Source organism: Streptomyces sp. KM273126 (assembly GCF_004337435.2).
Taxonomy (GTDB): Bacteria; Actinomycetota; Actinomycetes; order Streptomycetales; family Streptomycetaceae; genus Streptomyces; species Streptomyces acidicola.
The window spans coordinates 4072981-4188323 of the sequence record NZ_SJXB02000001.1 but is presented as its reverse complement, the minus strand read 5'-3'; the positions used below and the strand labels follow the sequence as shown (position 1 = coordinate 4188323).

At 70.6% G+C, this 115343-nt stretch carries 96 protein-coding genes and 5 tRNA genes (2 of these 101 only partly in view); 31 read left to right on the top strand and 70 right to left on the bottom strand.

The window, feature by feature from the left end; translation table 11 throughout:
- The 7 genes from rnc to recG all read right to left on the bottom strand — a co-directional run.
- A protein-coding gene (gene rnc / locus E0500_RS18045) for a ribonuclease III (RefSeq protein ID WP_131558389.1) crosses the window boundary here: on the bottom strand, positions 1–623 show its 5' portion. The gene continues 181 nt to the left of window position 1, outside the view; only the first 623 of its 804 coding nucleotides appear in the window; it begins with the start codon at positions 621–623; the stop codon falls past the left edge of the window.
- 19 nt (positions 624–642) lie between these two features.
- Positions 643–816 (bottom strand): 50S ribosomal protein L32, encoded by a 174-nt coding sequence (gene rpmF / locus E0500_RS18040; protein ID WP_003951102.1) that lies wholly within the window; start codon positions 814–816, stop codon positions 643–645.
- Positions 817–818: 2 nt separating this feature from the next.
- Positions 819–1472, bottom strand: coding sequence for a DUF177 domain-containing protein (locus tag E0500_RS18035; protein WP_131558387.1), 654 nt, complete (start codon positions 1470–1472; stop codon positions 819–821).
- A 127-nt stretch (positions 1473–1599) separates the two neighbouring features.
- Positions 1600–2676 carry an ATP synthase F0 subunit B gene (locus tag E0500_RS18030; protein WP_131558385.1) on the bottom strand — a complete coding sequence of 359 codons (1077 nt, stop codon included), beginning with the start codon at positions 2674–2676 and terminating at the stop codon, positions 1600–1602.
- A 179-nt stretch (positions 2677–2855) separates the two neighbouring features.
- Positions 2856–3335, bottom strand: a complete 480-nt coding sequence (gene coaD / locus E0500_RS18025) for a pantetheine-phosphate adenylyltransferase (RefSeq protein ID WP_309505229.1) — start codon at positions 3333–3335, stop codon at positions 2856–2858.
- Between the two features lie 26 nt (positions 3336–3361).
- Positions 3362–4177 carry a 16S rRNA (guanine(966)-N(2))-methyltransferase RsmD gene (gene rsmD, locus E0500_RS18020; protein ID WP_258572835.1) on the bottom strand — a complete coding sequence of 272 codons (816 nt, stop codon included), beginning with the start codon at positions 4175–4177 and terminating at the stop codon, positions 3362–3364.
- A 13-nt stretch (positions 4178–4190) separates the two neighbouring features.
- Positions 4191–6419: an ATP-dependent DNA helicase RecG gene (recG, locus tag E0500_RS18015; protein ID WP_131558379.1), complete on the bottom strand. Its 2229-nt coding sequence runs from the start codon at positions 6417–6419 to the stop codon at positions 4191–4193.
- 168 nt (positions 6420–6587) lie between these two features.
- Here recG and E0500_RS18010 point away from each other — a divergent pair, with 168 nt between their 5' ends.
- Both E0500_RS18010 and E0500_RS18005 read left to right on the top strand, forming a co-directional pair.
- On the top strand, positions 6588–8435 hold the full coding sequence (locus tag E0500_RS18010) for an HSP90 family protein (RefSeq protein ID WP_131558377.1): 1848 nt from the start codon (positions 6588–6590) through the stop codon (positions 8433–8435).
- On the top strand, positions 8432–11416 hold the full coding sequence (locus E0500_RS18005; protein WP_131558376.1) for a tetratricopeptide repeat protein: 2985 nt from the start codon (positions 8432–8434) through the stop codon (positions 11414–11416). The genes E0500_RS18010 and E0500_RS18005 overlap by 4 nt, the downstream gene beginning before the upstream one ends.
- Positions 11417–11465: 49 nt before the next feature.
- On the opposite strand, the gene E0500_RS18000 is transcribed toward E0500_RS18005, so the two are convergent.
- Positions 11466–13163, bottom strand: a complete 1698-nt coding sequence (locus E0500_RS18000; RefSeq protein ID WP_131558374.1) for a DAK2 domain-containing protein — start codon at positions 13161–13163, stop codon at positions 11466–11468.
- A 275-nt stretch (positions 13164–13438) separates the two neighbouring features.
- Here E0500_RS18000 and rpmB point away from each other — a divergent pair, with 275 nt between their 5' ends.
- Entirely contained in the window at positions 13439–13624 is a 186-nt protein-coding gene (gene rpmB / locus E0500_RS17995; protein ID WP_004924906.1) for a 50S ribosomal protein L28, read from the top strand.
- 169 nt (positions 13625–13793) lie between these two features.
- Here the strand turns inward: rpmB and thiD are convergent, their stop codons facing one another.
- Both thiD and E0500_RS17985 read right to left on the bottom strand, forming a co-directional pair.
- Complete coding sequence (gene thiD / locus E0500_RS17990) at positions 13794–14645, bottom strand: bifunctional hydroxymethylpyrimidine kinase/phosphomethylpyrimidine kinase (RefSeq protein WP_131558372.1); 852 nt, start codon at positions 14643–14645, stop codon at positions 13794–13796.
- On the bottom strand, positions 14642–15607 hold the full coding sequence (locus E0500_RS17985) for a thiamine-phosphate kinase (protein ID WP_131558371.1): 966 nt from the start codon (positions 15605–15607) through the stop codon (positions 14642–14644). The genes thiD and E0500_RS17985 overlap by 4 nt, the downstream gene beginning before the upstream one ends.
- A gap of 370 nt (positions 15608–15977) precedes the next feature.
- Here E0500_RS17985 and E0500_RS17980 point away from each other — a divergent pair, with 370 nt between their 5' ends.
- Entirely contained in the window at positions 15978–16211 is a 234-nt protein-coding gene (locus tag E0500_RS17980; protein ID WP_131558369.1) for an Lrp/AsnC family transcriptional regulator, read from the top strand.
- Positions 16212–16232: 21 nt separating this feature from the next.
- Positions 16233–16742 carry a DUF3515 domain-containing protein gene (locus E0500_RS17975; protein ID WP_131558367.1) on the top strand — a complete coding sequence of 170 codons (510 nt, stop codon included), beginning with the start codon at positions 16233–16235 and terminating at the stop codon, positions 16740–16742.
- 169 nt (positions 16743–16911) lie between these two features.
- On the opposite strand, the gene E0500_RS17970 is transcribed toward E0500_RS17975, so the two are convergent.
- From E0500_RS17970 to E0500_RS17960, 3 genes are all read right to left on the bottom strand, one after another.
- On the bottom strand, positions 16912–18069 hold the full coding sequence (locus tag E0500_RS17970; protein WP_131558366.1) for a D-alanine--D-alanine ligase family protein: 1158 nt from the start codon (positions 18067–18069) through the stop codon (positions 16912–16914).
- A 103-nt stretch (positions 18070–18172) separates the two neighbouring features.
- A complete protein-coding gene (locus E0500_RS17965) occupies positions 18173–19183 on the bottom strand; it encodes an NAD(P)H-dependent glycerol-3-phosphate dehydrogenase (RefSeq protein ID WP_131558364.1) in 1011 nt (336 codons plus the stop codon).
- Entirely contained in the window at positions 19180–19977 is a 798-nt protein-coding gene (locus E0500_RS17960) for a 1-acyl-sn-glycerol-3-phosphate acyltransferase (protein WP_131558362.1), read from the bottom strand. Before E0500_RS17960 ends, E0500_RS17965 begins: the two co-directional genes overlap by 4 nt.
- A gap of 193 nt (positions 19978–20170) precedes the next feature.
- Between E0500_RS17960 and cofC the strand changes: the two genes are divergently transcribed.
- Positions 20171–20809, top strand: coding sequence for a 2-phospho-L-lactate guanylyltransferase (cofC, locus tag E0500_RS17955; RefSeq protein WP_131558360.1), 639 nt, complete (start codon positions 20171–20173; stop codon positions 20807–20809).
- A 10-nt stretch (positions 20810–20819) separates the two neighbouring features.
- Positions 20820–21023 (top strand): hypothetical protein, encoded by a 204-nt coding sequence (locus E0500_RS17950; protein ID WP_131558358.1) that lies wholly within the window; start codon positions 20820–20822, stop codon positions 21021–21023.
- A gap of 183 nt (positions 21024–21206) precedes the next feature.
- Here the strand turns inward: E0500_RS17950 and E0500_RS17945 are convergent, their stop codons facing one another.
- The 4 genes from E0500_RS17945 to leuC form a co-directional block, all read right to left on the bottom strand.
- Complete coding sequence (locus E0500_RS17945; protein WP_131558357.1) at positions 21207–21833, bottom strand: HU family DNA-binding protein; 627 nt, start codon at positions 21831–21833, stop codon at positions 21207–21209.
- Positions 21834–21971: 138 nt separating this feature from the next.
- Complete coding sequence (locus E0500_RS17940) at positions 21972–22202, bottom strand: hypothetical protein (protein WP_131558355.1); 231 nt, start codon at positions 22200–22202, stop codon at positions 21972–21974.
- A gap of 321 nt (positions 22203–22523) precedes the next feature.
- The gene (leuD, locus tag E0500_RS17935; RefSeq protein ID WP_131558353.1) at positions 22524–23117 is read right to left on the bottom strand and encodes a 3-isopropylmalate dehydratase small subunit; all 594 of its coding nucleotides are present in this window, start codon (positions 23115–23117) and stop codon (positions 22524–22526) included.
- A gap of 177 nt (positions 23118–23294) precedes the next feature.
- Positions 23295–24713 (bottom strand): 3-isopropylmalate dehydratase large subunit, encoded by a 1419-nt coding sequence (gene leuC, locus E0500_RS17930; RefSeq protein ID WP_131558351.1) that lies wholly within the window; start codon positions 24711–24713, stop codon positions 23295–23297.
- Between the two features lie 255 nt (positions 24714–24968).
- On the opposite strand from leuC, the gene ndgR reads away from it, so the two are divergent.
- Positions 24969–25685: an IclR family transcriptional regulator NdgR gene (gene ndgR, locus E0500_RS17925; RefSeq protein ID WP_007384919.1), complete on the top strand. Its 717-nt coding sequence runs from the start codon at positions 24969–24971 to the stop codon at positions 25683–25685.
- Between the two features lie 251 nt (positions 25686–25936).
- On the opposite strand, the gene E0500_RS17920 is transcribed toward ndgR, so the two are convergent.
- The 9 genes from E0500_RS17920 to E0500_RS17880 all read right to left on the bottom strand — a co-directional run bounded on the left by E0500_RS17920 (position 25937) and on the right by E0500_RS17880 (position 30021).
- A tRNA-Glu gene (locus E0500_RS17920) sits at positions 25937–26009 on the bottom strand.
- Positions 26010–26037: 28 nt separating this feature from the next.
- Positions 26038–26109, bottom strand: a tRNA-Gln gene (locus E0500_RS17915).
- A 30-nt stretch (positions 26110–26139) separates the two neighbouring features.
- A tRNA-Glu gene (locus E0500_RS17910) sits at positions 26140–26212 on the bottom strand.
- 29 nt (positions 26213–26241) lie between these two features.
- Positions 26242–26314 (bottom strand) — tRNA-Glu (locus E0500_RS17905).
- 21 nt (positions 26315–26335) lie between these two features.
- A tRNA-Gln gene (locus E0500_RS17900) sits at positions 26336–26407 on the bottom strand.
- A gap of 91 nt (positions 26408–26498) precedes the next feature.
- A complete protein-coding gene (locus E0500_RS17895; RefSeq protein WP_131558349.1) occupies positions 26499–27230 on the bottom strand; it encodes an HAD family hydrolase in 732 nt (243 codons plus the stop codon).
- Positions 27231–27290: 60 nt separating this feature from the next.
- Positions 27291–28790 (bottom strand): glutamate--tRNA ligase, encoded by a 1500-nt coding sequence (gltX, locus tag E0500_RS17890; protein WP_131558347.1) that lies wholly within the window; start codon positions 28788–28790, stop codon positions 27291–27293.
- Positions 28783–29571 (bottom strand): fumarylacetoacetate hydrolase family protein, encoded by a 789-nt coding sequence (locus tag E0500_RS17885; RefSeq protein WP_131558345.1) that lies wholly within the window; start codon positions 29569–29571, stop codon positions 28783–28785. The genes gltX and E0500_RS17885 overlap by 8 nt, the downstream gene beginning before the upstream one ends.
- Before the next feature lie 264 nt (positions 29572–29835).
- Positions 29836–30021, bottom strand: coding sequence for a hypothetical protein (locus E0500_RS17880; protein WP_131558343.1), 186 nt, complete (start codon positions 30019–30021; stop codon positions 29836–29838).
- 599 nt (positions 30022–30620) lie between these two features.
- Between E0500_RS17880 and E0500_RS17875 the strand changes: the two genes are divergently transcribed.
- The 8 genes from E0500_RS17875 to E0500_RS17840 all read left to right on the top strand — a co-directional run bounded on the left by E0500_RS17875 (position 30621) and on the right by E0500_RS17840 (position 41152).
- Positions 30621–34463, top strand: coding sequence for a nitrate- and nitrite sensing domain-containing protein (locus E0500_RS17875; RefSeq protein ID WP_131558341.1), 3843 nt, complete (start codon positions 30621–30623; stop codon positions 34461–34463).
- 9 nt (positions 34464–34472) lie between these two features.
- Positions 34473–34886 (top strand): roadblock/LC7 domain-containing protein, encoded by a 414-nt coding sequence (locus E0500_RS17870; protein ID WP_095936862.1) that lies wholly within the window; start codon positions 34473–34475, stop codon positions 34884–34886.
- Positions 34887–34993: 107 nt separating this feature from the next.
- Positions 34994–35392 carry a DUF742 domain-containing protein gene (locus tag E0500_RS17865; RefSeq protein ID WP_131558339.1) on the top strand — a complete coding sequence of 133 codons (399 nt, stop codon included), beginning with the start codon at positions 34994–34996 and terminating at the stop codon, positions 35390–35392.
- Positions 35373–35948 (top strand): ATP/GTP-binding protein, encoded by a 576-nt coding sequence (locus tag E0500_RS17860; RefSeq protein ID WP_131558337.1) that lies wholly within the window; start codon positions 35373–35375, stop codon positions 35946–35948. The genes E0500_RS17865 and E0500_RS17860 overlap by 20 nt, the downstream gene beginning before the upstream one ends.
- A gap of 386 nt (positions 35949–36334) precedes the next feature.
- Positions 36335–39484, top strand: a complete 3150-nt coding sequence (locus E0500_RS17855; RefSeq protein ID WP_181587039.1) for a nitrate- and nitrite sensing domain-containing protein — start codon at positions 36335–36337, stop codon at positions 39482–39484.
- A gap of 10 nt (positions 39485–39494) precedes the next feature.
- Entirely contained in the window at positions 39495–39908 is a 414-nt protein-coding gene (locus E0500_RS17850; protein ID WP_033321188.1) for a roadblock/LC7 domain-containing protein, read from the top strand.
- Positions 39909–40005: 97 nt separating this feature from the next.
- Positions 40006–40590: a DUF742 domain-containing protein gene (locus E0500_RS17845; RefSeq protein WP_131558335.1), complete on the top strand. Its 585-nt coding sequence runs from the start codon at positions 40006–40008 to the stop codon at positions 40588–40590.
- Complete coding sequence (locus tag E0500_RS17840) at positions 40571–41152, top strand: ATP/GTP-binding protein (RefSeq protein WP_006375305.1); 582 nt, start codon at positions 40571–40573, stop codon at positions 41150–41152. Before E0500_RS17845 ends, E0500_RS17840 begins: the two co-directional genes overlap by 20 nt.
- A gap of 190 nt (positions 41153–41342) precedes the next feature.
- On the opposite strand, the gene E0500_RS17835 is transcribed toward E0500_RS17840, so the two are convergent.
- From E0500_RS17835 to E0500_RS17825, 3 genes are all read right to left on the bottom strand, one after another.
- Positions 41343–41531 (bottom strand): acyl-CoA carboxylase subunit epsilon, encoded by a 189-nt coding sequence (locus E0500_RS17835; RefSeq protein WP_131558333.1) that lies wholly within the window; start codon positions 41529–41531, stop codon positions 41343–41345.
- 68 nt (positions 41532–41599) lie between these two features.
- Positions 41600–43183 (bottom strand): acyl-CoA carboxylase subunit beta, encoded by a 1584-nt coding sequence (locus tag E0500_RS17830; RefSeq protein ID WP_131558331.1) that lies wholly within the window; start codon positions 43181–43183, stop codon positions 41600–41602.
- 154 nt (positions 43184–43337) lie between these two features.
- A complete protein-coding gene (locus E0500_RS17825) occupies positions 43338–45713 on the bottom strand; it encodes a polysaccharide lyase 8 family protein (RefSeq protein ID WP_131558329.1) in 2376 nt (791 codons plus the stop codon).
- Positions 45714–45953: 240 nt separating this feature from the next.
- On the opposite strand from E0500_RS17825, the gene E0500_RS17820 reads away from it, so the two are divergent.
- Positions 45954–46574: a YceI family protein gene (locus E0500_RS17820; RefSeq protein WP_131558328.1), complete on the top strand. Its 621-nt coding sequence runs from the start codon at positions 45954–45956 to the stop codon at positions 46572–46574.
- A 66-nt stretch (positions 46575–46640) separates the two neighbouring features.
- Entirely contained in the window at positions 46641–48005 is a 1365-nt protein-coding gene (locus tag E0500_RS17815; RefSeq protein WP_131558326.1) for a hypothetical protein, read from the top strand.
- Between the two features lie 106 nt (positions 48006–48111).
- On the opposite strand, the gene cimA is transcribed toward E0500_RS17815, so the two are convergent.
- The 4 genes from cimA to E0500_RS17795 form a co-directional block, all read right to left on the bottom strand.
- Positions 48112–49716, bottom strand: a complete 1605-nt coding sequence (gene cimA, locus E0500_RS17810) for a citramalate synthase (protein ID WP_131558324.1) — start codon at positions 49714–49716, stop codon at positions 48112–48114.
- A 303-nt stretch (positions 49717–50019) separates the two neighbouring features.
- Positions 50020–51252: a PD40 domain-containing protein gene (locus E0500_RS17805; protein WP_131558322.1), complete on the bottom strand. Its 1233-nt coding sequence runs from the start codon at positions 51250–51252 to the stop codon at positions 50020–50022.
- Positions 51253–51665: 413 nt separating this feature from the next.
- On the bottom strand, positions 51666–52754 hold the full coding sequence (locus E0500_RS17800) for a branched-chain amino acid aminotransferase (protein ID WP_131558321.1): 1089 nt from the start codon (positions 52752–52754) through the stop codon (positions 51666–51668).
- 265 nt (positions 52755–53019) lie between these two features.
- A complete protein-coding gene (locus E0500_RS17795) occupies positions 53020–54063 on the bottom strand; it encodes a 3-isopropylmalate dehydrogenase (protein ID WP_131558319.1) in 1044 nt (347 codons plus the stop codon).
- 143 nt (positions 54064–54206) lie between these two features.
- Here E0500_RS17795 and E0500_RS17790 point away from each other — a divergent pair, with 143 nt between their 5' ends.
- Positions 54207–55772, top strand: coding sequence for a metallophosphoesterase family protein (locus tag E0500_RS17790; protein WP_131558317.1), 1566 nt, complete (start codon positions 54207–54209; stop codon positions 55770–55772).
- 84 nt (positions 55773–55856) lie between these two features.
- Here the strand turns inward: E0500_RS17790 and E0500_RS43890 are convergent, their stop codons facing one another.
- Entirely contained in the window at positions 55857–55988 is a 132-nt protein-coding gene (locus E0500_RS43890) for a hypothetical protein (RefSeq protein ID WP_131558315.1), read from the bottom strand.
- A gap of 348 nt (positions 55989–56336) precedes the next feature.
- Between E0500_RS43890 and E0500_RS17785 the strand changes: the two genes are divergently transcribed.
- Entirely contained in the window at positions 56337–58265 is a 1929-nt protein-coding gene (locus tag E0500_RS17785) for a glycoside hydrolase family 97 catalytic domain-containing protein (RefSeq protein ID WP_131558313.1), read from the top strand.
- 30 nt (positions 58266–58295) lie between these two features.
- Here E0500_RS17785 and E0500_RS17780 read toward each other — a convergent pair whose 3' ends face one another.
- The 3 genes from E0500_RS17780 to E0500_RS17770 all read right to left on the bottom strand — a co-directional run bounded on the left by E0500_RS17780 (position 58296) and on the right by E0500_RS17770 (position 61989).
- Positions 58296–59165: an alpha/beta fold hydrolase gene (locus E0500_RS17780; protein WP_131558311.1), complete on the bottom strand. Its 870-nt coding sequence runs from the start codon at positions 59163–59165 to the stop codon at positions 58296–58298.
- 21 nt (positions 59166–59186) lie between these two features.
- Positions 59187–60818: an L-glutamate gamma-semialdehyde dehydrogenase gene (gene pruA / locus E0500_RS17775; protein ID WP_131558309.1), complete on the bottom strand. Its 1632-nt coding sequence runs from the start codon at positions 60816–60818 to the stop codon at positions 59187–59189.
- A 244-nt stretch (positions 60819–61062) separates the two neighbouring features.
- Positions 61063–61989 carry a proline dehydrogenase family protein gene (locus tag E0500_RS17770; RefSeq protein ID WP_131558307.1) on the bottom strand — a complete coding sequence of 309 codons (927 nt, stop codon included), beginning with the start codon at positions 61987–61989 and terminating at the stop codon, positions 61063–61065.
- 162 nt (positions 61990–62151) lie between these two features.
- Here E0500_RS17770 and E0500_RS17765 point away from each other — a divergent pair, with 162 nt between their 5' ends.
- The 5 genes from E0500_RS17765 (at position 62152) to E0500_RS17745 (ending at position 68558) form a co-directional block, all read left to right on the top strand.
- Entirely contained in the window at positions 62152–63360 is a 1209-nt protein-coding gene (locus E0500_RS17765) for a CdaR family transcriptional regulator (RefSeq protein WP_131558305.1), read from the top strand.
- 141 nt (positions 63361–63501) lie between these two features.
- Positions 63502–64998: an ABC transporter substrate-binding protein gene (locus E0500_RS17760; protein ID WP_131558303.1), complete on the top strand. Its 1497-nt coding sequence runs from the start codon at positions 63502–63504 to the stop codon at positions 64996–64998.
- Positions 64995–66839: an ABC transporter permease subunit gene (locus E0500_RS17755; protein ID WP_131558301.1), complete on the top strand. Its 1845-nt coding sequence runs from the start codon at positions 64995–64997 to the stop codon at positions 66837–66839. Before E0500_RS17760 ends, E0500_RS17755 begins: the two co-directional genes overlap by 4 nt.
- Entirely contained in the window at positions 66829–67836 is a 1008-nt protein-coding gene (locus E0500_RS17750) for an ABC transporter ATP-binding protein (RefSeq protein ID WP_131558299.1), read from the top strand. Before E0500_RS17755 ends, E0500_RS17750 begins: the two co-directional genes overlap by 11 nt.
- The gene (locus E0500_RS17745; RefSeq protein ID WP_131558297.1) at positions 67833–68558 is read left to right on the top strand and encodes a dipeptide/oligopeptide/nickel ABC transporter ATP-binding protein; all 726 of its coding nucleotides are present in this window, start codon (positions 67833–67835) and stop codon (positions 68556–68558) included. The genes E0500_RS17750 and E0500_RS17745 overlap by 4 nt, the downstream gene beginning before the upstream one ends.
- Here the strand turns inward: E0500_RS17745 and E0500_RS17740 are convergent.
- A complete protein-coding gene (locus tag E0500_RS17740) occupies positions 68512–69096 on the bottom strand; it encodes a TetR/AcrR family transcriptional regulator (RefSeq protein WP_131558295.1) in 585 nt (194 codons plus the stop codon). The two genes, E0500_RS17745 and E0500_RS17740, sit on opposite strands and share 47 nt — an antisense overlap.
- Before the next feature lie 85 nt (positions 69097–69181).
- Here E0500_RS17740 and E0500_RS17735 point away from each other — a divergent pair, with 85 nt between their 5' ends.
- Positions 69182–70732, top strand: coding sequence for an MFS transporter (locus E0500_RS17735; RefSeq protein WP_131558293.1), 1551 nt, complete (start codon positions 69182–69184; stop codon positions 70730–70732).
- Positions 70733–70806: 74 nt separating this feature from the next.
- Here the strand turns inward: E0500_RS17735 and serA are convergent, their stop codons facing one another.
- The 6 genes from serA to E0500_RS17705 form a co-directional block, all read right to left on the bottom strand.
- Positions 70807–72396, bottom strand: a complete 1590-nt coding sequence (gene serA / locus E0500_RS17730; RefSeq protein WP_131558291.1) for a phosphoglycerate dehydrogenase — start codon at positions 72394–72396, stop codon at positions 70807–70809.
- A gap of 496 nt (positions 72397–72892) precedes the next feature.
- Complete coding sequence (ilvC, locus tag E0500_RS17725) at positions 72893–73894, bottom strand: ketol-acid reductoisomerase (protein ID WP_131558289.1); 1002 nt, start codon at positions 73892–73894, stop codon at positions 72893–72895.
- Positions 73895–74036: 142 nt separating this feature from the next.
- Positions 74037–74564: an acetolactate synthase small subunit gene (gene ilvN, locus E0500_RS17720; RefSeq protein WP_131558287.1), complete on the bottom strand. Its 528-nt coding sequence runs from the start codon at positions 74562–74564 to the stop codon at positions 74037–74039.
- Between the two features lie 19 nt (positions 74565–74583).
- Positions 74584–76452 carry an acetolactate synthase large subunit gene (locus E0500_RS17715; RefSeq protein ID WP_131558285.1) on the bottom strand — a complete coding sequence of 623 codons (1869 nt, stop codon included), beginning with the start codon at positions 76450–76452 and terminating at the stop codon, positions 74584–74586.
- 403 nt (positions 76453–76855) lie between these two features.
- The gene (locus E0500_RS17710) at positions 76856–79900 is read right to left on the bottom strand and encodes an EAL domain-containing protein (RefSeq protein WP_181587253.1); all 3045 of its coding nucleotides are present in this window, start codon (positions 79898–79900) and stop codon (positions 76856–76858) included.
- 414 nt (positions 79901–80314) lie between these two features.
- A complete protein-coding gene (locus E0500_RS17705) occupies positions 80315–81268 on the bottom strand; it encodes a 2-hydroxyacid dehydrogenase (RefSeq protein ID WP_131558282.1) in 954 nt (317 codons plus the stop codon).
- A 75-nt stretch (positions 81269–81343) separates the two neighbouring features.
- Here E0500_RS17705 and E0500_RS17700 point away from each other — a divergent pair, with 75 nt between their 5' ends.
- Together E0500_RS17700 and E0500_RS17695 are read left to right on the top strand one after the other, a co-directional pair.
- Positions 81344–82342 carry an aldo/keto reductase gene (locus tag E0500_RS17700; RefSeq protein WP_131558280.1) on the top strand — a complete coding sequence of 333 codons (999 nt, stop codon included), beginning with the start codon at positions 81344–81346 and terminating at the stop codon, positions 82340–82342.
- A gap of 158 nt (positions 82343–82500) precedes the next feature.
- Complete coding sequence (locus E0500_RS17695) at positions 82501–83640, top strand: PQQ-dependent sugar dehydrogenase (RefSeq protein ID WP_309505088.1); 1140 nt, start codon at positions 82501–82503, stop codon at positions 83638–83640.
- Positions 83641–83689: 49 nt separating this feature from the next.
- On the opposite strand, the gene E0500_RS17690 is transcribed toward E0500_RS17695, so the two are convergent.
- The 15 genes from E0500_RS17690 to E0500_RS17620 form a co-directional block, all read right to left on the bottom strand.
- Positions 83690–83899: a DUF6191 domain-containing protein gene (locus E0500_RS17690; RefSeq protein ID WP_131558276.1), complete on the bottom strand. Its 210-nt coding sequence runs from the start codon at positions 83897–83899 to the stop codon at positions 83690–83692.
- Positions 83900–83993: 94 nt separating this feature from the next.
- Positions 83994–87053: a LuxR family transcriptional regulator gene (locus E0500_RS17685; protein ID WP_131558422.1), complete on the bottom strand. Its 3060-nt coding sequence runs from the start codon at positions 87051–87053 to the stop codon at positions 83994–83996.
- A gap of 776 nt (positions 87054–87829) precedes the next feature.
- A complete protein-coding gene (locus E0500_RS17680) occupies positions 87830–88459 on the bottom strand; it encodes a hypothetical protein (RefSeq protein ID WP_165934832.1) in 630 nt (209 codons plus the stop codon).
- A gap of 73 nt (positions 88460–88532) precedes the next feature.
- A complete protein-coding gene (locus E0500_RS17675) occupies positions 88533–89099 on the bottom strand; it encodes a GNAT family N-acetyltransferase (RefSeq protein WP_131558275.1) in 567 nt (188 codons plus the stop codon).
- Positions 89077–91413: an MMPL family transporter gene (locus E0500_RS17670; protein ID WP_131558273.1), complete on the bottom strand. Its 2337-nt coding sequence runs from the start codon at positions 91411–91413 to the stop codon at positions 89077–89079. The genes E0500_RS17675 and E0500_RS17670 overlap by 23 nt, the downstream gene beginning before the upstream one ends.
- A gap of 296 nt (positions 91414–91709) precedes the next feature.
- A complete protein-coding gene (gene gatB, locus E0500_RS17665; RefSeq protein WP_131558271.1) occupies positions 91710–93224 on the bottom strand; it encodes an Asp-tRNA(Asn)/Glu-tRNA(Gln) amidotransferase subunit GatB in 1515 nt (504 codons plus the stop codon).
- Positions 93225–93239: 15 nt separating this feature from the next.
- Entirely contained in the window at positions 93240–93479 is a 240-nt protein-coding gene (locus E0500_RS17660; RefSeq protein WP_131558269.1) for a hypothetical protein, read from the bottom strand.
- Positions 93476–94972, bottom strand: a complete 1497-nt coding sequence (gatA, locus tag E0500_RS17655; RefSeq protein WP_131558267.1) for an Asp-tRNA(Asn)/Glu-tRNA(Gln) amidotransferase subunit GatA — start codon at positions 94970–94972, stop codon at positions 93476–93478. Before gatA ends, E0500_RS17660 begins: the two co-directional genes overlap by 4 nt.
- A 7-nt stretch (positions 94973–94979) precedes the next feature.
- The gene (gene gatC / locus E0500_RS17650) at positions 94980–95276 is read right to left on the bottom strand and encodes an Asp-tRNA(Asn)/Glu-tRNA(Gln) amidotransferase subunit GatC (protein ID WP_131558265.1); all 297 of its coding nucleotides are present in this window, start codon (positions 95274–95276) and stop codon (positions 94980–94982) included.
- 425 nt (positions 95277–95701) lie between these two features.
- Positions 95702–97993 (bottom strand): bifunctional diguanylate cyclase/phosphodiesterase, encoded by a 2292-nt coding sequence (locus E0500_RS17645; protein WP_131569914.1) that lies wholly within the window; start codon positions 97991–97993, stop codon positions 95702–95704.
- Between the two features lie 228 nt (positions 97994–98221).
- On the bottom strand, positions 98222–100414 hold the full coding sequence (ligA, locus tag E0500_RS17640; protein ID WP_131569912.1) for an NAD-dependent DNA ligase LigA: 2193 nt from the start codon (positions 100412–100414) through the stop codon (positions 98222–98224).
- 15 nt (positions 100415–100429) lie between these two features.
- Complete coding sequence (locus E0500_RS17635; protein ID WP_181587038.1) at positions 100430–101455, bottom strand: methionine synthase; 1026 nt, start codon at positions 101453–101455, stop codon at positions 100430–100432.
- A 440-nt stretch (positions 101456–101895) separates the two neighbouring features.
- Positions 101896–102594, bottom strand: a complete 699-nt coding sequence (locus tag E0500_RS17630) for an SDR family oxidoreductase (RefSeq protein WP_131559970.1) — start codon at positions 102592–102594, stop codon at positions 101896–101898.
- 95 nt (positions 102595–102689) lie between these two features.
- Positions 102690–103229 carry a TIGR00730 family Rossman fold protein gene (locus E0500_RS17625; protein ID WP_131559968.1) on the bottom strand — a complete coding sequence of 180 codons (540 nt, stop codon included), beginning with the start codon at positions 103227–103229 and terminating at the stop codon, positions 102690–102692.
- A 139-nt stretch (positions 103230–103368) separates the two neighbouring features.
- On the bottom strand, positions 103369–104232 hold the full coding sequence (locus E0500_RS17620; protein ID WP_131559966.1) for a class I SAM-dependent methyltransferase: 864 nt from the start codon (positions 104230–104232) through the stop codon (positions 103369–103371).
- 41 nt (positions 104233–104273) lie between these two features.
- On the opposite strand from E0500_RS17620, the gene E0500_RS17615 reads away from it, so the two are divergent.
- On the top strand, positions 104274–104597 hold the full coding sequence (locus tag E0500_RS17615; protein WP_131559964.1) for a DUF427 domain-containing protein: 324 nt from the start codon (positions 104274–104276) through the stop codon (positions 104595–104597).
- Positions 104598–104667: 70 nt separating this feature from the next.
- On the opposite strand, the gene mnmA is transcribed toward E0500_RS17615, so the two are convergent.
- Positions 104668–105798 (bottom strand): tRNA 2-thiouridine(34) synthase MnmA, encoded by a 1131-nt coding sequence (mnmA, locus tag E0500_RS17610; RefSeq protein WP_131559962.1) that lies wholly within the window; start codon positions 105796–105798, stop codon positions 104668–104670.
- A 60-nt stretch (positions 105799–105858) separates the two neighbouring features.
- On the opposite strand from mnmA, the gene E0500_RS17605 reads away from it, so the two are divergent.
- Positions 105859–106575 (top strand): N-acetylmuramoyl-L-alanine amidase, encoded by a 717-nt coding sequence (locus E0500_RS17605; RefSeq protein ID WP_131559960.1) that lies wholly within the window; start codon positions 105859–105861, stop codon positions 106573–106575.
- 94 nt (positions 106576–106669) lie between these two features.
- Here E0500_RS17605 and E0500_RS17600 read toward each other — a convergent pair whose 3' ends face one another.
- The 4 genes from E0500_RS17600 to E0500_RS17585 all read right to left on the bottom strand — a co-directional run bounded on the left by E0500_RS17600 (position 106670) and on the right by E0500_RS17585 (position 109208).
- Positions 106670–107116 (bottom strand): SRPBCC family protein, encoded by a 447-nt coding sequence (locus E0500_RS17600; protein WP_131559958.1) that lies wholly within the window; start codon positions 107114–107116, stop codon positions 106670–106672.
- A gap of 349 nt (positions 107117–107465) precedes the next feature.
- Entirely contained in the window at positions 107466–108635 is a 1170-nt protein-coding gene (locus E0500_RS17595) for a cysteine desulfurase family protein (protein ID WP_131559956.1), read from the bottom strand.
- Positions 108636–108736: 101 nt separating this feature from the next.
- A complete protein-coding gene (locus E0500_RS17590; protein ID WP_131559954.1) occupies positions 108737–109006 on the bottom strand; it encodes a DUF4190 domain-containing protein in 270 nt (89 codons plus the stop codon).
- 34 nt (positions 109007–109040) lie between these two features.
- Positions 109041–109208, bottom strand: a complete 168-nt coding sequence (locus E0500_RS17585; RefSeq protein WP_165934875.1) for a hypothetical protein — start codon at positions 109206–109208, stop codon at positions 109041–109043.
- 165 nt (positions 109209–109373) lie between these two features.
- Here E0500_RS17585 and E0500_RS17580 point away from each other — a divergent pair, with 165 nt between their 5' ends.
- A complete protein-coding gene (locus E0500_RS17580; protein WP_131559953.1) occupies positions 109374–110000 on the top strand; it encodes a TetR family transcriptional regulator in 627 nt (208 codons plus the stop codon).
- A gap of 5 nt (positions 110001–110005) precedes the next feature.
- On the opposite strand, the gene E0500_RS17575 is transcribed toward E0500_RS17580, so the two are convergent.
- The 6 genes from E0500_RS17575 to E0500_RS17550 form a co-directional block, all read right to left on the bottom strand.
- Positions 110006–110992, bottom strand: coding sequence for a YafY family protein (locus E0500_RS17575; RefSeq protein ID WP_131559951.1), 987 nt, complete (start codon positions 110990–110992; stop codon positions 110006–110008).
- An 81-nt stretch (positions 110993–111073) separates the two neighbouring features.
- A complete protein-coding gene (locus E0500_RS17570) occupies positions 111074–111928 on the bottom strand; it encodes a thioesterase family protein (protein WP_131559949.1) in 855 nt (284 codons plus the stop codon).
- A 25-nt stretch (positions 111929–111953) separates the two neighbouring features.
- Positions 111954–112649, bottom strand: coding sequence for a trimeric intracellular cation channel family protein (locus E0500_RS17565; RefSeq protein WP_131559947.1), 696 nt, complete (start codon positions 112647–112649; stop codon positions 111954–111956).
- A gap of 65 nt (positions 112650–112714) precedes the next feature.
- On the bottom strand, positions 112715–113989 hold the full coding sequence (locus E0500_RS17560) for a dipeptide ABC transporter ATP-binding protein (protein ID WP_309505086.1): 1275 nt from the start codon (positions 113987–113989) through the stop codon (positions 112715–112717).
- Between the two features lie 35 nt (positions 113990–114024).
- Positions 114025–115122, bottom strand: coding sequence for an ABC transporter ATP-binding protein (locus E0500_RS17555; protein ID WP_131559945.1), 1098 nt, complete (start codon positions 115120–115122; stop codon positions 114025–114027).
- On the bottom strand, positions 115119–115343 hold the end of the coding sequence (locus E0500_RS17550) for an ABC transporter permease (RefSeq protein ID WP_131559943.1). It continues 777 nt past the right edge of the window; only the last 225 of its 1002 coding nucleotides appear in the window; its start codon lies beyond the right edge, outside the window — the gene reads right to left on this strand; its stop codon occupies positions 115119–115121. The genes E0500_RS17555 and E0500_RS17550 overlap by 4 nt, the downstream gene beginning before the upstream one ends.

The following is a 115343-nucleotide window of genomic DNA, read 5'->3' as shown; positions in this document are numbered from 1 at the left end:
GCAGTAAAGGTCTTCTCGTGGTCGGGGCCGGTCTCCGTGACCAGGTACTCGGGCACGCCGAGCCCCTCGGTCGCGGTGAGCTCCTGGAGACTGGTCTTCCAGTCCAGGCCGGCTCCGAGATTCGAGGACTTCTCGATCAACGGGTCGAACAGGCGGTGCACCAGCTCCGCCGCCGAGTCGAGCCCCTGGTCGAGGTACACCGCGCCGATCACCGCTTCAAGGGTGTCGGCGAGGATGGACGCCTTGTCCCGGCCGCCCGTGCCCTCTTCACCCCGGCCGAGCCGGATGAAGGAGCCGAGGTCGAGGCCGCGGCCCACCTCCGCCAGCGCACGCGAGTTGACCACCGCGGCCCGCAGCTTGGCCAGTTGGCCCTCGGGCAGGTCGGGGTGGGTGCGGTACAGCGTGTCCGTGACCACCAGGCCGAGCACGGAGTCCCCGAGGAACTCCAGGCGCTCGTTGGTGGGCAGACCGCCGTTCTCGTACGCGTAGGAACGGTGGGTCAGCGCACGCACCAGAAGGGCGGACTCGAGCTTGTAACCGAGCCGCCCTTCCAGAAGCGTGTGGGACGAGGCTGTGTTGTCCGTCTTCTTCCTGGCGTTCGAATCCGCCTTGGCGTCAGACATCAGACCTCTCACCGGCCGTTCAGACTTCGAGGACCTGGCGCTTGTTGTAGGTGCCGCATGACGGGCACGCGATGTGCTGCTGCTTGGGCTCGTGGCAGCGCTCGCACGCAACCAGGGTGGGGACCGCAGCCTTCCACTGCGACCGGCGGTGGCGCGTGTTGCTGCGCGACATCTTCCGCTTCGGAACAGCCACGGCTACTTCTCCTGCTTCTCGTCGGCGCGTGCTGATCGAGGCGCGCCGCCGCTCATCTCGTCCTTCTCGCCGTCCTTCATGGTGCCGGCGAGTCCCTGCAGTGCCGCCCAACGGATGTCGACGGCGTCGTGGTGGTGGTCAGGGTCGTCCGCGAGCCTGGCTCCGCACTCGGAGCACAGGCCGGGGCAGTCGTCCTGGCACACCGGCTGCATCGGCAGGGCAAGCACCACCGCGTCACGCAGCACCGGTTCGAGGTCGAACAGGCCGTCCTCGATGAAGAGCCTGTCCTCGTCGTCCTCGGCGTCGGTGTCGGGCTCCGCGATCACGCGGCCCCGCTCATCGGCGTCGGGGTACGAGAACATCTCCTGGAACTCCGCTTCGAGCGTCAGCTCCAGCGGCTCCAGACACCTTACGCACTCCCCCTTGGCCTGTGCACCGGCGGTGCCCGTGACGAGCACCCCCTCCATGACCGACTCCAGGCGGAGTTCGAGCTCCACCGGGGCGCCTTCCGGCACTCCGATGACCCCCTGAATACCGAAGTCCTTGGGAGCGTCGACCGTGCGGGTCAGGCGCTGCAGCGCACCCGGCCGACGCCCCAGCTCGTGCGTGTCGAACACGAAGGGGTTGCGGTGGTCGAGGCGGGCGTTCAGGGCCATTTCTGCTTTCGGTCTTCGAAACTCGGGGGAGACGCTGCCCTGCGGTGTTCCGGGCAGGTCTGATCGCGGCGTAGGCGCGACCGAAGAGCCAGGATACTGGACCTTTCGCTCAGGGCCCAATCCGCTGTCAGCGACCCTGCTCGTAGCGGCGCAGCTGCTCCGCGCTGATCATGGTGGTGTCGAAGAGACTTGTCTCCTCGAGGGTGTTCGGCTGGGGCTGGGTGTATCCCTGTTGATCCTGGTGCCCCTGGTGCCCCTGATGTCCCTGCTGGCCATGCTGCCCCTGGGACGGGTCGTACCCGGGCTGGGGCGGGTAGGCGGCGTACGGATCTGCCTGCTGGTAGCCGTACGGATCGGCCTGCTGGGCGTACTGCTGCTGGTAGCCGTACTGGTCCTGCTGCTGGTACGCGTAGGCGTCCTGCTGGGCGTACTGGGGCTGGGCGGGGATCTCGGGGGTCCGGGCGGCGGGCTCTGCGGTGCCCGCCAGCGCGGCCAGGTCGGCGAGGTAGTCGGCGTCGCTGGTGTGCTGCACCGGTGTGCCGTCGTCGTTCAGGGCGAGGGCGCCGAGGTCGTCGCTGGCGATGCGGCCGTGCAGCTTCTCGCGGCCGCGGCCGACGGCCTCCAGGGTCTTGGCGAGGACCGCCTCGAAGGCCCCCAGTTTGGCGTCCACGTACGCGTCCGCGTCCTTGCGCAGGGTCTCGGGGTCGTGGCTGCGCTCGGGGGCGTCCTCGTCCTGGTAACCGTTCTCATCGGTGCCTGGGCCGGTGCCGAGGAGCTTCTCACGGCCGCGGCCGACGGAACCGAGGGTCTTGGTGAGGACGACCTCGAAGTTGGCGAGCTTGGAGTCGACGTAGTCGTCGGCCTCCGCGCGGACCTCCTCGGCCTCCTGGCGGGCCTCGGCGAGGATGCGGTCGCCCTCGTTCTGGGAGCGGCGGGCGACCTCGGTGTCGGAGATCAGGGTGCCGCGCTCGGCGTGCGCGGTCTCGATGATCCGCTCGGCCTCCTGCCGGGCCCGCTCGACCATCTGCTCACGGTCGCCGATCAGTTCCTGGGCCTGGGCGAGGGAGCCGGGCAGGGCCTCGCGCAGCTCGTCGAGCATCGAGAGCAGGTCGGCGCGGTTGACCACGCACGAGGCCGACATGGGCATGGCCCTGGCACTGGAGACCGCGGCGACGATCTCGTCGAGCTTCTTCTGCACGTCCACCGTGTGCTCGCCACTCTCTACAGCGTTGTTGGAGACGGACGGTTCGACTGTACGGCCACTCGCGCCCCACCCGACACCGGGTGACGGGCTGTCAGGTCACGCGGGGTCGAGGTGTCCGCCACAGACGGTGCTCGGTCCTGTGCTCCGTCCTGCGCCCGGTCCTGTGCTCGGTTCTGCGCTCAGTCCTTCCCGAGGCGCTTGTGAAGTGCCTCCAGGACCACCGGCGGCACCAGGTGCGAGACGTCGCCGCCCCAGGCCGCCACCTCCTTGACCAGGGAGGACGACAGGAAGCTGTAGGTGGGGTTGGTGGGCACGAAGAGGGTCTCCACGCCCGAGAGGCCGTTGTTCATCTGGGCCATCTGCAACTCGTAGTCGAAGTCGCTGACCGCGCGCAGCCCCTTGACGATGGCGGGGATGTCGCGCTCCTTGCAGAAGTCGACGAGGAGGCCGTGGAAGGCCTCGACCTCGACGTTTCCGTACTCGGCGGTGACTTGGCGGATCAGGTCGATCCGCTCGTCCACGGTGAACAGGCCCTGCTTGGACTTGTTGATCATCACGGCGACGTGTACGACGTCGTACAGCTTGGAGGCGCGGGCGATGATGTCGAGGTGTCCGTTGGTGATGGGGTCGAACGACCCGGGACAGACGGCGCGGCGCAACTTGGGTCCCTCGCTCTCTGATCCGGTCATCGTGCGTCTTCGCACATAGAGGCGGCGCGACCGTACCAAAGCGTTCCTTCGCCGTAGCGACGGGCCCGGATCGCCTCGAAGCCGTCGGGCCAGAGGAATTCACCGCCTCTGGTGCTGCGCTCCACGGTGACGAGGGCCTCGGCAACGAGCCAGCCCCCGGTGCGGAGTGTGAGCAGAATCTCGCGAAGATCGTCGTCCGTGACCGCGTACGGGGGGTCGAGGAAGACGATGTCGTACGGCGTCGGCGGCGCCGGAGTGTGGACGATCTGCTCCGCTTTGCCCGCTCTGACCTCGGCGCCGGGGAGGCCCAGTGCCTTCACGTTCCCGCGGACCGTGCGGACGGCGCGGGCGTCGGCCTCGACGAGCAGGGCGTGACCCGCGCCCCGGCTGAGCGCTTCCAGGCCCACGGCGCCGGAGCCGGCGTACAGGTCGAGGACGCGCTCGCCGTCGAGTGGGCCGCCGAGCAGGGCCTGCCAGGTGGAGAAGAGTCCTTCGCGCGCGCGGTCGGAGGTGGGGCGGGTGCCGGTTCCCTGCGGGACGGCCAGGCGGCGTCCGCCGGCTGCGCCAGCGATCACGCGGGTCATCTCGGGTCCTTGTGTGTGGGGATGGTTACGGTCCAGTTTGGCAGGCCGGGTGGCGGGGGTGCCTCGTGTCGCGGGCGACGGCGGGTTCGCCGGCGGCTGCGGGCTGGTTGGCGACTGCGGGTTCGTTGGCGACTGCGGGTTCGTTACTGCGGGTTCCTTGTGGTTCCTCGCGGTGGTTGCCCACGCCCGCGCGGCGAAGCCGCATATCGCACGGCCCCGCGCCCTCATCGGGGCGCTGCCCTCAGCCCTTGTCCAGGTACTGCTCCCTCTCCTCGTCCAGGAGCGCGTCCAGCGCCGTGCGCAGCCCGGGAAGGTGCTCCAGGTCCGGGTCCGCGGCGACGACCGCCGCGGCCTCCTCCCGGGCCTCCGCGATGATCTCCTCGTCCTCGATGACGGCGAGCATGCGCAGCGAGGTGCGGGCGCCGGACTGGGCCTGGCCGAGGACATCGCCCTCGCGGCGCTGTTCTAGGTCGATGCGGGAGAGCTCGAAGCCGTCCAGGGTGGTTGCCACGGCGTTCAGGCGCTGGCGGGCGGCGCTGGCCTCGGGCATCTCGGTGACCAGGAGGCAGAGGCCGGGGGCCGAGCCACGGCCGACACGGCCGCGCAGCTGGTGGAGCTGCGAGACGCCGAACCGGTCGGCGTCCATGATCACCATCGCGGTGGCGTTCGGCACGTTCACGCCGACCTCGATCACGGTGGTCGCCACCAGGACGTCGGTCTCGCCCGCCGCGAAGCGCCGCATCACGGCGTCCTTGTCGTCGGGCTGCATACGTCCGTGCAGGACCTCGACCCTCAGCCCCTGGAGAGGGCCTGCGGCGAGCTGGTCGGCAATGTCCAGGACCGCGAGGGGCGGGCGCTTCTCGGCCTCGTCCTCGGGGGACTTCTTGGCGCTGCCCTTCTTGCCGTCGTCCTCCTCGTCGCCGATGCGGGGGCAGACGACGTACGCCTGGTGTCCGTTGCCCACTTCTTCCCGCACCCGCTCCCACGCGCGCGCGAGGAAGTGCGGTTTGTCGGCGGCCGGTACGACATGGCTCGCGATCGGGGAGCGTCCGGCCGGGAGCTGGTCGAGGACGGAGGTCTCCAGATCGCCGAAGACGGTCATCGCGACCGTACGCGGGATGGGGGTGGCGGTCATGACGAGCAGGTGCGGCGGCTGCTTTCCCTTGCCGCGCAGGGCGTCGCGCTGCTCCACCCCGAACCGGTGCTGCTCGTCGACGACGACCAGCCCGAGGTCGTGGAACTGCACCTTGTCCTCGATCAGCGCGTGCGTGCCGATGACGATCCCCGCCTCCCCCGTGGCGAGGTCGAGCAACGCCTGGCGGCGGGCCGCGGCGCCCATGGAGCCGGTGAGCAGGACGACCTTGGTGGCGTGCTCGGCACCGCCCAGCATGCCGCCCTCGGCCAGCTCTCCCATCATCTCCGTGACCGACCGGTGGTGCTGCTGGGCGAGTACCTCGGTGGGCGCGAGCATGGCGGCCTGGCCGCCCGTGTCGACGACGGCGAGCATGGCGCGGAGGGCCACCAACGTCTTTCCCGATCCGACCTCCCCCTGGAGCAGCCGGTGCATCGGGTGCTCGGTGGCGAGGTCGTCGAAGATCTCCCCGGAGACCTTCCGCTGGCCGTCGGTGAGGGTGAAGGGGAGGCGGGCGTCGAAGGCGGTGAGGAGGCCGTCCGGCTTGGGCGTGCGGGCCACGGCCGGGAGTTGGGCGTCGGCGTGGCGGCGGCGGGCGAGGGCGACCTGGAGGACGAAGGCCTCGTCCCACTTGAGGCGGTCGCGGGCGGCGTGGAAGTCCGCCTTGCTGTGCGGCTGGTGGATCTTCAGGAGGGCTTCGGGGAGGGATGCGAGCCCTCGCCCCTCCCTCAACGACTCCGGCAGCGGGTCGACAGCCTCTCCGGCATTCGGCAGGACAGTCTGGACGGCCTTGGCGATCTTCCAGGACTCCAGCTTGGCGGTGGCCGGGTAGATCGGGATGAGCGCGCCCGCCCAGCTGCCGATGGCCTCCGCCGCGTCCGGGGTGTCGCCGCGCAGCAGCTCGTACGCCGGGTGGGCCAGCTGCAGGCGGCGGTTGAAGACCGAGACCTTGCCGGCGAACAGGGCGCGGGTGCCGGGGAGGAGCTCCTTGTGGGGCTTGTGCACGCCGTTGCCGAAGAACACGAGTTGGAGGCGGCCGCTGCCGTCCGTGATCGTCACTTCGAGGCGCTGGCCCTTGCCGCGCGGGGCCTTCGCCGAGGCGAACGTGTGCAGGCGGGCGTCGGCGACCTGGGCGACCACCGTGACGTGCTCGTCCATGGGCAGGTCGGCGAGGTGGGTGAGCTGCCCGCGCTCCTCGTACCTGCGGGGATAGTGGTGGAGCAGGTCTCCGACGGTGTGCAGGCCGAGGTGCTCGGCCATCACCTTCGCGGTGGCGGGGCCGAGCACCGACCTCAACGGCTGGTCCAGGGGTTCTTGCAGTGCGGGCACGAGATCCATTGCACACCACGACACTGACAATGCCGTATACGTCTTGGAAATCCGCTGGTCAGGCGGGTAGTTCGCGCCCTAGGATGTCCCACTTCCGGCCTCCCTCCGCGGTCACCGCCCCACCGGGACCGCCCGACCCCGCGCCGTCGAACGTCCCCCACCCGCGGCGCTGTGACGATGGATTCCCAGACCTCACAGTCATCCCAGGCACCTCAGTCACCTCACTCACCTCATACGTTCCAGGTCGACCTGCGTGGTCTGGTGGACCTGCTCTCCCATCACCTCTACTCCAGTCCGAGGGTCTACCTTCGCGAGCTGCTGCAGAACGCCGTGGACGCCATCACCGCCCGGCGGGCCGAGCAGCCCGACGCGCCCGCCCGGGTACGGCTGTCCACCGACGGCGGCTCCCTGCGCGTGGAGGACTCCGGCGTGGGCCTCACCGAGTCCGACGTCCACAACCTGCTGGCGACGATCGGCCGCAGCTCCAAGCGGGCCGACGGCCTTCAGGCGGCACGCTCCGACTTCCTGGGCCAGTTCGGCATCGGACTGCTGGCCTGTTTCGTCGTCGCGGAGCGCATCCGGGTCGTCAGCCGCAGTGCCCGTACGCCCGACGCGGCGCCCGTGGAGTGGACGGCGACCGACGACGGCTCGTACACCGTGCGCACGCTGCCGCAGGACGCCCGCACCGAGCCGGGCACGACGGTGCACCTGGTGGCGCGGCCCGGCGCGGCCGACTGGCTGAGCCACGAGCGGGTCCTGTCCCTGGCACGGGACTTCGGGTCGCTGCTGCCCTACGACGTGCGCGTGGGCGACGAGGCCGTCACCGACCTGCCGGCGCCCTGGGACCGCGCGTACCCGTCGCCCGCCACCCGAAGGGTGGCCCTGGCGCGGCACTGCCACGAGCTGTTCGGGTTCACGCCGCTGGACTCGATCGAGCTGGACGTGCCGCTGGCCGGGATCCGGGGCGTGGCGTACGTGCTGCCGTCCGCGGTGAGCCCCGCCCAGCGTGCGAGCCACCGTGTGCACCTGAAGGGCATGCTGCTCACCGAGCGGGCCGAACAGCTGCTGCCCGACTGGGCGTTCTTCGTGCGCTGCGTCCTCGACACGGACAGTCTGCGGCCCACGGCGTCGCGCGAGTCGCTGTACGAGGACGAGACCCTCGCGGGCGTGCGGGAGGCCCTGGGGACGACGATCCGTGCCTGGCTGACCGGGCTCGCCGCGGGTGATCCGGAGCGGCTGGCGGCCTTCCTGTCGGTGCACTACCTGGGCGTGAAGTCCCTGGCGCGGCACGACAAGGAGATGCTGCGCACGATGCTGCCGTGGCTGCCGTTCGAGACGACGGACGGGCGGCTGTCCCTGGAGGAGTTCGCGCAGCGGCACCCGGTGGTGCACTTCACGCGGACGGTCGAGGAGTACCGGCAGGTCGCGCCGATCGCCTCGGCGCAGGGCGTCGGGGTCGTCAACGGCGGCTACACGTACGACAGCGAGCTGGTGGAGGCGCTGCCGTCGGTGCGCCCGGGGACGGTGGTCGCCGAGCTGGACGCCGACACGGTGACCGCGCACCTGGACGCCGTGGACCCGGCCGAGGAGCTGGCCCTGTCGGGCTTCCTGTCGGCCGCGCGGGGCAGGCTCGACCCCCTGGGGTGTGATGTGGTGCTCCGGGCCTTCCATCCGCTCTCCGTGCCCGCGCTGCACCTGGACGACCGGACGTCCCGGCACGAGCAGGCGCGCGCCGAGGCCGAGGAGCAGGCCGACGACCTGTGGGCGGGCATCCTCGGCTCCCTGCGGGGCAGCGCCCCACGCGCGCGGCTGGTGCTCAACCACCTCAACCCGCTGATCCGGAGGATCAGTTCACTCAACGACCCGGAGCTGATCGGCACCGCCACGGAGTCCCTCTACGGGCAGGCCCTGCTGATGGCGCAGCGTCCGCTCAGGCCCGCGGACTCCGCGCTCCTGAACCGTGCGTTCATCGGGCTCCTGGAGTGGGCCACCCACAGCGAGTCCGGGGAGGAGGGCCGCCGATGAGCCGGTTCAGCGAGTTCACCGAGATCACTTCCTTCGACGAGCTGCGCCACGCGATGGCGGAGAACTACGACGAGCCGGAGGGCCCCGCCCGCAACGCGCGCGCGGAGCACCTGCTCGTACAAGCCGAGAAGCTGACCATCCCGCTCGCCGTGATCGAGGCGCTCGGACACCAGCTGAAGGTCTACAACTACAGCTCCGAGAAGGACAAGATGTTCGTCCCGTTCGCGCGTCTGCTGCGCATGTGGGACGAGCGCCCGGAGGACTTCGACGAGTACGAGACCCACTCCCTGCACTGGGTCTTCAAGTGGATGTCGGCCGGCATGCTGAACCAGCCGCACATCCCGCTCGCCTCCATCGAGAAGTGGCTCGGCGAGATGGAGCGCCGCTACCGCCTCGCCGGGCACTCCGAACGAGCCGTGCGCAGCGCCGAGTTCAGTGTGGCCGCGCACGTCGGCGATCTGGAGCGGGCCGAGCGGGCGTACGGGGCGTGGCTGGCCGCCGACCGGGACGGCATGGCCGACTGCCACGCCTGCGAGCTGCACGGGCAGGGCTGGTGGCAGGCGCTGCGGAACGACGACGACCGGGCCCTGGAGCTGTGGGCGCCGGTCCTGGAGGGCGAGTACACGTGCGCCCACGAGCCGCACACGGTCCTCGCGGCCTCCCTTCTGCCGCTGCTGCGCCTGGGCCGCCTCGACGAGGCCCGCGCCCACCATCTGCGCGGTTTCCGGCTCGTACGGGCCATGGAGAGCATGCGGGGCGCCTACGCGGACCATGTGGAGTTCTGCGCCCTGTCCGGCAACGAGGCGCGTGGCCTGGAGCTGCTGGCCGAGCGCTCCGCGTACTTCACGGATGACGGGGACCCGCGCAGCAAGCTGGACTTCACGGCGGTCGTGGCCCTCCTGATGGACCGCCTCGTAGAGCGTGGGTTGGGCGATCAAACGGTGCCCGGGCCCGCCGGACGTGCCTGGACGGCACGGGAACTGGCCGCCCACACGCGCGGGGAGGCCCTTTCGCTGGCCGCCCGCTTCGACGAGCGCAACGGCACGCCGTACGTGAGCGCGCGCACCGAGGAGCGCATGGACCAGCGGCCGCTGGTGGAGCGGCTGCCGTTGGGAGTGCGCGCGAGGCGGCAGATGCCGGTGCCGTCGCCCAGGCCGCAGGCTCCCGTGGAGCCCGCCGCACCGGACACGCCCCCGGACCTGCCCGCCCTCCTCGCCGAGGCACGACGGCTCGCCGAGACCGTGCACCCCGACGCCGTCGAGGCGTGGGCCGCGGTGGCGCGGGCGGCCGATGCCGAGGACGCGGTGCTGGACCCGTACGACCGGGCGGAGATCATCGACCACCAGGCGATCGGTCTCGGCCCCGAGGGACTGGACCTCTTCGTGCGCGCGGCCGAGCTGTACGAGGAGGCGGGCGACCGGGGGGAGGCGCTGGCGGCCCACGCGCGCAGGGCGTCCGTCCACGCCTTCACGGGGCAGCCGGACGCCGCGCTGGCGCTGATCTCCGAGCCGTACGAGAAGATCCTCGCGCTCTTCGCGGAGGGCGGCACCGGAGTGCGGCAGACCGCGTCCGTGCTGGTGGGACGCGCACGCATCCTGATGCACCGCCTGGACGAGGCCCAGGGCGAGGATGCCGCGGACGCCGTTTCGGCCGCCGAGGAAGCCGTACGGGAGCTGCTGGCCCTCACCGAGCCGCACACCGCGGACGTACGCCTGGCCTCGCGGGCCGCGGAGGCCCTGGGCATGCTCGGAGAGCTGGCCGCGCGCGGCGGGAACGCCGGGGCTGCGGCGGAACTGCTCGCCCGGTCGGCCGCGGCGTACGTGGCGGCCGGACTGCCGTGGTTCGCGGTGGAGCAGGAGGCACGGCTCACCAGGGCCGCACGGCACCTCGGGGACCTGGAGGCGGCCGAGCGGGCGGCACGCGCGGCGCTGGAGCACGGAGCGCCCTACCTGGAGCCGATGGGGCACGCCCAGCTGCACCTCCAGCTGGCCGAAGTGCTCGGTGAGACCGGACAGTTCGAGCCTGCGGCCGAGCACGCGCTGGAGGCGGCGCACTGGGCCGACGAGGCCGGCGAGGCACGGACTCTCGGCGCGTGGGCACGGCATCAGCTCGGTGGTTTCCTGCTGCGGCAGGAGCAGTGTGCCGAGGCCGCCGAGGTGCTGGAGTCGGCACTCCTGGATCTCACCGCGGAGGCCCACGGCGACGGGGCGGTCGTGCAGACGCGGTGGTGGCTCGGCGACTGCCTCGCCGAGCTCGGGGAGCACCGGGAGGCCGCCGAGCACTGGTTGCAGGCCGCCGAGATCGCCCGGCACTGGCCCGAGCAGCGCGACCACGCCATGCTCGCGCACCTCGCCGCGGAGGCGCTGGGGCAGGCGGGGTTGCCGACGGAGGCCGAGCAGGCGTACGCGCGTGCCGGGGACCTGTGGCGCGATCTCGGCAACGGCCATGGTCTGGTCCGTGCCCTGCGCGCGCGGGCCTGGCTCGTGGTGCGCGAGCGTGGCGAGGAAGGGCTCGACCGGGCGCGGGAGTTGATGGCGGAGGCGGTCGCGGAGTGCGAGTCGGTGCTGGGTGCCGGGCCGGTCAGTGACTCCGACGGCTCCGACGACGATCGGGAGGCGCACCAGCAGATGCTCGCCGAACTCGGGCAGACCTGCCGGCAGTTCGGGGAGCTGGTGGCCCGTTCGGTGGCGGAGGACGCGGAAACCGACGCGCGTCGGCCGGCGTTCGAGGAGGCGCTGGGGCATCTGACGCGGGCGATCGACGCGTACGGTGCGCTCGGTGAGGCCGGCCTCGACGCGCGTACCGGTGCCGAGCTGGCGGCCGGCTGGCTGGAGGCGGATCTTCAGCGGCCGGGGGATGCGGTGGTGCGGGCTCGGGGCGTCTTGGCGGCGTACGAGGGGGTGCCGGGCGACACGGCTCAGGCGCGTCGTACGGAGGCCGGTCGGATGCTGGAGCTGATGGAGGCGCGGGGGGAGGGCTGACGAGGCCGCCAGGCCGATGAACCACCCACCCGGTGGGGCGGCGGGGGCGCTACTCCACGCCGATCAACAGCAGCGCCCCCTGCCGCCCGCCCCGGTACACCACCGTGTCCACCGCCAGGTACGACTCGCGTACCCGGGACTCCAGGTGGTCCACGATCGTCGCCGGGGCCTCGTCGCCCAGGACCAGCGTGACCATCTCCCCGCCGGCGGCCAGCATGCGGTTGAGGACCGATTCCGCGGTCGCCGTGACATCGGAGCCGATGACGGCCACGTCGCCGTCTATGAGGCCGAGGACGTCGCCGGCCTGGCAGATGCCGGCCATGGTCCAGGACTCGCGCTCGGCGATGACGACCTCGGCGTAGCGGGTGGCACCCGCCGCGGACGTCATGGAGACGACGTCCTCGTCGAAGCGGCGGTCCGGCTCGTGGACGGCGAGCGCGGCGATGCCCTGGACCGCGGACCGGGTGGGGATCAGAGCCACACGGACGCCCTCCGCGCGCGCCTGCTCGGCCGCCGCGGCGGCCGTGTGCCGCAGCTCCGCGTCGTTCGGCAACAGCACCACCTCGCGCGCGTGGGCACGCCGTACGGCCTCCACCAGTTCCCCGCTGGCGGGAGGCTCCCCGGGGCGGGCCACCACCGTCGTCGCGCCGGCCTCGGCGTACAGTCCGGCCAGCCCCTCCCCCGGCACCACCGCCACCACCGCGCGCGGGGCCCGCTCGCGCGGCGGACGCCCGGCGCCCGCCATGTGCGCGTCCTCGGCTCCGAAGTGCGTGATCCTGATCCGGTACGGCCGCCCGGCCTCGACACCCGCCTCCACGGCGGCACCGGCGTCGTCGACGTGCACGTGGACGTTCCACAGCCCGTCCCCGCCGACCACGACGAGCGACTCCCCCAGCCCGTCCAGCCGCTCCTTGAGCCGTGCCACGGCCGCGTCGTCCGCCTCCAGCAGGTAGATCACCTCGTAGGCGGGCCCGCCCTCCTCACACGCGTCGCCGGGTGCCCGCGCGTGCACGGCCTCCGGCTCCGGGACCGCCGTCCCCACGGCCTGTGCCGCTGCCGGAGCCGTCAGCGGCACGGTTCCGTGCTTCGGCGCCTCCCCGGTCAGCGTCTGCACCAGCGCCGCCAGGACCGTCACCAACCCGCGCCCGCCCGCGTCCACGACCCCCGCACGCTCCAGGACGGCCAGCTGCCCCGGGGTCGCCGCGAGGGCCGCCCGCGCTCCCTCGTACGCCGCCCGGGCGACCGTCCCGCAGTCGCCCTCGGCCCCGGTCGCGGCGTCGGCCGCCGCGTCGGCGACCGAGAGGACCGTGCCCTCGACGGGGTGCGCGACCGCCTCGCGCGCGGAGTCGGCCGCGTGCCGCAGGGCGACCCGCAGGGCCGGACCGTCGGTGTGTGCGGCCTCACGGTCGGAGGCCAGTACCTGTGCCATGCCCCGCAGCAGCTGCGCGAGGATCGTCCCCGAGTTTCCCCGGGCCCCGATCAGCGCGCCGTGCGCCATGGCCCGGACGACCTCGGCGAGGGCGGGTTTCATCGTCCCGTCCCCCGCCTCGTGCCCCGCGAACACCGCCTCGACCGCCGCCACGGCCGACTCCACGGTCAGGTACAGGTTCGTCCCGGTGTCGCCGTCGGCCACCGGATAGACGTTGATCGCGTCGATCTCCTCGCGGGCCCGCCCCAGCGCCTCCAGCGCGAGCCCGCACCAGGCACGCACCGCGAGAGCATCCAATGTCTGCGGCACCTGCGGCACCTGCGCCTCCTCGACGAGCTGCTGGACGTGGGACGCAGCGTAGACCCAAGGGCCGTGTGAGCAGGAAGAGGGCCGGGAGCGGGCCTCGGACCACCCATGGTAATTTCGGTCCACGGGAGCAGTCGTTGTATGCTGCTCCGGTTGCCCGATCCAGATCGGGCCTTCCCCTGGCAACGCCACTCGGATCTCCGATCGTGGATCTTGATCGATCGCGGATCTTGATCCCGGCATGCCGGGATCAACCGTAAGTGCATCTGAAGTCTTTGGAGTGACCCGTGGCTGCCAACTGCGACGTCTGCGGCAAGGGGCCGGGCTTCGGCAACAACATCTCGCACTCTCACCGCCGTACGCCCCGTCGCTGGAACCCGAACATCCAGCGTGTGCGTACCGTGGTCGGCGGGACGCCGAAGCGCGTGAACGCTTGCACCTCGTGCATCAAGGCCGGCAAGGTCTCGCGCTGACGTACATCCCCCCGGCTCTCGGCTTCGCCGGAGCAGGGGGCCCCATGCGCGCGGCCACTGCTGGTTCGCTGCACAGAGCCGGTCCACCGGAGTGTGGACCGGCTTTTTGCTGTCCTTGAAGCCCAGGTGTCGGCGGTATCGGTGTGCCTACGCCCTGCCTGCCCCCTGCTTACGCCCCGGCCCTGAACCGCCATCCGTGATCCACCGGCCCGATCCCGCGCCCGAGCGCGAACCCGGCGGCGATCGCCCCGGTCACGTACTCCTTGGCCGCCGCCACCGCGTCCGGCACGGTCTCCCCCTTCGCCAGCCCGCAGGCGATCGCCGACGCCAGCGTGCACCCCGTGCCGTGGGTGTGCCGGTTGTCGTACCGAGGGGCGCGCAGCCAGTGCTCCTCGGAGCCATCGGTCAGCAGGTCCACCGCCTGGTGACCGCCGGCCCGCCCGGCGTCCGTGGGCAGGTGGCCGCCCTTGATCAGCACCCATGCCGGGCCGTACGCCAGGACGGCCGCCGCGGCCCGCCTGAGGCCGTCCTCCGACTCGACGCGGATGCCCGTGAGTTGGGCGACCTCGTCCAGGTTCGGCGTCGCCACCGTCGCGACCGGCAGCAGCTTCGTGCGCACCGAGTCCAGCGCGGAGGCCGCCAGCAGTGGATCCCCGTGCTTCGACACCCCCACCGGGTCGACGACCGACGGCACGTCCGTACCGCCGATCAACTCGGCCACCGCCTCGACGAGTCCGGCCGAGGCCAGCATGCCCGTCTTGACCGCCTGTACACCGATGTCGTCGACGACGCTGCGGTACTGCGCCCGTACCGCCTCCACGGGCAGTTCCCAGGCGCCCTGCACGCCGAGGGAGTTCTGGGCCGTGACGGCCGTGATCACGCTCATGCCGTGCGCGCCCAGGGCCATCATCGTCTTCAGGTCGGCCTGGATCCCTGCCCCGCCGCCGGAGTCCGAGCCCGCGACCGTCAGCACGCGCGGCAGGGCACGGGCCGGCCCACTCGCTGCGGCGGCGGTGATCATGACTCCAGGGTCCCGAAGTGGTCCCAGCCGCCCTTGTTCGTCCACGGCGCCCCGTCGACGGTCACCTGGGGCAGCGCCGAGGGGTTCAGCACCTCGCCGATCACCTTCCAGCGGGCGGGCAGCTTCACGTCCGGTGGGAAGGTCGCCACGATCGCGTGGTCCTCTCCCCCGGTCAGCACCCACTGCATGGGGTCGACACCGACGGCCTGACCGATGTCGTTCATCTGGGTGGGAATGTCGATCGCGCCCGAGCGGACGTCGATCCTGACCTTGCTCGCCTCCGCGATGTGGCCCAGATCGGCGATCAGTCCGTCGCTCACGTCGCACATCGCGGTCGCGCCCAGCCCGGCCGCCGCGGGCCCCGCGTGGTACGGCGGCTCCGGGCGCCGGTGGGCCTCCACGAAGGCCCGCGGCGAGCGGAACCCGCGCGACAGCACCGCGTGCCCGGCGGCGGACCAGCCGAGCCAGCCGGTCACGGCCACCACGTCCCCCGGCTGTGCGCCGGCCCGTGTCACGGGCTCGTGGTTGCGCAGATCACCGAGCGCGGTGATCGAGACCATGATCGTGTCACCGCGTACGACGTCACCGCCGACCACGGCCGCGCCTGCGACCTGGCACTCGTCGCGCAGCCCGTCCATCAGCTCGGACGGCCAGGTCGCCGGGAGCTCGGCTGGTACGACCAGCCCGAGCAGCAGCGCCGTCGGCACGGCGCCCATGGCCGCGATGTCGGCGAGGTTCTGGGCCGCCGCCTTGCGCCCGACGTCGTACGCCGTGGACCAGTCACGGCGGAAGTGCCGCCCCTCCAGGAGGATGTCGGTGCTCGCCACGACCCTCCGGTCGGGTGCGGCCACCACCGCGGCGTCGTCGCCGGGGCCGACCCGGACCGCCGGGGTGGTGGTGAGCCGCGAGGTGAGCTCCCTGATGAGCCCGAACTCCCCGAGCTCGCCCACGGTCCCCTTCACCGGACTCTCACCTGGCCCTTTCAACGATCGTCGCTCCAGCCGACCCGCTCTTCGGCCCAAGGTCCGGCCCGCGGCGCAGCCGCATTTGGGTACAGCGGTCCCCGGAATGGCACAGCATCGTCGTACGTCCCCTTCTCTGGCCCGTTCTCCGGCCCTTGCCCGGTCGCGGGCGGTCGTGGTCCTCGGTACGGTCGATTCGACCGTCAAGTCGATCGTCGATCGGTACGGTCGAGCCGACCGTCAACCAGTGTCGCGCGTGCACCCCGGAGTGCGCGCCACAGGGCCCACGGGTCTCCCCGAGTTGAGCGGCGACGCGATACCGTGGCGTTCCTTTTCCCCACATGATCCTCGTGGCCGCCCTGGAGGTTCCGTGGTACAGGCGTACATCCTGATCCAGACGGAGGTCGGCAAGGCGTCGACCGTCGCCGAGACGATCAGCAAGATTCCTGGGGTCATCCAGGCCGAGGACGTGACAGGACCGTATGACGTGATCGTTCGCGCACAGGCCGACACGGTCGATGATCTCGGCCGCATGGTGGTCGCCAAAGTCCAGCAAGTGGACGGCCTCACCCGCACCCTGACCTGCCCGGTCGTGCACCTGTAGCCCCCGTCTACCCTTTGGCCGGTGAACACCTTCCGTCCCCGGCACCGCATCCTTGTCGGGCCGCCCGTCCTGGCCCTGCTGATCGTCACCGCGGGCTGTTCCTCCAGCGACGCCGGCGACTCGGCTGCGGTTCCCAGCCCGGACCCGAAGGTCGCCGGGCTGTGCCGGAACCTGGACGAGGCGCTGCCGGACAAGGTGGACGGTCTCAACCGCGAGGATCCCGAGCCCCGGTCAGCGCTGACCGCGGGCTGGGGAGGCTCGGCGATCATACTGCGCTGCGGTGTCGAGCGGCCCCCGAAGATGACCGACCCCAAGGTGGCGAAGGGCAGCGACCCGGACGCGGTGGCCGGGGGCGTGAACGGTGTGGACTGGCTGATGGAGAAGCGGGACGACGACTCGTACCGCTTCACCTGCGCGAACCGCACCGCGTACGTGGAGGTCACCGTGGCGAAGGGGCGCGACGGCTCGGGTGCGCTCATCGATCTGGCCGGGGCGGTCAAGAAGGCGATACCGGAAGGCATCGCCGACTGAGCGCTCCGCTGCGAGGGGCGTTGCGGCGCCGTTGTGGAACGGGCCGTCGGTCAACTGCGGGTCCGATGTGACTGGTCGCTCCCCCACTCTCGGCTTCACTCGAGCGGGGGGACCCCCATCGCGGCGGAGCCGCGCAATGTCACAACCCCGCGCCCCTTCCGGGCGCGACTCACCGTAGTCCGGTGGACCTCCGCAACGCCGCCTGCACCAGCCGGTCCACCAGCTCCGGGTAGCCGATCCCGCTCGCCTGCCACATCTGCGGGTACATGGAGATCGGTGTGAAACCGGGCAGCGTGTTGATCTCGTTGATCACGAACTCGCCGTCCTCGGTGAGGAAGAAGTCCGCACGAACCAGGCCCTCGCAGGAGACGGCCTCGAAGGCGTCCACGGCGAGACGCCGGACCTCGGCGGTCTGCTCGTCGGTGAGCGGGGCGGGCACGATGCCGGGGGTCGAGTCGATGTACTTGGCCTCGAAGTCGTAGTACGCGTGGGCCTCGGGCGGCGGGATCTCGGCGGGCACCGAAGCGCGCGGGCCGTCCTCGAACTCCAGGACCCCGCACTCGATCTCACGGCCGCGCAGCGCCGCCTCGACGAGGATCTTCGGGTCGTGCTGCTGGGCCACCGCGATCGCCTCGTCCAGGCCGGACAGGTCATCGACCTTGGTGATGCCGATCGAGGACCCCGCGCGCGCGGGCTTCACGAACAGCGGCCAGCCGTGCTCGCCCGCGAAGTCGATGATCTTCTTGCGGGCGGCGGCCTCGTCGCGTTCCCACTCACGCGGCCGGATCACCACGTACGGGCCGACCTTGAGCCCGAAGGAGGTGAACACCCGCTTCATGTACTCCTTGTCCTGGCCGACGGCCGAGGCGAGGACGCCCGATCCGACGTACGGGACCCCGGAGAGCTCCAGCAGGCCCTGGAGGGTGCCGTCCTCGCCGTACGGGCCGTGCAGCACGGGGAAGACGACGTCGACCTCGCCCAGCGCCTTGGGGACCGATCCGGGCTCGCTGTAGACGACTTCGCGGTTGGCCGGGTCGACGGGGAGGATCACACCGCCCTCGGCGGACTCGGCGAGCTGCTCGACCTCCGGCGGGCGCCGGTCGATGATCGCCATGCGTTCCGGCTCGTCCGCCGTGAGCACCCAGCGGCCGTCCCGGGTGATGCCGATCGGCAGGACGTCGTACTTCGTCCGGTCGATGGCGCTCAGGACGGCGCCGGCGGTGACCATGGAGATCCCGTGCTCGGAGCTGCGGCCGCCGAAGACGACGGCCACACGCGGCTTGCGAGGCGGCTGGCCAGGGCTCTGGGGGAGGTTCTCGGTGCTCATATCGGGTTGAGCGTACCCGGAGGTAGGGGGCAAGTCAGCGTCCCCCGGCCCGCGAGTGGGCCGAAGGGACGCGCCGAGCACTGCGGACGCCCGGCGTTGTGCCTCAGTGGCGCTCCGGCTTGGCGCTGCGCGACATCAGTTCCTTGAGCGCGACGACGGGCGGCTTGCCCTCGTGGACGATGCCGACGACGGTCTCCGTGATGGGCATGTCGACGCCGTGGCGGCGTGCCAAGTCCAGTACGGACTCACAGGACTTGACGCCCTCGGCAGTCTGCCGGGTGACCGCGATGGTCTCCTGGAGGGTCATGCCCTTGCCGAGGTTGGTGCCGAAGGTGTGGTTGCGGGACAGGGGCGAGGAGCAGGTGGCCACCAGGTCGCCGAGTCCGGCCAGTCCGGAGAACGTCAGCGGGTCGGCGCCCATCACCAGGCCCAGCCGGGTGGTCTCGGCGAGTCCGCGCGTGATGAGCGAGCCCTTGGCGTTGTCGCCGAGGCCCATGCCGTCCGCGATGCCGACGGCGAGTCCGATGACGTTCTTCACGGCGCCGCCGAGCTCGCAGCCGACCACGTCGGTGTTGGTGTACGGGCGGAAGTACGGCGTGTGGCAGGCGGCCTGGATGCGCTTGGCGACGGTCTCGTCGGTGCAGGCGACCACGGAGGCGGCCGGCATGCGAGCGGCGATCTCGCGGGCGAGGTTGGGCCCGGTGACCACGGCGACGCGGTCCTGGCCGACCTTGGCGACGTCCTCGACGACCTCGCTCATCCGCATGGCGGAACCGAGTTCGACGCCCTTCATGAGGGAGACGAGGACCGTGTCCGGGGCCAGCAGGGGCACCCATTCGGCGAGGTTGCCGCGCAGGGTCTGCGAGGGGACGGCGAGGACGGTGAAGTCGGCGTGGGCGGCGGCCTCGGCGGGGTCCGTGGTGGCCCGGAGGTTCGCCGGGAGCTCGACGCCGGGCAGGTAGTCGGCGTTGGTCCGGGTGGAGTTGACCGCATCCGCGAGTTCCGCGCGCCGTCCCCACAGGACGACGTCGCACCCCGCGTCGGCGAGCACCATCCCGAAGGCCGTGCCCCACGAACCGGTGCCGAAGACGGCCGCCTTGACCGGCTTGCTCACGTGCTCTGCCCCTCTTCCTGCCCCTGCTTGCCCAGGGCGTGCTGCTGCTCGGCCCTGTCCGTGTGCGTGGCCCGGCGGCGCTGCTCGATGCGCACCAGCTTCGGGTCGTACGGCGTCTCGGGCGCCTTCTCACCGCGGATGATCTCAAGTTGCGCGGTGATGGCGGCCATGATGACCTCGGTTGCCTCTTTCAGGAGCTCCGGGGTCATCTCCTGGTCGTAAAAGCGGGAGAGGTCCACCGGCGGGCCCGCCAGCACGTGATGGGTCTTGCGCGGAAGGACGTTGGCCTTCTTGGCGTACGGCGGCAGCAGCAGGTTGGCGCCCCACTGGGCCACCGGGATCACCGGGCATCTGGTCTGCAGGGCGACCCGTGCGGCTCCCGTCTTGCCGGCCATGGGCCACAGGCCGGGGTCGCGGGTGAGGGTGCCCTCGGGGTAGAACGCGACGCATTCCCCGCGCTCCACGGCCTCGATCGCGGCGCGGAAGGCGCTCAGCGCGTCACTGCTCTCCCGGTAGACGGGGATCTGTCCGGTGCCGCGCATCGCGGCGCCCACGAATCCCTTCTTGAAAAGCCCGCTCTTCGCGAGGAATCGCGGAACGCGCCCGGTGTTGTACTGAAAGTGCCCGTATGCGACGGGGTCCACGTGGGAATTGTGGTTCACCACGGTGATAAATCCACCGGCGGCCGGAATGTTCTCCATTCCACGCCAGTCCCGCTTGAGCAGAACCACCAGCGGCGGTTTGCAGAGGACCGCTGCGAAGCGGTACCAGAAGCCGATTCTGCGGCGGGACACGCGGACACCTTCCTCTAGAACCTGGGGCCAGAGGCCCGGGGAGCCGCACAAGTGTGACCCCAAGCCGACGGTCTGTCGAGAACACCGTACGCCCCGAGGGCCGGAGCACCGGAGCACGGCACTTTGGGGGCCGGGTGAGAATGGCCGCGGCAATCCACGGGCGAAGGCCCGGCGACGGAGGAGCGGAGCGCTCGTGCAGTGGACCCTGGTCGTGCCCCTGAAGCCGCTGGCGCACGCCAAGAGCAGGCTCTCGGACACCGCCGGCGACGCGGTGCGCCCGGGGCTGGCGCTCGCGTTCGCGCAGGACACGGTGGCCGCGGCGCTGTCCTGTCCCGCCGTCCGGGATGTGGCAGTCGTCACCGACGACGGCCTCGCGGGCCGTGAGCTGGGCGCGCTGGGCGCCCGGATCGTTCCCGACACCCCGGGAGCGGGCCTGAACGCCGCTCTGGCACACGGGGAGGCGGTCGTCCGCACGTTGCGGTCCGAGCGGCCGGTGGCGGCCATGAACGCCGACCTGCCGGCTCTGCGTCCCGCGGAATTGGCCCGGGTCCTGGACGCGGCCGCGGAATTCCCGCGCGCTTTCCTCGCGGACGCCGCCGCAATGGGTACGACTCTGCTGGCCGCGGCCCCCGGTGCGGAATTGCTCCCGGCGTTCGGCACCGCTTCCCGCACCCGCCATCGCGCTTCGGGAGCCATGGAGCTCGCCCTCGACGCCGTGGACTCCGTACGCCAGGACGTGGACACCGGCGAGGACCTGCGGGCGGCGCTGGCGCTGGGCGTGGGTCCCCGTACGGCCGCCGCGGCCGCGCGGCTCCTGATGCCCGGACAGTAGGCTGCGCATCATGCAGGCGACCGCATACACGTACGACCCCGAGACCCGCAGCGGCCAGGTGCTGCTCGACGACGGCACCCCGGTGCCGTTCGACGCCGCGGCATTCGACGCGGGCGGCCTGCGGCTGCTGCGCCCGGGCCAGCGCGTACGCATCGAAACCGAGGGAGAGGGCGGGACCCGTCGGATCACCCTGGTGACGCTGCAGACCTTCTGAGGAGTCCGCCCCGCCGGAACACCCCTCTCAGCCCGGCAAGCACAGCACTCCGGCACTCCGGCACTCCGGCACTCCAGGAAGCCCACCGAGCAGGGAGGCCCCCGAAGGCCGGGACCCCGGAAACGCCGCGGGCCGGGCTCCCTGTGGGAGTCCGGCCCGGCGCGTGGTTTTCTGCGTCCCGGCTTACCTGCGGGTGGTGGCCTTCTTGGCGGTGGTCTTGCGTGCCGTCGCCTTCTTGGCGGGCGCCTTCTTCGCCGCCGCCTTCTTCGCCGGGGCCTTCTTCGCCGTCGCCTTCTTGGCGGTGGTCTTCTTCGCCGCGGCCTTCTTCGCCGCGGCCGTGGTCTTCTTCGCGGGGGCCTTCTTCGCCGCGGCCTTCTTGGCTGCGGCCGTGACCTTCTTGGCGGGCGCCTTCTTCGCCGCCGCCTTCTTCGCGGCGGTCTTCTTGGCCGCGGCCTTCTTGACCGCCGAAACACCGCCGGTCAGGCTGCCCTTGGGCGCCTTCTTCACGGCGACCTCGCCACCGCGCGGCAGCTTCTTCGTACCGCTCACCAGGTCCTTGAAACCCTGACCAGCGCGGAAGCGGGGCACCGAGGTCTTCTTGACCCGAACCCGCTCACCCGTCTGCGGGTTGCGGGCGTAACGGGCCGGACGATCAACCTTCTCGAACGAACCGAAACCGGTGACCGAGACCCGTTCACCCGCGACCGTCGCACGGACGATGGCGTCCAGTACCGCGTCAACCGCGTCGGCGGCCTGCTGGCGGCCTCCGAGCTTGTCCGCAATCGCTTCTACGAGCTGCGCCTTGTTCACGTCTTCCCCTTCGGAGACATTGCCAGAACGAAACAGTTCAAGCTTTTTCGCACGTTAGGCAGATATATACCGCAAATCAAACACGAAACGGGCTAATCACCCTTGTGCCGCAGCGGACTCGGACTGTCGCGGAGTTCCTCAGCGGTCCTCTTCAGGGGTCCGGCCCTCGTCGAGGTCCTTCATGAAGCTCTCCAGACGCCTTGCCGCGTCGACGATGTCGTGCTTGGCCACGGCCGTAATGACCAGCAGCTTCCGGTTCAGCGCCATCCGTACGCCCTCCGGGACTTGCGATGCGCGCACCCTTGCGTGCGCTTCCTTGAGCCGGTCCGCGACTGCCGTATAGAGCTTGAGTTGGCCGTCGTGTTCCATGCACAGATTGTGCCATCTGGGGCGAGTTGTCGCCTGCGCAGGGGGCAACTACCGTCTCCCAGCGGCCTTCCGGGCGCCTCGGCGCATCGCGGTCACGAGATTCGGTTACCCCGCCAAACCCCCTTGCAACCTGCGGAGTTGCCATGTCTCCCCAGTCCGCCGCACCCCCTGGCGGGGCCAGACACGGCTGTACCCCCAACCGTCCACGATTGGGGGTACAGAGGGGTGTTGCGGTGGCTGGAATCGGCCTTGTGCCGAAGCCAGTGCGTCCTGCGGGGGACCAGGGGCGCCCTCCTCGGGGCACCCTCACCGGCGCCGGTCTCAGAGCACCAGCGTCCGCGGCTTGTACGTGGGGCGCTTCGCCTCGTACGCGGCGATGTCGGCCTCGTTCTGGAGCGTGATGGAGATGTCGTCCAGCCCGTTCAGCAGCCGCCAGCGGGAGTTCTCGTCCAGTTCGAAGGGGGCGGTGATGCCCTCGGCGCGCACCTCACGAGCCTCAAGGTCCACAGTGACCTCAGCCGTCGCGTCCTTCTCCGTGAGCTCCCACAGCGCATCCACGATCTTCTGCTCCAGGACGACCGTGAGCAGGCCGTTCTTGAGCGAGTTGCCGCGGAAGATGTCGGCGAAGCGGGACGAGATCACGGCCTTGAAACCGTAGTTCTGCAGCGCCCACACGGCGTGCTCACGAGAGGAGCCCGTGCCGAAGTCGGGGCCGGCGACCAGGACGGTGGCGCCCTCGCGCTCGGGCCGGTTGAGCACGAACTCCGGGTCCTTGCGCCAGGCCTCGAACAGCCCGTCCTCGAACCCGTCCCGGGTCACCTTCTTGAGCCAGTGGGCGGGGATGATCTGGTCGGTGTCGACGTTGCTGCGGCGCAGCGGGACGGCCCGGCCGGTGTGCGTGGTGAATGCTTCCATTTCACTTCCTAGCAGAGGGGCCGACGAGTCCGGCCGACGGGGGAATCACTTCGTTCGCCCCCACGGCGCAAGGCGGCGCGGTAATGTCGCTTCCGCCCCGCATGGGGTCGGTTCGGGCTGGACCGCAACCTTGGGGTTGGAAGCCCGCCGCTTCGGCGGTGGGTGGAGTCACGACTCTCAGACTCCAGCAGAGACATCTGAGAGATCGGCCGGAGAGGCCAGTCTGCCGAGTACGGCAGTAGCGGCGGCAACGGGCGGCGAGACCAGGTGCGTCCGGCCACCCTTGCCCTGCCGGCCTTCGAAGTTGCGGTTGGAGGTGGAGGCGGAGCGCTCACCGGGGGCGAGCTGGTCGGGGTTCATGCCCAGACACATCGAGCAGCCCGCGTGCCGCCACTCGGCGCCGGCCTCCTTGAAGACAAGATCCAGGCCCTCGTCGACGGCCTGCAGGCCCACGCGCGCGGAGCCGGGGACGACCAGCATCCGTACGCCGTCGGCGACTTTGCGGCTCCGGAGGATCGCGGCGGCGGCGCGCAGGTCCTCGATGCGGCCGTTGGTGCAGGAACCCACGAAGACGGTGTCCACCTTGATGTCGCGCAGGGGCTGTCCGGCGGTCAACCCCATGTACTCCAGGGCCTTTTCGGCGGCCAGGCGCTCCGAAGCATCCTCGTACGAAGCCGGGTCGGGGACGGACGCCGAAAGCGGGGCACCCTGGCCGGGGTTGGTGCCCCAGGTGACGAACGGCGACAGCTCGCCGGCGTCGATGACGACCTCGGCGTCGAAGACGGCGCCGTCGTCCGTCCGCAGCGTCTTCCAGTAGGCGACGGCCGCGTCCCAGTCCTCGCCCTCGGGCGCGTGCGGACGGTCCTTGAGGTACGCGAAGGTGGTCTCGTCGGGGGCGATCATGCCCGCGCGGGCGCCCGCCTCGATCGACATGTTGCAGATGGTCATGCGGGCCTCCATCGAGAGCTTCTCGATGGCGGAGCCGCGGTACTCCAGGATGTAGCCCTGGCCACCGCCCGTACCGATCTTCGCAATGATCGCCAGGATCAGGTCCTTGGCGGTGACACCCTCGGGCAGCTCGCCCTCGACGGTGATCGCCATGGTCTTCGGACGGGCCAGCGGCAGCGTCTGGGTGGCCAGCACGTGCTCCACCTGGGAGGTGCCGATGCCGAACGCCAGCGCGCCGAAGGCGCCGTGCGTGGAGGTGTGGGAGTCACCGCACACGACCGTCGTACCGGGCTGGGTCAGGCCCAGCTGAGGGCCGACGACGTGCACGACGCCCTGCTCGACATCGCCCAGCGGGTGCAGCCGGACGCCGAAGTCGGCGCAGTTCTTGCGCAGCGTCTCCAGCTGGACCCGGGAGACCGGGTCGGCGATGGGCTTGTCGATGTCGAGGGTCGGGGTGTTGTGGTCCTCGGTAGCGATGGTGAGGTCGAGGCGGCGCACGGTGCGGCCGCTCTTGCGGAGACCGTCGAAGGCCTGGGGGCTGGTCACCTCGTGCAGCAGGTGCAGATCGATGAAGAGGAGGTCGGGCTCGCCCTCGGCGCGCCGGACGACATGGTCGTCCCAGACCTTCTCCGCGAGTGTCCTACCCATCGCTTTCCCCTTTTTTTGGGCTCGCTCACCTCCGGGGCGCTCCAGCCGGCGTCGAGGGTCCGATCGTGCTCGACCCTTCGGGCCTGAAGCGCGTTCGGCCCCTCGACACCGGCGCGCCCCTTCGGCTCGCTCGCCGCTGTTCTCGGGCATGTGGTCGTCGAGCCCATAAATCACGGGCCGCTGTGACTTCCAGAGTGGCGTGTTCCACCGAAAATTGAACTTGCGTTTCACAGAGTGAGACGCGAGTATCGTTGCATGGACAACAGTAGCGGCGTCGGCGTACTGGACAAGGCAGCCCTTGTCCTGAGCGCTCTGGAGTCCGGTCCGGCCACCCTCGCGGGCCTGGTCGCGGCGACCGGACTGGCACGACCCACGGCCCACCGGCTGGCCGTGGCGCTGGAACACCACCGCATGGTGGCACGTGACATGCAGGGCCGTTTCATCCTCGGCCCGCGCCTGGCCGAGCTGGCCGCGGCCGCCGGCGAGGACCGCCTGCTCGCCACGGCGGGCCCGGTGCTCACCCACCTCCGTGACATCACGGGCGAGAGCGCGCAGCTCTACCGCCGCCAGGGCGACATGCGCATCTGTGTCGCCGCGGCGGAGCGGCTGTCCGGACTTCGGGACACGGTCCCGGTCGGATCGACGCTCACGATGAAGGCGGGCTCCTCGGCCCAGATCCTGATGGCCTGGGAGGAGCCGGAGCGTCTGCACCGCGGTCTGCAGGGCGCCCGCTTCACGGCGACGGCCCTGTCGGGCGTACGGCGCCGGGGCTGGGCTCAGTCGATCGGCGAGCGCGAGCCGGGCGTCGCCTCCGTCTCCGCGCCCGTGCGCGGTCCCTCGAACCGCGTGGTGGCGGCCGTCTCGGTCTCCGGCCCCATCGAGCGTCTGACGCGCCACCCGGGCCGTATGCACGCGCAGGCGGTCATCGACGCCGCCGCCCGCCTCTCCGAGGCCCTCCGCCGCACCGGCTGACTCCATCTCGCACGTCAGCCACCTCTCCCCGTACGTCACCCGGAAGTGGGCCGGCCTCAACGCCGCGGCAGGCCCTCTCCGGGGACAGCTCCCCGACGATCAAGTCCTACGTGCGCGAAGGGCTGTTGGCCCCGGACCGCCAGGCGAACGCGACGACGGCCGGGAGGGAGACGTGGAGTTGAGGCACCGCGACGGGCACATCACAGAAACGCCGGTGGCCCTCCACCGAAGTGAAGGGCCACCGGACCGCGTACCCCCGACCGGATTCGAACCGGCGCTACCGCCTTGAGAGGGCGGCGTGCTAGGCCGCTACACAACGGGGGCGTGGATGCTGCGTTTCCGCAGATCCGAGCTGGTCTACCTGGACTCGAACCAAGACTAACTGAACCAGAATCAGTCGTGCTGCCAATTACACCATAGACCAATATGGTTTAGACCAGTCAGCGCTAGTCAGTACCCCCGACCGGATTCGAACCGGCGCTACCGCCTTGAGAGGGCGGCGTGCTAGGCCGCTACACAACGGGGGCCCTGGCGATCCTGATGTGATCAGGATCAGTACCCCCGACCGGATTCGAACCGGCGCTACTGCCTTGAGAGGGCAGCGTGCTAGGCCGCTACACAACGGGGGCTTTGCAGATGAGCTCTGCGAGCTGGCCTACCTGGACTCGAACCAAGACTAACTGAACCAGAATCAGTCGTGCTGCCAATTACACCATAGGCCACTGGAACGCAAGCCCCTGAGGGGATCTTGTTCTAGTTTGCGCTTCCGGTTTCCGGCCTTCCGGCCCGCTCCTCGGCGGCGCAGGAAGAACATTACCCGAAGGTGGACGGCGCTCCAAAACGAGTATCGGAGCCGAGGAGCGCGGGCAGTTCGGCGAGCGAGGCGATCCGGTGGGGGCCGACGGGGACGTCGCCGCCGGCGTGCGGGCCCTCGCGGTCGATCCAGACCGACAGCAGACCGGCGTCGGCGGCGCCCAGGCCGTCGATCTCCGGGTGGTCGCCGACGTACGCCACCTCGTGCGGCGGCAGGGCCAGAGCGGTGCAGGCGGCGTGGAAGGCCTCGGCCGCGGGCTTGTGGACGCCGAGCTCGGCGGCGCACAGCACCGTCTCGAAGCGGTCCCGGACGCCGAGGACGCGCAGCTTGCGGTCCTGGACCCGGATGGTGGAATTCGACAGCACGGCGTGTCGGTGACTGTCGGCGAGGGCGTCGAGGACGGGCAGGACATCGGGGAAGAGCGCCCAGGCCCCCTCGTAGTGGGTGATGTAGCGCTCGAACCAGGCGTCGGCCTCCGCGTCACTGAGCGGCGCGTCGAGGAAGGCCCGTACGCGGTCGCGCCGCGTGGCCTCCCAGTCGGTCTCGCCCGCGGAGAACCGCGCCCACTGCTGGTCCGTGAGCTCCCGCCAGCGCAGCAGGGCCTGCTCGACGGAGACGTAGCCGTCCAGCAGGCCCTCGGCGCCCAGGTGGGCGCGCATTCCGGCACGGTCGGCCGTGGTGTAGTCGAAGAGGGTGTCGTCCACGTCCCACACCACGGCTTTGATCAGCATGACTCCGACGGTAACCCCGTCGTGTGGGACGTGTCCTTCAGTTGACGGTGGTGGTGCGTGTTACGCGGCCAGCCTCGCCAGTGCCGCGTCGATGCGCGCCAGGGTCTTTTCCTCGCCGAGGATCTCCAGGGACTCGAAGAGGGGCAGGCCGACGGTGCGGCCGGTGACGGCCACGCGGACCGGGGCCTGGGCCTTGCCGAGCTTCAATCCGTGGGCCTCGCCGGCCGCCAGGACGGCCTCCTTGAGGGAGTCGGGCGAGGTCCAGTCGGCAGCCTGGAGCTTCTCGCGGGCCGTGCGGAGCAGCGCGTCCGAGCCCTCCTTCATGGCCTTCGTCCAGCTCGCCTCGTCGAGGACCGGCTCCGGGAGGAACAGGAAGTCGACGTTGTCGGTGATCTCCGAGAGGACCTTCAGACGGCTCTGCGCGTGCGGGGCGATCGCCTGCCACTTGGCCTCGTCGAAGTTCTCGGGCGCCCAGGGGGCGAACGGGGCCTTCAGCCAGGGGGCGCAGCGCTCGGCGAACTCCTTCACGTCGAGCATGCGGATGTGGTCGGCGTTGATCGCCTCGCACTTCTTCAGGTCGAAACGGGCGGGGTTGGGGTTCACGTCCGCCACGTCGAAGGCCGCCACCATCTCGTCGATGGTGAAGACGTCCCGGTCCGCCGACAGCGACCAGCCCAGCAGGGACAGGTAGTTGAGCAGGCCCTCGGGGAGGAAGCCGCGCTCGCGGTAGAGGTTCAGCGACGACTGCGGGTCACGCTTGGAGAGCTTCTTGTTGCCCTCGCCCATGACGTACGGCAGGTGGCCGAAGGACGGGATCTGCTTGGCGATGCCGAGTTCGATCAGTGCCTTGTAGAGGGCGATCTGGCGGGGGGTCGAGGAGAGCAGGTCCTCGCCGCGCAGGACGTGGGTGATCTCCATCAGGGCGTCGTCGACCGGGTTCACCAGCGTGTAGAGGGGGGCGCCGTTCGCGCGGACGATGCCGTAGTCCGGCACGTTCTCCGGGGTGAACGTCAGCTCGCCGCGGACGAGGTCCGTGAAGGTGATCGTCTCGTCGGGCATGCGGAAGCGGACGATGGGCTCGCGGTCCTGCGCCTCGTACGTCTCGACCTGCTCGGCGGTCAGCTCGCGGCAGTGGCCGTCGTAGCCGGAGGGCTTCCCGGCGGCGCGGGCGGCCTCGCGGCGCTCCTCCAGCTCGGTGGTGGTGCAGTAGCAGCGGTAGGCGTGGCCGCCGTCCAGGAGCTTCTGGGCGATGTCCTTGTAGAGGTCCATCCGCTGCGACTGGCGGTACGGGGCGTGGGGGCCGCCGTCCGCGCCGGAGGCGCTGTCGAACGCGGCGGGGCCCTCGTCCCAGTCGAAGCCCAGCCAGCGCATCGAGTCCAGGAGCTGCTCGTAGGACTCCTCGGAGTCGCGGGCCGCGTCGGTGTCCTCGATGCGGAACACGAAGGTTCCGCCGGTGTGGCGGGCGTATGCCCAGTTGAACAGGGCCGTGCGGACCAGCCCCACGTGGGGGTTGCCGGTGGGCGACGGACAGAAACGTACGCGGACGGGTGCGCTAGCCACGCTTGACTACCTTGTTGGTGAGAGTGCCGATGCCTTCGATGGTGACGGCGACCTCGTCGCCGACACTCAGGGGGCCGACCCCTGCCGGGGTGCCCGTGAGGATCACGTCGCCGGGGAGCAGCGTCATGGCCTCGGTGATGTTGACGATCAGGTCCTCGATGGGGTGGATCATCTCGCTGGTGCGGCCCAGCTGACGCTGACCGCCGTTGACCGTGCACTGGATGGTGAGGCCGTCGGTGATCGCGGTGAGGTCGAGATCGGTCTCCACCCACGGGCCGAGCGGGCAGGAGGTGTCGAAGCCCTTGGCCCTGGCCCACTGCTTCTCGCGCTTCTGGACGTCGCGGGCGGTGACGTCGTTGGCGCAGGTGTAACCGAAGATCACGTCCTGGACGCGCTCGCGCGGGACCTCGCGGCACATGCGGCCGATGACCACGGCCAGTTCGGCCTCGTGGTGCAGCTCGCTGGAGAACGGCGGGTACTGGATCTCGTCGCCGGGGCCCGTCACCGCGGTGGACGGCTTGAAGAAGGCGAACGGGGCGTCGGGCACCTCGTTGCCCAGCTCCTTGGCGTGCTCGGCGTAGTTGCGGCCGAAGGCGACGACCTTGTTGGGCAGCACGGGCGGCAGCAGCCTGACCTTGCTCAGCGGGACCTTCGTACCGGAGAGCTCGAATTCCGTGAACGGGATGCCCTTGATGATGTCGAGGACGAGCTCGTCCGGCTTGTCGCCCTCGACCGCGCCGAACGCGACGTTCCCGTCGATGGAGAATCTGGCAATGCGCACGGGATCCCTGCGCCCCTCACTTGAGCCGGCTGGAGTCTGACGATCCAGGCTAACGCGGCGGAGGGCCGTCACCCCGCCCATTACGCCCCGCTCATGACGAAGGGCGCCCGGGACGTCTCGGGGACGTTCCGGGCGCCCTTCACAGGGCTTCACAGTCCTTCACATTTGCGCTCGTCCGCCTGATCGCCGAATGATGGGACGCGACCGGCGAACTTCGTACGTGTCCGGACTCGCCCGCTTCGAGCGGTCGGTGACCGGCGCGCGCTATCCGGCGACGGCGGCCTGGACCGGGACCTCGTCGAGGATGGTCCGCCGGGGGTTGGCGGTCTGGGCGGGGAGATCGACGGAGTGCTCCTGCTGCAGCGTCTGAAGTTCGTCGGCGTCGGCGAGATGCGCCAGGGTGGTGCGTCGCGGGTTGGCTATGGCTTGGAACATCATCGTCGTCTTCACTGGTGTACGTGACCTCGCGGTTGTGGGCGCCGGACGGCCTCAAGAGCCGTCCCAGAAGCGCGGGTTGTCGGATTCGCCATCCCTGTAAAGCGTCAGGCTAAACATGCAATTCCCGGGGTAACTCGTGAAGACGGCATGATCACCGTGTGAGTTTCCTCACTCACCAATGGACGTTTCGGGCAATCAGGACCCTTGCTTCGCCCCGACGAAACGGACATCGCTCAACTGAAGCACTCATTCCGCTCCTGATCATCGCGACTGGGACACGCCGCGCTGCCCTGCACCTCGCTCTCGTTTGTCCCTTATATACGCGCTCCGCTTGTACTCCTGGTGACCTTTCCCTCACCCGGCGTCACGTTGAACACAGGGTCACCCATTGGCCTTGTTGGAGATCCTGCACTGTGCTGGAATTCCACGGACCGCCGCGGAGGAGACCCGGCGCACAGGGGGCGCAACGCAGCGCCAAGTGGCGGCGGGAAGGGGGAGCCAGCGCCGGTCACTTCAAGACCAATAGGGGTGTGCCTTCAAGGCGGCCCCAGACGCCGACACCGTCTCGCCGTTCACCCGGAGAGGCGCCTGGTCCAGAGGTTGCGACGCTAGTGCAGGGACGTTTCAAGAGGGATGGCAGCGCTTCGGCGGAGCCGGAGCCGCACGGCGGGACTGGCCCCATGAAAGGCAGCTCCGCGCCCCAGCACGCCCAGAACCCGGGCCCGGCGGAGATCGGCAACAGCGGTGAGCGCTCCGGGCGCCCCGGTGCGTCCGCGCCTCCGCCTCCCCCGCCCAGGCCGAAGAGCAGCCCGAGCAGCCCCGGTTCGCGAATAGCACTGCGCAACTGGCGCATCTCGACCCGCCTCGTCTCGCTGCTCGCGCTCCCCGTGGTCGCCGCCACCTCGCTCGGCGCGCTCCGCATCAGCGACAACGTGGACGACATCCAGCAGCTCGACAACATGCGGCTGCTGACCGACATGACGAAGCAGGCGACCGAGCTCGCCGCCGCCCTCCAGCAGGAGCGCGACCTCTCGGCCGGCCCGCTCTCGGCGGGCGGCGCCGCCACCGACCCCACGATCAAGGGTGTCCGCGACAAGACGGACACGGCCCAGCGGCAGTTCCTGCGGGCCACCCAGGAGATCGACGACGCCAGCTCGGCCGGTCAGCTCACCGGCGTCCGCGACAGCCTCGTGGGCATCGCGACCGAACTGGGCCAGCTCACCAACATCCGCCGGGACGCCTACCAGGACGGCGAGAACGCCACACTGACCGTCGAGGCGTACCACCGGCTCATCTCCCAGCTGCTCAACCTCTCGCAGGACATGGCGGAGGCCACCAGCAACCAGGAGATGATCTCGCGCACCCGCGCCCTCGCCGCGTTCTCCACGGCCAAGGAGTACGCCTCCGTACAGCGCGCGGTCATCGCGGCGGCGCTGCCGGCGGACAACAAGAACTTCGGCGAGCTCTCCGAGAGCGACCGGCAGTACGGGCTCTCGGCGCTGACCAGTGAGGGCTCCGAGACCGACAGCTTCGGCAACATCTACGGCCGGGACCGCGCCGAGGAGTTGATGAGGCCGATCAGCGACGGCAGCCCGACCATCAAGGCGGTCGACGACTACGCCAAGCGCGTGCTCGACAACCGGAACGGTCTGCGCTCGCTGGACAAGCGCTCGTACCGGGACTGGGTCGACGACGACTCGGTCAAGATCGAGCAGATGAAGAAGATCGAGGGCTCGCTCCTGGAGGAGATGGAGCAGACCGCCCGCCAGCTGCGGAGCGAGTCCGAGCGCGAGGCGATCATCTCCGGTGCGCTGATCCTGCTCGTCCTCGGTATCTCCCTCGTCGGCGCCTTCGTCGTGGCCCGCTCCATGATCCGCTCGCTGCGCCGGCTGCAGGACACCGCGACCAAGGTGGCCCAGGACCGGCTGCCCGAGCTGGTCAAGCAGCTGTCCGAGTCCGACCCGCAGGACGTCGACACGTCCGTGGAGACGGTCGGCCTGCGCTCCAAGGACGAGATCGGCCAGGTGGCCGCGGCCTTCGACGACGTGCACCGCGAGGCGGTCCGCCTCGCCGCCGAGCAGGCCCTCCTGCGGGGCAACGTCAACGCGATGTTCACCAACCTCTCGCGCCGCTCCCAGGGTCTGATCCAGCGCCAGCTGTCGCTGATCTCCGAGCTGGAGTCCCGCGAGGCCGACCCGGACCAGCTGTCCTCGCTGTTCAAGCTCGACCACCTCGCCACCCGCATGCGCCGTAACGGTGAGAACCTCCTCGTTCTCGCCGGTGAAGAGCCCGGCCGCCGCTGGACCCGCCCGGTCCCGCTGGTCGACGTGCTCCGCGCCGCCGCGTCCGAGGTGGAGCAGTACGAGCGCATCGAGCTGTCGGCCGTGCCCTCCACCGAGGTCGCCGGCCGGGTCGTCAACGACCTCGTGCACCTGCTCGCCGAGCTGCTGGAGAACGCCACCTCGTTCTCCTCGCCGCAGACCAAGGTCAAGGTCACCGGTCACGCGCTGCCCGACGGCCGTGTGCTGATCGAGATCCACGACACCGGTATCGGTCTGTCCCCCGAGGACCTCGCGTCCATCAACGAGCGGCTCGCCTCGCCGCCCACCGTGGACGTGTCCGTCTCCCGCCGCATGGGTCTGTTCGTGGTCGGCCGCCTCTCGCAGCGCCACGGCATCCGCATCCAGCTGCGGCCGTCCGACTCCGGCGGTACGACCGCGCTGGTCATGCTGCCCGTCGACGTCGCCCAGGGCGGCAAGAAGCCCACTCCGGGCAAGCCGGGCCAGCCGGGCATCCCCTCCGGTGGTCCCGCCGCCGCGCAGGCGTCGGCCGGTGCGGCCGCCGCACGCCGGGGCAACCAGCCGGGCGCGGGCGCTCCCGGTGGCCGGCTCGGTGCCGTTCCGCAGCGCGGGCAGGTGGGCGCCGGACAGGGTCCGCGGGCCGCGCTGCCCGGCAGTGACCAGGACAGCCGTCCGGGCGGGCCCGGTGGACCGCGCGGTCCGCAGGGTGCTCCCCCGGCGCCGGCCGGCGCGGGTGCCGGTGGGTTCTTCGGCGGTCAGGCGGCGCCGGGTGCCCCGCAGGGCCTGCAGGCCGCCGGGACCGGTGCGCCGCAGAACTTCTTCGAAGACGCCTCCGGGCGCCAGGGCGGCTTCGCCGGCGGCGGCTCGGGCCTGCGTCCTCCGGGCGGCTCAGTCGGCGACAACAGCTTCAGCGCGTCGCGTCAGGGGGGCTTCGGCGAGGGCGACCCCTCGGCGGAGCGCGGCTCCGGTGCCGTACCGCCGCAGCAGCAGCCCAAGGAACGGTCCGGCAGGCGCCGGCCGCAGCTCCCCGGGCGCGGTGGTCCGCGTGCCGAGCTGCCCGGTGGCAACCCGCAGCCGCGCACTCCGAGCTGGAGCGACGAGAACGCGCAGCCGCCGGTGCCGCGCGCCTCGCTGGACGCGCCGCGCGGCCACGAGGAGCCGCGCTACGACGACCGTCAGGGCCCGGGGGCGACCGAGGAGTTCCCCCGGATCGACGACCATCAGAGTCCCGCCGTCACCTCCGAGTTCCAGCGTCCCGACTTCGACGCGCCGCGGCCCGACCTGCCGCAGAACGGTACGGGGCAGTTCGTCCGCTCCGACGTGTTCGGCGGCCCCGCCCCGTCCGCGGCCGGGGACCGCTACCCGGCGCCGGGCCGTGGGAACCCGCAGGACACGGGCCAGTTCACAGCGCCCGGCTACGACGACGCCGGCACGGGCCAGTTCGACGCTCCCGGCTACGGGGACCGCCAGGACCTCTCGTCCACGGGCCAGTTCGAACGTCCCCAGGCGGGCGGCGGCGCCGACTTCGGCGCGCCCCGGTCCGCCATGCCGCAGCGTCCGCCGGCGCCTCCGCAGGAGCCGGACAACAGGGGCGCCGCGCAGCGGCCCGATGAGGGGCGGGGGTCGGGCGACGGGTGGGACCTGCCGCCCGCGCCGAGCCCCGGAGACGGCCGTACACCGCTGTACGACACGCTGGAGACCAACTGGTTCCACGGCGGTCCGCCTTCCCGGCCGGGCAACGGCAGCGGCAACGGTCCGGGCAACGGCTCCATGCCGTCGCAGTCCTCCGCGGCCGGCCGGGCGCCGGCCGGCCCGACGGGCAACGGCGGTTCCGGCGGTCCGGCCGGCAACGGCGGCTCCAGCTGGCGCGCCACCCCCAACGACGAGCTGGTCCGTCAGGCCGAGCGCGTCCGTCAGCCGTCGGCAGGCGGAGTCACCACCTCCGGCCTGCCGCGCCGGGTCCCGCGCGCGAACCTCGTGCCGGGCACGGCTCAGCAGCAGCAACAGCAACAAAGCGGTCCGCAGATCTCGCGTGCGCCCAATGACGTACGCGGCCGGCTGACCAATCTCCGTCGGGGCATCGCCCAGGGTCGCCAGGCCGGTACCGGCCAGACCGGCAGCTTCCCGAGCCCCACTCACCAGCAGGAGCGTTAGTTGAGCCAGATGAGCCAGGCGGCACAGAACCTCAACTGGTTGATCACCAACTTCGTGGACAACACCCCCGGGGTGTCCCACACCGTCGTCGTGTCCGCCGACGGACTCCTTCTGGCGATGTCCGAAGGCTTCCCCCGTGACCGAGCCGACCAGCTCGCGGCCGTCGCCTCGGGTCTCACCTCGCTCACGGCCGGGGCCTCCCGGATCTTCGAGGGCGGGACCGTGGCCCAGACGGTGGTGGAAATGGAGCGCGGCTTCCTCTTCCTGATGTCCATCTCGGACGGGTCGTCGCTGGCGGTCCTCTCCCACCCGGAGTGCGACATCGGCCTCGTCGGCTACGAGATGGCGCTGCTCGTCGACCGCGCGGGCGCGGTGCTCACGCCCGACCTGCGCGCCGAACTGCAGGGCAGCCTGCTCCACTAGACCCCACCCCCGCTGCACAACCACAAACCGTCCGGCCGCCATCAGTCCCCCCACCGGCCCCCTCAGACGGCTCGACTGACCGACTTGCTGTCCCGCCCGGAGGATCCATGACCCCGCCCACCGCCTCATCTGATCCGTACGCAGCGTCGTACGGGGACGAGGGCGACCAGCCGCTGGTACGGCCGTACGCGATGACCGGCGGCCGGACGCGGCCGCGCTACCAGCTCGCCATCGAGGCGCTGATCAGCACCACGGCCGACCCGGCAGCGCTCATGGGGCTGCTCCCCGAGCACCAGCGGATCTGCCACCTCTGCCGTGAGGTCAAGTCCGTGGCAGAGGTGTCGGCCCTGCTGTCCATGCCGCTCGGTGTGGCACGGATCCTTGTCGCGGACCTCGCCGAGGCCGGACTCGTCGCGATCCACCAGCCCGGCGGCGACGAGAACGCCGGCGGCGCACCGGACGTGACACTGCTCGAAAGGGTGCTCAGTGGACTTCGCAAGCTCTGACGCGGGCCGGGCGACCACCTCCGCGAAGATCGTGGTGGCGGGCGGCTTCGGCGTGGGCAAGACCACGTTCGTGGGCGCCGTGTCGGAGATCAACCCGCTGCGTACCGAGGCCGTGATGACGTCCGCGAGCGCGGGCATCGACGACCTCACCCACACCGGGGACAAGACCACCACCACGGTGGCCATGGACTTCGGACGCATCACCCTGGACCAGGACCTGATCCTGTACCTCTTCGGTACGCCCGGCCAGGACCGCTTCTGGTTCATGTGGGACGACCTGGTCCGCGGCGCGATCGGTGCCGTCGTCCTGGTCGACACCCGCCGTCTCGCCGACTGCTTCCCCGCGGTCGACTACTTCGAGAACAGCGGACTGCCCTTCGTCATCGCGCTCAACGGCTTCGACGGGCACCAGCCGTACACGCCCGAGGAGGTCCGCGAGGCGCTGCAGATCGGACCGGACGCGCCGATCATCACGACGGACGCCCGGCATCGCGCGGACGCGAAGTCGGCGCTGATCACGCTCGTGGAGCACGCGCTCATGGCCCGGTTGCGGTAGAAGCGCACCAACCGGTACCCCAAGCGCACTCAAGTCGACAGCTCTATACGGTAGTTGTCGTAGATACACCGGCGCCGACTGTGTCGTTTGACACGGTCGGCTTCGGTGTTCATAACGTTTCGACAGAGAAATAAGGTGGTACGGCCACGCGTCGCGGTCGACCGGTGTCGCTGCGTCCACCATCGGCCCGCTTTTTGCCGTGGCTCGCTCGTTATGACCGTTTTATCTAGGACTTACATCACGCGGAATCGTCGCTTCCGGGTGTTTGGAAGTGTGCAGGCTGACGTGCTGGAATGCCTGAACTGCCCAATAGTCAAAGACGTACCAGGGCGTTGGAGTCACCCGCGGCACGACTTAGGTGCCGGCGCCGAGAGGTTGTTGGTCGAGTGAGGCGAAGCAAGCGCAGTCCCGAGCCGTCGGCACGGGGCAACTTCACCCCGCCGCCGCGCGGGGCGACACCTGCACAAGCGTCCGGACCGGAGCCGACGGTCCCCCCGCCGCCGAGCGGCAGCCGGCTCTCCCCGCGCAACTGGCGGGTGCCCACGCGTCTGAACGCGATCCTGCTCATACCCGTGGTGGTCGGCCTGGTCATGGGCGGCTTCCAGGTGAAGGGCTCGATCGACACGTGGCAGCAGGCGAAGGACGCCGAGAAGGTCGCGAAGATCGTGGTGGCCGCCGAGGACTACGCCACGGCGATCATCAACGAACGTGACATCTCCGCGCAGCCGCTGCTGTCGGGCGACCGGAACAACGAGACCGTCCAGCAGGCCCGTGACTTCACCGACGAGAAGGCCGACGCCTTCCACAAGGAAGTCGTCGGAATGCCCGCCAAGCAGGGTCTGGAGCGCCGCCTCCGGCTGGTCGAGGAGGCGGAGCCGGGGCTGGAGCAGCTCCGGCAGGCGGCCTACACGCGGTCGATGGACCCGACGAAGACCGAAGAGGGCTACGTCGAGGTCCTGCGCCTGCTGATGGAGTTCTCGAACGAACTCGGCCTCGGCACCGGGAACATCACGGCCTACGGCCGCACGGTCTACGCCCTCGCGCTCTCCAAGAGCGCCGCCTCGCTGCAGCGCTCCATCGGCACGCACCTGCTGGTCAAGCCCAGCACCGACGAGACGGTCCTCCGGCAGCAGCTCACCGCCTTCACCTCGTACGCGTACCTGGAGAACATCGCCGTCCAGGAGTACGTCTCCGGCGGCACCGAACAGGACGCCAACCGCCTCAAGCAGGTCATGGCGCAGAAGACCGAGGAGGGCAAGAAGCAGCTGGCCGAGGCCGCGCAGCAGGCCCAGGCCGAGGGCAAGACCGTGGTCGCCCCGCCCACGATGACCGAGATGATCCAGGCGATCGGCAGCGGCCGGACACCCGCCCAGCTCGCGCAGCAGGGCGTCACCCCCTCCACCTGGATGGCCGCCTCCACCCTCAAGTTCGAGGGCTACAGCGAGGTGGAGACCGAGATGATCAACCGCGCCGTGGACGACGCGGGCCAGATCGCCTCGAACGCCCAGCGCAACGCCTACATCAACGGCGCCGTCGTCATCCTCGCCCTGCTCGCCGCGTTCATCCTCGCCTCGCTCATGGCCCGCCAGATGAGCCGCTCGATGCGCCAGCTGCGCAACGCCGCCTTCGGGGTCGCCGAGCAGCGTCTGCCGATGCTGGTCGACCAGCTCTCGCGCGCCGAACCGGGCCGCGTCAACACCCGGGTCGTGCCCATCCCGATCACCTCCACGGACGAGATCGGCGAGGTGGCCCGCGCCTTCGACCAGGTCCACCGCGAGGCCATCCGGCTCGCCTCCGAGCAGGCCATGCTCCGTGGCAACATCAACGCGATCTTCACCAACCTCTCGCGCCGCAACCAGTCGCTGATCGAGGGCCAGCTGACCCTGATCACCGACCTGGAGAACAACGAGGCCGACCCGGACCAGCTGGAGAACCTCTTCAAGCTGGACCACCTGGCGACCCGTATGCGCCGCAACGGCGAGAACCTCCTCGTCCTCGCCGGCGAGGAGCCCGGCCGCCGCTGGGACCAGCCGGTCCCGATGGTCGACGTCCTGCGCGCCGCCACCTCCGAGGTGGAGCAGTACGAGCGCATCGAGCTGTCGGGCGTCCCGGAGGCCGAGATCCACGGCCGCGCGGTCACCGACCTCGTGCACCTGCTGGCCGAGCTCCTGGAGAACGCCACGACGTTCTCCTCCCCGCAGACCAAGGTCCGCGTCACCGCGACCCGTCTCCCCGACGGCCGCGTCATGATCGAGATCCACGACAAGGGCATCGGCCTCACCGCCGAGGACTTCGCGGACATCAACCACAAGCTGGCCAACCCGCCGACCGTGGACGCCGCGATCTCCCAGCGCATGGGCCTGTTCGTGGTCGGCCGCCTCTCCGACCGGCACGGCATCCGCGTCCAGCTGCGCCCCTCGGGCGAGCAGGCCGGTACGACCTCCCTGGTCATGCTCCCGGACGTCATCACCCACGGTGGCGGTGGCGAGCAGCAGCAGTCGCGCGAGGAATTCACCGTCTCGCAGATCGTTCCGGAGCAGTCTCTCCAGTCCCCGTCCCCCGAGTCGATGCGCACCGCGGCCGAGCTCGGCTTCGACGACAGCCGCTACCTCGATGTCCCGGACGACCTGCGCGACCTGGACCCCGTCGGCCGCTCCCTGATGCGTGAGGAGCGCCGTGCGGCCCTGGAGGCCCAGACCCACGGCCAGGACCGTTCGGAGGCCATCGAGCCGCCCCGGTACGGCGACGGGCGGACCGCGTTCCTCGACCAGCCGACCGGTTACGACCAGCAGACCGCGTACGAGCAGCCGCAGCAGGCGTCGTACGAGAAGAAGTACCCCTCGCCGTTCGGTGGTGTACCGCAGGGAGGGGAAGCCTTCACGTCGAACGACGGCTACCCCCAGCCGAGTTATCCGGAGCCGGTCCAGGAGCAGCAGCAGGCGGCGCACGCCCCCGCTCCGGAGGCGTTCCCGTCCTTCGACGCGCCCTCCTATCAGGATGACTGGCCGCAGCAGGGCAACTACCAGAGCCCGTACGCGTCCGAGTACGCTCCGGAACCGGAATCCACGCAGGCCGATGACGCGAAGGAGCCGGACCGCGTAGGCTTCGACCGTCCGGGACCGGCCCCCTCCGCCGTCCACGAGCTGACCGACGCCGGGCTGCCCCGCCGCGGATCCCCCGCGAACGGCACAGGCATCCCCCAGCACGTGGCACAGGAACCGCCGGCGGCAACGGAGCCGCCCGGCGACTGGCGGTCCGCGAACGACGAGCGGTGGCAGCAGGCATCGCAGCTCCGGAAGCCCAGGGCGGGCGGGGTGACCTCCTCCGGCCTGCCGCTACGGGTGCCCAAGGCCAACCTGGTCGAGGGGGCCGCCGAATCGACCCCACAGGGAGGCCCACAGGTCTCCCGCGCTCCCGAGGACATACGGGGCAGGCTGAGCAACCTGCGCCGCGGTGTCCAGCGGGGACGCAAGGCAGGCAGTGAAACGAACGGCCAGGGCTTCGGTCCTGACAGCACCTACAACCAGGAGCGTTAGTGTGAGCCCGATGAGCCAGGCGGCACAGAACCTGAACTGGTTGATCACCAACTTCGTGGACAACACCCCGGGGGTGTCCCACACGGTGGTGGTCTCCGCCGACGGACTCCTTCTGGCGATGTCCGAAGGTTTTCCGCGCGACCGCGCCGACCAGCTCGCGGCCGTCGCGTCCGGACTGACCTCGCTGACCGCGGGCGCCTCCCGCATCTTCGAGGGTGGCAGCGTCAACCAGACGGTTGTGGAGATGGAGCGAGGGTTCCTCTTCATCATGTCCATCTCCGACGGTTCGTCCCTCGCAGTCCTTGCACATCCGGAAGCGGACATCGGCCTCGTTGGGTACGAGATGGCGCTTCTGGTCGACCGTGCCGGTACGGTCCTGACACCCGATCTGCGAGCGGAGCTCCAAGGGAGCCTGCTCAACTAGCAGACACTCGGTGCGTTTTGGCGTCCCGGGGCCGTAAGGTTTCGGGACGCGGCTTCCACAACGTCGGATGCCCGGCACAGTCGGAGGAGGAGAGAAAGTGGCAACACCCCCAGGCGGTTCGTCCTCGGGCAACTGGTCCTACGGCTTCGGCCAGGGCCACGGCCAGGGTGAGCAGAACCGGTACAACTTCCCCTCCACACCGAGCCAGCAGCGCCGCCAGCCGTACGCGCCTCCCGGCCCCCAGGGTCCGGGCCCGTCGCCGTACGACCAGCCGCCGGCGCCGCCCATCCAGCCCGTGCAGCCCCAACGCCGCACCCCTGAGCCGACGCCCGCAGCGGCGTCGAACCCTCTGGTGCGCCCGTACGCCATGACGGGCGGCCGCACCAGGCCCCGCTACCAGCTCGCCATCGAGGCGCTGGTGCACACCACCGCGCAGCCGCACCAGATGCAGGGCCAACTGCCCGAGCATCAGCGCATCTGCAACCTCTGCCGAGAGATCAAGTCGGTAGCCGAAATCTCCGCGCTGCTGACCATCCCTCTCGGCGTGGCCAGGATCCTCGTCGCCGACTTGGCGGAAGCGGGCCTGGTCGCGATCCATCAGCCCGGCGGCGACGAGAACGCCGGTGGCCAGCCAGACGTGACATTGCTCGAAAGGGTGCTCAGTGGACTTCGCAAGCTCTAGCGGAGGGCCTTCCCGCTCCACCACCTCCGCGAAGATCGTGGTGGCGGGCGGCTTCGGCGTGGGCAAGACCACGTTCGTGGGCGCCGTCTCGGAGATCAATCCGCTGCGCACCGAGGCCGTCATGACGTCTGCTTCAGCAGGCATCGACGACCTCACCCACACCGGGGACAAGACGACCACGACGGTCGCCATGGACTTCGGACGCATCACGCTCGACCAGGACCTGATCCTGTACCTCTTCGGCACCCCGGGCCAGGACCGCTTCTGGTTCATGTGGGACGACCTGGTCCGCGGCGCGATCGGCGCGATCGTGCTGGTCGACACCCGCCGTCTCGCCGACTGCTTCCCCGCGGTCGACTACTTCGAGAACAGCGGACTCCCCTTCGTCATCGCCCTGAACGGCTTCGACGGCTCGCAGCCGTACAACCCGGACGAGGTCCGGGAAGCTCTCCAGATCGGTCCGGACACGCCGATCATCACGACGGACGCCCGCCACCGGGCCGATGCGAAGTCGGCGCTGATCACCCTGGTCGAGCACGCGCTGATGGCCCGCCTGCGGTAGCGCTCCGCTGATACGCGAGCAAATGGGCGCCCTCCGTCTCGGAGGGCGCCCATTTGTTCTTCAGGGGCGCGGGGAACTGCGCGAGCAACCGCCGACAATCCGCAGCCTGCAAACGCCCCACACCCCCACGGCGCTCTGCAAAGACATACGAAAGGGCCCCCTCCCGTCGGAGGGGGCCCTTTCGTAACGGTCAGCGCCAGCTGTGGGGCGCCCGGAAGCCCCCCTCGCGCTCAAGGCGGCGCCAGCCCGCCTTGAGGCGCCCACGGTGCACGGGCGCCGGGGGCTGCGCGGCGGCGCGGGCCAGCAGGACGGCCGTGATCGCAGCGACTTCCTCGGGCTCGGCGTGGCCCTTCTCGACGCGGATGTCAGGCAGGTTCATGGGTTCAGTCTCCGTGGATGAGGTTTCCGCGGGAGTACCGCGAAGGATCCGCTGGGTTACCGGCAGGACTACTGCGGCGGGTTGCCGTGCTTGCGGGAGGGCAGGTCGGCGTGCTTGGTGTGCAGCATGGCCAGGGAGCGGATGAGGATCTCGCGCGTCTGAGCGGGGTCGATGACATCGTCCACGAGGCCGCGCTCCGCCGCGTAGTACGGGTGCATCAGCTCGGACTTGTACTCCTTGACCATGCGCGCCCGCATCGCCTCGGGGTCCTCGGCCTCGGCGATCTGCCGACGGAAGATGACGTTGGCCGCGCCTTCCGCGCCCATCACCGCGATCTCGTTGGTCGGCCACGCGTAGGTGAGGTCCGCACCGATGGACTGGCTGTCCATGACGATGTACGCACCTCCGTAGGCCTTGCGCAGGATGAGCGAGATCCTCGGCACGGTCGCGTTGCAGTAGGCGTACAGCAGCTTCGCGCCGTGGCGGATGATTCCGCCGTGCTCCTGGTCGACGCCCGGGAGGAACCCAGGCACGTCCAGGAACGTGATGATCGGGATATTGAAAGCGTCGCACATCTGGACAAAGCGTGCAGCTTTTTCCGACGCCTCGATGTCCAGGACCCCGGCCAGCGACTGCGGCTGGTTGGCCACGATGCCCACCACCTGACCGTCCAGGCGGGCCAGGGCGCAGATGATGTTGCGGGCCCAGCGCTCGTGGACCTCCAGGTAGTCCCCGTCGTCGACGAGTTCCTCGATGACCTTGGCCATGTCGTACGGGCGGTTGCCGTCCGCCGGGACCAGGTCGAGCAGGACGTCGGAGCGCCGGTCCGCCGGGTCCGTGCACTCCACGCGCGGCGGGTTCTCCCGGTTGTTCTGCGGGAGCAACGACAGCAGGTAGCGCACCTCGTGGATGCACGTCTCCTCGTCGTCGTAGGCGAAGTGGCAGACGCCGGAGGTCTCGGCGTGGACGTCCGCGCCACCGAGGCCGTTCTGGGTGATCTCCTCACCCGTGACCGCCTTGACCACGTCCGGCCCTGTGATGAACATCTGCGAGGTGTCACGGACCATGAAGACGAAGTCCGTGAGCGCCGGGGAGTACGCCGCACCGCCCGCGCACGGGCCCAGCATCACGGAGATCTGCGGGATGACACCGCTCGCCTTGGTGTTGCGCTGGAAGATGCCGCCGTACCCGGCGAGGGCGCTGACGCCCTCCTGGATACGGGCGCCCGCGCCGTCGTTGAGGGACACCAGCGGCGCCCCGGCCGCGATGGCCATGTCCATGATCTTGTGGATCTTCGTGGCGTGGGCCTCGCCCAGCGCGCCGCCGAAGATACGGAAGTCGTGGGCGTACACGAAGACCGTGCGGCCTTCCACCGTGCCCCAGCCGGTGATGACGCCGTCCGTGTAGGGCTTCTTGGCCTCCAGGCCGAACCCGGTCGCCCGGTGCCGGCGCAACTGCTCGACCTCGTTGAACGTGCCCGGGTCGAGCAAGAGCTCGATGCGCTCCCGCGCGGTCAGCTTGCCCTTGGCGTGCTGCGCCGCGGTCGCCTTCTCGCTGGGCCCGGCCAGCGCCTGCGCCCGGATCTCGTGCAGTTCGGCCACCCGCCCGCGCGCGTCGGTCGGCTCGCTCGGCGCATCATCCAAAACGGTCATGTAGTGACCTTACGAAGTGCAGCAAGAAAAGCGGGCCGTCGACTCCGTACAGTCTCCGGCCCGTTTTCCTGGTACCCCTGAACAGAACCAACGCCTTGTACAGCCGATCCGACTGCTCAGAGGGCCTCCGCGTTGTGGGGGTCACACAAAGTGGTCAGCCGAGAACCACCTCACAACGATGGGTCGCGCATACCGCCCCCGGAGTGACACGGAGGCGCAGACGGCCGCCGCCCGCCTCCAGCGTCTCGACCGACGGGTCCGCGTGGACGACGCGTCGTACGGGGCGGTCCCAGGTGATCTCCAGGGCCTCGCCCGTGCGCGGCGGTTCGCTCACGCAGAGGGTAGCGGTACCGCCCCGGCGGTGGACCAGCACACTCGCGGGTGCGGTGGCCGCGAGGGAGCCCGCGGCGCCCGGAGCCCAGAAGTTCGCCGCCGTCAGGCCCAGGGAGCCGACGTGGACCGCCTGGCGGCGGGCGTCGTTGGCGAGGACGGACAACCAGTGGCGGTCCGCGGCGCGGGCGGCGACCTGGTGGCGGGAGGCGCCCGGCATCAGGACGTACAGGTACCTCGCGTCCGCCGGGTCCGTGCCGTGGTCCAGCCAGAGGGTCTGCCAGCGCCGGGTACGCCGCTCACTCGTACTGGTGGTGTTGATGTCGGACCAGGAACCCGTGCGCTCCTCCCGGAGGGTGCGCAGCTCGCCCCCGTCCGGGAACACCCATCCACCATGGCCTTCCAGGTGGGCCCAGCCCCGCCGGACGAGGAACTCCGGATCGCCGTCCTCCCCCAGGTTCCGGTTGTCGACCACGGTCTCGACGGGCACCCCGTCGGCGCAGGTGATGCCGGCGCCGAGGCAGATGACGGCGTCCGCGACACAGAACCACGACTTGCGGGCCTGGAGCGTGGAGCCCAGGCCCCTGAGGTGCTGGCCGATCGCCGCGTACGTGCCGTCCGTGGTCCCGCCGACCCACCGTGCGGCGGGCCTGGGCTCACCCCACTCTCCGCCCTCCTTGTCGGCGAGGCGCTTGGTGGAGACCGTGATGCCGGGCAGGCGGTACCAGTCGACGGTGGGCCAGAACCAGTCGGTGTACTGATCCAACTGATCGGGCTGATCGGAGCCGTTGGACCGGTGGGATTTATGCCCCGGTCCCGAGGGCCACCAGAACGTCATTCCGGCGCCCGTGTGCCAGCCGCGCGGGTTCTCGCCGTTGCCGCACTCGTAGTGCGCGATCCGTTCGGAGGCCATGGCGATGTTCGCCACGAAGCCGGGGCGACGGTGGACGGCGCGGTCCATGGCGGCGAAGAGGCGGTGGCCGACGGGGTCGGTCACGGCCGGCACGGCGGACCTCGCGACCGTGTGCAGCCGGGCCAGGTCGGCGACCTCGAACTGGCGGGCCGTGAGGATCGGCGTCACCGTGTCCCGTTCGATCCAGCCCTTGATACGCCCGTACCAGCGTTCGCGCTCGGAGGCACTGGCGCCCTCCGCGAGCAGGGCCATCGCGGCGATGAGCGCCTGCCCGTGGAAGTGGTCGCTGCGCATCACGTGCCGGTCGTCGCCCTTGAGGTGGCCGCGGCTGATGGCACGGCCGTTGACGCTGTCCATGACCAGGCCGTCGTGGATGAGGGGCGCGTAGGCGCGCTCTACGCTGTCCAGGATGATCTGTTTGTTCGGGTCGGTCACCTCCCAGCTCGACCCGGCGAGCAGTGCGAAGAGCCGCCCGAGGCCGTCGAGCAGCACCTGCCCGTACGTTCCCGAGTACGCCACCCAGGTGTGCTGCACGAACGAGCCGTCCGCGTACAGCCCGTCCCCTTTCGTGACGTACGGGAAGACCGGGGAGAGTGCGTCCCGCGCCAGCGCGATCTTCTCGGGGGCGCGGCCGAGGACGCCCCGGAGGGCGACGGAGCGGCAGAGGTCGACACGGTTGGCACCGGTGGAGGTGCCCGAGTAGTCGCGGAGCACGGAGTCCGGGATGAAGTGGTCGACGGCCGCGCAGGCGGCGGCCCGCCGCTCGTCGGACAGGTGGTCGTGGAGGGCGGCCACGATGTCCGTCAGGAGGCGGGGGCTGCCGATCTGCCACTCCCACCAGTTGCCGTACGGGGTGGTGGACGGGTTGTAGACCGTCGTGGAGAGGTGGTCGAGTCCGCGCCGGACGTCCGCCAGCAGCCCCTCGTCGCCGGTGAGGCCGCTGCCCTCCTGTAAGTACGCCTGCGTCATGGTCCACAGGCGGCCGTAGCTCCCGGTGATGCCGGAGGGCGGGTCGAAGGGATGGCCCGGCCAGAGGGAGGTGGCCGCGGGCGCCATCGCGGCCTGAAAGGCGCGGGCGAGTTCGCCGGTCTCTCTCAGACGGCTCGCGTAGGGCTCGGCGGCCGGGTCGTAGCCGGTGCCCAGGGCGATGTCGAGCCAGCGGTGCCGGAGGGTGTCGTACTCGTCGTCGGCGGTGTTCGGCACGGGGGCGGCGTGCCCGAGGGGCGCTCCGGCGGCGGTCGCCGTCAGGGCGGCCGCGAGCAGGAGGGTGCGGCGGTTGAGAGTCATTCTTTGCCCTGTACCACCTCTTCCGTCACCTTGGAACCGTTTCCGTCACGCTGGAACCGTGCGTCAGCCGATCGGCGCGCGCCAGAAAAACCGCCGCGAGCCAGAAATATATGACGCGCAAGAAGTTGAAAGCTGAACCGGAATAGGTCTACGGTGGGTCCTGTTGAGGTCGTCAAACGTTCAACAACCTTGACCGCGGCTTCCCGGCGAAACCGCGACCCGCCTTCCAAGGAGCACGTCATGGGCATCTTCGGCCGCAAGAGCGACACCACCGAGACCACCACCGCCACCGCGCCCGCCGCGGCCGTGAACCCCGACCTCGCGGCGCTGACCGGCGAGTACACGATCGACCCGGCCCACTCGACCATCGGCTTCGTGGCCCGCCACGCCATGGTCACCAACGTCAAGGGCGGCTTCCTCGACTTCTCGGGGTCGCTGCACCTGGACGGCACGGACCCGGCGCGGTCCACCGCCTCGATCGACGTCACGATGGACAGCATCGACACGGGCTCGGCCGACCGCGACGGTCACCTCAAGAGCGCGGACTTCTTCAAGACCGAGGAGTTCCCGACGATGGAGTTCCGCTCCACCAAGGCGGAGGCCCTCGGCGGCGACGACTACCGCATCACCGGTGACCTCACCGTCCTCGGCACGACCAAGCGCCTGACGATCGACCTGGAGTTCAACGGCTCCGCCAAGGACCCGTTCGGCAACGAGCGCGTCGGCTTCGAGGGCAAGGCCGAGATCCTCCGCTCCGAGTGGGGACTCACCTGGAACGCGGCCCTCGAGACCGGCGGCGTCCTCGTCTCCGACAAGATCAAGCTGGTCTTCGACATCTCCGCGATCAGGAACGCGGGCTGAACCATGTCGTAGGCGGGGGTGTGCGCTGGGGCGCGGCTCAACTGCGTGCGCGGTAGCTTCGACACTATGAACGCTGCAGTCGCCCGCAGTCTTCTGCGCCTGCTGATGGCACCGCTCGTCGCGGCGTTGGCAGTGCTCTCGGTCGGGGTGTCCGACGCGCACGCGGCCACCGACGTGTCCGAGGTCGCCAACGCCCTGCGCAAGGGCCCTGTCTACGTCGATCCGGCGGCCACCGGCCAGTTGTCCGGGTCGGACGCCCAAGCGCTCGCCAACAAGATCAGGGGCGCCGACAAGCCGATCTTCGTGGCGGTCCTGCCGGAGGGCTACCCCACCCGGAACCTCTTCGCGAACCTCCGCACGGAGACGGGCATCACCGGTCTGTACGGCATCCGCCTCGGTGACCGCTTCGACGCGCGGGCCGACAGCAGCGTGCTGAGCCACCAGGCGGTGAGCAACCTCGTCACCTCGGTCCGCGGCGCGGGCGACGCCAAGGCCCAGCTCAACGACTTCGTCGACGACGCGTTGCGCAGCCACATCGGCGGTTCGGCACCCTCCTCCTGGAGCGCGAGCGGTGGCAGCCCGAGCGTGGACACGGGCACCCTGGCCGCCATCGGCGCGGTCCTCGTGGCGGGCGGCGCGGGCGCGTACGCGCTCGTGCGCCTGGGCCGCCGCAGGCAGGAGGAGGAGCGGCGTGCGGCGCTGGAGAAGCTGCGTGTCGTGGTCGACGAGGACATCACCGCCTTCGGTGAGGAACTCGACCGCCTCGACTTCCACCCGGCGGAGGCGGGCGCGGACGACGCCATGCGCGCGGACTACGAGCGGGCGCTGGACGCCTACGAGCAGGCGAAGTCACTGATGGCCGCGGCCCAGCGCCCCGAGGAGGTGCGCGGGGTCACCCAGGCCCTGGAGGACGGCCGGTTCTCGCTCGCGCTGCTGGCCGCGCGCCGTGAAGGCCGCCCGCTCCCCGAACGCCGAGCGCCCTGCTTCTTCGACCCGCGGCACGGCCCGTCGGTGGCCGACGCGACCTGGACCCCCGACAGTGGCGCCCCGCGTGAAGTCCCGGTCTGCGCGGCCGACCGGGCACGGCTGGCCGACGGCCGGGACCCGATGGTCCGCGAGGTGGACACGGCGTCGGGCCGCCGCCCGTACTGGGACGCGGGCCCGGCCTACGGCCCCTGGGCGGGCGGCTACTTCGGCGGCGGCATCCTGCCGGGCCTGCTCATCGGCACCCTGCTCGGCAACCTGATGGCCGGCCCGTCCTACGCCGCGATGTACGGCGCGGGCTACGGCGACTTCGGCACCGGCGGCTACGAGGGCGGGGACGTCTCCGGCGCCGACTTCGACAGCGACGACTTCTCCGGCGGCTTCGGCGGCGGCGACTTCTCAGGGGGCGACTTCGGGGGCGGCGGGGACTTCGGCGGAGGGTTCTAGGCCCTGTCGTCGGACTCCAGCCCGACGACAGGGCCCAGGGCCGACCGGGCTCCCCGGGACTGGGCGCTCAGTCTTCGGGGAGCCCGGCTCGTGAGGTCGACGAGGGTTACTCCGCCGGTTCCACCCCGGCCCGCAGCAGGCCGTAGGTGTACGCGTCCTCCAGGGCCGCCCAGGACGCGGCGATCACGTTGTCGGCGACGCCCACCGTGGACCACTCCCCCGTGCCGTCGGACGTGGAGATGAGCACCCGGGTCGTGGAGTTCGTGCCGTGCTTGCCCTCAAGGATGCGGACCTTGTAGTCGACGAGCTCGAGCTTGGCGAGCTGCGGGTAGATCTTCTCCAGGGCGACCCGGAGGGCGCGGTCGAGGGCGTTCACCGGGCCGTTGCCCTCCGCGGTGGCGACGATGCGCTCGCTCTTGGCCCACAGCTTGACCGTGGCCTCGTTGGCGTGGCTGCCGTCGGGGCGGTCCTCGACGATGGCCCGCCAGGACTCCGTGCGGAAGTAGCGCAGGGGTTTGCCCGCCACCTCCTCGCGGAGCAGGAGTTCGAACGACGCGTCCGCGGCCTCGTACGTGTAGCCGGCCAGCTCGCGCTCCTTGACCCGCTCCACGACCCGGCCGACCAGCTCGCGGTCGCCGCCCAGGTCGATGCCGAGTTCCTTGCCCTTGAGCTCGATGGAAGCGCGTCCGGCCATGTCGGAGACCAGCATGCGCATGGTGTTGCCGACCAGTTCGGGGTCGATGTGCTGGTACAGGTCGGGGTCGACCTTGATGGCGGAGGCGTGCAGTCCGGCTTTGTGTGCGAAGGCCGAGACGCCCACGTACGGCTGGTGCGTGGAGGGCGTGAGGTTCACGACCTCGGCGATCGCGTGCGAGATCCGCGTCATCTCGCGCAGCCTGCCCTCGGGGAGGACCTTCTTGCCGTACTTCAGCTCCAGGGCCGCGACGACCGGGAAGAGGTTGGAGTTGCCGACGCGCTCGCCGTAGCCGTTGGCCGTGCACTGGACGTGGGTCGCGCCCGCGTCCACCGCGGCCAGCGTGTTCGCCACCGCGCAGCCCGTGTCGTCCTGGGCGTGGATGCCGAGGCGGGCACCGGTGTCGGCGAGGACGGTGGCGACGACGGCCTGCACCTGGGCGGGGAGCATGCCGCCGTTGGTGTCGCACAGGACGACGACGTCGGCGCCGGCCTCCGAGGCCGTACGGACGACCTCCTTCGCGTACTCGGGGTTCGCGCGGTAGCCGTCGAAGAAGTGCTCGCTGTCGACGAAGACCCGGCGGCCCTGGGAGCGGAGGTGGGAGACGGTGTCCCGCACCATCTCCAGGTTCTCCTCCAGCGTGGTGCGCAGGGCCAGTTCCACATGCCGGTCATGGGCCTTGGCAACCAGGGTGATGACGGGGGCGCCGGAGGCGAGCAGCGCCTTGACCTGCGGGTCCTCGCTCGCCTTGCCGCCCGCGCGGCGGGTCGCGCCGAAGGCGACCAGCTGCGCGTGACGGAAGTCGATCTCCTGCTGGGCGCGGGCGAAGAACTCGGTATCGCGCGGGTTGGCGCCGGGCCAGCCACCCTCGATGAAGCCCACGCCGAAGTCGTCCAGGTGCCGCGCGATGGCCAGCTTGTCCGCGACGGTGAGGTTGATGCCCTCCCGCTGCGCGCCGTCGCGCAGGGTGGTGTCGAAGACGTGGAAGGAATCGTCGAGCTCGCTGGTTTCGGTCATGGTTTCGGCTCCTGTACTGGATCTCGGTCTACCGGAATGACCGGTTCCGCCATCCCCCAAGGATCCCTCGCGCTCCCCTCCCGGCTGGTGGTGGGCCAGGAAAACGAAAAACCTCTCGCGGGTGCGAGAGGTCTGCGCGCGGGTCGAGGACGACGGTGTCCGCCCGTACGTTGTCGTACGTGGCGGTCACTGCGGACCGGCGCGCCTGCTGCCAATAATCATGGCGAACGAGAGCACGGGGGCATTCTGGCACAACCCGCCCCCGTGCTCACCGTCCGTCTCAGGATGCGAGCACTGCGCTGATCAGGGCAGGTGGCGTACGAACACGTCGGTGCCGTCGTTGGTGTCGCCGGCCGGAATCAGCTCCGGATCGCTGGACCGGAACACGATGCGGCGGGCGCCGTCGGCGATACCGCCCGGGAGGACGTCGGCCGTGGCCGTGCCGCCGGTGCTGTCGGGGGTGACCAGGGTGGTGATGCCCTTCTTCATGTCGCGTACGTAGACGGGCCACTCCGTGCCGTACCGGCTGCCGGGCTCCTCCACCTCCGACCTGAACGTGACGTACCGGCCGTCGGCGCTCACCGCGGGGTTGCGGGTGGAGGCGGCGTGGGGTCCGCCGTGGGCGGCGTGGAGGCGCTGGTTGACTCCGGTGGCGACGTCGTGCACGAACACGTTCCAGCTGCCGTCGTTGTCGTCGGGGATCAGATGGGTGTCCCGGGACTCGAAGACGACCGTCCGTCCGTCGCCGCTGAGGGACGGCTCCAGCGACTCCCGCTCCGTCTCCGAGCCGTCGTAGGAGCGGTCGATCTGGGTGCGGGTGGCCGTGGCGCGGTCGTACAGCCAGATGTCGCCCCAGTCGTCGCCACGCGGGCCGTTGCCGTAGTTGTACTGGTAGACGACGCGGCTCCCGTCGTCGCTGACCGTCGGCTGGTAGGCGTTGCGGGGCTCCCAGGTCGGCCGGGGGTGGCTGATCCGCTCGGTGGTGCCCGTCACCCGGTCGTGCAGGAAGACCACGTTGCCCTCGTCGATCTCCTGGAGGGTGAAGACCGCGTAGCGGCCGTTCGGAGTTGCCGAGACCGCACGCGGCTGCCCGGTGAATCCCTCGGGGACCTGGATGCCGAACGCCGTGTTCCGGCCCGTGCGCAGGTCACGCAGCCACACGTCGTCGGCCGAGACGAAGACGAGGCGGCGCCCGTCGTCGCTGATCGACACCACGTCCCCGCTGACCGACACTCCCTCCCCGTATCCGGCCCAGCGGGTCTTTCCGGTGCGCAGGTCGCGCACGAACATGCCGCCGTTCGAGGTGCCGGGCAGCAGGTCCGTGGCCTCAGAGGTGAAGGCGAGGTAGCGGCCGTTGCGGCTGATCACGGCCGGACCCGACGGATGGTCGCCCGCCTTGCCCTCGGGCGTGACGCTGACGGGCTCGGTGCGCGCGGCCCTTGGTGCGGCGCTCGCCGCGGGCCCGGTCAGCGCCACCGTGGCGGTGACCGCGACGACGGCGGCCGTCAGGGCGGCACGGCGCTTGGTCCAGTGCATGGTTGTTCCCCCGTGGTTTCTCGTTGCCTTTACGGACAGCGTCGTTGCGGTCCGGGTCGTTGCGGTCCGGGTCGTTGCAGTCCGCATCACCACTGCACTGTCCGCAGGAAGACGTCCGACACCCCGTTGGTGTCCCCCTCCACCAGATCGGGTGACGCCGAGTCGAACGCGACGACCTCGTCTTCTCCAACTTGCCCTCGCCCCCGGCCCTGTGCCGAGGGCTCACCGGGATACAAGTGCATCGCTCGACTCGGGTCAATGCGCTCGTTTACGTACAACCCGGACGACTGATCAGGTGTCCGCGGACCACGGCGGTCGTACGACGGCACGCGGGTACACGTCAGGGCCGCCGCGGACCTGGAGTCCGGGGCGGCCCTGAAGGTCACCGGTGGGGGTCGGCCGTCACGCCGGGGTCAGCCGAGCCCGTGCATCCAGCCGTGGGCGTCCTCCGCCCTGCCGCGCTGGATGTCGAGCAGCGCCTCGCGGAGCCTGAGGGTGACCTCGCCGGGCTCCCCGCCCGCCTGCTGCCACTCGGCGCCCGTGCGCTTGACCGTGCCGACGGGGGTGATGACCGCGGCGGTACCGCAGGCGAAGACCTCCGTCAGCGTGCCGTTCTCGGCGTCGCGCTGCCACTGGTCGATGGAGACGCGGCCCTCCTCTGCGGTGTAGCCGAGGTCGCGGGCGACGGTGAGGAGCGAGTCGCGGGTGACGCCCTCCAGGATCGTGCCCGTCAGCGGCGGCGTGACGATCCGGTCCCCGTACACGAAGTACAGGTTCATGCCGCCGAGCTCCTCGATCCACTGGTGCTCGACCGCGTCGAGGTAGCAGACCTGGTCGCAGCCCTTCTCGGCGGCCTCGGCCTGGGCGAGCAGGGAGGCCGCGTAGTTACCGCCCGTCTTGGCGTCGCCCATGCCGCCGGGGACGGCGCGGACGTGGTCCTCGGAGAGCCAGATGGAGACCGGCTTGACGCCGCCCGGGAAGTACGCGCCCGCCGGGGAGGCGATCACGAGGAAGAGGTACTCGTTGGCGGGCCTCACGCCCAGGCCGACCTCGGTGGCGATCATGAACGGGCGCAGGTACAGGGTCTCCTCGCCGCCGTGCGCGGGCACCCATGCCCTGTCCTGCCGGACCAGGACGTCGCAGGCCTCGACGAACGTCTCGACCGGCAGTTCGGGCATGCCGAGTCGGTGGGCGGAGCGCTGGAAGCGCCGGGCGTTCATCTCGGGGCGGAAGGTGGCGACGGAGCCGTCGGGCTGACGGTAGGCCTTGAGTCCCTCGAAGATCTCCTGGGCGTAGTGCAGGGTCATGTTCGCGGGGTCGAGGGAGAGCGGGCCGTACGGCACGAGTTGGCCGTCGTGCCAGCCGCGGCCCTCCGTCCACTTGATCGTCACCATGTGGTCGGTGAAGTGGCGGCCGAACCCGGGGTTGGCCAGAATCGCCTCGCGCTCGGTGTCGGAGAGCGGGTTGGCCGAGGGCTTGAGTTCGATCGTGGGCGTCGTCATGAGTCGTTGTCCTTCACCGGTTGTTGTGACGGGCGCGCATCGGTACGGCTCTGGAGGACCAGTGCTAGGACGTCCGAGCATTCCCCCGCTGGGCAGCTCCGCGTTCGATTATCGCAAGCGGTTGGCCAGGGAAGGAATGGAGTGAATGCGGCCCTTGGGATGGCCCAGGGGACTGATGGTGACACCCGGCGAGGGCACGGAAAAGCCGCCGGGTGCGTTGGGTGCGACCCGGCGGCTTACTCAAAAGGGTGAGTGGCCCGACAGGTCAGCCGGTTACTCGTACGGCGAGCGCGTCGCCGATCTCGTCGGTGGAGCGGGCGGGCTTGCCCACGCGCTCGGCGAGGTCGGCGGAGACGGCGTCCTCGATACGCACGGCCTCGGCCTCGTATCCGAGGTGACGCAGCAGGAGCGCGACGGACAGGACGGTGGCCGACGGGTCGGCCTTGCCCTGGCCCGCGATGTCCGGCGCCGAGCCGTGGACGGGCTCGAACATGGACGGGAACTCGCCGCTGGGGTTGATGTTGCCGGAGGCGGCCACGCCGATGCCGCCGGAGACGGCCGCGGCGAGGTCGGTGACGATGTCACCGAAGAGGTTGTCGGTGACGATCACGTCGAAGCGCTCGGGCTGCGTGACGAGGTAGATCGTCGCCGCGTCGACGTGCATGTACTCGGTGGTGACCTCGGGGTACTCCTCGGCCACCCGGTTGAAGACGTCGGTCCACAGGTGACCGGCGAACGTCAGCACGTTGTTCTTGTGGATCAGCGCCAGCTTCTTGCGCGGGCGGGCCTGCGCACGGGCGAAGGCGTCCCGGACCACGCGCTCGACACCGAAGGCCGTGTTGACGGAGACCTCGGTGGCGACCTCGTGCGGGGTGCCCTTGCGGATGGTGCCGCCGTTGCCGGTGTACGGGCCCTCGGTGCCCTCGCGGACCACGACGAAGTCGATCTCGGGCTGGCCGGCGAGCGGGGTGGCGACGCCGGGGAGCAGCTTGCTCGGCCGCAGGTTGACGTGGTGGTCGAAGGCGAAGCGGAGCTTGAGCAGGAAGCCGCGCTCCAGGACACCGGACGGCACCGACGGGTCGCCGATCGCGCCGAGCAGGATCGCGTCGTGCTGCTTCAGGGCGTCGAGGTCGGCGTCGGTGAGGGTCTCACCGGTGGCGTGGTAACGCCTGGCGCCGAAGTCGTACTCCTTGGTCTCCAGCTTCACATCCTGCGGGAGGACGGCGGAGAGGACCTTGAGTCCCTGGGCCACGACTTCCTGGCCGATGCCGTCACCGGGGATCACTGCGAGATTGAGGCTGCGAGACATGACGGCACCGTACTCCTTGTCCCATGGGATGACACGGGCTGTCCGCGATATGGACCTCATCGTGTCACCGTTACGCCATTCCGTTGACTGGTGTTCACCCCTGCGTTTGCCCTGAGTTGGGTGTTGCTGGGAAGTTCTCGACCATGGAGACACCGGACTTCGGCATTCCAGAACGGCTCGCGCGCCATATGAGCATGGCGGAACAGCACGAGTACCTGCGCACGAAACTGTCCCGGCGGCGGACGCTGGTGACCGCGAGTGCGCTGGCCGGCGGGCTGCTGACCGGCTGCTCGGGATCGCGGACACCGATGGCGGACCGTTCGTCCGCGACCGCCACGGAGCGGGTGCACGGTTCCGTCGTCGCCCCCTTCGGGCGCCATCTCTCCTTCGGTGCCGACCCGAAGACGCAGATGCGGATCTCCTGGCAGGTGCCGCTCGCGGTCAGGAAGCCGTTCATCCGTGTGGGCTCCCGGCCCGACGACCTGAGCCGGAAGATCGAGGCCGAGGTCCGCGATCTGGTCACCCCGGAGCTGGGGGGACGCCCGCGGTACGAGCAGTACTACGTGCACGCGGCCCTGGACGGCCTGCGGCCCGGCACGACGTACTACTACGGCGTCGGCCACGACGGCTTCGACCCGGCCTCGCCGCGCCACCGGTCGACCATCGCCTCGTTCCGTACGGCGCCCGCGAGCCCGGAGAGGTTCGTCTTCACCGCCTTCGGCGACCAGGGCGTCAGCAAGGAGGCGATCGAGAACGACAAGGTGCTGCTGCGTCAGGACCCGGCGTTCCACCTGCACGCGGGCGACATCTGCTACGCGGACAACACCGGTCATGGCAAGAAGTCGGACCTGTTCAACCCGTCGACCTGGGACGCGTTCCTCAAGCAGACCGAGCCGGTGGCGAAGTCGGTGCCGTGGTTGGTGACGACCGGCAACCACGACATGGAGGCCTGGTACTCGCCGGACGGGTACGGCGGACAACTGGCCCGCTTCTCACTCCCCGAAAGCGGATTCGACCCGCGGAAGGCGCCGGGCGTGTACGCGTTCACGTACGGCAACGTCGGCGTGGTGGCGCTGGACGCGAACGACGTCTCGTACGAGATTCCCGCCAACTTCGGCTACACGGACGGCGAGCAGACGGCGTGGCTGAACCGGACGCTGAAGGAGCTGCGGGCTGAGGACTCGGTCGACTTCATCGTCGTCTTCTTCCACCACTGCATGTACTCGACGTCGAAGCACGCGTCCGACGGGGGGCTGCGCGCCGACTGGCTGCCGCTGTTCGTGGAGCACCAGGTGGACCTGGTGATCAACGGGCACAACCATGCGTACGAGCGGACCGACGCCATCAAGAACGGTGAGGTCGGCAAGCCGGTACCGATCGGTGCGTCGACGGATCCGAAACGGGACGGGATCGTGTACGTCACCGCGGGCGGCGGCGGCAAGACCCTCTACGGCTTCGACCCGGACGTCAAGGACAGCTACGAGGGGCACATCAGGGAACGCGAGTCCATCGAGTCCTTCGTCTGGACCAGGTCGCGGCAGCGAAAGGACGAGACCGTGGAGTGGTCGCGCGTGCGCTACACCGGGTACTCGTTCCTCTCGGTGGAGGCGGAGCCCGGTAAGGGCACCGGGCCCGCCCGGCTCAAGGTGTCGGCGCTCACCCACAAGGGCGAGCGCATCGATCACTTCGAGGTGCGGCGCGGCAAGTGAGCCGGGGCCCACGGCCGCGCCGCACCCCGTGCGGGTGCGGCTCCCGGCTGATGTGTGGCGGCTGAAGTGTGGTGGTGCTCGGCGTCAGTGTCCGGTCGCTCCGCCGTTGTCCCTGCGGTCGAGGGCGCGCTGGAGCGCGGCGGCGGCGTTCTTGCGGTCGGACTCGCTCGTACGGGTGTGGCGGCGGACTCGGCGGCGGGCGGTCGTCTCGGCCATGCGGAATCGACTCCTTCGAGGTCATCCGGGAGTGCGGAAAAGAGGGGTTACGAGACAGACGCCGGATGGGGCGGGGAGCGGTGCCGCAGGGATTGCCTGCCTTCGGGCTCCGGCTCACGACCGCCATTCGCTGGGTCGAGCGAGACGTTCGGCTTCTACAAAAGTAAGCGACGAGGGGTCGCTTGTCTCCACAAATACTTGGCCTTCCTACTATCTGAGACAGTGCAGTGGATCACACCGTCCAGTTCTCCGCAGTTATCCGATGTATATAGCTGCACGACTTCTTGACAGCCCCATTTGCCGCCTCCACTCTCACAGTCATCGGATGACTGCGACAGGGAGAGCCGCATGCCCGCCAAACCGGCCCTGTTAAGGCCGCGCACCATCGTGTTGACGCTCTGTTCCGCCCTCCTCGCCACCGCGGTGGCGCTGCCCCCCGCCCACGCCGACCCCACGGCACAGGGACAGTCCTGGGAGGTGGCGGGGCCGCCCGGCTCCCCCACCGCCGTCGTGGCGCTCGACCCGGCCGACGGCCGGCCCACCCTCGCCGTCAGACGCGGCGACCGTACGGTTCTCGAACCCTCGCCGGTAGGCCTGGTCACCGAGCGGGCCGACCTCTCCAGGGAGCTGACCTTCACCGGCCGCACCGACCGTGCGGTGGCCGGGAGTTACACCAGCACGTCGGGCAAGTCGGAGCGGCGCGTCGTCCGCATGACCGAGTCCCGCTTCCGGTTCCGTACGGCGGACGGCGCCCGCGTCGACCTGGTGACCCGGGTGGCCCGGGACGGCGTCGCCTACCGCTACGTACTCCCCCGCGACGAGGGCGACGTCCTGCGCGAGGCCTCCGCGTTCACCCTGCCCACGGGCACGGACGCGGTCATCGGCGGGTACCGCGCCGACAACGAGCTGCTCTTCTCCCGGTACGCGTCCGCGACGGAGCCGGCGACGGGCCGCTACATGATGCAGGCCCTCTTCAACACCCCCGGCGGCCCGGCACTGATCGCCGAGTCGGACGTCGACGGCAGCTACGCGGGTGCCCAGTTGACGCACGAGGCCGGCTCCTCGACGTACGGGGTGGCCCTCTGGAACGACGAACCGGTCCAGGTACCCGACGGCTCCGGGCTCACCACACCCTGGCGGGCGGTCATCACCGGCGACCTGGCGACCGTCACCGAGTCCACCTTCGTCGACGACCTGGCCCCGCCCTCCCGCGTCCGCGACACCTCCTGGATCAAGCCCGGTCCGGCCCTGTGGACCTGGCTCGCGGGCGGCAGGGAGGCCGGGCAGAGCCTCGAAGCGCAGAAGAAGTACGTCGACTACGCGGCCGAGCGCGGCTGGCCGTACGAGGTCGTGGACGCGGGCTGGTACTACAAACCCGGCGAGTGGAACGTCATCGACCCCGACTGGCAGACGAACAACTGGATGCCGGAGCTGGTGCGGTACGCGGCGAAGAAGGGCGTCAAGATCCAGGTCTGGCTCCACTACACCCTGCTCACGGACCCCGTCGAGCGCGAGAAGTGGCTGTCCACGCTGGAGCGCTGGGGCGTGACGGGCGTCAAGATCGACTTCATGGACTCGGAGTCCCAGGAGCGCATGCGCTGGTACGACGACGTCCTGGAGGCCACCGCCCGCCACCGTCTGATGGTCAACTTCCACGGCTCGACCATCCCGAAGGGCATGCAGCGCACCTGGCCGCACGTGATGACCATGGAGGGCATCGGCGGCGAGGAGAAGCGCACCAACACCGCCGAGCACCTCGCGGCCCTGCCCTTCACCCGCAACGTCATCGGCTCGATGGACTTCACCCCGGGCGCCTTCCACCGGCCCTACCGGCCCAACGTGGCCTCCGACGCGGGTGAGCTGGGCCTGACGGTCCTCTACGAGTCCGGCATCCAGAACCTCGCCGGGACGCCCGAGTCGTACGACGCCCGCCCCGAGGCCCGCCGCTACCTGGAGCAGCTGCCCGCGCGCTGGGAACGCACTCGGCTGCTGACCGGGGACCCCGGGCGTTCCGCGGTCCTCGCCCGGCAGGCGCCCGACGGCCGGTGGTTCATCGGCGGTACGTTCGCGGGCGCGGCACAGACCGTGGACGTACCGCTGCGGCTGGGTGCGGGCCGCTGGCTGGTGGAGACGGTCACGGACGGCCCGTCGGGGCTCGTCCGCACGCCGCACGTGGTCCGGGGCGGCGACACCCTCTCCGTACCGGTGGTCGCGGACGGCGGCTTCGCGGCGCAGGCGTGCCGCTGGTGGCAGGGCCGAACCACCTGCGACAACTGACTGAAGCCCGAGGGGCGGTCGCGGCAGGGCTCACAGCGCCGTCGCGACCGCCTCGCGGAAGCCTTGCGGGTCCTCGGCCCAGGGGAGGTGGCCCGCGTCCGGCAGGATGACCCGCCGCGCCCGGGGCAGGGCCCGCTCCAGCGAGTCGACGGCCGAGCGCGGCCGGATGTCCCGCTCGCCGTCGACGATGAGTACGGGCAGGTCGAGGGCCTGACAGGCGGTGTACAGCTCGGGGGTGCCCCAGGTCCGCTTCCGCTCGGCGTTGAGGGCCTTGTTGCACTCGGTGTTGACGCCGAACCACGGGTCGGCCATGCCCTCGGCGAGTTCCGGAGCCCGCTCGCGGTCCTCGAACTCGGCCGTCCACTGGAGCACCGCGCGCTGCCGTTCCTCCTCGTCGGTGCGCTGCGGACGGTCCGTCAACTCAAGCCAGCGGGCGAACCGTTCGGGTTGTTCGCCGAGCCGGGCGAGGAGGTTCTCCTCGTAGGCGCCGTGCCAGTCGGCATCCGGCCCGATGCCCGTTCCGGCCACGTACACCAGCGCACTCACCCGCTCCGGATGGGCGAGCGCGTAGCTGAGCGCCAGTTGCGCGCCCCAGGAGTGGCCGAGCAGTGCCGTCCGCTCCAGTCCGAAGTACGCGCGCACGGCGTCCAGATCGGCCACGAACCGCTCGCTCGTCCACGGTCCGGCGCACCGCTCGGACCGTCCGCAGCCGCGCTGGTCCCAGCGGACCACCGTGGCCAGGCCGCCGAGCAGCCCGGCCACGTCCTCGAACATGTCCCACAGTCCGGGGCCGCCGTGGCACAGCACCAGGGGTGTGCCACGGCCCGAACGGCTCGCCCACAGCCGTACTCCGTCGTCGGCGGTCACCGTCCGCGTCGTCCCGCTCTCCGTCCAGGTCATGGTGGAGAGTCTGCCGGGACGTCAGCCCATGTGCGGGTAGGTGTAGTCGGTCGGCGGAACGAGCGTCTCCTTGATGGCGCGGGTGAGCGTCCAGCGCATCAGGTTCTGCGGGGCGCCCGCCTTGTCGTTGGTGCCCGAGGCGCGGCCGCCGCCGAAGGGCTGCTGGCCGACGACGGCACCCGTCGACTTGTCGTTGATGTAGAAGTTGCCGGCCGCGTAGCGGAGCTTCTCGGCGGTGTACGCGGCGGCCGCGCGGTCGCCCGCGATGACCGAGCCGGTGAGGGCGTAGTCGGCCACCGACTCCATCTGGGTCAGCATCTCCTCGTACCGGTCGTCCTCGTAGACGTGCACGGCGAGGAACGGACCGAAGTACTCGGTGGTGAAGACCTCGTTCTCCGGGTCACCGCACTCGACGACGGTCGGGCGGACGAAGTAGCCCACCGAGTCGTCGTACGAGCCGCCCGCGACGACCGTGCAGGCCGGGTCCGTCTTCGCGCGGTCGATCGCGGCCTTGTTCTTGGCGAAGGCACGCTCGTCGATGACGGCGCCGATGAAGTGGGACAGGTCGGTGACGTCGCCCATGGTGAGGCCGTCGACCTCGGCGGCGAACTCCTCCTTGAAGCCGGAGTTCCAGATCGACGCCGGGATGTACGCCCGGGAGGTCGCGCTGCACTTCTGGCCCTGGTACTCGAAGGCGCCCCGGGTCAGGGCGGTCTTCAGCACCGCGCGGTCGGCGCTCGGGTGGGCGACCAGGAAGTCCTTGCCGCCGGTCTCGCCGACGATGCGCGGGTAGGAGCGGTACTTCTCGATGTTGTTGCCGACGGTCTTCCACAGGTACTGGAAGGTCTTCGTAGAGCCGGTGAAGTGGATGCCCGCGAGGTCGCGGTGTTCCAGGGCGATCTCGGAGACCTCGATGCCGTCGCCGGTGAGGAGGTTGATGACGCCCTTGGGCAGACCTGCCTCCTCCAGAAGCTGCATGAGCAGCACGGCGGCGTGGGTCTGGGTCGGCGACGGCTTCCACACCACCACGTTGCCCATCAGGGCGGGCGCGGTGGGCAGGTTGCCGGCGATCGCGCTGAAGTTGAAGGGGGTGATCGCGTAGACGAAGCCCTCCAGCGGGCGGTGGTCGAGGCGGTTCCAGACGCCCGGGGAGTTGGCGACCGGCTGCTCGGCGAGCAGGTCGCGGGCGTACTGCACGTTGAAGCGCCAGAAGTCGACCAGCTCGCAGGGGCAGTCGATCTCGGCCTGCTGGGCGGTCTTCGACTGGCCGAGCATGGTGGAGGCGGCCAGCGTCTCGCGCCACGGTCCGGACAGCAGTTCGGCGGCGCGCAGGATGATCGCGGCACGGTCGTCGAAGGACATGGCGCGCCAGGCCGGCGCGGCGGCGAGGGCCGCGTCGATCGCGTCCTGCGCGTCCTGCCGGGTCGCGTTCCGGTAGCTGCCGAGTACGGCCTTGTGGTTGTGCGGCTGGACGACGTCGAAACGCTCGCCGCCGCCGAGCCGCTTCTCGCCGCCGATGGTGCAGGGCAGGTCGACGGGGTTCTCGGCCAGCTCCTTGAGCCTGGCCTCCAGCCGGGCGCGCTCGGGCGAGCCGGGGGCGTAGCCGTGCACCGGCTCGTTGACGGGGGTGGGGACCTGGGTCACAGCATCCATGAGCTACCTCTTCCGGGTGAATCCCTGACTTCGGCTGGAGGGAGCCAAAGTCGTCTGCGTATCTTTGGGCGGCGGTCAGGGCTTGACCGTCACGAACCCGCTGCGGCGAGCGAGTGAGAAGTCCCCACAGGGGCGGAGTCACAAGTTCCGTACTCCTTGTGGTGCGGAACCGGGTCGGCTCAGTCGGCCGGTTGGGCGGTAGCTGTCGGTACCCAGGATGCACCCGGGTGCCGACAGCTGCCGCTCACCCTTTGCTGACCATCGAGCGCAGGAAAAACCGCAGATTCGCGGGCTTCTCCGCGAGCCGCCGCATGAAGTACCCGTACCAGTCGGTGCCATACGCGGTGTAGACGCGCATCCGGTGGCCGTCGGCGGCGAGCCGGAGGTGCTCCTCGCTCCTGATCCCGTACAGCATCTGGAACTCGTACTCGTCCGGCTTGCGCGCGGCGCGGTGGGCCAGCTCCTGTGCGATGGAGATGAGGCGCGGGTCGTGGGACCCGATCATCGGGTACCCCGAGCCCTCCATCAGGACCTTCAGGACACGCACGTACGCCTTGTCGATCTCGTGCTTCCGCTGGTACGCGACCGCGGCGGGCTCCTTGTACGCGCCCTTCACGAGGCGTACGCGGCTGCCGCTCGCGGCGAGGCGGCGGGCGTCCTCCTCGGTGCGGTGCAGGTACGCCTGGATCACGCACCCGGTCTGCGGGAAGTCCTTCCTCAGCTCGTCGTGGATCGCGAACATCGAGTCGAGGGTGGTGTGGTCCTCCGCGTCCAGCGTGACCGTGGTCCCGATGGCTGCGGCGGCCTCGACGACGGGGCGGACGTTGGCGAGGGCCAGCTCGTGGCCATGGGGCAGTGCCTGGCCGAACATCGAGAGCTTGACGGACATCTCGGCCCGCGTCCCGAGCCCGAGGTCTCCCAGCCGCTCGACCAGCTCCAGGTACGCGTCGCGGGCGGCCTCGGCCTGCTCGGCGGTGGTGATGTCCTCACCGACCACGTCCATGGTCACGTCCAGGCCCTTGCCGGTGAGGTCCTCGATGACGGGTACGACCTCGTCCACCGTCTCACCGGGGATGAAACGGTCGACCACCGACTTCGTCACCGGAGCAGCCGAGACCATCCGGCGCATCCGGTCGCTGCGCGACGCGGCGAGAATCACGGGACCCAGCACGGGGCACCTCCACAAAGGACCAGCGGAAGGCCGTGACCCGACCAATCGGGTACGGCACGGAGAACCACCGTGAAACCTAAGGATCCCTCCGATCGTCGGCCATCGACAGCTGTCACGCATCCGTGCCCTGGATCTCAGACAGATGTATGAAGGGCTCGCGGAATGCGGGAGAATGCCCGGGTGACGGACGTTTTCAGGACCGGAGGGGCGGGCGGCCGGGGCGACTATCAGGAGCTGGTCGACGAGATCTCCGGCCTGCTGGGCCTGCCCGCGACGCTGGAGAACCGTGACTTCGAGCTGATCGCCTTCGGGGCGTACGACAGCGAGGGCGACCTGGACGAGTCGGCCCTGGACCCCGTGCGTACCCGCTCGATCCTCACGCGCCGCTCGACGGCGGCCGTACGGCAGTGGTTCGAGGGTTTCGGCATCACCCGGGCGACGGGTCCGGTACGGATCCCGCCCACTCCGGAGGCGGGGGTGTACCGGGGGCGCATCTGCCTTCCCGTCCGGCACCGGGGTGTGGTCCTCGGGTACGTCTGGCTGCTGGAGGGCGAGCCGGGGCCCACCGACGCCCAGCTCTCCGCCGCCATGGAGGTGACCTCCCGGATCGGCGCCCTGCTGGCGGACGAGGCCCAGGCGGGCGCGGACCTGACGCGTGAGCTGCGCGCGGCCCTCACGGCGGAGCCCGGCTGGCAGCAGGACATGGCGGTGGGAGAGCTCCGCACGGCGCTGGGCCCGCGCGCGGTCGGCCTGCACACCGTGGTCTGCGTGGCGCCCTGGCCGTCCGCCGACCCGTCCGACGCGCCGTCCGTGCGAGCGGTGCCGGGGGCGACCGCCCTGTGCACGGTGCCGTGGGGCGCCGCCGCGCAGAGCCTGGCGCTGCTGGTGCGGCTGCGCTCGGCGGACCTGCCGCAGCCGGCGCGGACCGCGGCGGCCCGGCTGCTGGAGCGAGCCGGGGCGGACGCGGCGGCCGGCGTCGCGGGCGCCCGCTCCGGGCTTGCCGAGCTGGGCACCGCGTGGCAGGAGGCGTCGGGGGCGGCCCGCGCCGCGCTGGCGGAGCCCCGGCTCGGACCGGTCGCCGAATGGAGCGCGATCGGCCCGTACCGCCTGCTCACCACGCTGCCCCCCGAGGCGGTCCAGGACCCGTCCGTACGCGGGCTGCTGACCGACACCCACCAGGAACTCGTCCGCACGGCGGAGGTGTTCCTGGACTGCGCGGGCCAAGCGGGCCGCACGGCAGCCGAGTTGGGCATCCACCGGCAGACGCTGTACTACCGGCTCTCCCGCGTGGAACAGCTCACGGGCCTGGACCTGGACGACGGCGAGGACCGCCTGCTGCTCCACATGGCGCTCAAGGCACATCGGCTCTGAGACACATCGCCTCTGAGGCGCAGCGCCGTGGAGCTCCGTACGACACGATCCACATTATTGAAAATGATTGTCATCATGCTACGGTCGGCGCACTCACTCCCGAGCACCCACTCCTGACCGCCCCTTTGCCCGGAGGGCCCCGTGCGCCTGCCCGCCCGCCTGCTTCCCGTCGCGGCTCTCTCCGCGGCCTCCGCCCTGCTCACCGGATGCTTCGCCGACGCCGATCCGTCCGCCGGGCCGTCCGCGAAGGGTGACGGCAAGCGCATACGGCTCGCCATGATGCAGCCCCCGCGTTCGGGCCTGTCCCCGCTCTCCGACGACGCGTTCAAGCTGTCGCGCTGGTCGACGGCCGAGACGCTGGTGAAGCTGGACGCGCAGGGCGACGCCGAGCCCGCGCTGGCCACCGGATGGCAGCAGAGCGGGCGGACCTGGACGTTCGAGATACGTGACGGGGTGATGTTCCACGACGGCACCGAGCTCACCCCCGAGGCCGTCGTCCGCTCCCTGACCAGGGCGGCCGGCGCCTCCCCCAAGCCCCGCATCCTCGACGGTGTCGAGCTCACCGCGAAGGCCGAGGACGGCCGAGTCGCCGTCACCACAGCCGCCGAGGACCCGCTCGTCCCGCAGCGCCTCAGCTCGCCGCAGCTGGCGGTCCTGGCGGCGAGGGCGTACGCGGGGAAGACGGTGAACCCGGTCGGCGCGGGCACCGGCCCCTTCGAGCTGACCAAGGTGAACGGCACGTCCTCGGCCACCCTCGACCGCTACGACGACTACTGGGGCGGCAGGGCCAAGTCCCCGGGAATCGATGTGAAGTTCGTGCCCGACGGCACCGCGCGTGCCGCCGCCCTGCGCAGCGGCGAGGCCGACATCGTCGAGGCCGTCCCCGTCTCCCAGGCCGCGCTGCTCGACCAGGACCTGATCACCGAGGTTCCGATGCCCCGCACCAACACCCTGTATCTGAACACCGGGAAGGGCGTCTTCAAGGACGCCGGTCTCCGGGCGGCGGCCCGTGAGGCCGTCGACGCGAAGTCGATCGTCGAGGGCGTGTACGAGGGACGGGCGGACGTCGCCGAGGGGCTGCTCGGGCCGGCGCTCCCGTGGGCCGCCGACCTGCGGTCGCCGGTGCGGCGGGCCGGGGCCGGTGACCCGTCCGGCAGGTCCGTGACCATCGGCACGTTCACGGACCGGGCCGAGCTGCCCGAGGTCGCGGCCGCGCTGCAACAGCAGCTCCAGAAGGCCGGGTTCAGGGTGAAGCTGGAGATCCGCGAGTACGCCAACATCGAGTCCGACGCGCTGGCGGGCGAGTTCGACGCGTTCGTCCTCTCCCGGGCGACCGTCCTCGACTCCGGCGACCCGGCCGCGTACCTCTACAGCGACTTCGGCTCCGACGGTTCGTTCAACATCTCCCAGCTCGCCGAGAAGTCGGTCGACGCCGCCCTGGACAAGGCCTCCGAGTCCAGGGCCGGCGAGGCGCGCCGGAAGGCGGTCAGCGAGGCCGAGGCCGCCGTGCTCGCCACCGACGCGGCGGTGCCGATGCTGCACGAACGCGTGATCCAGGGGGACGCCGCCGGGGTCACGGGCGCGGCCCACGACCCGCGCGAGCGCGAGCTGGTCACGGCCGGCACCCACGTCAAGTGAGGCTCGCCGTAAGCGCCGCAAGCGCCGCAAGGAGATGGACCGGCCGGGCCGGGCTGACCCGTCTCGTCTGCCTCGCCGCCGTCGTGACGGCCGTCGGCCTGCTGCCATGGCTCTCCGGCAGGGATCCCGCGCTGACCGTGCTGCGGGCGCGGTCGGCCGAGCAGGAGGCGACGCCGGAGGCCCTGGCCGCGGTCCGCGCCGACCTCGGCCTGGACGCGGGCCCCCTGTCCCTGCTGGGGAGCTGGGCCCTGGGACTGCTGCGCGGCGACCTCGGCACGTCATGGGTGTCGGGCACGAACGTGCTCCCCTCCGTGGTGTCCGGCCTCCAGGTGTCGCTCGGCCTCATGGCCGCCGCCTTCGGGATCGCGGTGCTGCTGGCGTGCGCGCTGGTGGCGCCGGTGCTCGTACGAGGACGAGGGTCGGCGGGGGCGTTCGCCGCGATGCTCGCCGCCGTGCCCGAGTTCCTGCTGGCCACCGTGGCGCTGCTGGTGTGCGGGGTGTGGCTGGGCCTGCTGCCGACGTCCGGCTGGCAGGGCCCGCAGTACATGGTGCTGCCGGCGATCGCGCTCGGTGTGCCGGCGGGCGGTCTGCTCGGCCGCCTGGTCGCGGACGCGCTGCCCGCCGTGCTGGAGGAGCGCTGGGTGGAGCTGTGGCGGGGGGCCGGGGTGAGCGGGGCGCGCGTCGCGGCGGCGGCCCTTCGGCGCGTACTGCCGCCCCTGCTCCCGCAGTTCGGTATGGCGGCCGTCGGGCTGACGGGTGGCGCGGTCGCCGTGGAGACGGTGTTCGCGGTGCCCGGCATCGGGCGTACGGCACTGGGCGCGGCCAAGTCGCAGGATCTGCCGTTGCTCCAGGGGTCGGTCCTGGCGCTGCTCGCGCTCGGGCTGGTCACGGGCGCGCTCGCGGCACTCGTACGGCGCCGGCTGCTCGGACCGGCGCTGCGGGACGCGGGACTGACCCTGCCCACGGCACGCCCGGTCCGCTCCCACCCGGCCGTTCCGGTGGCGCTCGCGGCGGTGCTGCTGACCGCGGTCGGCTGGGGGTTGCTGCGCGACCCGTACGCCGTGGACACGACGGCCCGGCTCCGGGCGCCGTCCTTGGCGTACCCCCTCGGCACGGACGGGCTCGGCCGGGACGTGCTGGCCCGGCTGGGGCACGGCGCGGCCTCCACGATCGGCACGGCGGCCGCGGTCTGCCTGGCGGGTCTGCTTCTCTCCCTCGCCCTCGGCTTCCTGCCGTCCGTGGCGTCCGGGGCCTCGGACATCGCCAACGCGCTGCCGCCGGTGATCGCGGGCATCCTGGTCGCGGCGGTCGTCGGCACCGGCACGGGTGGCGCGGCCCTCGCCGTGGCCCTCCTCTCCTGGCCCGCTCTGGCAGCGCACGCGGCGGCCCTGGTCCAGGAGGTCCGCGCGTCGACGTTCCTGATCGCCCAACGGGCCATCGGGGCAAGCCCTGTGTGGATCCTGACCCGGCACGTCCTGCCCTCGGTGGCCGGTCCCGTCACCCGCCACGCGCTCCTTCGTCTCCCCGGCATCGCCCTCGCCATCGCCTCTCTGGGCTTCCTGGGCCTGGGCGCCCAACCACCCACCCCCGAGTGGGGGTTGCTGCTCGACGAGTCGCGCGCCTACGTGGAACGCGCCCCCTGGGCGGCCCTGGCCCCGGCGGTGGCCCTCGCCCTGCTGGCGGGGCTCGCGGTGTCGACGGCGGCGTACGCGGAGCAGGGCGCCAGGAGTCGTTCGGGACGGAACGCACGGAGAGCACGGAGAGCACGGAACGCGCGGAAAGCCGCCGGGGCCCGCGCCCGGACCCGGGCCCGTAAGGAGGAGACCCCCGTTGGAGTCTGAGGTGTTGCTGTCGGTACGTGAGCTGCGCATCGCCGTCGCGGGGGTGGAGGCCGTGCGCGGTCTGTCCTTCGACGTCCGGCCGCGCGAAGTGCTCGCCCTGGTCGGCGAGTCGGGCGCGGGCAAGTCCCTCACGGCACGCGCACTGCTCGGGATGCTGCCACGGGGCGCGACGACTAGCGGTTCGGTGCGCCTGCGCGGGGACACGCGACTCGGCGCCCAGCGCGGGCGCCGTATCGCGCTCGTCCCCCAGGACGCCCTCTCCGCACTCTCCCCCGTGCATCCCGTGGGCGACCAACTCGCCGCCGCCGTACGGTCGGTGGCCCGCGTCTCCCGTAAGGAGGCCCGCACCCGCGCGGTCGCCGCACTCGACCGTGTGGGCATCCCCGACGCCGTACGCAAGGCGCGCGCGTACCCGCACGAGTACTCCGGCGGCATGCGCCAGCGCGCCGTCATCGCCATGGCGACCGTCAACGAACCGGACGTGGTGGTCGCCGACGAGCCGACGACCGCGCTGGACGCGGAGCTCCAGGAGCAGGTGCTGCGGGTCCTCGGCGAGCAGCGCGAGGCCGTCGGCGCCGCACTCGTGCTGATCACACACGATCTGGCGGTGGTCCGGGAGCACGCCGACCGTGTGCTCGTCATGTACGCGGGCCGCCAGGTCGAACAGGGCCCGGCGGCGCGGGTACTGGACCGCCCCAGGGCGCCGTACACGGCGGGACTGCTGGCGTCGCTGCCCTCCGGTGAACCGGGCGCGCCGGGTGAACCGGCCCGCGCGGGTGTCCGCCGGCGCCTCCCCACCATCCCCGGCGTCCCACCCGTCCCCGACGCCCTTCCGCCCGGCTGCGCCTTCGCGCCGCGCTGCCCCCTCGCAGAGGAACGCTGCCGTCGTGAGGAACCACAGCCGCGGCAGGTGGACGACGGCCACGAGGTCTCCTGCCATCGCTGGGACGACGTCCCGTACCCGGCGGCCGAGTTGTTCCCGGAGCAGCGAGCATGAGCCCGAACCAGCCCCTCCTCCACGTTCGTGACCTGGTGGTCCGCTACGGCACGGTCACCGCCGTGGACCACGTCTCCTTCACCCTGGACGCGGGCGAGACGCTCGCGCTGAACGGCCCGTCGGGCTGCGGCAAGTCGTCCACGGTCACGGCGGTCCTTCAGCTGCGCCGCCCGGATGCGGGTGAAGTGCGCTTCGAGGGGCGGGAGTTGACGTGCCTGACCGAACGCGAACTGCGCCCGGTCCGCCCCCGGATGCAGCCGGTCTTCCAGGACCCGTACGGCTCCCTCAGCCCCCGCCACCGCATCCGCGACGCGGTGGCGGAACCCCTGCGCGTCCAGGGCCGCTGGGACGAGGCGGGCCCGGCCCGGGTCGCCGAACTCCTCGACCGGGTCGGCCTGGACCCGGCGTACGGCGACCGTTTCCCGTACGAACTCTCCGGCGGTCAGTGCCAACGCGCCGGAATCGCCCGCGCGCTGGCGTCCGGGCCCCGCCTCCTCGTCCTCGACGAACCGGTCTCGGCGCTCGACCCGTCCGTCCGCGCCGGAGTCCTCAACCTGCTCGCGGACCTCCAGGACGAGCTGGGGCTCGCCTACCTGTTCATCTGTCACGACCGGTCCGTCGTAAGCCACTTCGCGGACCGGTCGATCGAGTTGCGGGACGGGCGCGTCACCGAGGTCACGCCTGCTTGGCGGCCTCCATCACCTGGAGCAGGCCCTCGGTGAGCGCGTCGGCGTCGGGCGCGCTCTCGGGGGCGAAGGTCCACTGTGCGACGAGGCCCATCAGCAGGGTCGTGTAGAAGCTGCCGAGGGTGTCCGTGGTCCTGTCCGTGACATCCTCCTCGCGCCCGCCCATGAAGAGCGTGACAATGCCGCGCGCACCCTCCCGCTGGGCCCGCGCCAGATGCTCGCGCACCTCGGGCAGTTGGTCCCCCATGGCCACGATCTCCATGCTGAGGCGCCACAGCGAGCCGGGCTCCCGCATGGTGTCGACGATGTTCGACCACACCTCCCGGAACCGCTCGACCGAGCCGGGCGCGGAACTGCTCTCGATCGCCCCGCCGCCCTCGAAGGCGTCCGAGACCTCCTCGACCATGACCACGTACGCCTGCGCCAGCAGCGCGTCCTTCGAGCCGTAGTGGTAGCCGATCGACGCCAGGTTCGTCCCTGACGCCTTGACGATGTCGCGCGCGGTCGTGCGCAGGAAGCCCTTCTCCAGCAGGCAGCGCTTGGCGCCTTCGAGCAGATCCTCACGGTGTCCCATACCGGCCACCCTACCGCCGAATACAGACAACCGTCTTATACGCTCGTTCTAGACAAGCGTTTAACACGCTTGTACATTCCTCGGCATGACTACGAACCCGACAAGCGCGGGCCCGGAGCGCCCCACTCGTGCCGGCCGCCGCGAGTGGACCGCGCTCGCCGTGCTGATGCTTCCGCTGCTGCTGGTCTCGATGGATGTCTCGGTGCTCTACTTCACGATCCCCGCGATCAGCGCGGACCTGGAGCCGAGCGGCACCCAGCTGTTGTGGATCTTCGACATCTACGCGTTCGTGCTGGCCGGTCTGCTGATGACGATGGGCTCGCTCGGTGACCGCATCGGCCGCCGTCGGCTCCTGCTGATCGGCGCGGTCGCGTTCGGCGCCGCCTCCCTGGTGGCCGCGTACGCGCACAGCGCCGAGACCCTGATCGCGGCCCGCGCGGTTCTCGGCATCGGCGGGGCGACCCTGATGCCATCGACGATGGCGCTGGTGCGCACGATGTTCACCGACCCGGGCCAGCGGGCGAAGGCGATCGGACTCTGGTCCGGTGTGATGGTGGCGGGCGTCGCCCTGGGGTCGGTGATGAGCGGTGTGCTGGTCGAGTTCTTCTGGTGGGGCTCGGTCTTCCTGGTCAACCTGCCCGCGATGGTGCTGCTACTGGTCCTCGGCCCGGTCCTGCTCCCCGAGTCGAAGAACCCGAATCCCGGCCGCTTCGACCTGCTGAGCGTGCCGCTGTCGCTCGCGGCGGTCCTGCCGGTGATCTACGGCCTGAAGGAGCTGGCCGCCGAGGGCTGGAACGTGCGGTATGTGGTGTCGGTGACGGTGGGCCTGCTCTTCGCTGCGCTGTTCGTCCACCGCCAGCGCACCACGGCCTCTCCGATGATCCCGCCGCGGCTGTTCCACGGCCGGGGCTTCACTCCGGCCGTGGTCCTGAACCTGGTCGCGATCTTCGGGATGATGGGCTCTGCGTACTTCACCAGCCAGTACATCCAGTCGGTCCTCGGCAAGGAGCCGCTGGAGGCCGCGCTGTGGGCGCTGCTGCCCTCCGTGTTCATCGGTTTCGCGGGGTCCGTCTCGGCCCATCTGGTGCAGCGGGGCGTGGCTCGCGCGTACGTCGTGGCCGGTGGCTTCCTGACCGCGGCGTGCGGTTACGGTCTGCTGGTCCTCGCCGGCACGGACTCGCTGTGGCTGGTGCTCGTCGCATCCGGTGTCCTGGCCTCCGGGGTCATCGCCACCACCGCGCAGCTGGCCGACATCGCCATCAGCGCGGCGCCCGTCGAGAACGCGGGCAGCGCCTCGTCCCTCCTGGAGACCTCCGCCGAGTTCGGCGGCGCCCTGAGCATGGCGACGCTCGGCTCCATCGGTACGGCGATCTACCACCACGAGATGCCCGCGTCGGCGGCCGAACCCGCCCGCGAAACCCTCGGCGGCGCCCTCGCCGTGGCCGAGCAGCTGCCGGGGCGCGCAGGGGACGCCCTGGCAGCCGCCGCCCGGGAGGCGTTCACCAGCGGGATGCACGGCGCGGCGATCGCGGGGGCGCTGGTGCTGCTGGGCGCGGCGGTCGCGGGCGCGGTGGTGCTGCGCGGGGTGCGGATGCCCGCGGTGGAGGCGGCTGAGCGGGAGAAGGCAGCCGTCTGACCAACACCGGGGGTACGCGTTCGGGGCCCGTCACCAGTTGGTGACGGGCCCCGAACGTCGTCCAGGAACGAACCTCAGACCAGGTTCACCGACCGCGCCGACGTCGCGCCGATCTCCTCGGCCACCTCCGTGAGCACCGGCTGAGGCACCGTGTCGTCCACCGTCAGAACCGCGAGGGCCTCGCCGCCGGCGATGGAGCGGGCGACCTGCATACCCGCGATGTTGATGCCGGCCTCACCGAAGACGCGCCCTACGGTACCGACGACACCGGGACGGTCCGCGTACTTGAGTACGACCATGTGGTCGGCGAGGGCGAGGTCCACGTCGTACTCGCCCACCGCGACGATCTTCTGGTGGTGCTTCGGGCCCGCGAGCGTGCCGGAGACCGAGACCTCCTCGCCGCTGCCCAGGGTGCCGCGCACGGTGACCACGTTGCGGTGGTCCGGCGACTCCGAGCTCGTCGTCAGCCGCACCTCCACGCCCCGCTCCTGCGCGAACAGCGGAGCGTTGACGTACGAGACCGTCTCGTCGACCACGTCCTCGAAGACACCCTTGAGCGCCGACAGCTCCAGCACCTTCACATCGTGCTGCGTGATCTCGCCGTACACCTCGACGTCGAGGCGGACCGCCACCTCGCCGGCGAGCGCCGTGAAGATACGGCCCAGACGCTCGGCCAGCGGCAGACCCGGCTTGACGTCCTCGGCGATGACACCGCCCTGGACGTTCACGGCGTCCGGCACCAGCTCACCCGCGAGGGCGAGCCGGACGGACCGCGCCACCGCGATACCCGCCTTCTCCTGGGCCTCGTCCGTGGACGCACCGAGGTGCGGCGTGCAGACGACCTCGTCGAGCTCGAAGAGCGGGGAGTCCGTGCACGGCTCCTTCGCGTACACGTCGAGGCCCGCGCCCGCGACCCGGCCCTCCTTGAGCGCCGAGTACAGCGCCTCCTCGTCGACGATCCCACCGCGCGCGGCGTTGACGATCCGCACCGACGGCTTCACCTTGTGCAGTGCCTCGGCACCGATGAGACCGACGGTCTCGGGGGTCTTCGGCAGGTGGACGGTGATGAAGTCGGAGACCTCCAGCAGCTCGTCCAGCGACAGCACCTTCACGCCCATCTGCGCCGCCCGGGCAGGCTGGACGTACGGGTCGTACGCGACGACCTTCATGCCGAACGCGGACATGCGCTGGGCCACGAGCGCACCGATACGGCCGAGACCCACGACACCGAGGGTCTTCTCCGCCAGTTCGACACCCGTGTACTTGCTGCGCTTCCACTCACCGTTCTTCAGCGCCGTGTTGGCCTGCGGGATGTGGCGGGCGCTGGCGAGAAGGAGACCGCAGGCGAGCTCGGCGGCGGTCACGATGTTCGAGGTGGGGGCGTTGACGACCATCACGCCGGCCTTGGTGGCGGCGGAGACGTCCACGTTGTCGAGGCCGACGCCGGCTCGTGCGACGACCTTCAGCTTCTTCGCGGCGGCGATGGCCTCGGCGTCCACCTTCGTCGCGGAACGGATCAGGATGGCGTCGACCTCGGCGATGGCCGGGAGCAGCTCGGAGCGGTCCGCTCCGTTGCAGTGCCGGATCTCGAAGTCCGGGCCGAGGGCGTCGACGGTGGCGGGCGACAGCTCTTCAGCGATGAGTACGACTGGTTTCGAGCTCACGTGAGTCCTCTACATGTCCAATGCGGACGGCCGTCCCGACGGCCGCTGGCGGTGGAGGGGTGTGGCACCGGAGAGGGGCGGGTGCGTTCCCGCGCCCGCTGCGGCATCGGCTTGTGCCGGGCGGTGTGGGGACGTGCCTGGACTTCTTCGGTGTCGCTTGGCCGCGTGGAAGACGCACGACGCTGTGGGCCTGACGCGTATGTAGTACGGCAGTGTAGTGGCGTGGCGGGCGCGTCTTGTGCTCCTCCGGAAGGATCACCCCGACGGGCCGACCCGTCAGCGGCCCCTCAGGAGAGGGCAGCCGTCGGGGAACGCCACCGGAGCGGCGCGTCCGGCGATGGCCCACCAACCCCGCCCCTCCGGCGATGGCCCACCACACAGCCCCTCCGGCGTTTGAGGAGCGGGGTCCGGGGCGGAGCCCCGTGGCCGGACCCCGGCCTACGGGTCCGACCGCGACACCAGGCGAGCCCAGGGTCACGGCCGAACCCACGGAGTGCTACGCGTCCTCGTCGTTCACCCAGCTCATCAGCTTGCGCAGCTCCTTGCCGGTGGTCTCCAGCAGGTGCTCCGAGTCCTGGGTCTTGTACTCGTTGTACTTCTTCAGACCGCCGTGGTACTCGTCCATCCAGGCCTGGGCGAACGTGCCGTCCTGGATCTCGGCGAGGACCTTCTTCATCTCGGCCTTGGTGGCGTCGGTGATGATGCGCGGGCCGGTGACGTAGTCGCCCCACTCGGCGGTCTCGGAGATCGACCAGCGCATCTTCTCCAGGCCGCCCTCGTACATGAGGTCGACGATCAGCTTCAGCTCGTGCAGGCACTCGAAGTACGCGATCTCCGGCTGGTAGCCGGCCTCGGTCAGCGTCTCGAAACCGGCCTTCACCAGAGCAGCCGTACCACCGCAGAGGACGGCCTGCTCGCCGAAGAGGTCGGTCTCGGTCTCCTCGGTGAAGGTCGTCTTGATGACGCCGGCTCGGGTGCCGCCGATGCCCTTGGCGTACGACAGGGCGAGCGCGAAGGCGTTGCCCGTGGCGTCCTGCTCGACGGCGGCGATGCAGGGAACGCCGCGGCCCTCCTCGTACTGACGGCGGACCAGGTGGCCCGGGCCCTTGGGGGCGACCATGCAGACGTCGACGCCGGCCGGGGGCTTGATGAAGCCGTAGCGGATGTTCAGGCCGTGGCCGAAGAACAGGGCGTCGCCGTCGTTCAGGTTCGGGGCGATGTGCTCCTCGTAGACCTGGGCCTGGATCGGGTCCGGGACGAGGATCATGATGACGTCGGCCTCGGCGGCGGCCTCGGACGGGGTCACCACACGCAGGCCCTGCTCCTCGGCCTTCGCCTTGGACTTGGAGCCCACGTGGAGACCGACGCGGACGTCGGCACCCGAGTCGCGCAGCGACAGGGCGTGGGCGTGGCCCTGGCTGCCGTAGCCGATGACCGCGACCTTGCGGCCCTGGATGATGGACAGGTCGGCGTCAGCGTCGTAGAACAGCTCGGCCACTTTGGGTTCTCTCCTTGGGAGTGCAGGTGTTGCGTCCCACCGTATGACGGTGGGGTCGGTGGAGGTCTCGGGGTCTCGGAATACGGGCGGGCGACGCCTGCCGACCGCCCGTTTCCGGTCGTGAACGGCTCTTCTTCGAGTGTTACGCCGACCGGTCCAGTGCACGCAGCGACCGGTCCGTGATCGAACGGGCGCCGCGGCCGATCGCGATCGTGCCGGACTGGACGAGCTCCTTGATGCCGTACGGCTCCAGCATCTTGAGCATGGCCGACAGCTTGTCGCTGCTGCCGGTGGCCTCGATGGTGACGGCCTCCGGGGAGACGTCGACGGTCTTGGCGCGGAACAGCTGGACGATCTCGACGATCTGGGAGCGCGTCTCGTTGTCGGCGCGCACCTTCACCAGAACGAGTTCACGCTGAACGGCCTGCCCAGGCTCCAGCTCGACGATCTTCAGCACGTTGACGAGCTTGTTGAGCTGCTTGGTGACCTGTTCGAGGGGCAGTTCCTCGATCACGTTCACCACGATGGTGATGCGGGAGATCTCCGGGTGCTCGGTGACCCCGACGGCGAGGGAGTCGATGTTGAAGCCGCGGCGGGAGAACAGGGCGGCGATCCGGGCGAGGATGCCCGGGGTGTTCTCCACCAGGACGGAGAGCGTGTGCTTGGACATGTCTGAAGGTCTCTCTCGCTCAGTCGTCTTCGTTGTCGCCGAAGTCGGGGCGGACGTCCCGGGCGGCCATGATCTCGTCGTTGGAGGTGCCGGCGGCGACCATCGGCCACACCATCGCGTCCTCGTGGACGATGAAGTCGATGACGACCGGGCGGTCGTTGATCGAGTTCGCCTCCTCGATCACCTTGTCGAGCTCGTCCGGGGACTCGCAGCGGATCGCATAGCAGCCCATGGCCTCCGACAGCTTCACGAAGTCGGGGACGCGGGTGCCGGCGCTCGGCTGCTTGCCGTCGGCCCCGGGGCCGCTGTGCAGGACGGTGTTGGAGTAGCGCTGGTTGTAGAACAGGGTCTGCCACTGGCGGACCATCCCGAGGGCGCCGTTGTTGATGATGGCGACCTTGATCGGGATGTTGTTCAGGGCGCAGGTGGTGAGCTCCTGGTTGGTCATCTGGAAGCAGCCGTCGCCGTCGATGGCCCAGACGGCCCGGTCCGGCGTCCCGGCCTTGGCGCCCATCGCGGCGGGGACCGCGTACCCCATCGTCCCGGCGCCGCCGGAGTTCAGCCAGGTCGCGGGCTTGTCGTACTGGATGAAGTGGGCGGCCCACATCTGGTGCTGGCCGACGCCCGCCGCGAAGATCGTGCCCTCCGGGGCGAGTTGGCCGATGCGCTCGATGACCTGCTGCGGGGAGAGCGAGCCGTTGCCGGGCTGGTCGTAGCCGAGCGGGTAGGTCTCGCGCCAGCGGTTCAGGTCGGTCCACCAGGCTGCGTACCTTGGCCCGGCGGCCTCACCCTGCTGGCCCTCGCTGTGCTCCTTCTGGACGGCCTGGATCAGGTCGGCGATGACCTCGCGGGCGTCACCGACGATCGGCACGTCGGCGGCGCGGTTCTTGCCGATCTCGGCCGGGTCGATGTCGGCGTGGACGATCTTGGCGTACGGGGCGAAGCTGTCCAGCTTGCCGGTGACGCGGTCGTCGAAGCGGGCACCGAGGGCGACGATCAGGTCGGCCTTCTGCAGCGCGGTGACGGCGGTGACCGAACCGTGCATGCCCGGCATTCCCACGTGCAGCGGGTGGCTGTCGGGGAACGCGCCGAGCGCCATCAGGGTGGTGGTGACGGGCGCTCCGGTGAGCTCAGCGAGGACCTTCAGCTCGGCGGTGGCGCGGGACTTGAGGACACCGCCGCCGACGTACAGGACCGGCCGCTTGGCGGCGGTGATCAGCTTGGCGGCCTCGCGGATCTGCTTGGCGTGCGGCTTGGTGACGGGCCGGTAGCCGGGCAGGTCCATGACGGGCGGCCAGGAGAAGGTGGTCTGCGCCTGGAGGGCGTCCTTGGCGATGTCGACCAGGACCGGGCCCGGACGGCCGGTGGAGGCGATGTGGAACGCCTGCGCGATCACCCGCGGAATGTCCTCGGCCTTGGTGACCAGGAAGTTGTGCTTGGTGACGGGCATCGTGATGCCGACGATGTCCGCCTCCTGGAAGGCATCCGTGCCGATCGCCTTGGAGGCGACCTGCCCGGTGATCGCGACCAGCGGCACGGAGTCCATGTGCGCGTCCGCGATCGGGGTCACCAGGTTGGTGGCGCCCGGGCCGGACGTCGCCATGCACACCCCGACCTTGCCGGTGGCCTGCGCGTAACCGGTGGCCGCGTGGCCGGCGCCCTGCTCGTGACGGACCAGCACATGGCGCACCCGAGTGGAGTCCATCAGCGGGTCGTAGGCCGGAAGGATGGCGCCCCCGGGAATGCCGAATACCGTCTCGGCCCCGACCTCCTCAAGCGAGCGGATGAGGGACTGCGCGCCCGTCACGTGCTCGACGGTCGCGGACTGCTGTCCTCCGGATCGGGGCCGCGGCTGCGGATGGTGGGCCCCGGTGGCCTGCTCGGTCATCGGCTTCTCTTCTCGATGCTGAGGGTTTTTGCGAGGTTTGTTCGGTGTGCGACAGGTGCCTGTGCAACAAAAAACCCCTCGTGCCGTGAGGCAAGCGAGGGGAGCGCGCCGGATACGGTCGCTGGGGGTTCCGGTTGATCCTCCGGTGGGCCCCAGCTTCAGCCGACGCGCTTTCCAAGTACGAGAATTCGGGTGCGCATGGCACAGACCCTCTACCCGCCACGCACCACGTGTCAAGTGGGTGGGACGGGAGTCTCATTATGTGAGCTGAAGGGCGTACGGCCTCCGTGAACTGCGGGCACTCCACTGGTGTACACCCCTCGCCCCCCTTTCTCCGGCTCGTTCACCTCCGGGGCGCCACCGTCGGTGTCGAGGCCACGACCGTGCTCAGCTCTTCAGGCTTCTAGGCGGTCGCGCCCTCGACTCCGACGCGCCCCGTCGGCTCTCGGACGCTGCCCGCGAACACGGGCTCCGCCGGTCCGTGGGGAACCGGACAGTGCCCCGCGGCCAGCGCCCGTCGCAGCCGGTACTCGTCCAGCGGCGCGGAGAAGGCCGCCCCCTGTCCGTGGCTGCAGCCCATCGCGCGCAGGGCGATCACCTGCTCGGGGAGGTCCACCCCGTCCGCGAGCGACTGCACGCCCAGGTCGCCCGCGATCCGCAGCAGCCCACTGGTGATCGTGTGCAGCCGCGGTGACTCGACGATCCCCTCGACCAGACCGCGGTCGAGTTTGAGGATGTCCACGGGGAGGCGCTGCAGCGCCGTGATCGCCTCGTGGCCACTGCCGAACCCGTCCAGGGCGATCCGGACACCGAGCCGCCTCAGGGTGCTCAGCCGGCGCTCCAGATCGTCCAGACAGAGGCGAGCGTCGATGTCCGCCAGCTCGATCACCAGGGCGCCGGAGGGGAGTCCGTGGCGGGTCAGGAGCGCCTCGATGGAACCGGCGGGCAGAGAGCGGTCCAGCAGACGCCGGGCGCGCATCCGGACGGTCACCGGCACGCCGACTCCGGCCGCGGTGCGCTCGGCGGCCTGCTCGATGGCCTCCTCCAGCAACCAGCGGTCCAGCTCGGCGGTCCTGTCGCTGTCCTCGGAGACCCGCAGGAACTCGGCGGGGGTGAACAGCACCCCCTGGGAGGAGCGCCAGCGGGCCTCGGCCGTCACCGATGTGATCCGGCCACTCTGGAGCGCCACGACGGGCTGGTGCAGCAGCGTGAACTCGCCGTCGTGCAGGGCCGCGCGCAGCCGTGTGGCCAGCTCGGCCTTCCGTACGACGTCCTGCTGCATCTGTGGGGCGTACAGCTCGACGCGGCCCTTGCCGGAGGCCTTGGCGCGGTACATGGCGAGGTCGGCGTTGCGCAGCAGCTCGCCCGCGCCGAGGCCCGGCTCGGCGAAGGCGACGCCGATGGAGGCGGCCACCCGCACGTCGTTGCCGTCGATGGTGTACGGCTGGGAGAGGGTGACCCGGAGCCGGTCGGCGAGCTCGAAGATGTGCCGCTCGCGTGCGGCGCGGTCGCGGGTGTTGTCGCCCACGATGAGGGCCGCGAACTCGTCGCCGCCCAGGCGGGAGGCGGTGTCCCCCTGCCGGACCGCGTCATGGAGTCTGCGGGCGGCCTGGATCAGCAGCTCGTCGCCGGCCTGGTGGCCGATCGTGTCGTTGACGGCCTTGAAGCCGTCGAGGTCGATGAAGAGGACCGCCGTGTTGCGCAGGGCGACGCCCCGGTCGGTGGCGCGGCGGCCGGACAGTGCCTGCTGCACCCGCTTGGTGAACAGCGCGCGGTTGGGCAGGTCGGTGAGCGGGTCGTGCTCGGCGTTGTGCTGGAGTTGCGCCTGGAGGCGCACCCTTTCGGTCACGTCCCGGCTGTTGAAGATGAGGCCGCCGTGGTGGCGGTTGACCGTCGATTCCACGTTCAGCCAGGCGCCGTAACCGGACTTGAAGCGGCACTCGATGCGGGTGGTGGCCTCTTCGAGGGGGCTGGCGGCGAGGAATCGGCGTACTTCGTGCACGACGCAGCCCAGGTCCTCCGGGTGGATGAGCGAGGCGAGTTCGGTCCCGACGAGCTCCTCGGCGGGGCGACCGTACACACCGGCGGCGGCCGGGCTGACGTACCTCAGGATGCCGCTGGGGGCGGCGATCATGATGACGTCGCTGGAACCCTGCACCAGGGAGCGGAAGTGGTTCTCCTTCTGGGCCAGCTCCTGGGTGAGGGTGATGTTGTCGAGGAGCATGATGCCCTGGCGTACGACGAGGGCGAGCACGACGGTGCAGGCGGTGATGAGCACCACGCGGTCGACGCTGCGGCCGTTGAGCACGTTGTAGAGGATGCCCAGGGTGCAGACGGCGGCGGCCAGGTAGGGAGTCAGCGCGGACAGTGATCCGGCGATCGGACGGGTGGCCGGGCAGCGACTGAGCCCTACTCCCTGGAGGAGCATGTGCACATGTCCTCCCTGGTGTCCGTCGTGCCGGTCTGCGTCGGGTCGTTGCGCTTCGTGCCGTGGGGTTTCGTGCCGTACGGTTTCCTGCCGTTTGGTCTCGTGTCGCTGCCCTGGGATGTGCTCGTGCACCACGCGCGTGTGCCCGTCCGTGGTGTGCGGGGCCGTGGTGCCCCTGGCGGTGTGGTGGCTGTCGGCGGCCGGCCGGCCGCGCCGGTGGCTGACCCAGGGGGCGTACGCGAGGAGCAGCGAGCCCGCGAACCAGCCCGCGTCGAGGAGCTGGCCGGAGCGGTAGCTGTTGTGCAGCAGGGGTGAGGTGAACAGGGCGTCGCACATCACCGTGAGTGCGAGGGCGCCGATCGCGGTGTTCACCGCGGAGCGGTTGACCGCCGAGCGCCGGAAGTGCAGTGCGAGCACCATGCTGACGAGGGCGATGTCGAGGAGCGGGTAGGCGAGCGAGAGCGCCGTGTGCGCGACGTCGCCGTCGTCCTTCGCGGCCTGCGCGAGTGCCAGGCTCCAGGAGAGTGTGACCAGTGAGCCGCCGATCAGCCAGGCGTCCAGCGCCAGGCAGACCCAGCCGGCCTTGGTCACGGGCCTCTTGGCCAGGACGAGCAGCCCGACGATGGCGGGGGGCGCGAAGCACAGGAAGAACAGGTCGGCATAGCTCGGGTCGGGCATGGGGCGGCGCAGCACGACCTCGTACCAGCCCCAGACCAGGTTGCCGAGCGCCGCCATCATGGAGGACAGCGCGAACAGCAGCCATGCGGGTCGAAAGCGGCTGCGGCGGCTGCGCGCGTAGCGGAAACAGGACACGGCCGCGGCGATCGCGGCGGCGCTCAGCCCGAAGTCGCCCATGATGAGAGCCACGTACGGCGAGCCCCAGCCGAACGCGGCGCCGACGGCGTATCCCGCGCACACCAGGGCCAGCACGAGCTGCGAGCGCACGCTTGTCACGGAACCGCCGCGCAGGGCCGGCTCGCCCGTCGGCTGGGGGCTCGTCAGCGGCTGTGCCCGCAGCATCGGCTTGAGCGTGGTGACGGACGACGACCGGGCGCTCACCGGACCTCTCCCATCCGTGTCGCTCCCGCGTCCCGCTGGTACCGGGACGCCGGCTGCGTGTGCCGCCTACGGCTGCTGTACCTGCTGTGGTGATGGCCGTGACCGCGCTGACCCTGTCTGGCCGTCGCGCCCTGCAGGGGTCGCCGTCGACGGCCCCGCCGCGTCGGATCGTTCGTCCATAGGCCGTGCATCGCCCGTCGCCCCCCTCGCAGTCGCATTCCTTCCCCGGCGCCGAACGGTGCGCGGCGCAACCCCTGTCGGGACGATACACCAGTCTCGTCACTCAGGGACATAGCTGCTCTACGCTCCGTGACGAACAGTGGCGATACGGACACCATCCGCATCCGGGGGACTGCGGAGGGTGCCCGAAGTGGATTAGTCGTCGGCCGTATCGCCTGTCATAAGGACCACGTTTCGCAGCGGCTGCCGGTTCACGAATCGATTCAACTGGTCCGCCAGAAGCCTCGTCGCGCGGGGCAGAAAGGCCGACGTCGGGCCGCCGACATGGGGGCTGATGAGCAGGCCGGGCGCGTGCCACAAGGGATGTCCCTTGGGCAGCGGCTCGGGATCGGTGACGTCCAGGGCCGCGGTGATGCGCCCGCTCTCCAGCTCGGCGAGGAGCGCCTCGGTGTCGACGACAGGTCCGCGCGCGACGTTCACGAGCAGCGCTCCGTCCTTCATGCGGGCCAGGAATTCGGCGTTCACCAGGCCGCGTGTGCTCTGCGTGAGGGGCGTCGACAGGACGACGACATCCGCTTCGGGCAGCAGGGAGGGCAGTTCGGTGAGCGGGTGCACCGGTCCGCGTGCCGTGGTGCGTTCTGAGCGCGCGACGCGCGCCACCCGCGCGAGTTCAAAAGGTGCGAGCCGGTCCTCGATGGCGGCACCGATCGAGCCGTACCCCACGATGAGCACGGACTTGTCGGCCAGCGCGGGACGGAACCCGCTCCGCCACTCCTGACGCTCCTGCCCGCGTACGAAGTCGGGGACGCCCCGCAGCGAGGCGAGTATCAGCGTGAGGGTGAGCTCGGCCGTGCTCGTCTCGTGCACCCCGCGCGCGTTGCACAGCCGCACGCCGGGGCGCAGGTGCTTCAGGCCCGGCTCGACGTGGTCGATGCCGGCGGAAAGCGTCTGCACGACCTGGACGGAGGTCATGTCGGGCAGCGGTCGCTGGGAGATCGCGGGCGCCTTCATATAGGGCACGACGTAAAAGACACACTTGCCCGGATCACCGGGAAACTCCTGGTCACCATCCCAATAGAGGTAGTTGGGCCCATCAGGGAGCCCTTCGATCTCGTCGGCGCCGAACGGAAGCCACACGTCACCAGTCATGCCAAGGAGGCTATGCGAAGCCTCCTGAGCCTCATTGGTTAGTTTGGGGTGCCAGGAGAGGGAGGATAAGGCCAGGTGGAGCGCAGGACGATCGGCGCGGCGACGCTCGCGGTGGGGGCGGTGGGGCTCGGGTGCATGCCGATGAGCTGGGCGTACTGCGGGTCGCGGCAGCGGGGTGACGAGTCGCTCCGGGCGCTGCACCGTGCGCTGGACCTCGGCTCCACGCTCCTGGACACGGCCGACATGTACGGGCCGTTCACGAACGAGCTGCTGGTGGGCCGGGTCCTGAAGGAACGCCGCGCGGAGGCCTTCGTGTCGACGAAGGTCGGCCTGCTGGTCGGCGAGCAGCACATCGTGGCGAACGGCCGCCCCGGCTATGTGAAGCGCGCCTGTGACGCCTCCCTCCGCCGCCTCCAGACGGACGTCATCGACCTCTACCAACTGCACCGCGCGGACCCGGAGGTGCCGGTCGAGGAGACCTGGGGCGCGATGGCGGAGCTCGTCCGGGCGGGCAAGGTGCGGGCACTGGGCCTGTGCGCGGTGGGAGCGAGGGCCGCGCGACGGGCCGGGTCGGGGCTGCACGACGGAACGATCCGCCAGCTGGAGCGTGTCCAGCAGGTCTTCCCGGTCAGCGCGGTCCAGGCGGAGCTGTCGGTGTGGTCGCCCGACGCTCTCGACGCGCTCCTTCCCTGGTGCACGGCACACGGGGTGGGCTTCCTCGCTGCGATGCCCCTGGGAAACGGCTTCCTCACCGGCACGCTGACGCCGGGCGAGGGCTTCGAGCCCGATGACATGCGCGCCCGGCACCCTCGTTTCACGGCCGAGATGATGGCGGCCAACCAGCCGATCGTGGCGGGGTTGCGCAGGGTGGCGGCACGTCATGGCGATCGGGTGACCCCGGCCCACGTGGCCATCGCCTGGGTGCTCGCCCAGGGGGCCCACGTCGTACCGGTCCCCGGCACCAAGCAGGAGCGCTGGGTGACGGAGAACGCGTCCGCCGGCGATCTCCGACTGTCCCCGGAGGACCTGGCAGAGCTCGCGGCACTGCCGGCGGCGCAGGGTTCCTGGGACTGAGGGCACCGGTCCCGAAGAGGCTGTCGGCCGCCGTCCGGGAGAGGGTTCCGGTTGAAAAGTTGTCTTGATCCGCCGGAGCTGGAACCTGTGGGGCGTTCGCGGTGTAAGAACAGTAGTGGCTCCGCGTCGAAGGGATCTTGATCGTGCAACGTCGAGCTGTGACGGCCGTATTGGCCGCGGCCGTTCTTCTGGTGACGTCCGGTTGTTCCTCCGGCGACGGGGGCGCGGGCGGGACCTCTGCTGCGAACAGTAAGGGGCCAGGGGCGTCGTCGGACGAGTCCGCCCCGGAGGACGCCGCGCCCGCGAAGGGCTCGGTCAAGGTGGTGCGTACGGTCGCCGAGGGCCTGAAGAGCCCCTGGGGCCTGGCTCCGCTCCCCGAGGGCGGACTGCTGGTGTCCTCGCGGGACGAGGGCACGATCACGCTCGTCGACGAGAAGACCGGCAAGAAGACGGAGCTCGGCGAGGTCCCCGGGGTCTCCCCCGGCGGCGAGGGCGGTCTCCTGGGCCTCGCGATCTCCCCGGACTACGCGTCGGACCACATGATCTACGCGTACTTCACCTCGGAGTCGGACAACCGCGTCGTGCGCATGCTGTACGCCCCGGAGAAGCCGTCGGGTGAGCAGCTGGGTGCCCCCGACACGGTCGTGCGCGGCATCCCGAAGGGCACGAACCACAGCGGCGGCCGTCTGGCCTTCGGCCCCGACCGGATGCTGTACGCCACGACGGGCGAGCGGTACGAAGGCCCGCTGGCGCAGGACAAGAAGTCCCTCGGTGGCAAGATCCTGCGCATGACCCCGGACGGCGAGCCCGCCCCGGGCAATCCCTTCGGCGACTCGCTCGTGTACTCGTACGGTCACCGCAATGTGCAAGGCGTGGCCTGGGACGACAAACAGCGCCTGTGGGCGTCGGAGTTCGGCCAGAACACCTGGGACGAGCTGAACCGGATCAAGCCGGGCGGCAACTACGGCTGGCCGGACGTCGAGGGCAAGGAAGGAAAGTCCGGCTTCGTCGATCCGGTCGCCCAGTGGCGCGTGGCGGAGGCCTCGCCGAGCGGCATCGCCATGGCCGAGGGCTCGGTCTGGATGGCCGGTCTGCGCGGCAAGCGTCTGTGGCGCATCCCCCTGAAGGGCACCGAACTCTCCGCGGACCCCCAGGCTTTCCTGACGGACGAGTACGGGCGCCTCCGCACGGTCGTTTCCGCGGGCGGCAACAGGTTGTGGCTGACCACGAGCGAAACGGACGGCCGAGGCTCACCCGGGAAGGGCGACGACAAGATCCTCGAGCTGGAGGTGAAGTAGCCCGGGCGGGGTGGGCCGCCGGAGCGCCCTCACACAGCCACCAGGGGACTCATTCCTCGTCCGCTTCCCCTTCGTTGGGGTCCTTCGCGTCGTGGAGCCGGGCCGATGGGCGTATGACCGCGGTGCCCGACTCCAGGTCTATCGGTCCTCGCGCGGGGTCGCTGTCGCCGACGTCCTCCCGGGTCATCTCCAGGCGATTGCGTTCATCGCTGGTGTGCTTGTGTCCGGGCGCGAACAGTTCCTCGAAGGCGTTGAACACGGGCACCTCCCCGGACCGGCCCCACCGGCCCTCGTCTCTGCAGATGTCCTCGCTGCTGATGGCCTGGGGCCATTATCCGCTGCCGTCTGCTCCTCTATCCCGCTGCCGTCTGCTTCTCCGCCCCCGGCGGGAACAACCGCAGTCGATGTGCCAGCGCCGCCGCCTCGCCCCGGCCCGAGACGCCCAGCTTGGCGAGGATGTTGGAGACGTGGACGCTGGCCGTCTTGGGGGAGATGAAGAGTTCCTCGGCGATCTGGCGGTTGCTGCGTCCGACGGCGACCAGGCGCAGGACGTCGCGCTCGCGGCTGGTGAGGCCCAGGGCCTCGACGGGGTCGTCGGGAGCCAGGGCGGACCGCTCGGGGACGCGGGCCAGGGTGAGGCGTGCGCGCTGGGCGAGCAGGGCGACCGAGTCGGCGAGCGGGCGGGCTCCCAGGTGGTCGGCGACGGCGGCGGCCAGCCGGAGGAGTTCCGTCGCGCGGTCCCGGCCCTCCTGGTCGGCGCCGCTCACCAGAAGCGCCTCGGCGAGCCTGTACCGGACGCGGGCGAGGTCGTACGGCCGCTCCAGCGGTTCGAAGGCGGCCACGACCTCGGACCAGGTCCCGGGCTCCAGCACGCCCTCGGCGCAGCGGAGTTCGGCCCGTACCCACCTCTCGTACGCGAGCCAGACCGGCGCGCCCGTGGTGAGCTTCTTGACGGCTTCGAAGATGTCCGACAGGACCTCGGTGCGCCCTTCTTCGGCGACGGGCAGACCGCGGGCGTCGGCCTCGGCCGTGACCGCGGCCAGCAACAGGGGCCAGGCATAGCGCTGCATGCCGGGTGGGAAGCCGGCGTCCAGGGCGCGGCGGAGTTCGGCGCGGGCGTCGAGGAGCCTGCCTTCGGCGGCAGCCACGCCCATGATCAGGGCGGCCAGCGGGATGTTGTTCTGTGGCTGCGGGTCATGGGTGCCGTAGAAGGCGAGGGCGTCGGCCAGATGGCGGGCGGCATCGGCCACGTCGCCCCGGGCGAGTTCGACGTTCGTGAGGTGCATGGAGCCGCCGGCGCGTGGCTTCGCGCTCTGTCCTCCGCTGATCGCGTTCACCGCGGCCTCGGCGGCCTCGTCCCAGCGGCCCAGGGGGAACAGCGACTCGGAGAGGTTGCTCCAGACCAAGGTCTCCGACTCCGACAGGCCCATCCTGCGGGTGAGTTCGAGGCCTGTCCGCAGCACCTCGATGGCTTCCCCGGAGCGGCCGACGCTCTCCAGGGCCGACGGCAGGTTCACATGGCTGCGGCCCACGACGGCGGTCAGGGAGCGCTTCTCCACCTGGTCCTTGACCGCGTACATCTCGGCGAGCCCGGCCTCGATGTCCCCCGCGTCGACCATCAGGGTGCCCAGTGTGAGGCGTGCGTTCAGCTCGATGTCCTCGGCGCCCACCATGCGCGCGTACTCGACGGCGCGCTGGGCGTCGGAGAGCGCCTCGGGTCCGGGTGCGTGGAGCATGGACCAGCCCGCGACCATCGCCAGTACCTCGGCGTGCACCTCGGACGGGGGGAGTCCGCGCACCAGTTCCTGTGCGGTGCCGAGCTCCTTCCACCCGTCGCCCCGGGCCAGGCCCTGCACCAGCAGGGAACGCTGCACCCAGAACCAGGCCTCGCGCAGGGGGTCGCTCTCGTCTTCCAGGAAGTGCAGCGCACGCTTGGTGATCTTCAGGGCGCGCTCGCGCTCCCCGCACAGCCGGCCCGCGACGGCGGCCTCGGCCATGAGGTCGAGATAGCGCAGGGGCGTGGTGGCCGGGTCACAGCCGCACGGAGGGTAGACCTCGGTGTAGTCGACGGGGCGCAGTCCGACCCGCACGGAGTCGGGGGCGGTCTCCCACAGCTCCATCGCCCGCTCCAGGAGCCGCAGTTGCTCGGAGTGGGCGTGGCGGCCGCGGGCCTCCACGGAGGCGTGGAGGACGGCGGGGAGGGCCTTCGCGGCGTCGTGGGCGTGGTACCAGTAGCTGGCCAGGCGGGTGGCGCGGCCGTCGGCCGGGACGAGCGCCGGGTCGGCCTCCAGCGCCTCGGCGTACCGGCGGTTGAGGCGGGAGCGCTCGCCGGGCAGCAGGTCGTCGCTGACCGCCTCGCGGACCAGGGAGTGCCGGAAGCGGTAGCCGTCGCCGTCGGGCACGGCGAGCAGGATGTTGGCGCCGACAGCGACGCGCAGCGCCTCGATGAGGTCGTCCTCGGAGAGCCGGGCCACGGCTGCCAACAGGCCGTACTCAACGGTGGAGCCGCCCTCGGCGACGATCCGGGCCACGCGCTGGGCGTCCTCGGGCAGCCCCTCGACACGTACGAGGAGCAGGTCCCGCAGGGAGTCGGTGAGGCCGGTACGGCAGCCCTCGTGGGCCGCGACGGCCAGTTCCTCGACGAAGAACGCGTTGCCGTCGGAGCGTTCGAAGATCTCGTCGACCTGGGCCGGGTCGGGTTCGGAAGCAAGAATCCCGGCGAGCTGGCGGGCGACCTCGGCGCGGTTGAAACGGCGCAGTTCGACGCGGCGGACCGTGCGCAGGCGGTCGAGCTCGGCCAGCAGTGGGCGGAGCGGGTGGCGGCGGTGGATGTCGTCGGCGCGGTAGGTGGCGACGACGACGAGGCGGCCGGTGCGGAGTGTGCGGAACAGGTAGGCCAGGAGGTGGCGGGTGGAGGCGTCGGCCCAGTGCAGGTCCTCCAGGGCGACGACGACCGTGCGGTCCGCGGCGATGCGCTCCAGGAGGCGGGCGGTGAGTTCGAAGAGGCGGGCCGTGCCCTCCTCGTCATGCCGGCCGTCGAGTCGGCGGGGCGCCTCGCCCAGCTCGGGCAGGAGCCGGGCCAGCTCCGCCTCCTGTCCCTCGGCCGCGGCGGCCACCTCGTCGGGGAGTTGTCGGCGCAGGGAGCGCAGGGCGGTGGAGAAGGGCGCGAACGGCAGCCCGTCGGCGCCGATCTCGACGCAGCCGCCGAGCACGACGACCGCGCTCTCGCGGCAGGCCGTGGTGGCGAACTCCTCGACCAGGCGCGTCTTGCCGACCCCGGCCTCGCCGCCGAGCAGTAACGCCTGGGGCTCCCCCGCGGCGGCGCGGGAGAGCGCGTCGTGCAACACCTCCAGCTCGTCGGCGCGACCGACGAACACCGGGCTGACCGATCTCATCTCCACGCTGCCGAGCATCGCACGCGGGTCTGACAGCGCGGCACCGAATATCGGCACAACGGCCCCGCCACGCGTGTGCGGGGCGCCCGCATGAACGGGCAGAGTGCCCTGCCGGGCCGGCAGGGCACTCGCGGTACACACCGGAGGCAGGCCGCCCCCCGCGCGGCCGTCCTCCCCCGGCCGGGGGCTCACGCCGGGCGGGCGAGCCGGTGCCGACGGGGGCGGGGACTATGCGGCCTCCTCTCGGCGTCGTGCTGCCGGGACGCCTCGCGGGCGGCGCGGCGGGCTTCCCTGGCGATCCGGTACTCGGCGGCCTCGCGGATCAGCTCGGCGGACCGGATCTGCTGGAGCTCGTACGGGAACATCTCGTACTCCTCGTGAAACGTCGGTTTCGGGCTCGCTTGCTGCGATGCCCCCACCTTCGTCTCCGAGGGGGGTGTGCCACATCGGGAGAGTTCCGCATCTTGCACGCGCGAGGGGCCTTAGATCCGCCGTACGCCATGTACGGCGGGCCTAAGGCCCCTCAGAGCTGCGAGGACAAGCGTCTCTGATTGGCTTAGTGACCTTCAGTGTTGCTCAAGGTGTGAGCCAATCGTCTTCGTGCCCTGGTGCTGAGTGGCAGGTGCCGTCAGCCCTCGTGGCACGTCCCTCCGGACGCTGGTCGGCCAGCCTGCACAGCTATGGGCCGAGGAGGGTGCCCGACGTCGCCTGGGCGCCGGGCGTGCAGGTGACAGCCTGCCACAGGATCGCTACGGATCGCTAATCAGACTGGTGAGCCTCCTTGTGCGGTGGGGTCAACCCACCGTCGGGGTGGAGAGCAGGATGTCGGAGTACTTCACGGCGGCCAGGACCAGGCCGAGGAAGCCGAGCGAGATGCCCGCCCAGGCAACCGACTTGATCCAGGGTGTCTGCGGCGCCCGCTCCGGGTCGCCGAACGCCGGCCGGACCAGCACGGCGACGCCCGCGATCAGGGCGATCAGCGCGAACACGCCTGCCACCAGGGCGTTGGCGTTCCAGGAGTCGGCGTACACCTGCTTGATCTGTGTGGCGACGCTCACGCCCTGCGCGGCCTCCAGTTGGCCGTACAGCGACTCGCGGGCCTGCGCGATGGTGCCGACCCAGCTGCCCGTCAGCGAGACCAGCCCGAGCCCGACGGACACGATGGCCGCCGCGCCCTGGCCGACCCCGGCGGAGGCGTCGGAGGCGCCCTTCCCGTCGGCGGCCTCGTCCTGCTCGTCGGCCACGTCGTCGGAAGCGTCCGTCTCGTCGACGGAGGCTTCCGCGGAAGTGTCCTCCTTGGTCTCCGCGATCCCGGTGGCCTCCTTGGCCTCAGGGGCCTCCTTGGTGACGTCCACCGTCTCCTTGTCGCTCTGTGCCTCTGCGCCGGTCTCGACCCCGGCCTCATCCACTGTCTTCGAACCCATGCCTCGCACCGTACGGACGTTGTCTGAGAAGTCTCTTAATGATCGTTGTGAGCAGTACGCGTGCGCGTGGGTGTCATCGTTCCGTACGCGCGCGTGCCTCTCGCCACTCGGGCGCGAGGACCGACCACACCTCGGTGTCCTGGCGTACGCCCCGGTACGGGTAGCGCTGCCGGAGGACGCCGTCGCGGCTCATGCCCAGTCGCCGCGCCACGTTGATGCTCGGTTCGTTGGCGGACGACGCCAACCACTCCACACGCTGGATGCCTCGCTCGTCAACCGCCCAGTCGATGAGGACGCCCATGGCGCGGGTGATCAAACCCCGCCCCGTGGCGGCGGGTTCAAGCCAGCAGCCGACCTCGCACGTGCCGTTCGCGGCGTCGAAGATCCGGAAGAGCACACCGCCGACGAGCTTCCCCTCCAGCCACAGCCCGTGCAGGCTGCCGGTGTCGGCGGCGCGCTTGTCGGCGTACGACTGGAGGAGCTCGCGCGCGGTGTCGACGTCGGTGGCCTTGGCGCCGAACGGGATGTGCTGCCCGATGAACTCGCGCCCCCGGTCGAGGTGGGCGAGGAACTCCTCGGCGTGCCAGGTGTCCAGGGGCCGCAGTTCGGCGCCGTCGTCACCCAGAGATATCGCGTACATCCTGTTGCCGCTCCTTAGCCAGTGCGACCGGTTCGTCAGCCAGTACGACCGGTTCGTCGTCGAGCTCGTCGTCGGTGGCCGGATCGTCACCGTCCGCTCGCCGCCCGGGGATGGTCGCACGGGCGGCTTTCTCCGTGCTGGTCTTTTCGGCCGCGTCTGCGGCGGCCCGGTACTCGGCCGGTTCGATGCTGATGCGCGGCATGCGGCGGTCGAGCCAGCGGGGCAGCCACCAGTTGGCGCCGCCGAGCAGGTGCATGAGGGCGGGCACGAGGAGCGTACGGAGGACGAAGGCGTCGAGGGCCACGGCGGTGGCCAGGGCGATGCCGAACATCGCGATGACGCGGTCCCCGCTGAGCACGAACGCGAGGAACACCGAGATCATGATGACGGCGGCGGAGTTGATCACCCGGCTGGTCTCGGCGAGGCCGACGCGGACGGCGCGCCGGTTGTCGCCGGTCTCCAGCCACTCCTCGTACATCCGGCTGACCAGGAAGACCTGGTAGTCCATGGACAGCCCGAAGAGCACCGAGACCATGATCACGGGGAGAAAGGGCTCGATCGGCCCGGCGCTGCCGAGGCCCAGCAGTTCGCTCCCCCAGCCCCACTGGAAGATCGTGACGACGACCCCGAAGGCGGCGGCGACGGCGGCGACGTTCATCGCGGCGGCCTTCAGCGGGATGCCGATGGACCGGAAGGCGAGCAGGAGCAGCAGGCAGCCGAGCCCGATCACGACGCCCACGAACAGCGGCAGCTTGCCGACGATGACGTCCGCGAAGTCGTCGTAGCCGGCGGTGACCCCGCCGACGTGCAGGTCGAGCGAGGTGCCCGCCTCGGCGCGCGGCAGCACCTCGTCGCGCAGCCGGTCGACGAGGTCGCTGGTGTGCCTTGACTGCGGGGAGGACTCCGGAACGACGCTGAGGTACGCGGTGTCACCCGCCGTGTCGTACGTCACCGGGCTCACCGCGGCGACGCCCTCGGTAGCCCGGAGGGTGGCGTCGAGGTTGTCGAGGGCGAGCTTGTCCTGGGCGCCGCCGACCTTGGTGACCAGGGTGAGGGGCCCGTTCACACCGGGGCCGAAGCCGTCCGCGAGGAGGTCGTACGCCTGGCGCGTGGTCGCCGTCTTCGGGTTGTTGCCCTGGTCGGAGGTGCCCAGGTGCAGGCCGAGCGCGGGCAGCGCGAGCAGGGTCATGACGACCAGCGCGACGGCCCCGAGCTTCTTGGGGTGCCGTTCCACGAACGCGGACCAGCGGGCGGCGAGCCCGGTGGGCCGCTCCGGCTCGGGGCCGTGCTCGTCGAGGCGGCGGCGCTCACGGCGGCTCAGGGCTCGCATGCCGATGAACGAGAGCAGGGCGGGCAGCAGCGTCACGGAGGCGGCGACCGTGAGGACCACGGTGAGCGACGCGGCGATGGCGACGCCGTTCAGGAAGCCGAGCCGCAGGATGAGCATGCCCAGGAGGGCGATGCACACGGTGGCGCCGGCGAACACGACGGCCCGCCCCGTGGTCGCGACGGCGCTGGTCACGGCCTCGGTGACGGACAACCCGCGCTTGAGTTCCCTGCGGTGCCTGGTGACGATGAACAGCGCGTAGTCGATTCCGACGCCCAGCCCGATCAGCATGCCCAGCATGGGCGCGAAGTCGGCCACGGTCATGACGTGGCCGAGGAGCACGATCCCGGCGTACGCGGTCCCCACGCTGACGAGCGCGGTCGCGATGGGCAGCAGGGAGGCGGCGAGCGAGCCGAAGGCGACGAGCAGCACGACGGCGGCGACGAGCACGCCGGCCGCCTCGGCGATGTGCCCGCCCGTCGACTCGGTGAGCCCGATCGCCCTGCCGCCCAGTTCGACCTGGAGTCCGTCGGTCTCGGCTGCCTTGGCGGTGTCGACGACCTTCTGGGCCTCGGCCTTGTCGATGTCCTGGGTCTGGTCGTCGAAGGTGAGCGTGGCGTACGCGGTGTGTCCGTCACGGCTGATCCGGCCGCCGGGTGACCCCTCGTACGGGCTGGTCACGGACGCCACTGAGGGCAGGTCGGCGATCTCGTCCAGGGTGCGGGTCATGGCCTGCTCGACGTCGGCGGCCCGCACGGTGCCGTGGGTGGTGTGCCAGACGATGGTGTCGCTGTCGCCGCCGAGGCGCGGGAAGCCCTCGTCGAGGAGCTGGGTGGCTCGGCTGGACTCGGTCCCCGGGGTCGCATAGTCGTTCGAGTACGCGGATCCTGCGACGGATGCGACGGCGGCGGCGCCCGCGAAGGTGAGAAGCCACAGAAGTACGGCGACAAGGCGGTGCCGGACACACCAGCGCGCGAGGGCTGCCACGAACGTGCTCCCTGGGGAATGGGTGGATCTTTGACCGGGAACAGTCGTGGGCGAACCGAAGGACCCGCAAAGAACGCATGTCTGATGGCCCACACTCTGGCAAACGGAGAAGATCGTTTGCCGTTTTCACGGGTTCCGTCCCAGGAGTGCGAGCCAGGTCACAGGACAGATCGCGGACTCTGTCGCCTCTCCTCACACCCGTGGACACACCCAGGGGCGGTACATCGGTGTGGTCGATGTACCGCCCCTGGGGACGTGCGATCCGTGCGATCCGTGCGATCCGCGGATGATGCGGATCAGCCCTCGCTGACGCCGAGCTTCTCCAGGATGAGCTCCTTGACACGGGCCGCGTCGGCCTGGCCGCGGGTGGCCTTCATGACGGCGCCCACGAGCGCACCGGCAGCGGCGACCTTGCCACCGCGGATCTTGTCCGCGATGGCCGGGTTGCCCGCGATGGCCTCGTCGACGGCGGCGGTCAGGGCGCCCTCGTCGGAGACGACCTTCAGGCCGCGCTTCTCGACGACCTCGTCCGGGGTGCCCTCGCCCTTGAGGACGCCCTCGATGACCTGGCGGGCCAGCTTGTCGTTGAGGGAGCCCTCGGCGACCAGCGCGGTGACCCGGGCGACCTGCTCGGGCGTGATGGGCAGCGCCTCCAGGTGGGTGCCCGTCTCGTTGGCCGTACGGGCCAGCTCGCCCATCCACCACTTGCGGGCGGAGGTCGCGTCGGCGCCCGCCTCGATGGTGGCGACGATCGGGTCGATGGCACCGGCGTTCAGGATCGCCTGCATGTCGACCGCGCTGACGCCCCACTCCTCGCGCAGCCGGTTGCGGCGGGTGAGCGGCAGCTCGGGCAGTGTGGCGCGCAGCTCCTCGACCCAGTCACGGGACGGGGCGACGGGCACCAGGTCCGGCTCCGGGAAGTACCGGTAGTCCTCGGCTTCCTCCTTCACGCGGCCCGAGGTGGTGCTTCCCGTGTCCTCGTGGAAGTGGCGGGTCTCCTGGACGATCGTGCCGCCGCCGCTCAGCACGGCCGCGTGGCGCTGGATCTCGAACCGGCAGGCGCGCTCCACGGACCGAAGCGAGTTGACGTTCTTGGTCTCGCTGCGCGTGCCGAACTTGTCGCCGCCCTTGGGCATCAGCGACAGGTTCACGTCACAGCGCATCTGGCCCATCTCCATACGGGCCTCGGAGACGCCGAGCGCCTTGATGAGCTCGCGCAGCTCGGCGACGTACGCCCGCGCGACCTCGGGGGCGCGCTCCCCGGCGCCGACGATCGGCTTGGTGACGATCTCGATGAGCGGGATGCCGGCACGGTTGTAGTCGAGCAGCGAGTGCTGCGCGCCGTGGATACGCCCGGTGGCACCGCCCACGTGCGTGGACTTTCCGGTGTCCTCCTCCATGTGGGCGCGCTCGATCTCCACACGGAAGGTCGTGCCGTCCTCCAGCTGCACGTCGAGGTAGCCGTTGAAGGCGATCGGCTCGTCGTACTGGGAGGTCTGGAAGTTCTTCGGCATGTCCGGATAGAAGTAGTTCTTCCGGGCGAAGCGGCACCACTCGGCGATCTCGCAGTTCAGCGCGAGACCGATCTTGATCGCGGACTCGACGCCGGTCGCGTTGACGACCGGGAGCGAGCCGGGCAGGCCGAGGCAGGTGGGGCAGGACTGCGAGTTGGGCTCGGCGCCGAGCTCGGTGGAGCACCCGCAGAACATCTTGGTCTTGGTGCCGAGTTCGACATGGACCTCAAGGCCCATGACGGGGTCGTACGACGCCAGCGCGTCCTCGTACGACACCAGGTCGGTCGTGGTGGTCACGGTGAAACTTCCCTCTCAGCCCAGCAGGACGTCGTCGTCGCCCAGCCGCTTCAGCTCGCGGTACAGGATGGCGAGGCCGGTGACGATGGCGGCGGCGGACACGGTGGCGTCGATCAGGACCAGCGTGTCGTTCTCGGCGCGGGCCTTCTTGAGCCGCTTGGCGACGCCGATCGCGCCGAACGCGGTGGCGGCCATGGACAGGTACGTACCGGACTTGGACTTCTTGAAGCCCTTGGCCTTGGTCAGTGCACTCACAGCGACGGAGCCTCCTCAAGAAGCGGATGCCCCCACTTTTCCACGTAGGCGGCCTCGACGGCCGCCCCCACCTTGTACAGGCGGTCGTCCTTCATCGCGGGGGCGATGATCTGCAGGCCGACCGGCAGCCCGTCCTCCGGCGCGAGGCCGCAGGGCAGGGACATGGCGGCGTTGCCTGCCAGGTTGGTCGGGATGGTGCACAGGTCCGCGAGGTACATCGCCATCGGGTCGTCGGCGCGCTCACCGATCGCGAAGGCCGTGGTGGGCGTGGTCGGGGAGACGATCACGTCGACCTTCTCGAACGACTTCTCGAAGTCGCGGGTGATGAGGGTACGGACCTTCTGGGCGGAGCCGTAGTACGCGTCGTAGTAACCGCTCGACAGTGCGTACGTACCGAGCATGATCCGGCGCTTGACCTCGGCCCCGAAGCCTTCCGCGCGGGTGAGGGACGTGACCTCTTCCGCCGAGTGCGTGCCGTCGTCACCGGTCCGCAGGCCGTAGCGCAGGCCGTCGAAGCGGGCGAGGTTGCTGGAGCACTCGCTGGGCGCGATCAGGTAGTACGCGGAGAGCGCCAGGTCGAAGGACGGACAGTCCAGCTCGACGATCTCGGCGCCCAGCTCCTTGAGGAGGGCCACGGCCTCGTCGAACCGCTGCACCACGCCGGCCTGGTAGCCCTCGCCGCGGAACTGCTTGACGACACCCACGCGCATACCGGCGACCGAGCCGTTGCGGGCGGCCTCGACGACGGGCGGTACCGGGGCGTCGATGGAGGTGGAGTCGAGCGGGTCGTGCCCGCCGATGACCTCGTGCAGGAGGGCCGCGTCCAGAACCGTACGGGCACACGGTCCGCCCTGGTCCAGGGACGACGAGAACGCCACCATGCCGTAGCGGGAGACCCCGCCGTAGGTCGGCTTCACGCCGACGGTGCCGGTGACGGCGGCGGGCTGGCGGATGGAGCCACCGGTGTCGGTACCGATGGCGAGGGGCGCCTGGAAGGAGGCGAGCGCGGCGGAGGACCCGCCACCGGAGCCACCGGGGATCCGGGTCAGGTCCCACGGGTTGCCGGTCGGCCCGAACGCGCTGTTCTCGGTGCTGGACCCCATGGCGAACTCGTCCATGTTGGTCTTGCCGAGGATGACGACGTCGGCGTCCTTCAGCCTCTTGGTGAGGGTGGCGTCGTACGGCGGGATCCAGCCTTCGAGGATCTTCGATCCCACGGTCGTCGGAACCCCGGCGGTGGTGAAGATGTCCTTGAGGGCGAGCGGCACACCGGCGAGGGGGCCGAGCTTCTCGCCGCGCTCCCGCTTCTCGTCGACGGCGCGGGCCTGTGCCAGGGCGCCCTCGCGGTCGACGTGCAGGAAGGCGTGCACCTTCTCGTCGACGGCCTCGATGCGGGCGAGGTGGGCCTCGGTGACGGCTACGGCGGTGAGCTCGCCGGAGGCGATCTTCGCGGCGATCTCGGCCGCCGTGAGCTTGATGATGGCGTCGGTCATGACGTGATCAGTCCTCCCCCAGGATCTGCGGCACCTTGAAACGCTGCTGCTCCTGGGCCGGGGCGCCGGAGAGCGCCTGCTCGGGGGTGAGCGACGAACGGACCTCGTCCGCGCGCATGACGTTCGTCAGCGGCAGCGGGTGCGAGGTCGGCGGTACATCTTGGTCGGCGACCTCGCTGACGCGGGCGACCGCGCCGATGATGTCGTCCAGCTGGCCTGCGAAGTGGTCGAGCTCTTCGGGCTTCAGCTCCAGACGCGCCAGCCGGGCGAGGTGGGCGACCTCCTCGCGCGTGATGCCAGGCATGCAGCGATCCTCTGGGGTGAGTGTGTGTGGTTTGGGCTCAATCCTATGGGGCACGCCGACTTGCGCGCGCACGGGATTGTGTCTGAGGGGGTCGGGTCACTGGGTGCGGTTGTGGAGGGCGGGGTGTGGGCGGGGTGTTCTCGCCCCCGCCGCCCCTACCCGTCCCATCCCCAGGGGCGCTGCCCCTTCGGCCCCGGCGAGGGGCAGCGCCCCCTGGAACCCCGGTTTCGGGGCTCCGCCCCGCACCCCGCTCCTCAAACGCCGGAGGGGCTGGATTTGCCGGCCGGGGCTGGATTTCCAGCCCGTCCGGCGTTTGAGGACGAGGCCGTTCAGGCCGATGCGGGGTCTGGGGGCGGCAGCCCCCAGGGAAGGGACGGGAACGGGTAGGGGCGGCGGGGGCGAGGAAATCCCCTCGGCGCCCCGCCCTACTCGTCCGTCGTGGCCGCCGGCAGTGCCGCCGCCGGGCGCTGCCATCCCCGTGATCCCCGCGCCCGCAACCACGCCGTGGTCTCCTCCGGAGGCATCGCGGCTGCGACGAGCCACCCCTGCACCGCATCGCATCCGAGGTCCCGCAGCCGCTCCCAGGTCTCGTCGTCCTCGACGCCCTCGGCGACCACCAACAGCCCGAGGGAGTGCGCGAGATCGACCGTGCACCGCACGATCTCCGCGTCCTCGGTGTCCACGGCCAGCCGCGCCACGAACGACCGGTCGATCTTCAGCTCGCTCACGGGCAGCCTGCGCAGGTGCACGAGCGACGAGTACCCCGTACCGAAGTCGTCCAGCGACATCTTCACTCCGTGCCCGGCGAGCCCGGCCAGGGTGTCCGCGGCCCGCTGCGGGTCCTCCAGGAGCACGTGTTCCGTTATCTCCAGTTGCAGGGCTCCCGCCGGGACCCCGTGCCGGGCGAGCCGCGCCGCGACCGCCCCCGCGAAACCGGGGGTGTGGACGTCCCTCGGCGACACGTTCACCGCGACCGGTACGTGGAGTCCCTTGGCGCGCCAGCGTGCGACCTGCTCCAGTGCCGTCTCCAGCACGTACTCCGTGAGATGCGGCATCAGTCCGGACGACTCGGCGATCGCTATGAACTCGTCCGGCGGGACCTTGCCCCGCTCGGGGTGCACCCACCGCACAAGGGCCTCCAGCCCGGCCACCTTCCCGTCGAAGCGGACCTTCGGCTGGTAGTGCAACTCGACCTCGTGCGCGTCGAGCGCGCGCCTGAGATCGCCCAGCAGACCGAGGCGGTCGGGGGTGTTGGAGTCCCGCTTGGACTCGTACACCTCCACCCCCGTACGGTCCCGCTTCGCCTGGTACATCGCCACGTCCGCCCGCCGCAGCAGGCCCTCCGCGTCGAGCGCGTGGTCGGGGAAGACGGCGACCCCGGCGCTGGCCTCCAGCACGAGGGTGAGCCCGTCGAGGTCGAGGGGAGAGCCGAGCGCGGCGACGAGGTTGCGGGCGACCCGCGACGCGGACGTCGTGGAGTCGGCCACGGGCAGTAAGACGGCGAACTCGTCGCCGCCGAGCCGCGCGGCCTCCGCTCCGCGGGGCAGCGCCAGCTTCAGCCGGTCGGCGATCTGCAGCAGCAACCGGTCACCGGCAAGGTGACCGAGTGTGTCGTTCACCGATCGGAAGCGGTCCATGTCGATCAGCATCAGGGCCGCCCGCGCACCGATCCGCTCCGCGTCGTCGAGCGCCGTCCAGGTCCGTTCGAGCAGCCACTGACGGTTCGGCAACCCCGTGAGCGGATCTCGCAGTTGCTCCTCCGCCCGGGCGCGGGCGATCCACAGCGTGTAGTCGAGCGCGATGAGAGGGATGGCGAACAGCGGCAGCAGGAGGGGCTGGGCTTCGGCGACGACACAGACGAGCGGCGCGATACCGAGCAGCGCGACCGCGACCAGGCCGTGCCTGACCAGGGCCGTGCGGGCGACCGTGGGGACGCCGCCGCCGCGGGGCGCGTGGACGTACCAGAGCAGGCCGCGGGTGACCGCGAGGTACGCGGTGGCGACCAGCACCACCTGGGGTACCGCGTAGATGTTCCAACTCGTGGGAGTCCACGGCGACTCGACGGAGGGCACGCGTCCGAACGCGGCGAGCACGAGCGCGCCGGCACCGATGCCGAGTATGTCGACGGCGCCGTGCAGCACGCCCTGCCGCCAGCGGCCCCGGCGCGCCGCGCCGACGAGGACGACGACGGTGAGGCTGACCATCCCGGCGGGCACCCAGCCGTAGAGCAACAGGGCGGCGAGGGTGAGCGCGCCGCCCGATCCGGTGCCGCCCCACCAGCGGGCGCGTCCCATCGCGACCAGGTGGCCCACGATGACGCCGGCCAGCACGGCCAGCGACCAGCCGGCCGTGCCGGACGGGAAGAGCGCGTGCTGTCCGGTGAACGCCCGGTAGAACCCGGCGCCGAGCACCGCGCAGGCCACCCCGACGATGGCGGCGGGTACCGCGGGCCAGGGCAGGTGCCGCTCGGACTCGTGTCCCGCGAGTCCCACATCGCGCACGGCGCCTTGGTGCGCGGAGGGGTGGTGCGCGGCACCGTGCGCGCCCATCGCGTGCACCAAAGCGCCGCGTGCGGCGGCGTCATCGCCGCGCACGGAAGCGCCGTTCCCGCGCTCCGACGATCGCCCTGCACCCGCTCGTCGACTGCTCAGCCATGCCCCGGGCACCCGGCGCAGACGCAGCCGTGAGTCCGGGGCGGCGCTCTCGGTCGGTTCCATTCCCGTCCCTCTCACAGCCGGCGGTGCTCACGCAGCGCGGCCCGATGCTCCCGACAACCCTCAACGGCACCGCGTCTGAATACCCACCACGCGTCCGGGCACGGCAGGCGCACACCTCAACAGTAGGCCGCAGAAGGCTTCCACGGGCAGCGGTCGTCGACGGTTGCCCGAATGCGACCCGGCCACCCGTATGCATCTGGTATGCGCCGAACGGGTGGCCTTCAACCGCTACTCCTCAGTCGGAAGCGCGACTTCCGCTGCTGCCTCCGGCCCTTGTCCGAGCAGGACGGCGAAGCCCTCCTCATTCAGGACCGGCACCTTGAGCTGCATCGCCTTGTCGTACTTCGACCCGGGGTTGTCACCCACTACGACGAACGAGGTCTTCTTCGAAACCGAGCCGGTCACTTTCGCTCCCCTGCTCTGCAGGGCCTCCTTCGCACCGTCACGCGTGTGGTGCTCCAGCGTTCCGGTGACGACGACGGTGAGCCCTTCGAGCGGGCGCGGGCCCTCGTCCTCGCCGGAACCCTCCTCCTCCATGCGGACGCCGGCGGCCTTCCACTTGCGGAGGATCTCCTGGTGCCAGTCGACCGCGAACCACTCCTTGAGCGAGGCCGCGATGATGGCGCCGACGCCGTCGGTGTTCGCCAGCTCCTCCTCGGTGGCCTGCTGGATGCGGTCGATCGAGCGGAACTCGCGGGCCAGTGCCTCGGCCGCGACCGGCCCGACGTGACGGATCGACAGACCGGTCAGGACACGGGCGAGCGGGCGCTCCTTGGCGGCGGCGATGTTCTCCAGCATCGCCACCGCGTTCTTCTTGGGCTCGCCCTGCTGGTTGGCGAAGACCGTGGCGACCTTCTCCTCGCCCGTCTTCGGGTCGCGCTTGGGCAGGCCGCTGTCCTGGTCCAGGACGTACGCCTTGATGGGCAGCAACTGCTCGACGGTGAGGTCGAACAGGTCGCCCTCGTCCACCAACGGCGGATCGGCCGGCTCCAGCGGCTTGGTGAGGGCCGCGGCGGCGACGTATCCGAAGTGCTCGATGTCCAGCGCCTTGCGGCCCGCCAGGTAGAACAGCCGCTCGCGCAACTGGGCCGGGCAGGTACGGGAGTTCGGGCAGCGGAGGTCGACGTCGCCCTCCTTCATGGGCCGCAGCGCCGTACCGCATTCGGGGCACTCGGCCGGCATCACGAACTCCCGCTCGCTGCCCTCCCGCAGGTCGACGACCGGGCCGAGGATCTCCGGGATGACGTCGCCGGCCTTGCGCAGCACGACCGTGTCACCGATCAGGACGCCCTTGGCCTTGACCACGTCCTGGTTGTGCAGCGTGGCGAACTCGACCTCCGAGCCCGCGACCGTGACCGGCTCGACCTGCGCGTACGGCGTCACCCGGCCCGTACGGCCCACACCCACACGAATGTTGATGAGTTTGGTGTTGACCTCCTCCGGTGCGTATTTGTACGCGATGGCCCAGCGCGGGGCGCGGGCCGTGGAGCCGAGGCGTCCCTGGAGGCGGATCTCGTCGAGCTTCACGACCACGCCGTCGATCTCGTGCTCCACGGAGTGGCGGTTCTCCCCGTAGTACGCGATGAACTCCCGTACGCCGTCGAGGTCGTCCACCACCCTGTTGTGCGGGGAGGTGGGAAGTCCCCAGGTCTTCAGCAGGTCGTACGCCTGGGAGAGGCGGGTGAGGCCCTCGAAGCCCTCCAGTGCGCCGATGCCGTGGACCACCATGTGGAGCGGGCGGGTGGCGGTGACGCGCGGGTCCTTCTGGCGCAGGGAACCCGCCGCCGCGTTCCGCGGGTTGGCGAAGGGCTTGTCACCGGCCTCCACCAAACGGGCGTTGAGCTCCTCGAACTTCTCCATCGGGAAGTAGACCTCGCCGCGGATCTCGACAAGATCGGGGACGTGATCACCCTGGAGACGGTCCGGAATGTCCGCGATGGTACGGACATTGGGAGTGATGTCCTCTCCCGTTCGGCCGTCGCCGCGGGTCGCCGCGCGGGTGAGGCGGCCGTGCTCGTACGTCAGATTGACGGCGAGGCCGTCGACTTTGAGCTCGCACAGGAAGTGGTACTCGGAGGTGCCGACCTCCTTGGCGATCCGCTCGGCCCAGGCGGCGAGCTCCGTGTCGTCGAAGGCGTTGTCGAGCGAGAGCATGCGCTCGCGGTGCTGGACGGCGGTGAAGTCCGTCGCGTACGCGCCCGCCACCTTCTGGGTCGGTGAGTCGGGGGTGCGCAGCTCGGGATACGCCTCCTCCAGTGCCTCCAGTGAGCGCAGGAGCCTGTCGAACTCCGCGTCGCTGACGACGGGGGCGTCCTTCACGTAGTACCGGAAGCGGTGCTCCTCGATCTGCTCAGCGAGCTGCGCGTGCTTGTCCCGTGCCTCGGCGGGCACCGCCGTCTCCGCTTGCTTGTCGCCGGCCACCGTGTTGTCCTCCCGTTACTCAGGGTTGTCCGCGAGGGATCTCGCCGCCCGGACGCAGTGGGCGAGCGCCGCGCGCGCGTACTCCGGGGAGGCCCCTGCGAGTCCGCACGACGGCGTGAGGGAGACCGCATCCGTGAGAAGCCCCGGATTCAGCCCCAGCCTGCGCCACAGCGTCCTGACACCCATGACGCTACCGGCAGGGTCTGACAATGGGCCGTCCGTGCCCGGCACGACGCCGGCCAGCAGCCTCGTGCCGGCCTCGACGGCTTCCCCGATCGCGTCGTCATCACGCTCGGTGAGCAGCGAGAAGTCGAAGGAGATCGCGGCGGCGCCGGCTCGGCGGAGCAGTGCGAAGGGGACGTCGGGCGCGCAGGAGTGAATGACGACGGGGCCGTGTGCGCCATGTGTGCCCTGTGCGCCGATGACGTCCCGCAACGTCGCCTCGACGACCTGGCGGTCCACGGCGCGGTGGGTGCGGTAGCCGCTTGCGGTCTTCACCTGGCCGCGCAGGACGGCGACGAGGGACGGCTCGTCGAGTTGGAGCACGACCTCTGCGCCGGGCACGCGCCGGCGTACGTCCTCGATGTGCGCCCGCAGCCCCTCGGCGAGGGACCCGGCGAGATCCCGGCAGGCACCGGGATCGGACAGGGCCGCCTCGCCGTTCTTCAGCTCCAGTGCCGCGGCGAGCGTCCATGGCCCGACGGCCTGGACCTTCAGCGGTCCCTCGTGCTCCTGCGTGAACTCCTCCAGCGCGTCGAGGTCCTCTCCCAGCCAGGACCTCGCCCGCTTGGTGTCACGGCCCGGCCGGTCGCCGATCCGCCAGCCGCTGGGCTCGACGCGCGCGAAAAGCTCGACGAGCATTCCGGCGGTTCGTCCGATCATGTCGGCGCCGGGGCCGCGGGCGGGTAGCTCGGGCAGGTGCGGCATTCCCGTCTCCGGGCCCTCGAAGGTCCCGGAGACGGTCTTGGCGGCCTCGCGGGCGTCGGTGCCGGGCATGGAGCCGATGCCTGTGGCGGGGCCGAAGCTGAAGTTCTCGTTCACGTGGTGAAGCCTACGTAGGTCCCATCCCGGGGGCTCCGCCCCAGGCCCCCGGCGTGGGGTGCTGGGGGTGGGTGGGTGGGTCGTGTGCGGGTGGGTGGGCGTTTTTGTCGGCCTGAACGGCCTCGTCCTCAAACGCCGGACGGGCTGGTGGTGCCTGGCCTCGGCTGAAAATCCCGGCCCCGGCCGGGCACGTTCGGCCCGACTGGGCGCCTTCAGCCGGGCAGGGAACATTCACCCCGGCCGGGAAAACCAGCCCGGCCCGCACAATCCAGCCCCTCCGGCGTTTGAGGAGCGGGGGTCCGGGGGCTGGCCCCCGAAAACGGAGGCGGGGGGAGGAGCCCTGGAACCCGGGGGTTCCAGGGGGCGGAGCCCCTGGGTTCGGGGGCGGGGCGGAGCCCCCTGGGATGGGACGAGTAGGGGCGGCGGGGGCGCGGCAACCCTCAGCCGCCCGGTCGTACCGTCACGTCATTGATTTCCGCGTCCCTGGGGAGATCCAGAGCCATCAGGATCGTCGTCGCCACCGACTCCGGGTCGATCCACCGGGACGCGTCGTACTCCTTGCCCTCCTGCCGGTGGACCTTGGCCTGCATGGGGCTGGCGGTGCGGCCGGGGTAGACCGTGGTGACGCGGACGCCACCCGCGTGCTCCTCGTGGCGGAGCGAGTCCGCCAGGGCCTTCAGGCCGTGCTTCGACGCCGCGTACGCGGACCAGTCGGCGTGGGCGCTCAGACCGGCGCCCGAGTTCACGAACACGACGTGGCCGCGTGCGGTGCGGAGCTGGGGCAGGAAGTGGCGGGTCAGCTCGGCCGGGGAGATCAGGTTGACGTTCAGCTGGTGGCGCCAGGACTTCGGGGTCAGCTCGCCGACCGGGCCCAGGTCGACCACGCCCGCGATGTGCAGCAGGGAGTCGACCCGGTCCGGGAGCGTCTGGTGCGAGAAGGCCCAGGACAGCCGGTCCGGCTCCGCCAGGTCACCCACCAGGGTCTTCGCACCGGGGAACTGGGCCGCCAACTCCTTGGCACGGCCCGCGTCACGCGCATGCAGTACGAGATCGTCCCCACGCGCGTGCAGACGGCGGGCGACGGCCGCGCCGATACCGGAGCCGGCTCCGGTGATCACATGTGTAGCCATGCCGGACATGCTCGCACCACCACACCACGCCGGACGACGTACTCTGGCGCATCACCCCGCAGTGCATGCGCCCTTTCCGGACACCTCCACGCCCGCCGGCCCCATCACCGCGTCCCCAGCGCCTCCTCCAGGTACGCGAGCGCCCCCACCGGCTCCTCCGCGAAGAAGACGAGGTCAGAGAGGGGGCGGGGCAGGAAGCCCTCGTCCTCCATGCGCCGGAACTGCTCCTTGAGGCCGTCGTAGAAACCGGCCGTGTTCAGCAGCACGACCGGCTTGTCCGTGTGGCCGTGCTTCTTGAGCTCCAGGATCTCGGTCGCCTCGTCCAGCGTGCCGGTGCCGCCGACCATGATGACCACGGCGTCGGCCTTCCCCAGGAGCAGCCGCTTACGCTCGGCGAGGTCGCGCGCGACGATCATCTCGTCCGCCTCGGGCCGCACCCTGGCCGCGAGGAACTCGACGGAGACGCCGAGCAGGCGCCCCCCGGCCTCCTGCACCCCGTCCGCGACCACCTTCATGAGTCCGACGTCCGAGCCGCCCCACACGAGCGTGTGCCCGCCCTTGCCGAGGAGCTTGGCGAACTCGCGCGCGGGGCGCGTGTAACGGTCGTCGAGGTCGGCGGCGGAGAGGAAGACGCAGATATTCATGCGTCCACGCTACGGGCCACCACTGACATCCGGGCGGACTTCGCGACGCCGGACGTCGCGGTGGCTTCAGCCACGTACTTCACTGTGGCTTCAGCCATGTACTTCGTTGTGCCTTCAGCCATCTACTTCGTTGTGGACTTCAGACGTGGGCTTCCGAGCGGGCTTCCGAGGCTGCGTCCGACCGCACGGTCACGCGCATCTTCGACTGGCGGTGCGGAAGCTCCTCCCAGTCCTCCATGAGGTGGGCCGACAGGCCGTGTCGTGCGGCGAGTGCGACGAGGGTCTCGGTCCGGTAGTAGAAGTCCTCGTGCAGGACCTGGTGCTCCCTGCCCTCGGTGCGGTCGAAGGTGAAGTCGAAGAAGCCGCCGGGCGCGAGGACGCGGCCGACGTGCGCGAAGCACTCCTCGATGACGTGCCGCGGGGAGTGCGAGAAGACGCTGTGCGCGTGGACCACGTCGAAGCGCGCGTCGGGCAGGAAGGCGAGCGTGAGGTCGTCGGCGAGCGCCAGATACGGCACTTTGGACTGCAGCCCCTCGCTCACGAGGGTGTCCTGGGCCGCGAGCAGGATGTCCGGCGAGATGTCGATCCCGTAGTAGTGGCCGCTGTCCAGGTGATCGATGAACAGCCGCCCCGCGCGCAGGTTCCCGCAGCCGATCTCCAGCATGCGGTGGTGCGGCCGCAGCCCGTGCCGTACGAGGTAGTCGAACTGCATCCGGCCGAGCTGAGCCCAGCGTTCACGCGACGGGTTGTGCCCCACCGCCGCCTCGACGCTGCGGGCGGTGTCGGAGGCCATCACGGCCCGGTAGTACGCGATGTGGTCGTGTCGGTACCTGAGCCGCAGCCAGGCGTCACGGGCGGCCCGCCGGGCATGGGCGGGGACGCGCTCGGGGTGGCGCACGGCGTAACGGACCTGGTGAGCGAGGCTCCTGCGATTCCTGGACGGACCGGACCGATCTGCGGCTCCCACGACCACCTCCACAGGGGAAGAACACGTGAGCAGCATGCGCTGTAACGGAAGAGACCGCTATCTGAGGAGGGTCAATCGTGGCCGAGGGACACAGCATCACCATCGAACAGAGCGCCGAGCACGTACGCGTGGTGCACGACGGACAGGTCCTCGCGGACAGCACCCGTCCCCTGGTGCTGCGCGAGACAGGTAGTCCCGCGCGCTACTACATCCCCGAAGGGGATGTACGCACGGAGCTGCTCACCGCGTCCGAGACCCACACGCACTGCCCGTTCAAGGGCACGGCCTCGTACTGGTCGCTCCCGGACGCCCCCGACCTCGTGTGGGCGTACCCCGACCCGAAGCCGGAGGTCGCCGAGATCAAGGGGCACCTGTGCTTCTACGAAGTAGAGGTGGTGTGACCGCGTAGAAGCGGTGTGACCGGGTGCCCGTGACGACACCTGACGAAGGGGGACGGTCGCGGCAACAGGGTCACGCCACCGCGGTCGTCGCCCTCACCGTCGTCGCGATCGTCGCAGAGCCCACCACCCGCGTCCCGTCGTACAGGACGATCGCCTGGCCGGGGGCCACCCCGCGGACCGGCTTCGTGAAGGACACCTCCAGGGTGCCGTCGACCAGTTCGGCCGTGACCTCCGTCTCGCCGCCGTGGGCGCGGAGCTGGGCGGTGTAGGTGCCCGGGCCGGAGGGGGCCGTGCCGCACCAGCGCGGCTTGATCGCCGTCAGCGCGCTCACGTCCAGGGACGCCGCCGGGCCCACCGTCACCGTGTTGTCCACGGGGGAGATGTCCAGCACGTAGCGCGGCTTGCCGTCGGGGGCCGGGGTGCCGATGCGCAGGCCCTTGCGCTGGCCGATCGTGAAGCCGTACGCGCCCTCGTGGGTGCCGACCTTGGTGCCGGACTCGTCGACGATGTCGCCCTCCGCCCTGCCCAGCCGACGGGCCAGGAAGCCCTGGGTGTCGCCGTCGGCGATGAAGCAGATGTCGTGCGAGTCGGGCTTCTTGGCGACCGCGAGGCCACGGCGCTCGGCCTCCGCGCGGATCTCGTCCTTGGTCGTCACCGTGTCGCCCAGCGGGAACAGCGCATGGGCGAGCTGCTTCTCGTCGAGCACCCCGAGGACGTACGACTGGTCCTTGGCCATGTCGGAGGCGCGGTGCAGCTCGCGCGTGCCGTCCTCCCTGAGGATCACCTGCGCGTAGTGGCCCGTGCAGACCGCGTCGAAGCCGAGCGCGAGGGCCTTGTCCAGGAGCGCGGCGAACTTGATCTTCTCGTTGCAGCGCAGGCAGGGGTTCGGGGTGCGCCCGGCCTCGTACTCGGCGACGAAGTCCTCGACGACGTCCTCGCGGAAGCGCTCGGCGAGGTCCCATACGTAGAAGGGGATGCCGATGACGTCCGCGGCGCGCCGGGCGTCACGCGAGTCCTCGATGGTGCAGCAGCCGCGCGCGCCGGTGCGGAACGACTGCGGGTTCGCGGACAGCGCGAGGTGAACGCCCGTCACGTCGTGTCCTGCTTCCGCCGCGCGGGCGGCCGCGACGGCGGAGTCCACCCCGCCCGACATGGCGGCGAGGACACGGAGGGGCTGGGAACGCTGGGAGATCTCAGTCATAGCCCTTCCAGGGTACGGGGCCGCGGGAACCGGATCCCGCGAGTATCCGTTGACGATCACATGGGGAAACGAAGGTCTCCGGGGAACAAGCCTCCGCGGGACGGTGACCGGCGGATCGGGCGGCGCGCTCTGCTCATCGGCGGGGCGGTGGCCGCCGCGGGCACCGCCGTGCTCGCCCGCGACGAGCTCGGGCGGCTGTGGTGGCGCGTGCCGGGCGTGGACAAGCCGCGCAAGGAGGGCGAGGTCGACTTCGCGGGAGCCCGCTGGGTGTCGGCGTCGGACGCGAACTGGCGGCGCGCGGACCGGCCCGACGACTACGGGATAGACACGGTGATCATCCATGTCACCCAGGGCAGCTTCGAGAGCGCGGTGAAGGTCTTCCAGGACCCGGGGCACGGCGCGGCCTCGCACTACATCGTGCGCGATGACGGCCACATCACGCAGATGATCCGCGAGCTGGACGTGGCGTTCCACGCGGGGAACCGCGAGTACAACGAACGGAGCGTCGGCATCGAGCACGCGGGCTTCGTGGAGCGGGCGTCCTCCTTCACGGACGAGATGTACGAGGCGTCCGCGCGGCTCACGGCCCGCATATGCGCGCGCTACGACATCCCGGTCGACCGCAAGCACATCATCGGGCACGTGGAGGTGCCGGGCACGGACCACACGGACCCCGGCACGCACTGGGACTGGGACCGGTACATGCGGCTCGTACGGCAGGGGGTCACGGCGCGGCAGGAGGCCACGGCGCGGCAGGGCGTCACTGCGGTGACGTGACCCCGCCCGTCGGCGCACGCCCGCCGACGCACGCCTGTCCGCTCACACTCGTCGGCTGTCCGCGCAAACCCGTCTTCGTCACGGGCTCACGCGCTCACGCGCCCCCTTCTAGCAGTTTCTTCAGCGTCAGCTCGTCCTGCGGCATCTCCTTCCGCGCGTGCGGGCGCATGACGAGCGGGCCGATCACCCTCCCGATGCCGTGCTCCTCGAAGTCGAGGGACAGCGTGAGGCGCGACCGTTCACCCTCGGCGATCGGCTCGATCGTCCCCTTCACATGCCCCCGGATGGGGCCGTCGACGCCGTCGAAACGCCAACTCCTCGGCGGATCCAGCTCGGTGACCTCCGTGGTCATCGGGATCTCCCGGCGACCGATCCGCCGGGTCACCACGACCCGCGAGCCCACGGTCAGAGGGGCGTCCCCCACGGGCCGTACCGAGACGATGCTCTCCTGCCATTCGGGGAGGTGGGCGGGGTTGGTCACGTACGTGAAGACGTCTTCGGGACGACGGGCGATGTCGACGCTTTCCTTGATCGCAGACATATGAGTCCCCTTCGAGTCCTCTTTGCGGCTGCTTACGAAAATCGTCCCATGGCGACGACGGCCCGCAACCCCGACGGCGTCGCGCATACCCCCACGAAGATCCGAAAAAGGGGGTAAAGGGGTAAAAGAGCAAAAAATCATGCTTGCGGGTATTTCCATCCAATGATGGACGTTCTATGTTGTTTGAAGGCCTACGAGACGAGTGAGGGAGTTCGACCGGAGTAGCCGACTTGGGCGAGAAGCTTCGGCTTCCGCTGGGGCCGACGTCGACGGTCGAGCCGAGAAGCCGGAAGGTCGAAAGACCGGAAGGCGACCCGTCTCGTAGGTCGCTTTGTGTCCAGGCGGGTGGCTAGGTCAGACCCGCGTTCCGCGCCCGCTCCACCGCCGGACCGATCGCCTTCGCGAGCGCGTCGACGTCCGCCTCCGTGGAGGTGTGGCCGAGTGAGAAGCGCAGGGTGCCGCGGGCCAGGTCGGGGTCGGTTCCGGTGGCGAGAAGCACATGGCTGGGCTGGGCGACGCCCGCCGTGCAAGCGGAGCCGGTGGAGCACTCGATGCCCTGGGCGTCCAGCAGCAGCAGGAGCGAGTCCCCCTCGCAACCCGGGAACATGAAGTGCGCGTTGGCCGGCAGACGGCCCTCGGAGGAAGGATCGCCGCCGAGGATCGCGTCCGGGACGGCCGTACGGACCGCGGCGATCAGGTCGTCGCGCAGGGCGCCGATCTCCCCTGCGAACCACTCGCGCTGTTCGGCGGCGAGACGGCCCGCGACAGCGAACGAGGCCACAGCCGGTACGTCGAGCGTGCCGGAGCGGACGTGGCGCTCCTGGCCGCCGCCGTGCAGGACGGGTACGGGGCTGTACTCACGGCCGAGGAGCAGCGCGCCGATCCCGTACGGACCGCCGATCTTGTGACCGGAGACCGTCATCGCCGCGAGGCCGGAGGCACCGAAGTCGACGGGGACCTGACCGAAGGCCTGGACGGCGTCGGCATGCAGGGGGACATCGAACTCCCCTGCCACGTCGGCGAGTTCACGAACCGGCATGATCGTGCCGATCTCGTTGTTGGCCCACATGACGGTGGCCAGGGCGACGTCGTCGGGGTTGCGGGCGATGGCCTCGCGCAGGGCCTCGGGGTGGACGCGGCCGTGTGCGTCGACCGGCAGGTACTCGACGGTGGCGCCCTCGTGCTCGCCCAGCCAGTGGACGGCGTCCAGCACCGCGTGGTGCTCGACGGGGCTCGCGAGGACGCGGGTGCGGGCGGGGTCGGCGTCGCGGCGTGACCAGTACAGACCCTTCACGGCGAGGTTGTCGGCCTCGGTGCCGCCGGCGGTGAAGACGACCTCGCTGGGTCGGGCGGCGAGGGCCTCTGCGAGGGTCTCGCGGGCCTCCTCGACGGTGCGGCGGGCCCTGCGGCCTGCCGCGTGCAGCGAGGAGGCGTTGCCGGTGATGCCGAGCTGGGCGGTCAGGGCCTCTGCCGCCTCCGGGAGCATCGGAGTCGTCGCTGCGTGGTCGAGGTAAGCCATGATGACGCCGATTCTACGGGGGCGGCTCACAGCAACCTCGGCCGACGGGGTGCCGGGCACGCGTCCGGTCCCGCTTCGGTCGACGGCCTGCGGGGGCGCCCCTAGAAGCTCCACGAAACCGTGTTGTCCAGTTGCATCAGCGCGACCAGGACAAGGAGGTCGGCGACTCCGAGCGCGAGCCCGAGGCAGGCACGGCCGCGGCGGGTTGTTCCGCGCCACAGGGCCGCGGCGGCCAGGACGACGGCGATCGGACCCAGGAACACGTTGAGGACGAGCAGCCCCAGGAGGCCCAGGACGAAGGACGCCACAGCCATGCCGTCGGCGTCCTGGGTTCCGGTGCGGCGGCGTTGCGGTGCGGCGGCGAGTTCCATGATCGGCCAGCTCTCAACAGGAGGACGGAGAGGATCAGTTGGTGGTGGTGCGGCGGCGACGGCCGTGGCGCTCACGAACCGCGAAGACCGCGAGCCAGATGCCGATGACGGCCGCGGCGGCGAGGGAGACGGGCAGTGGCGCGTGGGCCACGGCGCCCATGACGACACCCAGAAGCATGAGGGCGGCTACGAGGAACAGCATGGTGGTGTGCCTCTCTTGTACCTCTGTACCTCTCGTTTCTTGTGCCTCTCGTTATGGCTCGGTGAACGATTGTAGGTACAGTTGTTCACTGACTTCTCAGTCTAGCCAGTCGTGCGGCTTTCCGGCGACTTTCCGATCCCGGAGAACAGTTGTTGACTGCATGGCATGAGTCACACCCTCGGCATCCGGCAGGCGCAGAAGCAGAAGACCCGGCAGGCGTTCCTGGACGCGGCGTTGGAGCTGCTGGAGGAGCAGAGCCTGAGCAGCCTGGGTCTGCGCGAGGTCACCCGAGCCGTCGGGGTCGCCCCGACCGCGTTCTACCGGCACTTCCGGTCGACGGCGGACCTCGGCGTGGCGCTGGTCGAGGAGGCGCTGGGCAGCCTGCACCCGATGATCGGGGCCACGGTGTCCGCGGCCGGCGACAGCGACCAGCGCATCGCGGGCGCCGTCGAGCTGATCGCCCACCACGTGGACGCGTATCCCGCACACGTCCGTTTCATCGCCCGGGAGCGACACGGCGGCGTTCAGCCGGTGCGAGAGGCGATCGGTGCTCAACTGGCCCGGTTCGCCGAGGAGGTGAAGGCCGAGCTGGCCACACACCCGGAGGCCGAGGGCTGGAGCGACGACGACCTGTTGATGCTCGCCGGACTCTACGTCGACCAGATGCTGATGACGGCCTCGCTCTTCCTGGCGACTCTGGACGCGCCCGAGCAGGAGCGTGCACGTGTGGCCGATGTGGCGTCCCGCCGTATGCGGTTGATCAGCATCGGCCGCCGCCACTGGCTGGGTTGACAGCCTCAGCCCTGGTACAGCTCCGTGACCGAGGCCGCCGCCGCGGCCAGTTCGGCGCGTGCCTCGGGGGGCGAGAGGACCTCCAGCCGGTCGGCGAAGACGAGGAGCCCACGCACCTCGCCAAGACGCCCGTAGGACAGGTGCGCGGTGAGCCACTCGCTCCCGCCATCGCCCTCCGGGTCCTCCGGGTCCTCCGGGTCCTCCGGCAGGGCAGTCAGCCAAGCAGCCTGGAGACGCAGGAACATGTCGGCGTACGCGCGCCGCACCCGCACCGTGACGTCGATGCCCGTCGGCCGCTCCTCGACCTGGCGCCGCAGCACCTCCCAGACGTCGGAGAGTTCGACGCCGGGGCGACGCTTCACCGTGTCGCGCAGCACGGTCGCCGACCGTACGCGGTCCGCGCGGAACAGTCGCGGTTTCCCCCGCCGGTCGGCGACCAGGTACCAGACGCCCGCCTTGGACACGAGCCCGTACGGGTCGACCGTGTACGTGCTCGGCTCCCTGTCGCCGCTGTGCCGGTAGCTCAGCCGCAGCCGCCGGTCGGCGAAGACGGCGTCCTGCAGCGTCTCCAGGTCGACGGCCTGCCGTGGGCCGCCCTTCCAGCGTGAGGCGTCGACGAGGACGCGGCGGCTGGTGGCTTCGGCGGCCGGCCGGTGGGGTGCCGGCAGCGCGGCCATCACCTTGCGCAGCGCCGAGCCGAGCGCCTCGTCCAGGCCGAGCGCCGCGTGCGTGCCCTGCGCCGCCAGGACGAACAGGGCGCGGGACTCGTCGGCGGTGAGCCCCGTGACGTCCGTGCGGAACCCCGCGAGCAGCTCGATCCCGCCGTGCCGTCCACGTTCGGCGTACACGGGCACGCCGGACGCCGACAGCGCCTCGACGTCCCGGTAGATGGTCCGCACCGACACCTCAAGGCGCTCGGCGAGCTCGTGTGCCGGGACGCGGCCGCGGGTCTGGAGCAGCAGGAGGATCGAGAGCAGACGGTCGGCCTTCACCGACCCAGGATTTCAGCCCGCACCGACAGCCGGCCGTGACGAGTCCGAGCCGTGACGAGTCCTGGTCGAGCGTGACGAGGCTCAGCCGAGCCGCACGCGCGCCAGCTGCCGCGACTGGGCGACCAGACGGTCCGCGCTGTCCCAGACCTCGGCGTCCTCCTCCAGGAAGCCGCCGGCGAGGTTGCGGGTGGTGATGGAGACGCGCAGGGGGCCCGGCGCCGGCCGGGACCGTACGTGCACGGTGAGCTCGACCGTCGGGACCCACCCGGAGATGCCCAGCTCGAAAGCCGTGGGCGGCAGCGCGTCCACCGCGAGCAGCAGCGCGAGGGGGTCCGCGTCGCGGCCGTCCGCGAGGCCGAACCACGCCCGCATCTCGCCCTTCCCGGACGGTGCGCCGAGCGCCCAGCCGAGCGTCGACGGGTCGAGTTTCAGCATCAGCCGCTCGGTGATGGCCGAGCTGCCGGAAACGGGGGTCGGTCCGTCCTGTGGACCGAAGCAGTCCTCCATGGGCGGGAACACGGGCGGCTGCGCCGTCGTGCGGACGTCGTCCGGCAAGGAGTCCAGGTCGCCGTACGAGGCGAGCACACGGATCCGCTCGACCTCGTGGCCGTTCTCGTCGTGCTGGAAGAGGGAGGCCTGGCCGGTGGAGAGGGTGCGGCCGGTGCGGATGACGTCCGTACGGATCACCGCGGGACCGGGCCGGGACGCCGTCAGGTAGTGCGCGGAGATCGTGAACGGGTCGGAGTGCGGCAGGGCGTCCGCGAGGGCGCGGCCCAGGGCGGCCAGGAGGTACCCGCCGTTGACAGCGTTGATGATCGTCCACCCGGCGGAGAGGTCGATGTCGTAGACGCCCTCGTCGCGCCGCGTCACGGCGGTGTCGCGGTCGAACTCGCTGTCGCCGACGGTCGCCTGGGTCGCCTCTGTCACCTGGGTCATGGCGGTACCGTACAACAGAAAATTACTAAGCAGTAGCTTTATGCCTGTGTCCCCCCTCCACCTCCTCCGCCTCCACCGCCGACGACCTGCGGTTCCAGGCCCTCGGCGCCCTCCAGTGGAAGTGCATCGCGAGCAGCCGCAGCACGAAGGCGGCGACCGCGGCGAGCCCGGAGGTGAGCGGCGTGAGGGTGTCGTAGCGGATGCACAGCACGACCAGGGCGGCACCGGCCATCGCGGGCACCGCGTACAGATCCCGGTCCCAGCGCAGCAGCGACGGCACCTCGTTGGCGAGGACGTCGCGCAGGACGCCGCCCCCGACGGCGGTCGCGAGGCCGAGGGCCGCCGAGGCGGTGAGGCCGAGCCCGTACTCGTACGCCTTCGTTGTACCCGAGACGCAGAACAGCCCGAGGCCGGCCGCGTCGAAGACATTCACGCCGGTCTGGATGCGCTCCACCTCAGGGTGGAGGAAGAAGACGAGGAGGGCGGCGAGCAGCGGCGTCAGGAAGTAGCCGAGGTCGGTGAACGCCGCGGGCGGTACGGCCCCGATGACCAGGTCCCGGATCAGCCCTCCACCCAGCGCGGTGACCTCGGCGAGGACGGCTATGCCGAAGATGTCGAAGTTCTTGCGGACGGCCAGCAGGGCGCCGGAGATCGCGAAGACGAAGATGCCGATCAGGTCGAGCGCATGCTGGACGGAAGGGGTGAAGAGTTGCTGGAGCACCTAAGCATTGTTACGCACAGTGGGCGTGCACCTTGCATTACAAGGTGCACGCCCACGGTCAGGCTCTACTTGTCGCCGGAGTCCGACTTCTCGACACGCTCTGCCTCCGCGCCCTCCTCGGCCGCCTCGGTCTGCTCCGCCACCTCGGCCGCCAGCGCCTCGGACGTCTCCGCCGACTCGGCGAGCACCGCGTCCGGCACCAGTTCCCCCGCGTCCTTCGCGGCGGACAGGAGAACCGTGTCCTGCGGCGCCTGGTCCTCGAAGTTCTCCGGGTGGTGGCAGGCCACCCGCTGGCCCGGCTTCAACTCCAGCAGCGGCGGCTCGGTCGTCCGGCAGATCTCCGTCGCCTTCCAGCACCGCGTGTGGAAGCGGCAGCCGCTCGGCGGGCTGATCGGCGAGGGCACGTCGCCGCGGAGCAGGATGCGCTCGCTCTTGGCCGAACGGCGCTTGGGGTCGGGGATCGGCACCGCCGACATCAGCGCCTTGGTGTACGGGTGCATCGGCGCCTTGTAGAGCGCCTCGCGGTCGGCGAGCTCCACGATCTTGCCGAGGTACATCACCGCGATGCGGTCCGAGACATGGCGGACCACGGACAGGTCGTGCGCGATGATCACATACGTCAGACCGAGCTCCTGCTGGAGGTCGTCCAGCAGGTTGACGACCTGCGCCTGGATCGACACGTCAAGCGCGGAGACGGGCTCGTCCGCGACGACCAGCTTCGGGTTGAGCGCGAGGGCGCGGGCGATGCCGATGCGCTGGCGCTGGCCGCCGGAGAACTCGTGCGGATAGCGGTTGTAGTGCTCGGGGTTGAGGCCGACCACCGACAGCAGCCGCTGCACCTCCTTCTTGATGCCGCCCTCGGGAGTGACCTTCTGGAGGCGGAAGGGGGCGCCGACGATGGTGCCGATGGTGTGGCGCGGGTTCAGCGACGAGTACGGGTCCTGGAAGATCATCTGCACGTCCCGGCGGAGCGGGCGCATGCCGCCGACGCCGAGGTGTGTGATGTCCTTGCCCTCGAACTCGACCTTGCCGGCGGTCGGTTCGAGCAGCCGGGTGATCAGCCGTCCCATCGTCGACTTGCCGCAGCCCGACTCGCCCACGACGCCGAGGGTTTCGCCCGCGCGTACCTCGAAGTCGATGCCGTCGACCGCGCGGACTGCACCGGTCTGGCGCTGGAGCAGGCCCTTGCGGATCGGGAAGTGCTTCTGGAGCCCGGTGACCTTCAGCAGGATCTCGCCGGGGGCGGCGTCCTTGGTGAGGGTCGCGCCCACGGCCTCGCCCGCGGTGGCGCCCGTGGTCGCACCCGGTTCCGCGCCGTCGGCCTGTGCAGGGATGCTCACTGCTTTGCCCTCTGCTTTGTCCTCTGCGTTCTCACTCACAGCTTCGGCGCAATCTCTTCGGTCCAGATCCGCTCCCGCTGCTCCTGCGTCATGTGGCAGGCGGCCCAGTGCCGGCTGCCGACCTCGGTCAGCTCGGGCCGGACCGTGCGGGTGACGTTGTCCTTCGGCAGGTCCGCGTACGGGCAGCGCGGGTTGAAGGCGCAGCCGGACGGGATGTTGATCAGCGAGGGCGGAGAGCCCTTGACCGGGATGAGCCGGTCCTGCTGATCGCGGTCGAGGCGCGGCATCGAGCCCAGCAGGCCCCAGGTGTAGGGGTGGCGGGGCTCGTAGAACACCTTCTCGGCGGGGCCGCGCTCCACGCACCGGCCGCCGTACATCACCAGGATGTCGTCGGAGAGTTCGGCGACGACGCCCAGGTCGTGGGTGATGATGATGACCGCGGAGCCGAACTCCTTCTGCAGGTCCCGGATGAGGTCGAGGATCTGCGCCTGGACGGTCACGTCGAGGGCGGTCGTCGGCTCGTCCGCGATGAGCAGCTCGGGGTTGTTGACCAGCGACATCGCGATCATCGCGCGCTGGCGCATACCGCCGGAGAACTCGTGCGGGTAGTTGTCGACGCGCTTGTCCGGCTGGGGGATGCCGACCCGGTCGAGCATCTCCACGGCACGGCGTTTGGCGGTCTTCTTGTCCACGTCGTGGTGGGTCCGGTACGCCTCCACGATCTGCTGGCCGATCGTGTAGTACGGGTGCAGGGCGGACAGCGGGTCCTGGAAGATCATCGCCATCTCGCGACCGCGCAGCTTGCGCACGTGGTCGGGGTCGGCGGACAGCAGCTCGGTGCCGTCCAGCCAGATCTCACCGGAGATCTGTGCCTTGCGCTTGCCGTACTGGCCCGCGGTGTGCAGGCCCATGATGCCGAGCGAGGTGACCGACTTGCCGGAGCCGGACTCGCCCACGATGCCGAGAGTCTTGCCCTTCTCCAGCGAGAAGCTGAGCCCGTCGACGGACTTGACCAGGCCGTCGTCGGTCGGGAAGTGCACCTTCAGGTCGCGTACTTCGAGGAAGGCGGAGGGGGTGTGAGAGTCGGCGACGGGTTCTCCGACGGCCGCTCCCGTCTTGTTCAGTTCGGTCATCCCAGCCTCACTCGCGGGTCGATGACGGCGTACAGAAGGTCCACGACGAGGTTGGCGACGGCGATCGCGAGGGCCGCGAACAGGGTCACGCCGAGGATCACCGGCAGGTCCTTGCTGCTGATGGCCTGGACCGCGGCAAGCCCGAGGCCGGGCAGGTTGAACGTCGACTCGGTGAGTACGGCGCCGCCGAGCAGCACACCGATGTCGAGGCCGAAGACGGT

Coding starts and splice junctions, on each gene's coding strand:
- E0500_RS17970 (WP_131558366.1), bottom strand. CDS start 18,069: ATGAGCACCGAGAACCTCCCCCAGAGCCCTGGCCAGCCGCCTCGCAAG.
- E0500_RS17555 (WP_131559945.1), bottom strand. CDS start 115,122: ATGACCGAACTGAACAAGACGGGAGCGGCCGTCGGAGAACCCGTCGCC.
- E0500_RS17895 (WP_131558349.1), bottom strand. CDS start 27,230: ATGCTGATCAAAGCCGTGGTGTGGGACGTGGACGACACCCTCTTCGAC.
- gatC (WP_131558265.1), bottom strand. CDS start 95,276: ATGCCTGGCATCACGCGCGAGGAGGTCGCCCACCTCGCCCGGCTGGCG.
- E0500_RS17780 (WP_131558311.1), bottom strand. CDS start 59,165: ATGACCTGGACGGAGAGCGGGACGACGCGGACGGTGACCGCCGACGAC.
- E0500_RS17680 (WP_165934832.1), bottom strand. CDS start 88,459: ATGGGTTCGAAGACAGTGGATGAGGCCGGGGTCGAGACCGGCGCAGAG.
- E0500_RS17740 (WP_131558295.1), bottom strand. CDS start 69,096: ATGGGACACCGTGAGGATCTGCTCGAAGGCGCCAAGCGCTGCCTGCTG.
- thiD (WP_131558372.1), bottom strand. CDS start 14,645: ATGATCACCGCCGCCGCAGCGAGTGGGCCGGCCCGTGCCCTGCCGCGC.
- E0500_RS17830 (WP_131558331.1), bottom strand. CDS start 43,183: ATGACCGTTTTGGATGATGCGCCGAGCGAGCCGACCGACGCGCGCGGG.
- E0500_RS18010 (WP_131558377.1), top strand. CDS start 6,588: ATGGATTCCCAGACCTCACAGTCATCCCAGGCACCTCAGTCACCTCAC.
- E0500_RS17685 (WP_131558422.1), bottom strand. CDS start 87,053: ATGCTCGGCAGCGTGGAGATGAGATCGGTCAGCCCGGTGTTCGTCGGT.
- E0500_RS17805 (WP_131558322.1), bottom strand. CDS start 51,252: ATGCACTGGACCAAGCGCCGTGCCGCCCTGACGGCCGCCGTCGTCGCG.
- ilvN (WP_131558287.1), bottom strand. CDS start 74,564: ATGTCCAAGCACACGCTCTCCGTCCTGGTGGAGAACACCCCGGGCATC.
- mnmA (WP_131559962.1), bottom strand. CDS start 105,798: ATGACTGAGATCTCCCAGCGTTCCCAGCCCCTCCGTGTCCTCGCCGCC.
- E0500_RS17630 (WP_131559970.1), bottom strand. CDS start 102,594: ATGTCCGGCATGGCTACACATGTGATCACCGGAGCCGGCTCCGGTATC.
- E0500_RS18005 (WP_131558376.1), top strand. CDS start 8,432: ATGAGCCGGTTCAGCGAGTTCACCGAGATCACTTCCTTCGACGAGCTG.
- E0500_RS17590 (WP_131559954.1), bottom strand. CDS start 109,006: ATGGAACTCGCCGCCGCACCGCAACGCCGCCGCACCGGAACCCAGGAC.
- E0500_RS17585 (WP_165934875.1), bottom strand. CDS start 109,208: ATGCTGTTCCTCGTAGCCGCCCTCATGCTTCTGGGTGTCGTCATGGGC.
- leuD (WP_131558353.1), bottom strand. CDS start 23,117: ATGGAAGCATTCACCACGCACACCGGCCGGGCCGTCCCGCTGCGCCGC.
- E0500_RS17790 (WP_131558317.1), top strand. CDS start 54,207: ATGGAGACACCGGACTTCGGCATTCCAGAACGGCTCGCGCGCCATATG.
- gatA (WP_131558267.1), bottom strand. CDS start 94,972: ATGACCGACGCCATCATCAAGCTCACGGCGGCCGAGATCGCCGCGAAG.
- E0500_RS17820 (WP_131558328.1), top strand. CDS start 45,954: ATGGGCATCTTCGGCCGCAAGAGCGACACCACCGAGACCACCACCGCC.
- E0500_RS17710 (WP_181587253.1), bottom strand. CDS start 79,900: ATGCTGCGGGCACAGCCGCTGACGAGCCCCCAGCCGACGGGCGAGCCG.
- E0500_RS17870 (WP_095936862.1), top strand. CDS start 34,473: ATGAGCCAGGCGGCACAGAACCTCAACTGGTTGATCACCAACTTCGTG.
- E0500_RS17950 (WP_131558358.1), top strand. CDS start 20,820: ATGCAGGCGACCGCATACACGTACGACCCCGAGACCCGCAGCGGCCAG.
- E0500_RS17715 (WP_131558285.1), bottom strand. CDS start 76,452: ATGACCGAGCAGGCCACCGGGGCCCACCATCCGCAGCCGCGGCCCCGA.
- E0500_RS43890 (WP_131558315.1), bottom strand. CDS start 55,988: ATGGCCGAGACGACCGCCCGCCGCCGAGTCCGCCGCCACACCCGTACG.
- E0500_RS17745 (WP_131558297.1), top strand. CDS start 67,833: ATGAGCCCGAACCAGCCCCTCCTCCACGTTCGTGACCTGGTGGTCCGC.
- E0500_RS17675 (WP_131558275.1), bottom strand. CDS start 89,099: ATGTACGCGATATCTCTGGGTGACGACGGCGCCGAACTGCGGCCCCTG.
- E0500_RS17595 (WP_131559956.1), bottom strand. CDS start 108,635: ATGGCTTACCTCGACCACGCAGCGACGACTCCGATGCTCCCGGAGGCG.
- E0500_RS17850 (WP_033321188.1), top strand. CDS start 39,495: ATGAGCCAGGCGGCACAGAACCTGAACTGGTTGATCACCAACTTCGTG.
- rsmD (WP_258572835.1), bottom strand. CDS start 4,177: ATGAGGGCGCGGGGCCGTGCGATATGCGGCTTCGCCGCGCGGGCGTGG.
- E0500_RS17705 (WP_131558282.1), bottom strand. CDS start 81,268: ATGACTGGTGACGTGTGGCTTCCGTTCGGCGCCGACGAGATCGAAGGG.
- E0500_RS17815 (WP_131558326.1), top strand. CDS start 46,641: ATGAACGCTGCAGTCGCCCGCAGTCTTCTGCGCCTGCTGATGGCACCG.
- E0500_RS17765 (WP_131558305.1), top strand. CDS start 62,152: ATGCGGGAGAATGCCCGGGTGACGGACGTTTTCAGGACCGGAGGGGCG.
- E0500_RS17940 (WP_131558355.1), bottom strand. CDS start 22,202: ATGGAACACGACGGCCAACTCAAGCTCTATACGGCAGTCGCGGACCGG.
- E0500_RS17785 (WP_131558313.1), top strand. CDS start 56,337: ATGCCCGCCAAACCGGCCCTGTTAAGGCCGCGCACCATCGTGTTGACG.
- E0500_RS17865 (WP_131558339.1), top strand. CDS start 34,994: ATGACCCCGCCCACCGCCTCATCTGATCCGTACGCAGCGTCGTACGGG.
- E0500_RS17580 (WP_131559953.1), top strand. CDS start 109,374: ATGAGTCACACCCTCGGCATCCGGCAGGCGCAGAAGCAGAAGACCCGG.
- E0500_RS17795 (WP_131558319.1), bottom strand. CDS start 54,063: ATGTCTCGCAGCCTCAATCTCGCAGTGATCCCCGGTGACGGCATCGGC.
- E0500_RS17735 (WP_131558293.1), top strand. CDS start 69,182: ATGACTACGAACCCGACAAGCGCGGGCCCGGAGCGCCCCACTCGTGCC.
- E0500_RS17825 (WP_131558329.1), bottom strand. CDS start 45,713: ATGACTCTCAACCGCCGCACCCTCCTGCTCGCGGCCGCCCTGACGGCG.
- leuC (WP_131558351.1), bottom strand. CDS start 24,713: ATGGGTAGGACACTCGCGGAGAAGGTCTGGGACGACCATGTCGTCCGG.
- E0500_RS17620 (WP_131559966.1), bottom strand. CDS start 104,232: ATGCTGCTCACGTGTTCTTCCCCTGTGGAGGTGGTCGTGGGAGCCGCA.
- E0500_RS17600 (WP_131559958.1), bottom strand. CDS start 107,116: ATGTCTGCGATCAAGGAAAGCGTCGACATCGCCCGTCGTCCCGAAGAC.
- E0500_RS17605 (WP_131559960.1), top strand. CDS start 105,859: ATGGGGAAACGAAGGTCTCCGGGGAACAAGCCTCCGCGGGACGGTGAC.
- ndgR (WP_007384919.1), top strand. CDS start 24,969: ATGGACAACAGTAGCGGCGTCGGCGTACTGGACAAGGCAGCCCTTGTC.
- E0500_RS17800 (WP_131558321.1), bottom strand. CDS start 52,754: ATGACGACGCCCACGATCGAACTCAAGCCCTCGGCCAACCCGCTCTCC.
- cimA (WP_131558324.1), bottom strand. CDS start 49,716: ATGACCGAAACCAGCGAGCTCGACGATTCCTTCCACGTCTTCGACACC.
- E0500_RS17645 (WP_131569914.1), bottom strand. CDS start 97,993: ATGGAACCGACCGAGAGCGCCGCCCCGGACTCACGGCTGCGTCTGCGC.
- E0500_RS17835 (WP_131558333.1), bottom strand. CDS start 41,531: ATGAACCTGCCTGACATCCGCGTCGAGAAGGGCCACGCCGAGCCCGAG.
- E0500_RS18035 (WP_131558387.1), bottom strand. CDS start 1,472: ATGGCCCTGAACGCCCGCCTCGACCACCGCAACCCCTTCGTGTTCGAC.
- E0500_RS17570 (WP_131559949.1), bottom strand. CDS start 111,928: ATGACCCAGGTGACAGAGGCGACCCAGGCGACCGTCGGCGACAGCGAG.
- pruA (WP_131558309.1), bottom strand. CDS start 60,818: ATGGATGCTGTGACCCAGGTCCCCACCCCCGTCAACGAGCCGGTGCAC.
- E0500_RS17625 (WP_131559968.1), bottom strand. CDS start 103,229: ATGAATATCTGCGTCTTCCTCTCCGCCGCCGACCTCGACGACCGTTAC.
- recG (WP_131558379.1), bottom strand. CDS start 6,419: ATGGATCTCGTGCCCGCACTGCAAGAACCCCTGGACCAGCCGTTGAGG.